Origin of the sequence: Azospirillum brasilense (assembly GCF_001315015.1) — a bacterium.
GTDB lineage: Bacteria > Pseudomonadota > Alphaproteobacteria > Azospirillales > Azospirillaceae > Azospirillum > Azospirillum brasilense.
The window spans coordinates 114213-229555 of the sequence record NZ_CP012915.1 but is presented as its reverse complement, the minus strand read 5'-3'; the positions used below and the strand labels follow the sequence as shown (position 1 = coordinate 229555).

The 115343-nt window shown below is 69.9% G+C and carries 92 protein-coding genes and 2 tRNA genes (2 of these 94 cut by a window edge); 48 read left to right on the top strand and 46 right to left on the bottom strand.

Features of this window, described 5'->3' with window-relative positions; all coding sequences use genetic code 11:
- On the bottom strand, window positions 1–809 hold the 5' portion of the coding sequence (locus AMK58_RS14810) for a L,D-transpeptidase (protein WP_236778266.1). Its footprint begins 103 nt before the window's first position; the window shows 809 of its 912 coding nt (coding positions 1–809); the start codon lies at window positions 807–809; its stop codon lies off the left edge, out of view.
- 95 nt (window positions 810–904) lie between these two features.
- Here AMK58_RS14810 and AMK58_RS14805 point away from each other — a divergent pair, with 95 nt between their 5' ends.
- Window positions 905–2710, top strand: a complete 1806-nt coding sequence (locus AMK58_RS14805; RefSeq protein ID WP_059399127.1) for a tetratricopeptide repeat protein — start codon at window positions 905–907, stop codon at window positions 2708–2710.
- Between the two features lie 210 nt (window positions 2711–2920).
- On the opposite strand, the gene AMK58_RS14800 is transcribed toward AMK58_RS14805, so the two are convergent.
- A complete protein-coding gene (locus AMK58_RS14800) occupies window positions 2921–4195 on the bottom strand; it encodes an ABC transporter substrate-binding protein (protein ID WP_035677190.1) in 1275 nt (424 codons plus the stop codon).
- Window positions 4196–4309: 114 nt separating this feature from the next.
- On the opposite strand from AMK58_RS14800, the gene AMK58_RS14795 reads away from it, so the two are divergent.
- Entirely contained in the window at window positions 4310–5716 is a 1407-nt protein-coding gene (locus tag AMK58_RS14795; protein WP_035677193.1) for a glycosyltransferase family 2 protein, read from the top strand.
- 23 nt (window positions 5717–5739) lie between these two features.
- On the opposite strand, the gene AMK58_RS14790 is transcribed toward AMK58_RS14795, so the two are convergent.
- The gene (locus AMK58_RS14790) at window positions 5740–6108 is read right to left on the bottom strand and encodes a carboxymuconolactone decarboxylase family protein (protein WP_035677195.1); all 369 of its coding nucleotides are present in this window, start codon (window positions 6106–6108) and stop codon (window positions 5740–5742) included.
- A gap of 133 nt (window positions 6109–6241) precedes the next feature.
- On the opposite strand from AMK58_RS14790, the gene AMK58_RS14785 reads away from it, so the two are divergent.
- The 3 genes from AMK58_RS14785 (at window position 6242) to AMK58_RS14775 (ending at window position 7887) form a co-directional block, all read left to right on the top strand.
- The gene (locus AMK58_RS14785; protein ID WP_035677198.1) at window positions 6242–6934 is read left to right on the top strand and encodes an endonuclease III domain-containing protein; all 693 of its coding nucleotides are present in this window, start codon (window positions 6242–6244) and stop codon (window positions 6932–6934) included.
- Between the two features lie 142 nt (window positions 6935–7076).
- Window positions 7077–7532: a cupin domain-containing protein gene (locus tag AMK58_RS14780; protein WP_051140481.1), complete on the top strand. Its 456-nt coding sequence runs from the start codon at window positions 7077–7079 to the stop codon at window positions 7530–7532.
- A 112-nt stretch (window positions 7533–7644) separates the two neighbouring features.
- Window positions 7645–7887: a DUF1178 family protein gene (locus AMK58_RS14775; protein WP_035677201.1), complete on the top strand. Its 243-nt coding sequence runs from the start codon at window positions 7645–7647 to the stop codon at window positions 7885–7887.
- A gap of 12 nt (window positions 7888–7899) precedes the next feature.
- Here AMK58_RS14775 and AMK58_RS14770 read toward each other — a convergent pair whose 3' ends face one another.
- Window positions 7900–8805, bottom strand: coding sequence for a peptidoglycan-binding domain-containing protein (locus tag AMK58_RS14770; RefSeq protein WP_059399126.1), 906 nt, complete (start codon window positions 8803–8805; stop codon window positions 7900–7902).
- A 254-nt stretch (window positions 8806–9059) separates the two neighbouring features.
- Here AMK58_RS14770 and AMK58_RS14765 point away from each other — a divergent pair, with 254 nt between their 5' ends.
- Complete coding sequence (locus AMK58_RS14765) at window positions 9060–9320, top strand: hypothetical protein (RefSeq protein WP_035677208.1); 261 nt, start codon at window positions 9060–9062, stop codon at window positions 9318–9320.
- 7 nt (window positions 9321–9327) lie between these two features.
- Here AMK58_RS14765 and AMK58_RS14760 read toward each other — a convergent pair whose 3' ends face one another.
- Together AMK58_RS14760 and AMK58_RS14755 are read right to left on the bottom strand one after the other, a co-directional pair.
- Entirely contained in the window at window positions 9328–9777 is a 450-nt protein-coding gene (locus AMK58_RS14760) for a hypothetical protein (RefSeq protein ID WP_035677210.1), read from the bottom strand.
- A gap of 32 nt (window positions 9778–9809) precedes the next feature.
- The gene (locus tag AMK58_RS14755; RefSeq protein WP_035677212.1) at window positions 9810–11258 is read right to left on the bottom strand and encodes a GH1 family beta-glucosidase; all 1449 of its coding nucleotides are present in this window, start codon (window positions 11256–11258) and stop codon (window positions 9810–9812) included.
- Window positions 11259–11401: 143 nt separating this feature from the next.
- On the opposite strand from AMK58_RS14755, the gene AMK58_RS14750 reads away from it, so the two are divergent.
- The 6 genes from AMK58_RS14750 (at window position 11402) to AMK58_RS14725 (ending at window position 15756) form a co-directional block, all read left to right on the top strand.
- Entirely contained in the window at window positions 11402–11596 is a 195-nt protein-coding gene (locus AMK58_RS14750; RefSeq protein WP_014197605.1) for a twin transmembrane helix small protein, read from the top strand.
- 21 nt (window positions 11597–11617) lie between these two features.
- Window positions 11618–12187: a cob(I)yrinic acid a,c-diamide adenosyltransferase gene (locus AMK58_RS14745; RefSeq protein WP_035677215.1), complete on the top strand. Its 570-nt coding sequence runs from the start codon at window positions 11618–11620 to the stop codon at window positions 12185–12187.
- A 145-nt stretch (window positions 12188–12332) separates the two neighbouring features.
- Complete coding sequence (locus AMK58_RS14740) at window positions 12333–13097, top strand: electron transfer flavoprotein subunit beta/FixA family protein (protein ID WP_035677218.1); 765 nt, start codon at window positions 12333–12335, stop codon at window positions 13095–13097.
- A gap of 35 nt (window positions 13098–13132) precedes the next feature.
- On the top strand, window positions 13133–14071 hold the full coding sequence (locus tag AMK58_RS14735; protein WP_059399125.1) for an electron transfer flavoprotein subunit alpha/FixB family protein: 939 nt from the start codon (window positions 13133–13135) through the stop codon (window positions 14069–14071).
- A gap of 54 nt (window positions 14072–14125) precedes the next feature.
- Window positions 14126–15004: a 3-hydroxybutyryl-CoA dehydrogenase gene (locus AMK58_RS14730; protein ID WP_035677223.1), complete on the top strand. Its 879-nt coding sequence runs from the start codon at window positions 14126–14128 to the stop codon at window positions 15002–15004.
- A gap of 155 nt (window positions 15005–15159) precedes the next feature.
- Window positions 15160–15756, top strand: a complete 597-nt coding sequence (locus tag AMK58_RS14725) for a DUF4142 domain-containing protein (protein ID WP_051140482.1) — start codon at window positions 15160–15162, stop codon at window positions 15754–15756.
- 148 nt (window positions 15757–15904) lie between these two features.
- Here AMK58_RS14725 and AMK58_RS14720 read toward each other — a convergent pair whose 3' ends face one another.
- Entirely contained in the window at window positions 15905–16552 is a 648-nt protein-coding gene (locus AMK58_RS14720) for a TlpA family protein disulfide reductase (protein ID WP_035677225.1), read from the bottom strand.
- 39 nt (window positions 16553–16591) lie between these two features.
- Here AMK58_RS14720 and argH point away from each other — a divergent pair, with 39 nt between their 5' ends.
- The 9 genes from argH (at window position 16592) to AMK58_RS14675 (ending at window position 27257) form a co-directional block, all read left to right on the top strand.
- The gene (gene argH / locus AMK58_RS14715; protein ID WP_035677228.1) at window positions 16592–18022 is read left to right on the top strand and encodes an argininosuccinate lyase; all 1431 of its coding nucleotides are present in this window, start codon (window positions 16592–16594) and stop codon (window positions 18020–18022) included.
- On the top strand, window positions 18019–18204 hold the full coding sequence (locus AMK58_RS14710) for a peptidylprolyl isomerase (protein WP_035677230.1): 186 nt from the start codon (window positions 18019–18021) through the stop codon (window positions 18202–18204). The genes argH and AMK58_RS14710 overlap by 4 nt, the downstream gene beginning before the upstream one ends.
- The gene (gene lysA / locus AMK58_RS14705) at window positions 18201–19466 is read left to right on the top strand and encodes a diaminopimelate decarboxylase (protein WP_035677233.1); all 1266 of its coding nucleotides are present in this window, start codon (window positions 18201–18203) and stop codon (window positions 19464–19466) included. Before AMK58_RS14710 ends, lysA begins: the two co-directional genes overlap by 4 nt.
- Window positions 19467–19556: 90 nt before the next feature.
- Complete coding sequence (locus AMK58_RS14700) at window positions 19557–19976, top strand: bacteriohemerythrin (RefSeq protein ID WP_051140483.1); 420 nt, start codon at window positions 19557–19559, stop codon at window positions 19974–19976.
- Between the two features lie 73 nt (window positions 19977–20049).
- Complete coding sequence (locus tag AMK58_RS14695) at window positions 20050–22653, top strand: TIGR02302 family protein (RefSeq protein WP_059399124.1); 2604 nt, start codon at window positions 20050–20052, stop codon at window positions 22651–22653.
- A 253-nt stretch (window positions 22654–22906) separates the two neighbouring features.
- The gene (locus tag AMK58_RS14690; RefSeq protein WP_137165211.1) at window positions 22907–23677 is read left to right on the top strand and encodes a hypothetical protein; all 771 of its coding nucleotides are present in this window, start codon (window positions 22907–22909) and stop codon (window positions 23675–23677) included.
- A gap of 172 nt (window positions 23678–23849) precedes the next feature.
- On the top strand, window positions 23850–25022 hold the full coding sequence (rodA, locus tag AMK58_RS14685) for a rod shape-determining protein RodA (RefSeq protein WP_035677238.1): 1173 nt from the start codon (window positions 23850–23852) through the stop codon (window positions 25020–25022).
- 7 nt (window positions 25023–25029) lie between these two features.
- Window positions 25030–26874, top strand: coding sequence for an ATP-binding protein (locus AMK58_RS14680; protein WP_035677241.1), 1845 nt, complete (start codon window positions 25030–25032; stop codon window positions 26872–26874).
- 11 nt (window positions 26875–26885) lie between these two features.
- Complete coding sequence (locus AMK58_RS14675) at window positions 26886–27257, top strand: response regulator (protein WP_035677244.1); 372 nt, start codon at window positions 26886–26888, stop codon at window positions 27255–27257.
- 135 nt (window positions 27258–27392) lie between these two features.
- Here AMK58_RS14675 and AMK58_RS14670 read toward each other — a convergent pair whose 3' ends face one another.
- A complete protein-coding gene (locus AMK58_RS14670; protein WP_051140486.1) occupies window positions 27393–27815 on the bottom strand; it encodes a MarR family winged helix-turn-helix transcriptional regulator in 423 nt (140 codons plus the stop codon).
- Between the two features lie 264 nt (window positions 27816–28079).
- Between AMK58_RS14670 and AMK58_RS14665 the strand changes: the two genes are divergently transcribed.
- Window positions 28080–29141 (top strand): hypothetical protein, encoded by a 1062-nt coding sequence (locus AMK58_RS14665; RefSeq protein WP_059399123.1) that lies wholly within the window; start codon window positions 28080–28082, stop codon window positions 29139–29141.
- A 66-nt stretch (window positions 29142–29207) separates the two neighbouring features.
- The gene (locus tag AMK58_RS14660) at window positions 29208–30311 is read left to right on the top strand and encodes a hypothetical protein (RefSeq protein ID WP_137165212.1); all 1104 of its coding nucleotides are present in this window, start codon (window positions 29208–29210) and stop codon (window positions 30309–30311) included.
- A 199-nt stretch (window positions 30312–30510) separates the two neighbouring features.
- Here the strand turns inward: AMK58_RS14660 and AMK58_RS14655 are convergent, their stop codons facing one another.
- The 5 genes from AMK58_RS14655 to AMK58_RS14635 form a co-directional block, all read right to left on the bottom strand.
- On the bottom strand, window positions 30511–31824 hold the full coding sequence (locus AMK58_RS14655) for a hemolysin family protein (protein ID WP_035677254.1): 1314 nt from the start codon (window positions 31822–31824) through the stop codon (window positions 30511–30513).
- A gap of 26 nt (window positions 31825–31850) precedes the next feature.
- Window positions 31851–32543 carry an exopolysaccharide biosynthesis protein gene (locus tag AMK58_RS14650; protein WP_035677257.1) on the bottom strand — a complete coding sequence of 231 codons (693 nt, stop codon included), beginning with the start codon at window positions 32541–32543 and terminating at the stop codon, window positions 31851–31853.
- A gap of 133 nt (window positions 32544–32676) precedes the next feature.
- The gene (locus tag AMK58_RS14645) at window positions 32677–33897 is read right to left on the bottom strand and encodes a sensor histidine kinase (RefSeq protein WP_051140487.1); all 1221 of its coding nucleotides are present in this window, start codon (window positions 33895–33897) and stop codon (window positions 32677–32679) included.
- A 39-nt stretch (window positions 33898–33936) separates the two neighbouring features.
- Window positions 33937–35046, bottom strand: coding sequence for a cobalamin B12-binding domain-containing protein (locus AMK58_RS14640; protein ID WP_059399121.1), 1110 nt, complete (start codon window positions 35044–35046; stop codon window positions 33937–33939).
- 129 nt (window positions 35047–35175) lie between these two features.
- Entirely contained in the window at window positions 35176–35610 is a 435-nt protein-coding gene (locus AMK58_RS14635; RefSeq protein ID WP_035677271.1) for a response regulator, read from the bottom strand.
- A 305-nt stretch (window positions 35611–35915) separates the two neighbouring features.
- Between AMK58_RS14635 and AMK58_RS14630 the strand changes: the two genes are divergently transcribed.
- Together AMK58_RS14630 and hpnH are read left to right on the top strand one after the other, a co-directional pair.
- Entirely contained in the window at window positions 35916–36542 is a 627-nt protein-coding gene (locus AMK58_RS14630) for a hydrolase (RefSeq protein WP_035677259.1), read from the top strand.
- Between the two features lie 255 nt (window positions 36543–36797).
- Window positions 36798–37925 (top strand): adenosyl-hopene transferase HpnH, encoded by a 1128-nt coding sequence (gene hpnH, locus AMK58_RS14625; protein ID WP_035677260.1) that lies wholly within the window; start codon window positions 36798–36800, stop codon window positions 37923–37925.
- Here the strand turns inward: hpnH and AMK58_RS14620 are convergent.
- From AMK58_RS14620 to shc, 3 genes are read right to left on the bottom strand one after another with little or no spacing between them, the layout of a single operon-like run.
- The gene (locus AMK58_RS14620; protein ID WP_059399120.1) at window positions 37866–38567 is read right to left on the bottom strand and encodes a phosphorylase family protein; all 702 of its coding nucleotides are present in this window, start codon (window positions 38565–38567) and stop codon (window positions 37866–37868) included. The genes hpnH and AMK58_RS14620 overlap by 60 nt on opposite strands.
- A gap of 9 nt (window positions 38568–38576) precedes the next feature.
- Window positions 38577–38969, bottom strand: a complete 393-nt coding sequence (locus tag AMK58_RS14615) for a DUF2141 domain-containing protein (RefSeq protein ID WP_035677275.1) — start codon at window positions 38967–38969, stop codon at window positions 38577–38579.
- Window positions 38970–38979: 10 nt separating this feature from the next.
- Window positions 38980–40911, bottom strand: a complete 1932-nt coding sequence (gene shc, locus AMK58_RS14610; protein WP_059399119.1) for a squalene--hopene cyclase — start codon at window positions 40909–40911, stop codon at window positions 38980–38982.
- A gap of 172 nt (window positions 40912–41083) precedes the next feature.
- Here shc and AMK58_RS14605 point away from each other — a divergent pair, with 172 nt between their 5' ends.
- Window positions 41084–43783, top strand: a complete 2700-nt coding sequence (locus AMK58_RS14605) for an MMPL family transporter (protein WP_079285389.1) — start codon at window positions 41084–41086, stop codon at window positions 43781–43783.
- Here the strand turns inward: AMK58_RS14605 and AMK58_RS29585 are convergent.
- Both AMK58_RS29585 and AMK58_RS14595 read right to left on the bottom strand, forming a co-directional pair.
- Window positions 43683–44597, bottom strand: a complete 915-nt coding sequence (locus AMK58_RS29585; protein WP_079285388.1) for an SMP-30/gluconolactonase/LRE family protein — start codon at window positions 44595–44597, stop codon at window positions 43683–43685. The genes AMK58_RS14605 and AMK58_RS29585 overlap by 101 nt on opposite strands.
- 215 nt (window positions 44598–44812) lie before the next feature.
- Complete coding sequence (locus tag AMK58_RS14595) at window positions 44813–45907, bottom strand: sulfotransferase family protein (protein WP_059399116.1); 1095 nt, start codon at window positions 45905–45907, stop codon at window positions 44813–44815.
- Between the two features lie 207 nt (window positions 45908–46114).
- Here AMK58_RS14595 and AMK58_RS14590 point away from each other — a divergent pair, with 207 nt between their 5' ends.
- Both AMK58_RS14590 and AMK58_RS14585 read left to right on the top strand, forming a co-directional pair.
- Window positions 46115–46750 carry an ABC transporter substrate-binding protein gene (locus AMK58_RS14590; protein ID WP_059399115.1) on the top strand — a complete coding sequence of 212 codons (636 nt, stop codon included), beginning with the start codon at window positions 46115–46117 and terminating at the stop codon, window positions 46748–46750.
- 4 nt (window positions 46751–46754) lie between these two features.
- Window positions 46755–47720 (top strand): NAD-dependent epimerase/dehydratase family protein, encoded by a 966-nt coding sequence (locus AMK58_RS14585; protein WP_051140504.1) that lies wholly within the window; start codon window positions 46755–46757, stop codon window positions 47718–47720.
- A 49-nt stretch (window positions 47721–47769) separates the two neighbouring features.
- Here the strand turns inward: AMK58_RS14585 and paoC are convergent, their stop codons facing one another.
- From paoC to paoA, 3 genes are read right to left on the bottom strand one after another with little or no spacing between them, the layout of a single operon-like run.
- The gene (gene paoC / locus AMK58_RS14580) at window positions 47770–49962 is read right to left on the bottom strand and encodes an aldehyde oxidoreductase molybdenum-binding subunit PaoC (protein WP_035677422.1); all 2193 of its coding nucleotides are present in this window, start codon (window positions 49960–49962) and stop codon (window positions 47770–47772) included.
- A 6-nt stretch (window positions 49963–49968) separates the two neighbouring features.
- Window positions 49969–50919 (bottom strand): FAD binding domain-containing protein, encoded by a 951-nt coding sequence (locus AMK58_RS14575; RefSeq protein ID WP_035677425.1) that lies wholly within the window; start codon window positions 50917–50919, stop codon window positions 49969–49971.
- Window positions 50916–51599 carry an aldehyde dehydrogenase iron-sulfur subunit PaoA gene (gene paoA, locus AMK58_RS14570; protein WP_059399114.1) on the bottom strand — a complete coding sequence of 228 codons (684 nt, stop codon included), beginning with the start codon at window positions 51597–51599 and terminating at the stop codon, window positions 50916–50918. The genes AMK58_RS14575 and paoA overlap by 4 nt, the downstream gene beginning before the upstream one ends.
- Before the next feature lie 312 nt (window positions 51600–51911).
- Here paoA and AMK58_RS14565 point away from each other — a divergent pair, with 312 nt between their 5' ends.
- On the top strand, window positions 51912–52850 hold the full coding sequence (locus AMK58_RS14565; RefSeq protein WP_035677430.1) for a LysR family transcriptional regulator: 939 nt from the start codon (window positions 51912–51914) through the stop codon (window positions 52848–52850).
- A gap of 22 nt (window positions 52851–52872) precedes the next feature.
- Here the strand turns inward: AMK58_RS14565 and AMK58_RS14560 are convergent, their stop codons facing one another.
- The gene (locus tag AMK58_RS14560; RefSeq protein WP_035677432.1) at window positions 52873–53442 is read right to left on the bottom strand and encodes a DUF3159 domain-containing protein; all 570 of its coding nucleotides are present in this window, start codon (window positions 53440–53442) and stop codon (window positions 52873–52875) included.
- 168 nt (window positions 53443–53610) lie between these two features.
- Entirely contained in the window at window positions 53611–53757 is a 147-nt protein-coding gene (locus AMK58_RS30505) for a hypothetical protein (protein WP_155903570.1), read from the bottom strand.
- 90 nt (window positions 53758–53847) lie between these two features.
- Between AMK58_RS30505 and AMK58_RS14555 the strand changes: the two genes are divergently transcribed.
- From AMK58_RS14555 to AMK58_RS14540, 4 genes are read left to right on the top strand one after another with little or no spacing between them, the layout of a single operon-like run.
- The gene (locus AMK58_RS14555; protein ID WP_051140505.1) at window positions 53848–55029 is read left to right on the top strand and encodes a CaiB/BaiF CoA transferase family protein; all 1182 of its coding nucleotides are present in this window, start codon (window positions 53848–53850) and stop codon (window positions 55027–55029) included.
- Between the two features lie 2 nt (window positions 55030–55031).
- Entirely contained in the window at window positions 55032–55871 is an 840-nt protein-coding gene (locus AMK58_RS14550; protein ID WP_035677434.1) for an HTD2 family dehydratase, read from the top strand.
- 37 nt (window positions 55872–55908) lie between these two features.
- Entirely contained in the window at window positions 55909–56772 is an 864-nt protein-coding gene (locus AMK58_RS14545) for an HpcH/HpaI aldolase/citrate lyase family protein (protein ID WP_059399113.1), read from the top strand.
- A 36-nt stretch (window positions 56773–56808) separates the two neighbouring features.
- Window positions 56809–57972, top strand: a complete 1164-nt coding sequence (locus AMK58_RS14540) for an acyl-CoA dehydrogenase family protein (RefSeq protein WP_035676557.1) — start codon at window positions 56809–56811, stop codon at window positions 57970–57972.
- 165 nt (window positions 57973–58137) lie between these two features.
- Here the strand turns inward: AMK58_RS14540 and AMK58_RS31785 are convergent, their stop codons facing one another.
- Entirely contained in the window at window positions 58138–66840 is an 8703-nt protein-coding gene (locus AMK58_RS31785; RefSeq protein WP_059399112.1) for an Ig-like domain-containing protein, read from the bottom strand.
- A gap of 506 nt (window positions 66841–67346) precedes the next feature.
- Between AMK58_RS31785 and AMK58_RS14530 the strand changes: the two genes are divergently transcribed.
- A complete protein-coding gene (locus AMK58_RS14530; protein ID WP_035677451.1) occupies window positions 67347–68660 on the top strand; it encodes a tetratricopeptide repeat protein in 1314 nt (437 codons plus the stop codon).
- Between the two features lie 12 nt (window positions 68661–68672).
- Here the strand turns inward: AMK58_RS14530 and AMK58_RS14525 are convergent, their stop codons facing one another.
- From AMK58_RS14525 to AMK58_RS14515, 3 genes are read right to left on the bottom strand one after another with little or no spacing between them, the layout of a single operon-like run.
- A complete protein-coding gene (locus tag AMK58_RS14525; protein WP_035677453.1) occupies window positions 68673–70577 on the bottom strand; it encodes an O-linked N-acetylglucosamine transferase, SPINDLY family protein in 1905 nt (634 codons plus the stop codon).
- On the bottom strand, window positions 70577–72376 hold the full coding sequence (locus AMK58_RS14520) for a tetratricopeptide repeat protein (protein ID WP_059399111.1): 1800 nt from the start codon (window positions 72374–72376) through the stop codon (window positions 70577–70579). The genes AMK58_RS14525 and AMK58_RS14520 overlap by 1 nt, the downstream gene beginning before the upstream one ends.
- Window positions 72373–73881: a tetratricopeptide repeat protein gene (locus AMK58_RS14515; RefSeq protein ID WP_059399110.1), complete on the bottom strand. Its 1509-nt coding sequence runs from the start codon at window positions 73879–73881 to the stop codon at window positions 72373–72375. Before AMK58_RS14515 ends, AMK58_RS14520 begins: the two co-directional genes overlap by 4 nt.
- Window positions 73882–74019: 138 nt before the next feature.
- Between AMK58_RS14515 and AMK58_RS14510 the strand changes: the two genes are divergently transcribed.
- Window positions 74020–75957: an O-linked N-acetylglucosamine transferase, SPINDLY family protein gene (locus tag AMK58_RS14510; protein WP_059399109.1), complete on the top strand. Its 1938-nt coding sequence runs from the start codon at window positions 74020–74022 to the stop codon at window positions 75955–75957.
- On the opposite strand, the gene AMK58_RS14505 is transcribed toward AMK58_RS14510, so the two are convergent.
- Window positions 75938–79729 carry a tetratricopeptide repeat protein gene (locus AMK58_RS14505; protein ID WP_059399108.1) on the bottom strand — a complete coding sequence of 1264 codons (3792 nt, stop codon included), beginning with the start codon at window positions 79727–79729 and terminating at the stop codon, window positions 75938–75940. The genes AMK58_RS14510 and AMK58_RS14505 overlap by 20 nt on opposite strands.
- Window positions 79730–79867: 138 nt before the next feature.
- Between AMK58_RS14505 and AMK58_RS14500 the strand changes: the two genes are divergently transcribed.
- The 3 genes from AMK58_RS14500 to AMK58_RS14490 are packed head-to-tail and all read left to right on the top strand — an operon-like array spanning window position 79868 to window position 85746.
- A complete protein-coding gene (locus AMK58_RS14500) occupies window positions 79868–81085 on the top strand; it encodes a glycosyltransferase family 4 protein (RefSeq protein WP_236778265.1) in 1218 nt (405 codons plus the stop codon).
- A 2-nt stretch (window positions 81086–81087) separates the two neighbouring features.
- On the top strand, window positions 81088–83919 hold the full coding sequence (locus AMK58_RS14495) for a glycosyltransferase (protein WP_059399107.1): 2832 nt from the start codon (window positions 81088–81090) through the stop codon (window positions 83917–83919).
- Window positions 83920–83943: 24 nt separating this feature from the next.
- Window positions 83944–85746, top strand: a complete 1803-nt coding sequence (locus AMK58_RS14490; RefSeq protein ID WP_059399106.1) for a tetratricopeptide repeat protein — start codon at window positions 83944–83946, stop codon at window positions 85744–85746.
- 30 nt (window positions 85747–85776) lie between these two features.
- Here the strand turns inward: AMK58_RS14490 and AMK58_RS14485 are convergent, their stop codons facing one another.
- Both AMK58_RS14485 and AMK58_RS14480 read right to left on the bottom strand, forming a co-directional pair.
- Window positions 85777–87693: a tetratricopeptide repeat protein gene (locus tag AMK58_RS14485; protein WP_059399105.1), complete on the bottom strand. Its 1917-nt coding sequence runs from the start codon at window positions 87691–87693 to the stop codon at window positions 85777–85779.
- A 156-nt stretch (window positions 87694–87849) separates the two neighbouring features.
- A complete protein-coding gene (locus AMK58_RS14480) occupies window positions 87850–88926 on the bottom strand; it encodes a PA0069 family radical SAM protein (protein WP_035677459.1) in 1077 nt (358 codons plus the stop codon).
- A gap of 277 nt (window positions 88927–89203) precedes the next feature.
- On the opposite strand from AMK58_RS14480, the gene tyrS reads away from it, so the two are divergent.
- Window positions 89204–90493, top strand: a complete 1290-nt coding sequence (gene tyrS, locus AMK58_RS14475) for a tyrosine--tRNA ligase (protein ID WP_059399104.1) — start codon at window positions 89204–89206, stop codon at window positions 90491–90493.
- A gap of 22 nt (window positions 90494–90515) precedes the next feature.
- On the opposite strand, the gene AMK58_RS14470 is transcribed toward tyrS, so the two are convergent.
- The 4 genes from AMK58_RS14470 to AMK58_RS14460 all read right to left on the bottom strand — a co-directional run bounded on the left by AMK58_RS14470 (window position 90516) and on the right by AMK58_RS14460 (window position 95990).
- Complete coding sequence (locus tag AMK58_RS14470) at window positions 90516–93413, bottom strand: PAS domain S-box protein (protein ID WP_059399103.1); 2898 nt, start codon at window positions 93411–93413, stop codon at window positions 90516–90518.
- A 254-nt stretch (window positions 93414–93667) separates the two neighbouring features.
- Window positions 93668–94252, bottom strand: a complete 585-nt coding sequence (locus tag AMK58_RS14465; RefSeq protein WP_035677495.1) for a carbonic anhydrase — start codon at window positions 94250–94252, stop codon at window positions 93668–93670.
- 275 nt (window positions 94253–94527) lie between these two features.
- The gene (locus AMK58_RS30500; protein ID WP_155903579.1) at window positions 94528–94701 is read right to left on the bottom strand and encodes a hypothetical protein; all 174 of its coding nucleotides are present in this window, start codon (window positions 94699–94701) and stop codon (window positions 94528–94530) included.
- Window positions 94702–94814: 113 nt separating this feature from the next.
- A complete protein-coding gene (locus AMK58_RS14460) occupies window positions 94815–95990 on the bottom strand; it encodes a mandelate racemase/muconate lactonizing enzyme family protein (protein WP_035677498.1) in 1176 nt (391 codons plus the stop codon).
- A gap of 138 nt (window positions 95991–96128) precedes the next feature.
- Here AMK58_RS14460 and AMK58_RS14455 point away from each other — a divergent pair, with 138 nt between their 5' ends.
- Window positions 96129–97052, top strand: coding sequence for a LysR family transcriptional regulator (locus tag AMK58_RS14455; RefSeq protein WP_059399102.1), 924 nt, complete (start codon window positions 96129–96131; stop codon window positions 97050–97052).
- Window positions 97049–97690, top strand: a complete 642-nt coding sequence (locus tag AMK58_RS14450) for a glutathione S-transferase family protein (RefSeq protein WP_035677503.1) — start codon at window positions 97049–97051, stop codon at window positions 97688–97690. Before AMK58_RS14455 ends, AMK58_RS14450 begins: the two co-directional genes overlap by 4 nt.
- Window positions 97691–97782: 92 nt before the next feature.
- On the opposite strand, the gene AMK58_RS30495 is transcribed toward AMK58_RS14450, so the two are convergent.
- Window positions 97783–97920: a hypothetical protein gene (locus tag AMK58_RS30495; RefSeq protein ID WP_014197745.1), complete on the bottom strand. Its 138-nt coding sequence runs from the start codon at window positions 97918–97920 to the stop codon at window positions 97783–97785.
- A gap of 246 nt (window positions 97921–98166) precedes the next feature.
- Here AMK58_RS30495 and AMK58_RS14445 point away from each other — a divergent pair, with 246 nt between their 5' ends.
- A complete protein-coding gene (locus tag AMK58_RS14445) occupies window positions 98167–99165 on the top strand; it encodes an MBL fold metallo-hydrolase (protein ID WP_051140511.1) in 999 nt (332 codons plus the stop codon).
- A 117-nt stretch (window positions 99166–99282) separates the two neighbouring features.
- Window positions 99283–99489, top strand: a complete 207-nt coding sequence (locus AMK58_RS14440; protein WP_035677505.1) for a hypothetical protein — start codon at window positions 99283–99285, stop codon at window positions 99487–99489.
- A gap of 9 nt (window positions 99490–99498) precedes the next feature.
- Here the strand turns inward: AMK58_RS14440 and AMK58_RS14435 are convergent, their stop codons facing one another.
- Window positions 99499–100077: a hypothetical protein gene (locus tag AMK58_RS14435; protein ID WP_035677507.1), complete on the bottom strand. Its 579-nt coding sequence runs from the start codon at window positions 100075–100077 to the stop codon at window positions 99499–99501.
- A gap of 213 nt (window positions 100078–100290) precedes the next feature.
- Here AMK58_RS14435 and AMK58_RS14430 point away from each other — a divergent pair.
- Window positions 100291–100366 (top strand) — tRNA-Asn (locus AMK58_RS14430).
- A 4-nt stretch (window positions 100367–100370) separates the two neighbouring features.
- Window positions 100371–100447 (top strand) — tRNA-Asp (locus AMK58_RS14425).
- 48 nt (window positions 100448–100495) lie between these two features.
- On the opposite strand, the gene AMK58_RS14420 is transcribed toward AMK58_RS14425, so the two are convergent.
- The 7 genes from AMK58_RS14420 to AMK58_RS14390 all read right to left on the bottom strand — a co-directional run bounded on the left by AMK58_RS14420 (window position 100496) and on the right by AMK58_RS14390 (window position 107843).
- Window positions 100496–101101, bottom strand: a complete 606-nt coding sequence (locus AMK58_RS14420) for a hypothetical protein (RefSeq protein WP_051140512.1) — start codon at window positions 101099–101101, stop codon at window positions 100496–100498.
- 197 nt (window positions 101102–101298) lie between these two features.
- The gene (locus AMK58_RS14415; protein ID WP_059399101.1) at window positions 101299–102705 is read right to left on the bottom strand and encodes an alginate export family protein; all 1407 of its coding nucleotides are present in this window, start codon (window positions 102703–102705) and stop codon (window positions 101299–101301) included.
- Window positions 102702–104339 (bottom strand): MFS transporter, encoded by a 1638-nt coding sequence (locus AMK58_RS14410; RefSeq protein ID WP_035677511.1) that lies wholly within the window; start codon window positions 104337–104339, stop codon window positions 102702–102704. The genes AMK58_RS14415 and AMK58_RS14410 overlap by 4 nt, the downstream gene beginning before the upstream one ends.
- Window positions 104336–104776 (bottom strand): DoxX family protein, encoded by a 441-nt coding sequence (locus AMK58_RS14405; protein WP_174442064.1) that lies wholly within the window; start codon window positions 104774–104776, stop codon window positions 104336–104338. Before AMK58_RS14405 ends, AMK58_RS14410 begins: the two co-directional genes overlap by 4 nt.
- A 14-nt stretch (window positions 104777–104790) precedes the next feature.
- Window positions 104791–106761 (bottom strand): amidohydrolase, encoded by a 1971-nt coding sequence (locus AMK58_RS14400; RefSeq protein WP_059399100.1) that lies wholly within the window; start codon window positions 106759–106761, stop codon window positions 104791–104793.
- Entirely contained in the window at window positions 106758–107057 is a 300-nt protein-coding gene (locus AMK58_RS14395) for a XapX domain-containing protein (RefSeq protein WP_059399099.1), read from the bottom strand. Before AMK58_RS14395 ends, AMK58_RS14400 begins: the two co-directional genes overlap by 4 nt.
- A gap of 114 nt (window positions 107058–107171) precedes the next feature.
- Window positions 107172–107843: a hydrolase gene (locus tag AMK58_RS14390; RefSeq protein WP_014197758.1), complete on the bottom strand. Its 672-nt coding sequence runs from the start codon at window positions 107841–107843 to the stop codon at window positions 107172–107174.
- Between the two features lie 244 nt (window positions 107844–108087).
- On the opposite strand from AMK58_RS14390, the gene AMK58_RS14385 reads away from it, so the two are divergent.
- Window positions 108088–109716 carry a sensor histidine kinase gene (locus AMK58_RS14385; RefSeq protein ID WP_051140514.1) on the top strand — a complete coding sequence of 543 codons (1629 nt, stop codon included), beginning with the start codon at window positions 108088–108090 and terminating at the stop codon, window positions 109714–109716.
- Window positions 109717–109727: 11 nt separating this feature from the next.
- Window positions 109728–110384 (top strand): response regulator transcription factor, encoded by a 657-nt coding sequence (locus AMK58_RS14380; RefSeq protein WP_079285718.1) that lies wholly within the window; start codon window positions 109728–109730, stop codon window positions 110382–110384.
- An 11-nt stretch (window positions 110385–110395) separates the two neighbouring features.
- Here AMK58_RS14380 and AMK58_RS14375 read toward each other — a convergent pair whose 3' ends face one another.
- Window positions 110396–111220: an alpha/beta fold hydrolase gene (locus AMK58_RS14375; protein WP_059399098.1), complete on the bottom strand. Its 825-nt coding sequence runs from the start codon at window positions 111218–111220 to the stop codon at window positions 110396–110398.
- A 483-nt stretch (window positions 111221–111703) separates the two neighbouring features.
- On the opposite strand from AMK58_RS14375, the gene AMK58_RS14370 reads away from it, so the two are divergent.
- On the top strand, window positions 111704–113341 hold the full coding sequence (locus tag AMK58_RS14370; protein WP_059399097.1) for a bifunctional diguanylate cyclase/phosphodiesterase: 1638 nt from the start codon (window positions 111704–111706) through the stop codon (window positions 113339–113341).
- A 10-nt stretch (window positions 113342–113351) separates the two neighbouring features.
- On the opposite strand, the gene AMK58_RS14365 is transcribed toward AMK58_RS14370, so the two are convergent.
- Together AMK58_RS14365 and feoB are read right to left on the bottom strand one after the other, a co-directional pair.
- On the bottom strand, window positions 113352–113534 hold the full coding sequence (locus AMK58_RS14365) for a hypothetical protein (protein ID WP_035677526.1): 183 nt from the start codon (window positions 113532–113534) through the stop codon (window positions 113352–113354).
- Between the two features lie 20 nt (window positions 113535–113554).
- A protein-coding gene (gene feoB / locus AMK58_RS14360; protein WP_035677527.1) for a ferrous iron transporter B crosses the window boundary here: on the bottom strand, window positions 113555–115343 show its 3' portion. The gene runs 101 nt beyond the window's last position; the window shows 1789 of its 1890 coding nt (coding positions 102–1890); its start codon lies off the right edge, out of view; its stop codon occupies window positions 113555–113557.

Here is a 115343-nt window from a genome sequence, read left to right as displayed (position 1 = left end):
CAGCAGCGGGCGGTGATGCGGTCGTCGAAGCGGCGCTCCTCCTGAAGCAGCGCGTAGGCCGCGGCGTCGCGGCGCTCCGCCGGCAGGGCGGCGAGGTGGCGCTGGTGCAGCCCGCGCGCGCGTCCGTCCAACGCGGCCAGGTCCGGCACCGTGCAGATCATCCGGCGCAGCGGCGCGCCGGCCGTGGCGCAACGCGGATCCGGCACGATGGGAAGCGGCGGCGCAACCTTTGGCGGCGGGGCGGAAACCGCCCCCGCCACCGCGACAGCGACCGCGGGTTCCGACGGAGGAACGGCGGCCGGCCCGGAGACGACTCGGACGGGGGTTCCGACCGGCACGGCCTCGAACAGGGTGGCGATGTCGGCGGGCAGCATGCGAAAGCAGCCGCCGCTGGCCCGCCGGCCCACCGAACTGGGCTCGTTGGTGCCGTGAATGGCAATGGCCGTCCAGCCGAGGTCGAGGGCGAACCTGCCCAACGGGTTGGACGGCCCCGGCGGCACCGATGCCGGCAGCGCCGGATTTTCCCGGCGCTGGTTGGCGGTGGGGCGCCAGGTCGGGTTGCGCCGCTTGCGCAGGACTTGGCTGTCCCCCAGCGGAATCGCCACGCCGGGCCGCCCGATGGCGACCGGGAAGGAACGCGGCTGGCGCCCCTCCTCCAGCAGATGAAGCCGACGCTCGCTCAGGCTGATGACGATTTGCCGCGTCGAAGTGGTTTCGGTGGTGGTGGCGGTGTCCTGCGCGCGGACGTCACCGGGCGAAACGAGCGCGAGTGCAATCGCCAGGGTTGCCGTCGGGACAAGATGCCACAAGAATGTCGCGGTGCGCTGCATGGGAAAAGTTCAGCGCATCCGCCCTAAAAGCGCGTAAACATGCCGTCAGGGACCAAGCAGCAGGAACGCCGACCATGGACACCATCGAACAGACGCTGGCCGTTGCGACCGAACACCACCGCGCCGGCCGCACCACGGAAGCGGAACGCCTGTACCGCGAGGTGCTGGCGGCGTCGCCCGGCCATCCGGACGCGCTGCACCTGCTTGGCGTCATCGGGCTGCAAGGCGGGCGTCCGGCGGAGGCGGTGGACCTGATCGGGCAGGCGGTGGCCGGCGACCCGACCTCCCCCCTGCTGCACGCCAATCTCGGCCACGCCCTGCACGCCACCGGCCAATCCCGCGACGCGGCGGTGAGCTTCGCCCGCGCCCTGACCCTGCTGACCAACGAGGGCGAAGGCTGGGGCAACGTCAGCGCGCTGGCCGGGCTGATCCGCCGCTACGACGATGAGACCCGCCGCGCCGCGGCCAAGGAGGTCGATGCGGGATATGCCATGGGCGACGTGATGCGGCGCCATTCGCTGCTGTTCCTGCTCGACGGCGACGTCGCCCATTACGCGGCGCTGACGGACGCCGTCCTGGAAGATCCGATGCGCTTCACCGTGCCGTCGATCCATTACGCCTTCTGGGGCATGGCGATGCAGCTGTTCCAGGGTGCGGCGCGGCACGGCGATGCCGGCGCCTTCCACACCGGGAATTTCACCGATTACTACCGCCTGATGGTGGACGAGACGTCGCTCCGCTACCACCTGCGCCGCCGCATGAAGCGCGCCATGCCGCGCGGCGAGGTCAAGCGGATCGCCCTGATCACCAACCAGATGCTCGGCGCCGGCCACCAGCCGACGGCGGACGCCTTCGACTTCGCCCGCCGCCTGCAGGACGAGTTCGGACGCGAGGTGGTCATCATCAACCCGAACGCCATGGCGATCACCGGCGAGAACGGCTTTGTCCCCGAATATTCCTACAACATCACCGAGGAGTATGACGGGGAGCAGGTCATCGCCGCTTTCGGCGCGCGGGTCCGCATGATGTCCTTCCCGCAGAAGCGCTTCGACGAGGAGAAGGTGAACGCCATCATCGACTACGTGGACGGCTTCGATCCCGACGTCATCGTCGGCTTCGGCGGGTCCAACGTGGTGGCCGACCTGTTCTCCGGCGCGCGCCCCGTCATCTGCCTGCCGACGTCCTCCGGCCTGCCGCTGTCGATGGCCCGGCTGGTGCTGGGTTACGGCGAGGCCGACACCACCCAAGGCTGGCCGGCGGACATGGCGGAGCGTTTCCGTCCCTTCTCCTTCGGCTGGACCCTGCCGCCCGTGGGGGCGGAGCGCAGCCGTGCCGATTTCGGCATTCCCGAAGCCGGGCCGGATGGGGGGCCGCTCTTCCTCGTGGTCGGCAACCGCCTGGACCAGGAGGCCGGACCGGACTTCCTGGCGCTGGCCGATTCGCTGCTCGACCGCCTGCCGGAGGCCCGGATCGCCGTTGCCGGCGGCGTGGAGACGCTGCCGCAGCGGATCGCCGCCCTGCGCAACGCGGACCGCGTCCACACGTTGGGTGACGTGGATGACGTGCGGGCGCTGCACCGCCTCGCCACCGCCTATCTGAACCCGCGCCGCCAGGGCGGCGGCGGCAGCGCGGCTTTCGCGCTGGCCGACGGGGTTCCTGTGGTGACGGTCGCGGCGGGCGACGTGGCGAATGTGGCCGGGCCGGCCTTCACCGTGGCCGACGACGCGGCCTATCTGGAGCGCGCCGCCGCCCTGGCCGGCGACGCGGCCTTCCGTGACCGGCAGTCCGCCGAGGCCCGCGCCCGCTTCGCCGCGTCCGGCGACCGCCGCGCATCGGTGGAACGGCTGCTGGCCTACGCGCTCGAAGCCCAGACGGCATAAGGGAAAGGGGACGCGGCCCCGGCCGGCCGCGTTCCCCCCTTCTATCTTAACAACAGCAGTGGGTCCTAATAGCCCTCTCCCCTCTGGGGAGAGGGTGCCCGCGGAGCGGGCGGTGAGGGGGTTGCGCGCGACGGTACGTCCGGCACAAGCGCAACCCCCTCACCCTAACCCTCTCCCCAGGGGGGAGAGGGGATTTGAGGATGGAATTGCTCAGGCGCGCTTGCCCCAGCCCGGCATCGGGAACACCGGATCCATCTCCGCGGAGTCCTTGGGCAGGACCACGGTCGGGCGCAGGTTGCGGTTCTGCAGGCAGGCGGAGACGAGCTGGGTGTTCTGCCCCTTCTCGTCGAAGGTGATGGCCGGGCCGACCATCATCTTGTCCTTCAGGTTGGTCTGGCGCAGCGCCTCCAGCAGGGTGGCGGGCTCCGCCGTGCCGGCGCGCTTGAAGGCGTCGGCGGCGACCAGGATGGCCTCCAGCGTGAAGGCGACGTTGAAGGCGTAGCCCTCGAAGCGGTCGTTTGGATACTGCTTCTTGAAGGCCGCCTCGACGCGCTTGGTCAGCTCCGCCTTGGGGTCGTACCAGGGCAGGTTGGTGATGGCGTAGTCGGCGTACTTGCCCAGCACCTTGTAGAACTGCTCGTCATACAGGCCGGGCGAGCCGGGGGAGACGATGCCCTTGGGCTCCCAGCGCTGCTTGACCATCTCGCGCACCAGCATGATGGCGTCGTTGGCGCGGGTGGTGACGATCGCGAGTTCGGCGCCCGTCGCCTTGGCCTTGGCCACCTCGACCGCGAGATCCTGCGCCTTCGGGTCGTAGGAGATGCTGTCGACGATGCCGAAGGGCATGTCCAGCTTCGGGAACAAAGCGTCCATCGCCTGCTTGTTCGCCATACCGAAGGTGTCGTTGGCGTGCAGGAACACCGCCGTCTTCGGGGTGACGCCGCTGACCGCGAACAGGTCCTTCATCAGCGCCAGCCCGTTGCTGACCAGCATGGTCGAGGTCGGGAAGTTGCGGAAGACGGTCTTGTAGCCCTGCTCGGTCAGGCGGTCGGCGGCGGCGATGTTCATCACCAGGGGCACGCCGCGCTGCTCGCAGACCTGGGCGGCGGCGGCGGTCTGGCCGCTGTCGAAGGCGCCGACGATGACGTTGGCGCCGTCGTTGATCAGCTTCTCGGCGCGCGAGCGGGCGACGTCCACGTTCGATTCGGTGTCGGCGGACAGGATCTCGACCTTGTAGCCGAGTTCGCCGAGGATGGCCGGCGCGATCTCGGCGCCGCGCTGGCAGGCTTGGCCCGCCTGGGCGAGCAGGCCGGAGCGGGGCAGCAGCACGCCCACCTTCAGCGCGGTGCCCTGCGCGAAGGCCGGCGCCCGGCCGAAGGCGGCGAGCGCGCCGGCCGAGAGAGCGACCGAGGCCGCGGCGGTGCCGAACTGACGGCGGGTGAGTCCTCCCGTGGACCCATTCTTGCTGATGCGATGATCGTTCATTATCGGGTGTTTCCCTGAGGCGTGGTCCCGGAGCGGATGATTTCCCCGCAAATGCCTTTGTGTCAAAGTGGAATCCACCGGAAGGCGACACACGGACGAAACGGACCCCACCGAATGGCGACCATCGAGGAGGCGCTCGGCATCGCGCTCGACCATCTGAAGGCCGGGCGACAGGCCGAGGCGGTGGACCTTTACGGGCGGATCCTGGAGGCCGCCCCCGACAACCCGGACGCGCTGCACCGGCTGGGCCTGCTCGCCGCGCTGGGCGGCGACCGGGAGCGCGGCATGGCGATGATCGCGCGCTCGGTTGAGCTGGACGGCGGGGATGCCGACGCGCAGTTCAACCTCGGCGCCCTGCTCCACGTCGCCTTGCGGACGGAGGAGGCGATCGCCGCCTACCGCCGCGCGCTGGCGCTGCGCCCCGATTTTCCGGATGCCGAATATCACCTGAGCGAGGCCCTGCAGGCCATCGGCCGCATCGGGGAGGCGCTGGAGGTTCTGGACGCGCTGCTGGCCCGCCATCCGCACTTCGTCCCCGGCTGGCGGCAGAAGGGCGACATCGAGGCCGACCTTGGGCGTCCCGGCGCCGCCGTGTCCTTCTATGAGATGGCCCTTGCCATCGACCCGCGGGACGAAGGGTCGCGGGAGCGGCTGGCGGCGCAGGCCGCGGCCTACCGCGCCCGCCGGGCGATTCTCGACGGGGCCGGGCCGGACGGGCGGCTGGACCTGCGCGACGTCACCGTCCTGGTCCCCTTCCGCGCCGACAGCGAGGACCGCAAGCGCAACCTGCGCTGGATCGTCTCCTTCCTCTTCAAGCACGCCGACACCACCGTCCTGATCGGGGAGGACAAGGCGGGGCCGAGCGACGTCGCCGACGCGCTGGGGCCGGAACTGGCCGCCCGCTGCCGGCACCTGCATCTGACCGGCAACGACACGCCCCTCACCCACAAGGCCCACCTCCTCAACCGCATGGTCGAGGCGGCGGACACCCCGATCGTCGCCCTGCACGACACCGACATCGTGGTCGATCCCGTGCAATACGCGCTGGCCCGCGACGCGGTGCGCGGCGGGGCGGCCATGGCCTTCCCCTACAACGGGCTGTTCTTCTGGATTCTCGGGCGGGAGGTGCACCGGTTCGGGCACACCCTGTCGGCGGCGCCGCTGAACGCGGTCTGCCTGCGCTTCCCGCTTATGCACCGCGATTCGCCGGGCGGCGGCGCCTTTTTCAACCGGGCGGCGCTGCTGGAAGCGGGCGGTTACAACGAGCGCTTCGTCTCCTGGGGCTATGAGGACGATGAAATCGTCGAGCGGCTGCGCAAGCTGGGGCTGCGGGTCGAGCGGGTCCCCGGGCCGCTCTATCACCTGGAACACGCACGGCCCGAGAATTCGACCGACCGGAACCCCTTCATCGACGCCAACAAGGCGGAGCTGGAGCGCATCCAGGCCATGGACGCCGACGCACTACGCGCCGATGTCGCCGCCGGCCGCCTGCGCCGGCCGCTGTTCTCCAGCGCCGGGTAGGAGCGGCCCGCGGGACGCCAAGGTCAGCCGGCTTTGTCCTCGGCGAACCGATCCCCGGCAAACTGGTCGAACGCCTCCGTCGCCATGGCGGCGTACATCACCGACGGGCCGGCGCCCATGTAGATCGCCATACCCAGCGTCTCCATCACTTCTTCCCTGCTGGCGCCCTGCTGGACCGCGGCCTGGGCGTGGAAGGCGACGCAAGCGTCGCAACGCGTCGCCACCCCGATCGCCAGCGCGATCAGCTCCTTCGTCTTGGTGTCCAGCGCCTTGGCTTCCAGCGCCGCCCTGGCAATGGCGGAGAAGCCCTTCATCACCTCAGGAGCGCCACCGCGCAGGTCCCGCACCGCACCGGACATGTCCCTCGCCATCTGCGGCCAATCTTTCACCATGGCCCCGACTCCCTTTTTAATTTAGAAATTTCTAATGTATAGAAATCACGTTGTGCCGCAAAGGGAAATGGGGAGCAACCCTGCCCTGCCCGCTGTTTCGGTGTGGCTCCCTTCACCATGCCAGCGACCGATCATGCCTCTGCGCTCCGCGCCCCCTCTCGCCGACAAGGACCCCTTCGACATCGACGAGGCGTTCCGGCGCCTGCGCCAAGCCGTGGCCGGACGCCCAAAGGCCGCCATGTTCGCGCTGCGCGACCGCGGCTACGGCAGCCCCTTCGAGCAGTTGGTCGGCAGCCTGATCTCCGCGCGGACGCGCGACGAGACGACCATCGTGGTGTGCGAGCGGCTTTTCGCGGTGGCGCGCACGCCGCAACAGATGGTCGCCCTGACGCCGGAGGAACTGACCCGGCTGCTCGACGGCGCGACCTTTCCGGAGCCGAAGGCCCGTGACATCCGGGCGCTGTCCCGCCGCATCATCACGGAGCACGGCGGCGAGGTTCCCGACACGCCGGACGCCCTGATGGCCTTCCATGGCGTCGGCCCGAAGATCGCGGCGCTGACCCTGGCGGTCGGCTTCGGCATTCCGGCGGTGGCGGTGGACGTGCATGTGCACCGGATCGTCAACCGCTGGGGCTTCGTCGCCGCCCCGACGCCGGAGCGCACCATGGTCGCGCTGATGGAGCTTCTGCCCCGCCATTACTGGGTGGAGATCAACGAGCGTCTGGTGCCCTTCGGCAAATGGGTCTGCACCGGCGACCGCCCGCGCTGCTCGACCTGCGCCATGCTGTCCATGTGCCGTCAGGTGGGGGTGACGACCCACCGCTGAGCCGGCACGCCTCCCGGCTGCCGCACAACGCCGCAGGCCACGATATTTGGTTGCACATTGAGATGTTATCTCTCCATTTTCGATGCATCGTCATCGACAATCAGCCCGAGTCCTGTCAGGACCACGGCATGGAGCGCACGCAATGATCGTGAGACCCTGTTCGCGGAGGACGGCCATCCATCGCGCCGCCCTCGCTACCGCCACGCTGATCGTCCTGGCCGGCGGGGCCTCGGCGCAGGACAGGCCGGCAGCACCGGGGGCGATCATAAAGACCCTGCTTCAGGCGACCACCACCGCGGACGGCAAGGCCTTTGCCTATCCGGATGGCAAAGCGCTGGTGACGGCGCGGCTGGTCGAGCTTCCGCCCGGCGGCGAGATCATCCGCCACCGGCACGCCGTCTCCCCGTTCATCTACATCCTGGAGGGCGAGCTGACCATCGCCAGCGACAGCATGCCGACGCAGGTTTACAAGGCCGGCGATACCTACATCGAGCAGGCGGCGTGGCACAGCGGCCGCAACCTCGGCGCCACGCCGGTGCGGCTGCTGTCGGTCTATCCCAGCGCGGAGGGCGTCGCCTTGTCAGAGCGCCCGCAGTAAATCCGCTCGCCGGATTGGAGCCCGGCGGTTTGATTCACGTCATCGCGGGCGACGGCGAAGCTCGGCCATGGTCGCCGTCCGTCCTTTGCCCAATCCATCCAGGGACCCTGCGATGATCCTCTACGCCCTGCGCTGCGCCTGCGGCCATGAATTCGAACAGTGGTTCAAGAACATGGCCGATTACGACACCCGCAAGGCCGATGGCCTGTCCTGTCCGTCCTGTGGCGGGACCGCGGTGTCGAAAGCGATCATGGCGCCGCGCGTCGGCGCGGCCAAGCCGTCCCCCGCGCCGATGCCCGCCTGCAACCCGTCCGGCTGCGGCAACGCCATGTGTCCGATGTCGCAGATGGCCTGAGAAAACGGTGGCCTACCGCCGGCCGCGCCCACCGCTGCTGAGCGGCGGCAGGGCGCCGGTGGTCAGCTCCTCGCGGCGGCGAGCGCTGCCGAAGCTCGGTTCGCGGCGCTGCTCGCGGGGGCCGTCGTTGCGCGGCGCCGGCCGCGACGCGTTGGCCCGCCCACTGCGCCACCACGCGAAGCCGATGCCGAGCACCGTCGCCCCGATCACCCCCATCACGCCGTAGCGGGCGCCGTTGGCGGCCCAGCCCGGCAGCATCGACCCGTTGTCCGCCGCCGGCTCGACCACCGGGACTGGCTGCCCGGACGGGGTGGTCGCGGTGACGCTGGCCCGCGGCGCGGCTTGCGGCACCGGACCCTGCCCAGACGCGGACGTCGTGGCGGACGCGGCGGGAGCCGACGAAGCGGGAGCGCTGGACGGACCACCCGACGCGGAACTGCTGCTGATCGCGGGCGGGCCGGCGCTGAACTGCGCGCCGCCGCCGACGCTGCCCGTCCCGCTGTCGATCCGTTGAGTCGGCGCAGCGCGGGGCACCACCTCCCGCTGCGGCTCGCGCGGCGCCTGACCGGGACCACCGCCGCCGACCTTCTGCTGGGCGAGATTCCCGACCGTCGCGGGGGCTTTGCCCTCCCGCTCGCCCATCATCTTGGCGATGGTCGCCTTGTCGAGCTGGTTGGTCACCGGCAGTCCGTGGGCGGCCTGATACTTGCCGAGCGCCGCCTTCGTCTCGGCGTGCATCTGGCCGTTGGCCCGCCCGCCGATGTTGTAGCCCTTGTCCTTCAGGATGGTCTGCGCCCATTGGATGTCCGCGGTCGATTGCGCCCGGACCGGAGCGCCCGCCAGCAGACCCGCCGCCAGAACCGGCACCACCACAGCCAACGCGACCGCGCGGGGCGCGCGGTGCGAACCACCCGTCATGACCATCCTCCGTCCGAGACGCCAACCGAACATCACTTACCCAATATCGCGGATGCCCGACCGTGTTACCAGATTGCGGCGGATTTCCGGGCGCGATTTTTGTGCGCCTGCGTTGCGGCGGCATCAGGTCCCCCTCCGCCTTGACGTCCCCGGAAGGACCGGTCCATTCCCCATCCGTTAACCGATGCGCGCGCAAAAACGTGGTATAGATCCTCACATGGCGCCTTATGGAGCGCTTTGCGGGAGGCCATGGCATGGCGACCTTGAGACACGCGATCCTGGCGGGCGGAACGCTGATGCTGGCGGCTTGCGGCAGCACCCCGGCCTACCGGGAATGGACGGCCACGGAAACCACGGCGACCGCCGCCTACGATGAATGCATCGAGCAGGTGGACAACACCATGCGCCTTCGCGGCTATCCCTACCGCCCGTTGCCGGAAACGCCGCAATTCCGCTACCGCAAGGAAATCTTCGCCCTGTGCATGCGCCGCAAGGGTTACACGGCGGACGATTGAGACGTCCTCACGGCCCCGGCAGGCCGTAGCGCAGATACAGCGCCCCACCGATCAGCAACCCGGCCAGCACCACCGCGGCGTAGAATTTCAGGGGCAGCGGGACCTTTTCCCGCCGTCGCGGTCCCTTGGCCACGGTCCTGGCCCTGGCGGAACGGGGCGCGGAACGGGGCGCCGCCCTCGCCGGAACGGCTTGCCGGCCCGCCCCGGCCACTCCCCCCTGGTTCGGGTCGTGCAGTTCGACGAGCTTCCAGTTGAACTCGATCCCGTCGCCGCCAGCCCCGGCGTTGTGATCGAGCTGGATCAGGCGGAAATAGGCGCGCGGGTTCACCCGCACCATCAGGTTGAAGCGGGCGCGGGCGTGGTCGAGGTCTTCCCCGACCTCCAGCGTCTTCCAGCCTTTGCCGCGCGCCTTCTGGATGGCGAAGCGCGTCGGCTGGCCGGCGGCAACAGGCGCCATGATCGCAGCCCCGTCCTCTTACACCGAGCCCCTTAAGCCGAGGTCGGAACGCCCTTCTTGCGGATCACGTCGGCGTACCAGTGGTAGCTGGCCTTGGGACGGCGCTCCAGGGTCTGGCGGTCCACCTCGATCAGGCCGAAGCGGCGCTGGTAACCCTCGGCCCACTCGAAATTGTCCAGCAGGCTCCACACGAACCAGCCCCGCAGGTCAACCCCCTCCTCCAACGCCTGATGACCGGCCAGAATGTGGCGGCGCAGATAGCTGATGCGGTCGTTGTCCTGAACGATGCCCTTCGGCCCGGTCTGCTCGGGATAGGCGGCGCCGTTCTCCATCACATAGACCGGCGGGTTGCCGTATTCCTGCTTCAGCTCGATCAGGATTTCGGCGATGCCGTCAGGCTCCACCGGCCAACCCATCCCAGTCGTCGGCGTGCCTTCCGGCGGGGAGCCGTAGCCGGTGCCGAACAGGCCCGCCGGGTCCGGCTGCTGGTGCATCCGGCTGTAGTAGTTGATGCCCAGGAAGTCGATGGGCTGGCGGATCGCCTCCAGGTCGCCGGCCTTGACCAGCGGGGCGAAGCCGTCGCGCAGCAGTTCCGGATACTCCCCGCGCAGCAGCGGGTCGAGGCAGGCGCGGTTCCACACCGCATCCCACATCAGCGAGGCCGCGTAATTGGCGTCCAGCCCGCCGACCGGCCACACCGGCTGCAGCGACAGCACGGTGCCGAGCTGCCAGCCCTTGCCCCCGCCCGCCGCCCGCAACGCCTTGACCGCCATGCCCTGGGCGAGGTTCTGGTGGTGGATCGCCTTGAAATAGTTGTCCTTGCCGGTCATCCCCGGCGCGTGCCCGCCCAGCCCATGGCCGAAGATGGCGTGTACGGACGGCTCGTTCAGCATGGACCAGTGCTTGGCCCGGTCGCCGATCCGCGCGGCGACGAGCTGGGCGTAGTCGGTGAACCAGCCGGCGATGTCCCGGTTGGTCCAGCCGCCGCGGTCCTGAAGCGCCTGGGGCAGGTCCCAATGGTACAGGCAAGGCCAGGGCGCGATGCCCTTGGCCAGCAGCGCATCGGTCAGTCGGTCGTAGAAGTCCAGCCCCTCGGCGTTGGCCGGGCCGGTGCCGGTCGGCTGGACGCGAGGCCAGGCGACGGAGAAGCGGTAGGCGTTCATCCCCGCCTTCGCCATCAAACCAACGTCCTCGGCATAGCGGTTGTAATGGTCACAGGCGACGTCGCCGGTGTCGCCGTTCGCCACCTTGCCGAAGGAATGGCTGAAGGTGTCCCACACGCTGGGGCCGCGGCCCCCTGCGGTCACCGCCCCCTCGATCTGGTAGGAGGAGGTCGAGGCGCCCCAGACGAACCGGTCGGGGAAGGCGGCCAGCACTTCCGACGGCTGGGCCACCGCGGCGCGGCGCGTCGTCAGAAAGGCCCCGGCCGAGGCCGCCAGCCCGGTGGCCGCCGCCGCCTTCAGGAAACTCCGCCGCCGCATACCGAATTCCTCTCGCCGTCCGGGTCGTCCGCGACAATGTAAGAAGACCGGGCGCCAGCGCAACAGGCGCCTCGCATCACAATGGCCGCTTAACCGGATTGGCCGGTGTAGGCGTAACCTGGACCGTGGGGTAGTATGGCGCCATGAACGGACTCGTCATGTTTCTGCTGATCGTGGCGCTCGGCCTCGTCGTGGCGTCGCTGTTCTCCGGGCTGTTCTTCATGGCGCGCGGCGGACAGGGCGATTCGCGCAAATCGAATCGGGCGATGCGGATGCGCGTGGCGCTCCAGGGGGTGGCGCTGGTGCTGTTCCTGCTCGCCATCCTGACCCACGGCTGATTGAGGACATCCACGGAAATCATGGTCAAGCTGACCCGCATCTACACCCGCGGCGGGGACCGCGGCCAGACTTCGCTCGGCGACGGGCGCCGCGTGCCCAAGCACGACCCGCGCGTCGCCGCCTACGGCACGGTGGACGAGGCGAACGCCGTCATCGGGCTGGCCCGCCTGCACACCGTGGACCAGCCGGAGACCGACGCCATGCTGGCGCGAATCCAGAACGACCTGTTCGATCTGGGCGCCGACCTCTGCACGCCGGAGGCGGAGGACCCGCCCTATCCGCCGCTGCGCATCCTGGAGTCGCAGGTGGACCGGCTGGAGGCGGAGATCGACGCGATGAACGCCGACCTCGCCCCGCTCACCTCCTTCATTCTGCCCGGCGGCTCGCCGGCGGCGGCGCATCTGCATCTGGCCCGCACCGTGGTGCGCCGCGCCGAGCGGCTGATGACCGAGCTGGCGGAGGTGGAACCGGTCAACCCGGCGGCGGTCAAATACGCCAACCGCCTGTCGGACCACCTGTTCGTGCTGGGCCGGAAACTGAACGGGAACGGAGCGGCCGACGTGCTGTGGGTTCCGGGCGCAAACCGTTGATGCAATTCCGCCTCCTTCGCGCTTGCGGCGTAGGCGGCGTTGACAGCCAAAACATCAACTTCTATGGTCGCAGCGCTGTCACAAGCTGCCCGATTCGGCGCCAGCGGCGAAGGTGCGCCTGCATAATTCAAGAAAAGGGTGGGATATGAAGGTCCTCGTCCCGGTCAAGCGGGTGGTCGATTACAACGTCAAGATCCGCGTCAAGGCGGACGGTTCCGGCGTTGAGACCGCCAACGTGAAGATGAGCATGAACCCCTTCGACGAGATCGCCGTCGAAGAGGCCGTCCGCCTCAAGGAAGCCGGCAAGGCGACCGAGGTCATCGTGGTCACCGTCGGCCCGACGGCCGCGCAGGAGACGTTGCGCACCGGCCTCGCCATGGGCGCCGACCGCGGCATCCTGGTCCAGACCGACGCCGAGACGCAGCCGCTGGCCGTCGCCAAGGTGCTCAAGGCGCTGGTCGACAAGGAAGGCCCCGATAAAAATGGGATAGGCCTGGTCATCCTGGGCAAGCAGGCGATCGACGACGACTGCAACCAGACCGGCCAGATGCTCGCCGCCCTGCTGGGCTGGCCGCAGGGCACCTTCGCCTCCAAGGTCGCGCCGGGCGAGGGCTCGGTCACCGTGACCCGCGAGATCGACGGCGGCCTGGAGACGGTGCAGCTGACGCTGCCCGCGGTCGTCACCGCCGACCTGCGCCTGAATGAGCCGCGCTACGCCTCGCTGCCCAACATCATGAAGGCCAAGAAGAAGCCCATCGAGACGCTGGCCCCCGACGCGCTGGGTGTCGACGTGGCGCCGCGCCTGACCACGCTCAAGGTCGCCGAGCCGGCCAAGCGCAAGGCCGGCGTCAAGGTCGCCGACGTGGCCGCCCTGGTCGACAAGCTCAAGAACGAAGCCCGCGCGATCTGAGGGGCCAATGCGCCTTGAAGGGAAAGTGATCTGACATGTCCATTCTCGTCATTGCCGAACACGACAACGCCGCGCTGAAGGCCGCCACGCTGAACGCGGTCAGCGCCGCCGCCAAGATCGGCGGCGACATCCACGTTCTGGTCGCCGGCCAAGGCGCCCAGGCCGTCGCCGAGGCGGCGTCCAAGATCGCCGGGGTGGCCAAGGTGCTGCTGGCCGACGACGCGGCCTACGCCCATCCGCTGCCGGAGAACGTCGCGCCGCTGGTCGTCAATCTCGCCAAGGGCTACGGTCATGTGCTGGCCGCCGCCTCGTCGGAGGGCAAGAACCTGCTGCCGCGGGTCGCCGCGCTGCTCGACGTCGCGGCGATCTCCGACATCACCGGGGTGGTCTCCGCCGACACCTTCGAGCGGCCGATCTACGCCGGCAACGCCATCGCCACGGTGAAGTCCGCCGATCCGATCAAGGTCGTCACGGTGCGCACCACCGCCTTCGAGGCGGCCGCCGCGACGGGCGGCTCGGCGACGGTCGAGAGCATCGCCGGGACGGGCGACGCCGGCTCGGCCAAGTTCGTCGGCCAGGAGCTGACCAAGTCGGAGCGTCCGGAGCTGACCCAGGCCAAGATCGTCGTGTCGGGCGGCCGCGGCATGCAGTCGGGCGACAACTTCAAGCTTCTGGAAGCGCTGGCCGACAAGCTGGGGGCGGCGGTCGGCGCCAGCCGCGCCGCGGTGGACGCCGGCTTCGTGCCGAACGACTACCAGGTCGGCCAGACCGGCAAGATCGTGGCGCCCGAGCTGTACATCGCCGTCGGCATTTCCGGTGCCATCCAGCACCTCGCCGGCATGAAGGACAGCAAGGTCATCGTCGCCATCAACAAGGACGAGGAGGCGCCGATCTTCCAGGTCGCCGACTACGGCCTCGTCGCCGACCTCTTCAAGGCGGTGCCGGAGCTGACGGCCGCGCTGGACAAGGCGTAACCGGCCAGTCCTCTTCCGAAGACCAGCGGGCCAAAGACAAGCGGGAAAGCTCATATGTCCACGATCAAGAAGATTGGCATCATCGGTGCCGGCCAGATGGGCAGCGGCATCGCCCACGTCTGCGCGCAGGCGGGATACGAGGTCGTCATCTCCGACATCAGCGCGGAGATTCTGCAGAAGTCGGTGGCCGCCATCTCCAAGAACATGGACCGTCAGGTTCAGAAGGGGAAGCTGACGGAGGCCGACAAGACGGCGGCGATCGCCCGCATCTCCACCGGCTCCGACCTGTCCGTGTTCCATGACGCCGATCTCGTGGTCGAGGCCGCGACGGAGAACGAAGCGCTCAAGCGCGAGATCTTCAAGAAGCTGGTCCCCAACCTGAAGCCCGAGGCGCTGATCGCGACGAACACCTCGTCGATCTCGATCACCCGCCTCGCGGCCTCGACCGACCGCCCGTCCAAGTTCATGGGCATGCATTTCATGAACCCGGTGCCGGTGATGCAGCTCGTCGAGCTGATCCGCGGCATCGCGACGGACGAGGTGACCTTCAACGCGATTGCCGAGCTGACGGCGAACATCGGCAAGACCGCGGCGGTGGCCGAGGACTTCCCGGCCTTCATCGTCAACCGCATCCTGCTGCCGATGATCAACGAGGCGGTCTACACCCTCTATGAGGGCGTGGGCGGCGTCCAGGCCATCGACACGGCGCTGAAGCTGGGCGCCAACCACCCGATGGGCCCGCTGGAACTGGCGGACTTCATCGGTCTGGACACCTGTTTGGCGGTCATGCAGGTCCTCTATGAGGGTCTGGCCGACAGCAAGTACCGCCCCTGCCCGCTGCTGGTGAAGTATGTCGAGGCCGGCTGGGTCGGACGCAAGGTCGGCCGCGGCTTCTACGACTACTCCAAGACCCCGCCGGTCCCGACCCGCTGACGCGGAAGGTAAGGACGGACGCTTTTTGCGAAGCCCGCCGCGGGAAACCGCGGCGGGCTTTATGCATGTGCGGAACCGCTGCGCTCGCGCTCTGTTCGTCCCGCAGGGGAACGGCCCACAAGGGACCAAGGCGAACAGCGGAAAGGACGGGGGCGATGCGGCGCGGCTTCCTGACGGCGATGCTTGTGGCCTGCCTGTCCGGCCCGGTTCTGGCGCAGGCGCCGGGCTCCGCCCCGGCGTCGCCCACCACCCTGTCCCGGCAGGAGCGCAACTTCATCGCCGAGGCGCTGGCCGACGGCATGGCCGAGCAAACGCTCGGCAAGCTCGCGCAGGACCGGGCGGAGACGGAGACGGTCCGCCGCTTCGCCCGCCGCATGGCCGACGACCATGGGCTGAAAATCGACCGGCTGGCCGGTATGGCGCTGCGCCACGGCATCCCCATCCCGCGCGAGCCGAGCCTGTCCGCCCGCGCCCACATGTACAGTCTGCGCGACACGCCGGAGGGCGCCTTCGACCGCCGCTACATGGCCGCGGAGGAGGAGACCCACGCCCGTGCCATCAAGCTGTACGAGGCCCAGGCCGAGCGCGGCGGCGAGGCGGGGGACTTCGCCCGCGACGCCCTGCCCATGCTGCACAGCCACTTCGAGGAGGCGCGGGGCATCATGGCCGAATTGTCGCGCCGTCCGGCCCCACCGCAGACCCAGGCGCCGCCGGGGGACGCACCGCCGGGAACCTCAGGATCGTCGGAGTGACCAGAATTCCCTCGCCCCTCCGGGGAGAGGGTTAGGGTGAGGGGCACCCGCAAGGGCGTCCACGCTCTGCAATGAGCCGGCGTGGTCGGCCTGCGGCCGCCCCCTCATCCTGACCTTCTCCCCAGAGGGGAGAAGGAACTTGCACCCCTCACCCGCCCGTCTTCACCACGCCGCCGCGGCTGTCGCGGTTGGGGCCGCCGCCATGGCCCATGTGCTTGCGCAGGAAGGCGATGACCTCCGGCGAATCCCACTCCACCGCGCCCTCGATGCGGCCAAGCTCGCGGCCCTCCTGGTCCACCAGCAGGGTGGTCGGCAGGCCGCGCAGCTTCAGAGTCTGCATGGAGGCGCTCGACGGGTCGAGGTAGAGGGCGAGGTTCTTCACGCCGGTCCGCTGGTAGAAGGGCTGCACCTGATCCTTGCCGCCGCGGTCCACCGACAGCGCCACCACCTGGAACCCCGGCCCGCCCAGCTGTGCCTGGAGGCGGTCGAGCGCCGGCATCTCCTTCACGCAGGGCGCACACCAGGTCGCCCAGAGGTTCAACAGGACCAGACGGTCCTTGAACTCCGACAGGTCGACCCGGCGCCCCTCGCCGTCCAGGAAGGGAAGCTCCGGCACCGGCGTCAGCGGCTCCATGTAGCGGAACTTGTCCAGCCCCACCGCCGTCACCCCGGGAGAGGGCTGGTCCAGCGTCAGCACGGCGGGCGGCGGCGGGGCCGACGGTCCGGCCAGCGCCATCCACAGCCCGGCACCGCCCAGCGTCACACAAAAGATTGCGGTGGCCGCCAAAGTCCGCATACTCACGCTTCCCGTCCTCCCATCCGTATTGTGTCCGCCATGAGCGCCGAACAGCCCAAGCCGAACTCACAAGACCGCAACTCCGCCCCGGCTGCCAGCCAGATGTGGGGCGGCCGCTTCGCCCGCGGTCCCGCCGCCATCATGGAGAAGATCAACGCCTCCATCGGCTTCGACAAGCGGCTGGCCGACCAGGACATCGCCGGGTCGAAGGCCCACGCCGCCATGCTGGCGCGCCAGGGCATCATAACCCAGGCCGACGCCGATGCCATCCGCGATGGGCTGGACCGGGTCAAGGAAGAGATCGACTCCGGAGCCTTCACCTTCAAGGTGGAACTGGAGGACATCCACATGAACGTGGAGGCCCGGCTGGCCGAGCTGATCGGCGAGCCGGCCAAGCGCCTGCACACCGGACGGTCGCGCAACGACCAAGTGGCGACCGACTTCAAGCTGTGGGTGCGCGACGCGCTCGACCGCGCCGACCAGGGGCTGAAGGCGCTCCAGGCCGCGCTCATCGATCTGGCGGAGAAGCACACCGACACGGTGATGCCCGGCTTCACCCACCTCCAGGCCGCCCAGCCGGTCAGCTTCGGCCATCATCTGCTGGCCTATGTGGAGATGTTCGGGCGTGACCGCGGACGCCTGCGCGACGCCCGCGCCCGGCTGAACGAGTGCCCGCTCGGCTCCGCCGCGCTGGCCGGCACGCCCTACCCCATCGACCGTTTCATGACGGCGGAGGCGCTGGGCTTCGACCGGCCCACCGCCAACTCGCTGGACGCCGTGTCCGACCGCGACTTCGCGCTGGAGTATCTGGCCGCCGCCAGCATCTGCGGCATGCACCTCTCGCGCTTCGCGGAGGAGATCGTGCTGTGGTGCTCGGCCCAGTTCCGCTTCATCAGGCTGACGGACGCCTTCACCACCGGCTCCTCCATCATGCCGCAGAAGAAGAACCCGGACGCGGCGGAGCTGGTCCGCGCCAAGGCCGGGCGGGTCATCGGCAGCCTGAACAGCCTGCTGGTCGCCATGAAGGGCCTGCCGCTGGCCTATTCCAAGGACATGCAGGAGGACAAGGAGCCGGTCTTCGAGGCCGACGACACGCTGGCGCTGTGCATCGCCGCCATGGAAGGCATGGTGCGCGACATGCAGCCGAACGTGCCGGCGCTGCGCGAGGCGACCGACCGCGGCTTCCTCAACGCGACCGACCTCGCCGACTGGCTGGTGCGGGAGCTGAACATCCCCTTCCGCGAGGCGCACCACATCACCGGGCGCGCCGTGAAGGCGGCGGAGGACAAGCGCGTCGGCCTGACCGCCCTGACGCTGGAGGAGCTGCAGGCCATCGAGCCGCGCATCACCGAGTCCGTCTTCCCGGCGCTGAGCATCGAGGCGTCGCTGGACAGCCGGCGCAGCTTCGGCGGCGCCTCCCCCGTCCGCGTCCGCGAGGCCGTCGCGGCGGCGCGGGAGCGCTTCCTGTGAGGCGCCCGCTGCTGATCCTGGCGACGGCCGTCGTCGCGCTGACACTGGCCGGCTGCGGCAAGAAGCCGAGCTTCGTCGATCCCCCGCAGGGCAAGGCCGCCGACAAGTTCCCCGGCACCTACCCGAACCCGAAGACCGACCCCAAGCCCGGTCAGCCGTCCTCCGGAGCCCGCTTCCCATGAGCGCCTTCGCCTACCGCAACGGCGTGATGCACGCCGAATCCGTGCCGCTGTCCGCCATCGCGGCGGAAGTCGGCACACCCTTCTACTGCTACTCCACGGCGGCGCTGGAGGCGCATTACAGCGCCTACGCCGGGGCCTTCGCGGGGCAGGACGCCGACGTCTGCTACGCGGTGAAGGCCAACTCCAACCTCGCGGTCATCCGCGCCTTCGCGCGGCTGGGCGCCGGCGCCGACGTGGTGTCGGGCGGCGAGATGCGCCGCGCGCTGGCCGGCGGCATCCCGGCCGGCAAGATCATCTTCTCCGGCGTCGGCAAGACGCGCGAGGAGATGCGCGCCGCGCTGGAGGCCGGAATCCACCAGATCAACGTGGAATCCATCCCCGAGGTGGAGGCCCTGTCGGAGGTCGCGGTCAGCCTGGGCGTCACCGCGCCCATCGCCTTCCGCGTGAATCCGGACGTTGACGCCAAGACCCACGCCAAGATCGCGACGGGCAAGAAGGAGAACAAGTTCGGCGTCGACTACGACCACGCGCGGGAGGTCTACGCCCAGGCCGCCAAGCTGCCGGGCATCAAGCCGGTGGCCATCGCCGTGCACATCGGGTCGCAGCTGACCGACCTCGCCCCCTTCCGCGCCGCCTACGAGCGGGTGGCGGCGCTGCTTCATGTCCTGCGCGAGGACGGGCACGACATCACCCGGCTCGACCTCGGCGGCGGGCTGGGCATCGTCTACAAGCACGAGGCGCCGCCGGACATCGCCGACTACGCCGCCATGGTGAAGTCGATCACCGGCAACCTCGGCTGCCGCATCTCGCTGGAGCCGGGGCGCTCGCTGGTCGGCAACGCCGGCATCCTGGTGTCGCGGGTGATCTACCTGAAGCAGGGGCTGCACCGCCGCTTCGTCATCATCGACGCGGCGATGAACGATCTGATCCGCCCCACCCTCTACGAGGCCTACCACGGCATCGTTCCGGTGACCGAGCCCGCCAAGGGCGCCGCCACCGAGCCCTACGACGTCGTCGGTCCGGTCTGCGAGAGCGGCGACACCTTCGCGCTCCAGCGCGCGCTGCCGGCCATGGCGCCGGACGAGCTGGTGGCGATCCTGTCGGCGGGGGCCTATGGCGCGGTCATGTCCTCCACCTACAACACCCGCCCGCTGATCCCGGAGGTGCTGGTGAACGGCGACCGGTTCTCCGTCATCCGGCCGCGCGTGTCGGTGGAGGAACTGCTGGCGCTGGACCGCGTGCCGGACTGGTTGAAGGACTGATCCGCGACGGTCGCCGGCCCGCAATAACCGCTGCACAGATTCACCCATAAGGCGTATGATTCCCCGTTCGAGAAACGGGCGGGGATCATCATGGAGTGGGACGCGGCCTATGCCATCGGCCAGAGCGCAGTGGACGGAGACCACCAGCGCCTGTTTCAGCTGTTCAACCAGTTCAATGCGGCCATCGCCGCCGGCGAAACCCGGGAATCCGCGAACCGCTTCCTGCGTGAGCTGGCCGATTACTCGGCCTATCATTTCCGCCGCGAGGAAGGGCTGATGCACGCCATCGGGTACCCCGACTACGCGAAGCACAAGAAGATGCACGACACCTTCGCCGACTTCGTCCGCCGGCAATCCGACTCCGAAGAGCGCGATTTGGAGGAGGTCCAGTTCCTCCAGAGCTATGTCGAGATGTGGCTCTGCGGCCATATTCTGGTCATGGACAAGTGGTTTGGTGAATGGCTCGATGGCCGGGCCGGGAAATCCGGCGCGGCAGAGCCTATATCCTGACGGGTCCCCGGCTGCCGCCTCTCCCCCCAGGCCGGGACCAGGACTGCGGCAACCGGCTGGACGGGAGTGCGGGATGAGCGACAGCAACGACGGGTTCCGGTTCCCCCCGCGCAAGGAGGCGCCCCCCGCCCCTGTTCCGCGGGAGCCCCGCCTCCGCATGGGGCAGGCCCGCGCCGCCCTGCTCTGGGAACGTCTGTGGCCGGCGCTCTGGGCGCCCATCACCATCGCCGGGGCCTTCCTCGCTCTGGCCCTGCTGAACGTCTTCCTGCTTCTGCCGGGCTGGCTGCACGCGCTGGTCCTGCTTCTGTTCGTTGCCGCCATCGGCTGGACGGGGTGGCGCGGGCTGCGCGCCTTCCGCCTGCCGGACGAAGACGCCGCCCGACGCCGGCTGGAGCGCGACAGCGGCCTGCCCCACCGCCCCCTCCACGCGTTGCGCGACAGGCCCTCCGGCAACGACCCCGTCGCCGCGGAACTGTGGCGCCTGCACCAGGAGCGGGTCCGCGCCGCCATGCGGCGGCTGCGCGTCGCCATGCCGCTGTCCGACGGCCTCGCCGCCCAGGACCGCTACGCCCTGCGCGCTCTGGTCGCGCTCGTGCTGGTCGCCGCGGGCGGAGCGACCTGGGGCGACTGGAAGCCGCGTCTGGTCGCCGCCATCACCCCGCATTTCGGCGGAACGGCGACGGCGTCCGTCGCGACGCTCGACCTGTGGGTGACGCCGCCGGAATACACCGGCCTGCCGCCGGTCTTCCTGAAGTCGGCCAACCCCGCCCACACGCCGAGCCTCGCCGATCCCGTGCCGGTCCCCAAGGGCAGCCTCGTGCTGGCCCGCGTCACCGGCGGCAGCGGGACGCCGGCGCTGGAGGCCGGAAGCAAATCCGCGGCCTTCGAGGCGGTGGACTCGTCCACCTTCCAGATCCAGCAGCCCATCGAGGACGGCACCCGCATCGCCGTGACCCAGGGGTCCAGCGTGCTGGGCGGTTGGAACGTGCGGATCATTCCGGACAACCCGCCGACCATCGCCTACGCCAGCCCCCCGACCAAGGGGGAGCGCGGCGCGCTGCGGCTGGACTACACCGCGCAGGACGATTACGGGCTGGCCGAGGCCAAGGCCGTCGTCCGGCTGGACCTGCCGGAGGGCGAGGCCCCGGCGCTCGACCGCAGCCCATTGGAGCTGCCGCTGGCCCTTCCCGGCGTCCGCCCGCGCGAGGCGCGCAACGCCGCCTTCCACGATCTCACCGCCCATCCCTGGGCCGGGCTGAACGTCACCATCCGCCTGACCGCCCTCGACGGCGCCGGCCAGACCGGCAGCACGGAGGACGTGGCGATGGTCCTGCCGGAGCGCGTCTTCAACCACCCGGTCGCCCGCGCCATCGTGGAGGAGCGCAAGAAACTGACCCTGCGGCCGCAGCAGCTCCGCATCGAGGTGGCACGCGCTCTGGCCGAAATCTCATCCAGGCCCAGCCAGTTCGGCGGCGATCTGGTGGCCTTCCTGGCCATGCGCACCGCGGTGAACCGCCTGCTGCTCGACGAGGAGGGGGCCTCCGTCCCCGCCGTTCAGCAGCTGCTGTGGGAAACCGCGCTGCGCATCGAGGACGGCGGGCTGTCGCTGGCCGAGCGCGACCTGCGCGACGCCGAGAGCCGTCTCGCCGAGGCGCTGGAGCGTGGCGCCGACGACCAGGAGCTGAAGAAGCTGATGGACGAGCTTCAGGCGGCGCTCGACAAGTTCCTCGACGCCATGGAGCAGCAGATGCGCGAGGCGCTGGAGCGCGGCGAGCAAATCCCCATGGTGCCGCCGGAGATGGCCGACCAGATGATGGACCGTCAGGACCTCCAGCGCATGATGGAGCAGATGCGGCAGATGGCCGAGACCGGCGCCCGCGACGCCGCGCGGCAGATGCTGTCCCAGCTCCAGCAGATGATGGAGCAGATGCGCAACGGCGCCATGGCCCAGATGCAGCAGCAGGGCCAGAACGAGGCGGCGCAGATGATGCGCGAGCTTCAGGAGCTGACGCAGCGGCAACAGCAGCTTCTCGACCAGACCTTCCGCCAGTCGCAGGAGCAGATGGGCCGGCAGGATGGGCAGCAGGGCCAGCAGCAGGGGCCGCGCAATCGCCAGGGCCGCCCGCAGCAGGGGCAGCAAGGGCAGCAGGGCCAGTCCGGCAGCCCGCTGATGCAGAAGCAGGCCGAACAGCAGGAGGCGTTGCGCCGCCAGCTCGGCGAGCTGATGCGCCGCATGGGCGAGCAGCAGGGCGGCGAGATCCCCCGCCCGCTGGGCCGCGCCGAGCGGGCCATGCGCGACGCCGGCCAAGCGCTCCAGCAGGGGCAGCCCGGCTCCGCCGTTCCGTCGCAGACCCAGGCGATGGACGAGCTTCAGCAGGGCATGCAGGCGATGGCCGAGCAGATGATGCAGCAGATGATGGGCCAGCAGGGTCCGGCGATGAGCGGCCAGCAGCCCGGACAGGCGCAGCAGCGCCAGGGCCAGGGCCGCAACCGCGACCCGCTGGGCCGCCGCCCCTCCGGCTTCGGCAACTACAACAACGAGGACGTGAAGATCCCCGAGGAGGCCGAACTCCAGCGCGCCCGTGAAATTCTCGACGAGCTGCGCCGCCGTTCCGGCCAGTATGGCCGCCCGCAGATGGAGCGCGAGTACATCGACCGCCTGCTGAAGCAGTTCTAGGGCAGCGGAGCCTTCAGGGATTAAGCAAAGAGGTAACTCAGAAGATACGTGAATCACGAAAGACTGAGATCAAGGACATCACAAATAAGCACCGCCCGATGCTGAACGTTCTCGAACGAAAATCTCAATTCCGGATAGTTCATGACCGCGCTCCAGGTCATTTGCATTAGAGAAATCTGAAGCAAGACAGGCGGATCGGAACTGGGCAATCTCTCCAGTGCCTGCAGAGGGCACATTGAAAATGGAGAGCATCATGACGTCAGTGAAAGCTCAGCCAAAAGGCCAGTCCTTGGCTCAGGTGACAAAGGACTGGTGGCGCTGGTCTGTCGATCTTGACCGCAACGGTGGAGCAAATCCGTTTGAGGACACAACGGGAGCCTATGCTTCCGCTGGGCATATGCCCGACAGCCATATGTTCTATCTGGCCGGGATTGCTGGGAACACCGGCACGGCCATTGATGGGGTCACGACGCAAAGCAGAGCGTTCGAAGTCCCCGCCAACGACGCGATCCTGGTTCCGGTTATCAACACCGCAGAAACCGTCCCCGACTACGAGGCGTATCTCGGAAAGAGCAAAGTTCCCACGATCGATAAAGTCGAACAATACATTTACGACTGGAAGAACAGCTACGTACAAGACAAGTTTCTTCTCGTCGATGGCAAGCCGGTCCCGTTGGACAACAGCTATGTGGAGTCCGGGCCGTTCTCTCTGGGCAGTGTGGAGCCGGGCGACGTCGGGTACGACCTTTTTGGATTGAGGCCCGCCGGGACGGAGCAACAACCCGCTTTCGCCGGTGGATATTGGGGCGTCATCAAAGGCCTCGGTGTCGGCACCCACTCCATCGAATTTGGCGGCAGCATCGACTACAGCCTCACGGATGCGGGTTTCGGCCCGCCCGACGGCACTGTCGACTTCAGCTACAAAGTCGTCGACACCGTCACTGTGGTCCCCCCGAGCCATTACCATCCGGGCCATCACCATCCGAATGTGACACCATGCGGCATGGGCCTCTTCGATCGCTGATCAAGGAAGCCTTGGAACGATCCCGCTCGGGCCGCATGATCCCCGTGCCTTTTGCGGGGCGGAGGACCGGGCGGCTTTACCGAAGGGCGGCGCTGGTGCAGTATCCGCCGCGCAAGGCGCCGCCGCTTGCCCTTCCGGCACGGACGCCCCCGGACACAACGAACGTTTCCTCATGGTCGCGGTCCTTTCGAACCACGGGTCGGGCGGGCTGGCCCCGCAGCGCCCGGAACTGACGCTCGGCAGCAAGTTCCGCATGATCAACTGGGGGCTGGTGCTCCTGGTCTGCATCATCACGTCGGTCGGGGTGGCCCTGCTCTACTCGGCCGCCGGCGGCAACTGGCGGCCCTGGGCACAGCCGCAGCTCGTGCGCGCCGTCCCCGGGCTGGTCCTGATGCTGATGATCGCGCTGGTCGACGTGCGGCATCTGATGAAGTCGGCTTACGCCATCTTCCTGATCGTGCTCTGCCTGCTGGTGGCGGTGGAGCTGATGGGCCGCATCGGCATGGGCGCCCAGCGCTGGATCGACCTGGGTTTCTTCCAGCTTCAGCCGTCGGAGCTGATGAAGCCGGCCCTGACCCTGGCGCTGGCCCGTTACTTCCACGGCATCTCGCTGGACCAGATCGGCCGCCCGCTGCTGCTGATCCCGCCACTGCTGCTCGTCTTCGTCCCGGTGGCACTGGTGCTGATGCAGCCGAATCTGGGCACCTCGCTCTTGCTGATCATGGGCAGCGGGGCCGTCTTCTTCGCCGCGGGCGTGAGGATCTGGAAGTTCCTAGTGGTCATCGGCGGCGGACTGGCGACCATCCCCGTCGCCTGGGAATTCCTGCACGATTACCAGAAGCAGCGCGTCTACACCTTCCTCGACCCGGAGACCGACCCTCTGGGCGCCGGCTACAACATCCTGCAGTCGAAGATCGCCCTGGGTTCGGGTGGCCTGTTCGGCAAGGGCTTCATGTCCGGGTCGCAGAGCCAGCTGATGTTCCTGCCGGAGAAGCACACCGACTTCATCTTCGTGGTGCTGGCGGAGGAGTTCGGGATGGTCGGCGCGCTGATCCTGCTGGCGCTCTACCTGATGCTGTTCATCTACGGGGTGGTCATCGCGCTGAGCTGCCGCAGCCAGTTCGCCCGGCTGGTGGCGGTCGGCATGACCGCGCAGTTCTTCCTCTACGTGATGGTCAACGTGTCGATGGTGACCGGCCTGATCCCGGTGGTGGGCATCCCGCTGCCGCTGGTGTCCTACGGCGGGTCGGCGATGATGACGCTGATGATCGGCGTGGGGTTGCTGCTCAGCATGTCGGTTCACCGCGAGGTCCGCATCCCGAAGAGTGGCGTCACCGAACTGTGACGCCGCCATGAGCCGTCTGCGCCTTGCCCGTCTGCTGTCGGCCGCCCTGCTCTACCTCGTGTTCAAGGTGATCCTGTACCGGGCCGCCGGGCTGTTCGAGGTGGCGCCCAACGCAAGCGCCTGGTACCCGCCCATCGGGCTGATGCTGGCTTTCGTGCTGTACGGCGGCCCGGCCGCCCTTCCCTTTCTCCTCATCCCGTCCGACCTGCTTGTCTATGGGACGGTGAACGGTTTCAGCCTGCTGATCATCCCGCAGGCGCTCGTGGTGGGCGCCACCGGGCTTGCCCTGCGGCGGGGGCTGGGAGGAGACGTCTTCGGAAGCGCGAAGGGCATCGGTGTCTTCATGGTCGCGGCGCTGGCCGCCGTCTCCCTCCTGCTCGTTCTGTCCACCACGGCGGTGCAGGCCATCACGGCGCAGCGCATCGCCATCGCGGGCAACGTAAACTTCGCCTACTGGCTGGGCGACCTGTCGGGGCTTCTGCTCTGCACGCCCGTGTTCCTGGCCATCTTCCGCCTGATCCGGCCGCCGCCCGGCGAGGTGGACCGTTGGCTGTCGCCGGACATGGGTACGGTCCTGCGGGCAGCCGCGCTCAGCGCCGCCGGCCTTCTGGCCTGGTCATTGACGCACGACCGGATGGCCACGCCGGCCAGCGCGGTCTTCCTGCTCATCCTGCCCATCGCGACGGCGGGATTCCTGTGGGGGTTCGCCGCCTCCACGCTGACCGCCTTCCTGACCAACGGCGGACTCGTGCTGACCATGCATGGGACGCTGGCCCCGTCTGAGGCCGTTGATCTCCAGGTCTTCATGCTGGCCGCCGGAGCCACGGGGCTGCTTCTGGGGGCCCTGGGCAGCACGCGCATGGAACTGCTCGGGCGCAACGCGCAACTGGTGCGCGCCATCGAGGAGGCACCGCTGGGCATCGCCCTGCTGGAGCGGCGACGGGAAGCCGGGGTGAGGGTTGCCTTCGCCAACCGCACCTTCCGGCGCTTCGATCCCGACATCGCCCCCGTCGCCCGCCGCCTGACGCACGGTCAGGGATTGGAGGTGGATGTCGAGCGGGCCGGGCGGACGCTGGCCTGGATGGTCAAGCCGGCCTCCGCCTCGCCATCGGGCGAGACGATGATCGCCATCGTTCAGGACGTGACGGAGCAGCGCCGGAAGGAGCAGGCGGACCAGCACCAGCGCCGCATGGTGGCCATCGGAGAGATCGCTGGCGGCATGGCCCATGAACTGAACAACCTGCTTCATCCGGTCCTCAATCTCAGCCAGCAGGCGCGGTCGGACGCGGCGACGCGCCCGGAGCGCCTGGGCCGCGCGCTGGCCATCATCGAGGACAGCGCCCGCAGCGCCGCCAAGCTGGTGCGTCAGGTCCTGTCCTTCGCCCGCGGCAGCGACCGCGACGAGGAGGGAGCGGAACTGGTATCCGCGGTGCGCGACGTGACCGCCCTTCTGGACGCCACCCTGCCGCCCACCTTCACCACAACCCTGACCAGCGAGGTCTCCGAGGTTCCGGTCCGCCTGACCCGGACGGAGATCGGGCAGATCGTCACCAACCTCGCCGTCAATGCGCTGGACGCCACCGGCCAGAAAGGCCATTTGCGCATCCGCGTCGGGCGGCCCGCCGGCGGGTTCGTGACCATGACGGTCGAGGATGACGGTCCGGGCATCCCCGCCCCCGATGCGGAGCGCGTCATGGAGCCCTTCTTCACCACCAAGCCCCATGGGCAGGGAACGGGGCTCGGTCTGGCGGTGGTGCAGGACCTGCTGCTGCGGCGCGGCAGCGGCATCCGCCTCGTGACGCAGGCTCCCCAAGGGGCACGCTTCGTGCTAACCCTTGCAGAGCACTGCTGAGCGGGAAGGCTATGAAGATATTGATCGTCGACGACGCCGAGAACGTCCGCTACTCGCTCCGCACCAGCCTGGAGGACGCCGGATACGATGTTGACGAAGCGCCCGATGGCGAAGTCGCTCTTGCCAAATTGCAATCTGAGGTTTTCGATTTTATCGTTGCGGATGTGTGGATGCCGCATTTGAACGGCATCGATCTGCTACAGAGGATGCGCGATACCACCCCCCAGACCCCCGTCTTTATCATTACGGGTGGAGCCGCCCGCATTCCCATCGAAAGCACGGCGGCGATGGCCCGCACCTGGGGGGCCGACCAGGTGTTCTACAAACCGTTCGAAAACGCTGACCTGATCGCCGCGATCCGGCAGCGCGACGCCGTTCGATAGAATCACACAATCAAGCGCAAAGCCTCAGACGGCGGACGCGGCCGTCCGGCCGCTTGCCTTCGCAGGCATGAGCCTGAGGGGCCGCCGTCGCGGCCCTTACCGTCGCGCGTAAGTCAGGACTTACGCGCGACGGTATCACACGTCGGTCTTCCCCTGCCGCAACTCCAGGAGACGTTGCAGGAGTCGCGTCGCCACACGGGCGTAGACTTCCGCATCGTCTTTCGGCATCTCCGCAAGCGCGCGCTCCAGCACGTGGCGCGGGTCACGCCTCAGCAGATCGCGGCCCTTGTCCGTCAATTCCAACAGATCCGCCCGCGCGTCGCGCGGGTTGGCAAGCTTGTTCAGCAAGCCCTTGTCCACCAGCGTGACGACGGTGCGCGCCACGCTGGCGATCGCCAGATCCTGATAGCGCGCCAGCGCCGATGCGGTGCGGTGCGTCTCCGGCGCCTCGGCGAAATAGCGCAGGGCCACCCATTGGGCCGGATACAGCCCTTCCGCATGTCCCGAAGCGTGCAGCAGGCGCGACGTGTTCTCCACGACCGTCGCCAACCCCGTCATGGATAGTTTCTGGACCATTGCGTCTGTCTGAATCCGTTCCGTACCGCCGGCGGTGACAATAGCCACGTTCCGCCACAGGCGCCACCGCCGCCCCTTTAACGACCCATTAACGCATCACTGCATAGCATAATTCACTAAGCACTGCTTCATATATGGCTGGCAGCCGGATGGCGCGGGACGTCCGTCCGGCCGCTTCCCCCGTGCCGGGCGTCCCGCGCTCGTCCCGACAACACGCAACGATTCGATCAGGTGAGATCCGCGACCATGGCAGCAAAAGAGAACTCTTGGACCGCGACGCGGATCTTGGGCGCGATAGCCCTCGGCTCGGCGATGATGCTGTGCACGGCGGCCAATGTTTCGGCGAGGAACTACGCAAGCGTCGGCGAGATGATCATGCTGTGCGAAAGCCACGGCGGCTCGGACTTTGTCAGCTTCGCACAATGCTACACCGCCAATCTCCGTGAGTTCATGCCGGGACATGCGAATCCCACGTTGCAGTCGATCCAGGACGAAATGGTGGCATTCACCGAAGCGCTCGCCGCGGCGGTCAGCCAGCGCAGGATATCGTCCCGGACCGCGAAGATAATTTTCCAGAACGCACGTGCCAAATTCAATGACATCGACAAGAAATCACGAAGCAATCCGGCGCAGTACAATGCCAATGATCTGAGGCAGACGATATACGGCGAGTTCAACGGGGTGCTGAAAACCTACGATGAAGCCAAGCGGCTGTTTGCGGCGACAAGCGCCGAGGAGCGGCGGTGCGTCGGCGACCTTGACGCCTATGTGCAGCAGGACAAGGTGGCGGCGTTGGAAGGCAATGTGAAGGAGTGCAAGCGTCAGATCGCCGACCGGAACGCCGCGCTCGCTCGGCAAGAGGAGGCCCGCCTCGCCGCCGAGCGGGAAAAGGCCCGGCAAGCCGAAGAGGAGGCCCGCCGGAAGATGGCGCAGCAGGAGCAGCTTCGCCAGGAGGAGATCGCTCGCCAGAAGCGCGCGAAGGAAGCCTATGAACGGTGCATGGCCGACACCGAATGCCGCGCTCAAAAGGAAAGAGCCCAGGCCGAGTGGCGTTCGATGGTGGCCCTCGGGCTTTATCCGAAGAAGACCTACATCCGGATCTACGGCGTCCGGCAGCAATGCGAAACCAGCGGCAATTTCATATGCATGCAGATCTGCAATCAGATGGCGGACATCGTCGACCGGCAGGTGCGGGCGATGACCGGGACGGGGATTCTTGCCTCCACCAATCTGGAATTCAAACTTCCCGGGATGGAGGAGGTTTTTGCCGGCGCGCTGAAGCAGTGCATCGATGTGAGCCGGCAATGACGCCGGCCAAGCCGGTCATTCCACAAGCATTGCACGGCGTTGGAGACGATTTTGAAGACAGTGTTGTTGGCGTCCTTGCTGCTTCTGGCGGCTTTCAGCACCCCTTCGATGGCCCAGGACGCAGCCAGCCCGTTCACCCAGGCCGAGATCACCGAGTTGACGGGGAACCTGGCCGATTGCTGGAGCGCAGGTGAACTCGCCAGGCTCAACGGCCGGGCGATCCCGGCCCGCCTGTTCTTCGATGAGGAGGGAAAATACTCCGGCATCTCGCTCACCGACCGCAGCGCGATGGCCGATCCGGTTTACCGGAGCGTTGCCCAATCCCTTATCCAGACCTTCAGGACCTGCAAGCGGCTGAGAGCGCCCGAGCGTCTGAAAGGACGCCACGTCGAGGTGCTCGTGAACGTGCGTCCGCAGGATTTCCGGGATTCCGCCTCCAACGCCCGGACCATCGCCAACACGACGCCCCCAGCGGGGGAGAAAGGCTCCCTCCCGATTAAGGCCATCGAGGGCGGCTGGAGCAGAAGCAGCGCGGACTGCGGACGGACGATCTACACAATCCACCGTCCGGGTGAGTTCCTGCAGATAATCAGCGACGGCATGAGCGATGCGCGGCAGACGCCCCGCGAAGGCTATCTGATGGGTGGTTACCTGGGAAAGTACGTTGACGAGGGGGACGGAAACGTCGTGTTCATCGTCGAGAAGTTTCCGAAGATTAAATTCCGCATGAAATACAACCGGCTCGACGCGACGTTGGCTCAGCACCTCGAATATGACGGCCGGCCGGCACAGCCCGCCCACAAGATGGTGAAATGCCTGTCGGCGGAAAATGCCAAGACGGTGGAGATCATGGATTATGACGATCCCAGCAAGTGGCTTTCGGAGAAGGACAAGGCATTTCATCTCGTCCTGGTCACGGCAGCCATCAACGGACACGCGGCCGCGGCGACGGCCGCGATGAGGGATGGCGCGGATCCCTTGAAAGCCGGCTTCAACGAAGGTCTGGGAATTCTCGACCTCGTCCACCAGAACAGCCAACTGTCATGCGAACAGAAGCTGGCGATGCGAAAGCTCCTGAAGGCGCAGTCTCCGGCGCTGAGGGAGCTTCTGCCACCCGCGCTGCGAACGAGCTATGTGGGCAACTGCGCCTTCTACGCGACTCTGAGGTGACGACGCCGTTCGCAGGACGGAGGCGGCAACGGGCCGGCGGCCCGTAACTGGCGTCGCGGGCCGGCAGGGTTCAAGGGGCCGAAGCGGCTGGGCGCCGCCTCTCCCTCGCCGCCTGACTTTCCCTGCAAACATTCTGTGTTCCTGTCGGGCCATGCGCGCCGGTCATGGCCTTCCAGGTCGTAGCGACGCGCGCGGCGGGTTACGCACCCGCGCCCGTCTCGGCCTCGTCCTGATTCTGGATCAACACCTTGTCAATGCGCCGGCCGTCCATGTCGACGACCTCGAACCGCAGGCCGTTCCAGTGGAAATGCTCCGCGGCGGTGGGCACATGGCCCAACCGGTCGAGCATGAAGCCGGCGATGGTGTGGTAGTCGCCCTCGCCCTTCAAGCCCTTCACGCCGACCAGCGACTCCACCTCCTCCACCGGGGTCATGCCGTCGACCAGCCAGGAGCCGTCCTCACGCTGAACCGCGAAGCCGTCGCCTTCCTGCCCCTGCTCGGGCAATTCGCCGGCGATGGCTTCCATGATGTCGGTCACGGTGGCGATGCCCTCGACGCTGCCATACTCGTCCACCACCACGGCCATGTGGATGCTGGCCTGCTTGAACAGCTCCAGCAGCCGCAGGACGGGGGTGCCGTCATGGACGATCAGCGGGTCCACCATGGCGTCGCGCAGGTCGAAGCTGCGCCCCTGGAGCGCTTGGTTGAGCAGCGCCTTGCTGGACACGATGCCCTGCACCTCGTCCACGTCGCCGCGGCAGACCAGGAAGCGGGAATAGCCGCTGGCCTGGATCTCCTTGGCGATGGCGTCGGGCGGATCGTTGAGGTCGATCCACACGAGGTCCGGGCGCGGCGTCATGATCGACCGCGCGGTGCGGTCGGACAGCCGGAACACGCCTTCGATCATCTGCCGCTCGGCGGGTTCGAAGACGCCGGTCTGCGTGCCCTCCTTGATGAGGCTCTTGACCTCCTCCTCGGTGACGGTCTGCTCGCGCGCGGTGGGCAGGCGCAGCAGCTTCATCAAGCCTTCGGTCGAGACCCCGAGCAGCCAGACCAACGGCATGGCGATGCGCGACAGGACGCTCATCGGACCGGCCACGCCGGCGGCGATGCGCTCCGCGTTCACCAGCGCCATGCGCTTGGGCACCAGCTCGCCGACGATCAGCGACAGGTAGGTGATCGCGGCGACGACCAGCGCGAAGCCGACCTGCTGCCCGTAGGGGGCGATCCAGGAGACGTTGGCGTCCAGGACCGTGCCCAGCCGGTCGGCCAGGGTCGCGCCGCCATAGGCGCCGGCGATGATGCCGATCAGCGTGATGCCGACCTGCACGGTGGAGAGGAAGTTGCCGGGGTCCTCCGACAATTTCAGCGCGGCGCGGGCGCCCTTGCTGCGTGTTTCCTCGGCCATCTGCTGAAGCCGCGCGCGTCGCGACGACACCAGCGCCATTTCCGACATCGCGAAAAAGGCGTTCAGCAGGATCAGCAATATGATGACCAGTACTTCCCAAATCATGGCGTCGAGCCCGTGGGCGCTCCCTCTTATGAAGACAGTTTATCGAAAATCAGCATGCCGGCTTGCCCGAAACCGAACAGGACGGCGGCGACGATGACGATGGCGATCAGCCCGGCGACGAGGCCGGCGACGACGAAGGCCCCATCCTTCTCGATCAACCCCAGCGCGATCAGCGCGATGGCCAGCGCCGGGGGCTGGTTGCCGAAGACGATGGGAAGGGCCAGGATTCCGGCCAGGATCATCACGGCCACGCCGAGCAGCCGTTCCGCCATGGGGGCGGTCATCGCCGGCAGGCGCGGGCGCAGATGCCGCTCCAGCCGATCGACGTGCGGCTTCGCCTTCGCGATCACCCGCAAAAAGGCGTCCCGGTCGAGCGTGAGGGCGGCCAGCCGGCGCGGCAGCCAGGGGCGATCACGCCCGGCGGCGATCTGCGCGCCGATCAGCAGCATCGGCAGGCCCGTCGCCGTGGACAGGCCCGGCACCGGCAGGATGTTCGGAATGGACAGGATCAGAAGCAGGGCGCCAAAGGCACGGTCGCCCAGAATGCCCACAAGGTCACCCAGCGCGATCCGCGCGCCGTGATCGTGGTTCAGGAAATCATCCAGCACCGCCGAAGCGGGGTTCACCGGCGGGAAGCCGGTGGTCGCGGCGTCGCCGCGGTCAACGCCCTCCGGAGCCTGACGGTCCGGGGACGTGTCGGGAGGTCGGCCGTCGCTCACGGCGCTCCCCACGGAGGCCGCCCGAAACGGCGGAAGGGTAAACCCATGGACCTTTCGCGTCGCAACATCGTAGGGGCTACTTTTACAGCATCGCCAGTCGGCGCGCCAGCCCATCTGTGGAATGTGCCGTTTCTCAAGGGGATGATGCCACCAACGGCAGGTCCACGGTGAAGGTCGAGCCGCGTCCCGGCGCCGAATCGGCGGTGATGCGCCCGCCATGCCCCTCGACGATGGACCGGCAGATGTACAGGCCGAGTCCGACCGTTCCCTCTCCCTCCGTGCCCAACCGGCCGGTACGGGCGAAGGGCTGGAAGAGCTGCGCCAGCTCGGCCGGAGGAATGCCCCGCCCCTCGTCGGACACGCGCAGGCGCGCCCGGCCGCCACCCTCGCACGGGGTCTCGCCCGGCGCCTCGTCCGAAACCTCACTGAGGGCGACGCGGACCCGACCGCCCCGGTCGGAATATTTGACGGCGTTCGACAGAAGGTTGTTGAGCAGCTGATCCAGCTTGGCCGGGTCGATGTCGGCCATGGGCAAGGGGCGTTCGGGCACGGACAGCTCGATGGTGATGGTCTTGCCCTCGGCCAACACGCGATTCATCGAGACGTTCCGCCGGACGAGCGCCGCCAGATCGGACGGCCGCCGCGCCAGGCGCAGCCGCCCCGCCTGGAGCGCCGCCAGGGACAGCGCATCCTCCACCATGTGGCGCATCGACAGGCTGGATTCCCGGATGCGCTCCAGGCAGGCGCGCTCCGTCGCCTCCAGCCGCCCGTCCAGCCGTTGCTCCAGCAGTTCCGCGAAGCCGACGACGACCTGGAGCGGTGTGCGCAGATCGTGGGCCAACATGCCCATCAGCCGGTTCTTCTGCTCGTTGCTGGCGGCCAGTTCGGCGTTGGCCTTGGCGAGCGCCCGCTGGGCGTTGGCAAGCTCGTTGTTGAGAAGGGTCATCTCGTCGAACAGCGTGTCCGCGGAGGGGACCGCCGGCGCCGGCACCGCCGACCGCAAAGGGGCAAGCCGCCGGGCCAGCCGCGGGTTCAGCGCCTCCAGCTCCTCCAGCAGGGCCGAAAGCCCGCCGGGTGCCCGCGCCACCGCCAACACCAGCCCCTCCGCATCGCCGAGCCCGCTGACATGGAAAACTCCCGCGGGGTCGATCCGGCTGGGTACGGGCTGGTCGATCGTCCGGCCGGACTTCCGCAGGCCGCTGAACAGGTCCAGCGCGCCCGCCACAGCGTCCGGGCCGAACAGCACCGGAAAGGGGGTGCCTGGCTTTCCCGTCAAACCCGGCAAACCGGAGCCCACCCTGTGCAGCGCGCGCAGCCGCCCATCGTGGTCGCAGGTCAGGACCAACCCGTCCATGCCCTCTCCTTCAAGCCGCATGCATCACGGAAACACGCATCACGCCACTCCGGCGGCCAAGTCCGGAGCCACGGGCCGGATCAGCCGCTCCGCAATGGCGACGGCCTCCTCCGCGCCGGGCGCGAAGGCGTCGGCGCCGACCGTCTTCCACAGGTCGGGAACAAGGTTGAAAGGGTAACCGCCGACCAGCACATGCGGCGGCTCTCCGGGTTCGGCGCGCACCGCGGCGATGAGGGCCGCAACCCGCCCGACATGGGCGGTGATGGTCGCCGACACCGCCAGGACGCGGGCACCCCGCTCCCGCACCGACCGGACGACGCTGTCCGCGGGCGTGTTGGCGCCGAGATAATGGCTGTCCCAGCCGGCCATCTCGAAGAAGTCGGCGACCATGCGGATGCCGATCTCGTGCTGCTCGCCGCCGACGCAGGTGGCGACCATGGACAGGCCGCGCCGCTCGGCGGCGAAGATCGCCGGGTAGAGCTGTCCCATGATCGCCTGGGTGGCGGCCGTGGCGAAATGCTCGTGCGCCACGGTGATCGCCCGGGTCTGCCAGAGCCGCCCGATCTCGCGCAGGGCGGGTTGGAACACATGCAGATAGAGGTCGGGCACCGTTGCCCCGGCGGCCGTGGCCTCCGTCACCAGCGCCGCCGCCCGCCGCCGGTCGCCGGCCAGCAGCGCGTCCACATAGGAGCGCGCAAGCGCGCCGAACGGCGCGTCCGGCCGGACGAAGGGCGGCACCTCCCTCGGCAGGCCGGGCAGCGCGGTCAGCCCCTGCCCCACGCAGGCGCGCACGCGCGCCGCCGTGGCGGAATCGACCCGGACGGCCACCACGTCGCGGAGGATTTCCAGGCTTTCGCCCAGTTCCTCGTCCGGAATGCCGATCCCGGCGAAGAGGATCTTGACCCAGGCCACATACTCGCGGAACAGCGCCGGACTGTCGCTCGCCACCGCCTCCGCAAGATACAGAAGGTGGAAGCCGACATCCTCGACGCAGCGCTCCCGGCCGGCCTCGCCATAACGGGCGTAGAGCGCCGGCCAGCGCTCGAACTGAATGGCGACGATGGCGCGCGCCAATTCCTCGCGGCGGTCCACGATGGGATTCGAGGCGATCCGCAGCGGACCTGGGATGGGCCGGACGGTCCCCGGCATAACACAGCGTCTCCGGTCAGAGGGGGTGTCTGAAAGGAAGGTGTCCCCTCACATCCGTTCCCGCAATATCTGATTGCATCAAACAGGTGAGTTTCTGACCGATCACACCCTATGATTTCAGAAGCCTTCTCAACGGCCTTTTTGAAGCACGAAGGCCAGCCGCTTCACGAGGTCGGCCTTCGATACCGGTTTCACCAGATAGCCGGAGATGCCATAGGCGATGGCCCGCTTGACGGTGTCCGCCTCGCGATGGGCGGTCAGCACGATCACCGGAAGGTCGGCCAGCGGGTTGCCCGTGGCCGTCCGCAGGGCATGCAGCAGGTCCAACCCGCTCATCCGCGGCATTTCCAGGTCGCAGATGGCGAGATCGACCTTTTCCGGATGGTCACGCAAGATGGCCAGCGCCGACACGCCGTCCGACGCCTCCCATACGTGGCGAACCTTCAAATCCTGGAGCAGGCGGCTCATCAGCCGACGGGTGAAGTCGTCGTCTTCGATCAGCAGGACGCGCAGATCGTTGATGCTGCGGTTCAGCACCCCATCCTTCGCAGGTTCGTTCAGCATCGGCGCGGCCATCCTTATCCGTGTCGTTGCATTGAGAAAACGCAGGCATACGTTACATCGCTGGCAATGACTGGAAAAGTCCGTAAATAATGCAAATTTTGTAATTTATGCAACCTTTGAGACGGCCGTGTGGCGGACCGCCGCGGCCGATGGCGGCCCTGCGCCGGGGTGCGTTGTCCGCGCCGTCCACGATCTGCTAAACCCGTCCGAGCCAATGATCAGGCCAGTGATTGAGGCCGGCGGACGGGACAAGCCCTTGAAAGCGGCCCCGCACCGCGCTCACGGTTTTGGAACAGCCACCAACGATGCAACTCGACCTTCTCAAGAGACCGGACGGGCGCACCGCCATTCTGATGCCGTCCGGCTTCGTCCTCGACCTGCTGACGCCGGACGCCACGGGCATGCCGATCGAGGACATCGCCCAGTGCCTGTCATCCCAGCCGCGTTGGGGCGGCGCGGCGCGACCCTGGTATTCGGTCGCCGAGCATTCGGTGATGGTCTCGCGTCTGGTGCCACCGGCCCTGGCCTACTCGGCGCTGATGCACGATTGCGAGGAATTCCTCGGCGACTGGCCATCGCCGGTCAAGGTGATGCTGGACCGCGACTACGTCAAACAGCGGCTGCATCCGGTCAAGGACGCGCTGCGCCGCTGGTTCGGCTTCGATGACGAGGCGCCGGCCATCAAGCAGGCCGACCTTGTCTGCATGGCGACGGAACTGCGCGACCTCCTGCCGCCCGCCTGGCTGGATTGGGGGCATCTCCCGGCTCCCCATCCGGACAGGATCGTCCCGGTCGGTCCGGACCGGGCCTACGCGCTCTTTCTGAGCCGGTACGAGGAGCTGAGGCATCTCGCCCAACCCCACAAGACCAAATCCCACAAGGCCAAGCCCGCCAAAACCGCAAGTAGCAACCGCAAGCCCCCTCAGCCCTGACATACACGCCGGGATTTGCACCGCTGGGTGCGTACGTATCCCCGTACGTCTTACAGGCTTTCCGGCCACCGGGACGGAGCGTACGGGTGCGGTCGCGCCGCCGGATCGCGCCACGCTCCGGCAAGTATCATACAGTAAGCTACCTGCCATGCGTCCCCGGACGCTCCAAACTGGAGCGAGTCGCAATTTTAGGGACGAGCGCATGACGGCGATTCACCAGACGGCGATCCATGATGGGCTGGGAGAGGCATAGCCATGGCCGTTCCCGCGATCCAGGCGGCGCTGGTTGGCGCCTATGTGCTGCGCCAGCGCCTCAAGGGCAACCGGCGCTTCCCGCTGGTCCTGATGATGGAGCCGCTGTTCCGTTGCAACCTCGCCTGCGCGGGTTGCGGCAAGATCGACTATCCCGACCCGATCCTGCGCCGCCGCCTGTCCGTAGAGGATGCCCTGGGAGCGGTGGACGAATGCGGCGCCCCGGTGGTTTCCATCGCCGGTGGGGAGCCTCTGCTGCACCCCGAGATCCACACCATCGCCGCCGGCATCGTGGAGCGGCGCAAGTTCGTCTATCTCTGCACCAACGCCCTGCTTATGGAAAAGCGGCTCGACCGCTTCACCCCCAGCCCCTTCTTCACCTGGTCGGTCCATCTGGACGGCGGGCGGGAGGAGCATGACAAGGCTGTCTGCCAGCCGGGCGTCTACGACCGCGCCGTCGCGGCGATCCGCGCCGCCAAGGCGCGCGGCTTCCGCGTCAACATCAACTGCACCCTGTTCGACGGGGCGGAACCGGAGAAGGTCGCCGCCTTCTTCGACGAGGCCATGGCCGCCGGCATCGACGCCGTCACCGTGTCGCCCGGCTACGCCTACGAACGCGCGCCCGACCAGGAGCATTTTCTGAACCGCCGCAAGACCAAGGAACTGTTTCGCGACGTCTTTGCACGCGGACGGGGCCGGAAATGGCGCTTCTCGCAATCGTCCCTCTTCCTGGATTTCCTGGCCGGCAACCGCAGCTACCGCTGCTCGCCCTGGGGCAACCCGACGCGCAACGTCTTCGGTTGGCAGCGCCCCTGCTACCTGCTGGGCGAGGGCTACGCCCCGACCTTCAAGGCGCTGATGGAGGAGACGGACTGGGACGCCTACGGCACCGGCAATTACGAGAAATGCGCCGACTGCATGGTCCACAGCGGCTATGAGCCGACCGCGGTGGAGGACACGCTGCGCAATCCCCTGGCGGCGCTGGCGGTCAGCCTGCGCGGGCCGCGCACGGACGGGCCGATGGCACCGGAGTTCCCGCTGGACCGCCAGCGCCCAGCGGAGGAGGTCTTCTCACGCCACGTCGCGGACACGCTGCGCCGGATCGAGGCCGAGCGGACCGCTGCCGAGTAGATCGGCTGGAAAGGCGCCGGCCGCCCGGCGGAGCGCCGCCAGGGCGCGGCCGAGGTCCCAGGCCAGCCGGCCCAGCGCAACGAGCTGGCTGGGGTTGGCGGTCAGCCGTGCCAGCACGGCGCCGGGGGTGATGCGCCCCTCGCCGTTCAGCCCGGCCAGCGCCGCCGTGGGCAGAGCCCGCCACGCCGGGTCGGCGACCGCGCGCAGCACGGCGAAGGGCCGCCCCCAGGCTTGGCAAGCCCGCGCGACGGCAAGGCTCTCCAGATCGACCGCCGCAGCACCGGTCAGCGCCCTCAGCCGCGCCTTGTCACCGACCGTCACCACGGGCATGCGGGCACCGGCGATCAACGCGGAGTGCGCCTGCGGCAAGGTGTTGTGGAGGCGATCCCGCCAGGGCTGCCAAGCCTCAAAGACAGCGCCGCCCTCATCGACGACGGCGCTCGCCAGGACCAGCGAGCCGGGCCGCAGGTCGGGCGCCAAGCCCCCCGCGATACCGAAGCTGACGATCCCGCAGGCTCCGTCCTCCAACAGACGATGCGCAGCTGCGGCGGCGGCGTCCCCCGTGGCGCAGGCGACGGGCATTCCGCTGCGGCGGGCCAGACGGGCCTCCAACGCCATGCCGGTGAGGATCGCGGCGGCCATCACGCCTCCCTATGGCGATATCCAGTAACGGAGCGTCAAAGCCGTCTCCACACCATTCTCCCCCACCGTCACGGCGGCGTCGCGGAAGCTCGGCGGCGCCAGGAGCACGGGGGCGTCGTTGCCGAAGCCGAAGCCCTCCCGCGGCACGCCGAGAAGGTTGCGGTCCAACTGCCCGTTGCCGTTCTCGTCGTGGTAGACGCGCAATGCGTAGGTCCCCAACGGCACATCCGGCACGGTGACGCGCACCGAACCCTCCGCGGCCGGGGCGGTGAGCCGGAAGGCACAGCGCCCAGCCGGATAGGCCGCCTCCTCGCAAACGGCGAGGACGATCTGCCCGTCGCCGTTGCGCACGCCCTGAACGGTCACGGTCAGCGCCGCGGCCAGAACCGCCGCCGCCTTCACATCCGCTCCTTCACGCCCTCAAGGCCCGGTAGCGAGCCAGCGCCCACAGCGGGAAGCTCGCCGCATAGCCATGATATTTCAGGTAGAAGACGCGCGGGAAGCCGACCGCGGTAAAGGGCTCCTCGCTCCACAGCCCTTCGGCGTCGCGGGCCGACAGCAGATACTCGATGCCGCGGTCGACCGCCGGATGGTTGCCCTTGCCGGCGGCCATCAGCCCGAGCAGCGCCCAGGCGGTCTGCGAGGCGGTGGAGACCGCCCCCTCGCCACGCGGGTTGCCGGCCCAATAGCTGGCCCCGTCCTCGCCCCAGCCGCCGTCCGCGCGCTGGTGCGTCAGCAGCCACTGGGCGGCGCGCTGCACGGCCACAGCGGAGTGCGGCACCCCGGCGGCGTTCAGGGCCTCCAGCGCCGACCAGGTGCCGTAGACGTAGTTGGTGCCCCAGCGCCCGAACCAGGCCCCGTCGCTTTCCTGCTCGCGCTCCAGGAAGGTCAGGCCGCGGCGGGTCGGCACGGTGTCGCGCCCCTCGCCCAGCCGGGCCAGCATCATGACGCAGCGCGCCGTCACGTCGGAGGTCGGCGGGTCGAGCAAGGCGCCGTGGTCGGCGAAGGGGATGTGATTGAGGAAGTCGTGCTGGTTCTCGGCGTCGAAAGCGCCCCAGCCGCCGTTGCGGCTCTGCATGCCGACGATCCAATCCCGCGCGCGGCGGATCGGCTCGCCGTAGCGGTCGGCGTCCAGCCGTTGCAAGGCCATCACCACCATGGCGGTGTCATCGGTGTCCGGGTAATGGGCGTTGTTGTACTGGAAGGCCCAGCCGCCCGAGGCCAGCCCCGGCCGCTGCCACGCCCAATCCCCCTCGACGTCCAGGATTTGCCGGTCGATCAGCCAGTCCGCCCCGCGCCGGGCCGCGGCGCGGGCCAGCGGGCTGCCGGTTTCCAGCAGGGCGTTGCAGATGATCGCGGTGTCCCAGACCGGCGACAGGCAGGGCTGGCAATAGACCCGCCCCGGCTGCCGCACCACCAGCCCGCGCAGCGCGCGACGGGCCGTCGCCGCGTCGGGATGGTCGGCCGGCATGCCCAGGCAATGGAACATCAGCACGGCGTTGACCATCGCCGGGAAGATGGCGCCCAGCCCGTCCTCGCCATTCAGCCGCTCCGTCACGAAACGCACGGCGCGGTCGATGGCCGTCTGGCGTCCGTTGGCGGGCAGGCGCGGCTCCACCGCGTGCAGCGCCGCGTCGAGCGCCCGGAACAGCGTGGCCCAGCCGCCGCGGTTGTTGTTGCTGTGCCAGTTGCGCACCCGCTCCGGCGGCTCGGTGAACAGCTCCGCGATGCCGATGCCCCGGGGGTTGCGGGCGCGCAGCCGGTGCGCCATGACGACCAGCAGCGGCACCACCACCGTCCGCGACCAGTAGGAAATGCGGGAGATGTGGAAGGGCGACCAGGGCGGCAGGTTCATCACCTCCACCGGCATCGCCGGCACCGCCCGCCAGGGAATTTGCCCGAACTGGGCCAGCAGAATGCGGGTGAAGACGTTGCAGCGCGCCGCCCCACCGCGCGCCAGGATCGCCTCGCGGGCGCGGCACATGTGGGGCGCATCGGGGCTGTCTCCCGCCGCCTTCAACGCGAAGTAGGCCTTCACGCTGCAGCTGATGTCCATGGCGCCGCCGAAGAACAGCGGCCAGCCGCCGTCTTTGCCCTGCCGCCCGCGGATGAAGGCGGCCAGCCCGGCCTCAAGCTCCGGATCGATCTCGTCCAGGATGTGGTGCAGCAGCAGATATTCGGATGGGATGGTGGCGTCGGCCTCCAGCTCGAACACCCAATGGCCGTCGGCCTGCTGGCGGCGGATCAGGGCGTCCGTGGCCTCTGCCACGGCGTCGCTCACGGCCTTCGCCGACGGCTCGGCCCGTTGGACCCGCAAGGTTGTGCTTGCGTTGTGGTCTTGCATCGGCGCTCCCGCTTTGCCCCGGTACTTTGCCCCGGTATTCCCCATGGTGGAGGTATCTGGGTAACGAGGTGCCGCGGTTCGCCCATTGGTTGGAAGTAACATACAGTAGCGTACGTTGGGTGCCAGAGGTTGTCCTGGCAGACTGCGTACGCTTTCGAGGGAGACGTACAGCGTGACAGAACGGCAAGGTGTCCTGGACCGGATGGCGGACTTCGGCCGCGCCATGATCGGGGGCCTGGGTGCCCTGTCCTGCCGAAAGCCGAAGGTGACGCTGGGCGTCTGGGTGCTGTTGTCCGTCCTGGCCGGCTGGTATTCCGCCGACAATCTGACGATGAGCACCAGCACGTCGGACATGATCGCGCCGGACACCGCCTTCCGCCAGCACACGGAGGAGTACAGGCAGGCCTTCCCCTTCGCCGACGACCAGATCGTCGTGGTGGTGGACAGCCCGTCTCCCGACCAGTCAGATGCCGCCGCCGTACGTCTGGCGGAGCGCATGTCCGCCCGTACGGACGTGCTGTCGGCGGTGGAGGTGCCATCCGCCGACCCGTACTTCCACCGCTACGGCCTGCTCTTTCTCGACACGGAAAAATTGCAGGATCTGGCCACCCGGCTCGCTGGGGCGCAGGCGGCGCTGGGCGCGCTGAACGCCGCCCCGAACCTTCAGGGTCTGGCCGACCTGCTGGACTTGATCCTGACCCACGCGGACGAGGGCGCTCCGGCCACCCCCGCCGAACTGCTGAACCGGCTGGCGGTCAGCACCGCGACGGTGGCGGACGGCCATCCGGTGCCGCTGTCCTGGACCGGGCTGGTTCAGGCCGCGGATGAGGAGGACCGGGCGGCCAACCGCCGCTTCGTCCTGGCCCGGCCCATTCTGGACAACAGCTCCTTCGGGCGCGGGCGCCCCGCGGTGACCGCGGTGCACGAGGCCATCGGCGCGGTGATGGCGGAGCCGGTCGGCCAGGGGGTCGAGATGCGGGTCACCGGCGCCGTGCCGCTGCGCCAGACGGAGCTGGACACGGTGGCCAACAGCGCCGGCCTCGCCACCATCCTGTCCTTCATCCTGGTCTCCGCGGTGCTGATCGCCGGAATGCGGTCGGGGCGGCTGATCGCCTGCATCATGGTGGTCCTGCTGCTGGGTTTGACGCTGAGCGCCGGGGCGGCGGCCCTGACCGTCGGACGGCTCAACCTGATCTCTGTCACCTGTGCGGTGATGTTCTTCGGGCTGGGCGACGATTACGGCGGGCATCTCGGCCTGCGCTACCAGGAGGAGCTGCGCCGCGGCCTGCCGCCGCTGGCCGCGGCCATCGAGGCGGTGCGGGCGGTCGGGCCGGCGCTGGTCCTCAGCACCCTGTGCGCCATCATCGGCTTCCTGTCCTTCGTGCCGACCGCCTATCTGGGGCTGGCGGAGTTCGGCGTCATTTCCGCCGTCGGCATGGTGGTGGCCCTGCTCATCAGCCTCAGCCTTCTGCCCGCCCTGATCGTCCTGCTGCGCCCCGGCCCTGGTGTCCCCGCGCCGGAGCGCGAGGACCGCGGCTTCGCCGGCTGGGTGAGCCGCCACCACCGAGCCATCCTCGCCCTGGCAGGAGCCAGCGCCGTCCTCTCCATGGCGGCGCTGCCGCTGGTGCGGCTGGACGTCAACCCGCTGAACCTGCAGGACGAGACGACCGAGGCCGTCGCCACCTACCGCGATCTGGCAACCACCCCGCGCACCTCGCCCTATTCCGTCAACATCCTGACGCCGGACCTCGCGGCGGCACAGGCGTTGGCCGAACGGCTGCGCGGCCTGCCGGAATCCGGCGGCGTGCGCACCTTCGCCAGCTTCATCCCCAAGGACCAGGAGGCAAAGCTGCCCATCCTGGCGGACATGTCGCTGCTGCTCGGCCCCAGCCTGACCGCTCCGGTGGAGTCGGCGGCGCTGGACCAGGGCGGGCTGGAGCGCGCCGTCGCCACGCTGAAGACGGTGCTGGACGGTTATCGGACGGACAAGCGCGACGGACAGCCCGAGCTTCGCACTGCCGTGCAAAGCCTCGACCGCGCGCTGGCCCGCGTCCGGCCGACGCAGTTCGCCACGCTCGACGGCGCGCTGACCGGGGGCGTGCCGCCGCTGCTCGACCGGCTGCGCGAGGGCATGGCGGTGGAGCAGCCGGTGACCGCCGCCGACGTGCCGGACAGCCTGAAGGCCCGCTGGATCGCCGCGGACGGGCGTGCCCGCGTCGAGGTGCTGCCCACGCACGACATCTCCGACAGCCGCGCGATGGCCGACTTCGCCGACGCGGTGCTGGCCGTGGCGCCCAACGCCACCGGTGCCCCGGTGACGGTGACGGAGGCGGCCCGGGTCGTCGGCTCCTCCTTCCTGGAGGCGACGGCGCTGACGCTGGTGCTGATGGTGCTTCTGCTGGTCGCCGTGCAGCGCTCGGTGACCGGGATGGTGCTGATCCTGGCGCCGCTGATCCTGGCCGCCCTGTGGACGATGGCAACCGCCGGGCTGCTGGACATCCCCTTCAACTTCGCCAACGTGATCGTCATCCCGCTGCTGTTCGCGCTCGGTGTGTCGAGCAGCATCCACATGGTCACGCGCGGGCAGGATCTGGTGCGGGAAGGCGCGTCGGACAGCGCCTTCGGCATCGAGCTTCTGGTGACCAGCACGCCGCGCGCGGTCCTGGTCAGCACGCTGACCACCAGCACCGCCTTCGCCACGCTGGCGCTGTCCAATCACCGCGGGCTGTCCAGCATGGGGGTGCTGCTGGCGGTGTCGATCACCTACACGGTCATCTCGTCGCTGGTGGTTCTGCCGGCGCTGATGATCCTGTGGCACCGCTGGCGGCTTCGTCGCAGACCAGCAGCCCCGGTGCGGTCACCGACCCGATGACCAGCCGCCCGTTCCACGAGACGGCGACCGTGGCGGCGGGAAAGCGCCGCCCGTCCTCGTCCAGCAGGATCTCCACCCCGCTGGGGCCGAGCGCCGCGACGCGGGTCGGCGCCGCCGCCCCGCCCGGCCAGCCGTAGCGGTGCAGCGCCAACCGGACCGGCGACGGGTGCAGCGCCACCAACAGGCGGCCGTCCGGGGCCATCGTCAGGTTGTCCGGCCCGCCCGGCACGGCGATTCGCTGCTGCGGCGCCTGCGGATCGGACAGGCGGTAGACGAGCAGCGCGTCCTCCCGCGTGGCGGCGACGATCAGCCGGTCGTGGGACGGGTCGGGAAACAGGCCGTTGGCGAAGCCGATCCCGCCGATCAGGACGCGCGCCTCGTTGTTCTCGACGAGGCCGACGAAGCCGTGGCGCCCGCCGAGGACGTTGTCCTCGATCACGGCACTCCAGCCGCAGCCGCCGTGGCTGCTGGTGAACAGGAAACGCTCACCATCGAGGAAGGCCACGTCGTTGGCCCGGCAGAGCAACGGACTGGTGACGGTGCCTTGGTGGGTCAGGGTGGCGCCGTCCAGGCGGTAACGCTCGACCGTCGCCGACCCGTCCTCGTGACGGCGGACGGCGAGCAGGGAGCGCGCGCCATCCGGCTCCGCGCGCAGGTCGATGCCCGCCGGGCGCAGGCCGGTGGCGAGCGGGATGGCGGCGGCGGTCGGCGCGTCGATGGATTGCAGGTTCAGCAGATAGAGCCCGCCCGTGGTTCCGGCCCGGCGGTCGTAGGCGGACAGCACCGCCTGACCGCGCGCGGCGTCGAGCGCCATGTCCTCGATGCCAATGACGGGGGCGCGGTCGGCGGTGACGGAGACCGTGCGGCAGGTAGCGTAGGCGGGGTGGGTGAGGAAAGTGAGAAGGAGGAGTGCGATTGCCCCCTCCCTAACCCTCCCCCGCCTTTGGCGAGGGAGGGAATTTTGAGCGGAGCGGCGGCAGTCCCCTCTCCCGCGAAAGCGGGGGAGGGTTAGGGAGGGGGCAAAGGCCCTCACGCCACACCGGCCCCCCAGCGCGCGACGAAGGGCGCCCATTCGCGGTCCACCCGCTCGCGCCCTTCGTCGGACAGGCGGTGGCGGTTCTTCGCGTAGTCGCTCACCGCCCCCAGATACGCCTCGAACTTCGGGCGCGCCGCCGCGTAGCCCGGCAGCTCCAGCGTTTGATACAGCCGCTCCACCTCCTCCAGCGGCGCGCGCTCGAAGCGTTCGAACGGCACCTCGGCGAAGCGGTTCGCCGGCAGGTCCGCCGTGTCGTCGATCAGCGCCTGCATGATGCGCGGGTAGTGGTCCAGCACCACCCGCTCCACGTCGATGTGCCCGTGCGGCTGGAGCGCCAGCCGCGCCAGCAGCGTCCGGTAGAAGCCGACCGTGGACACGTACACCGCCCGCGGGTCGCGGTGGATGTGGATGAAGCGCGCGTCGGGCCAGATCTCCCGCATCATGGCGACCCGCGCGCTGTAGACCGGGTTCTTCAGCAGGATGCAGCGCCCGCCCTGGGCGATCGACACCTTCTCCAGGAAATAGAGGAAGCGGCGCTTCCAGGCGTCCCGCTCCGCCGCCGTGCAGCCGTCGAAATAGAGTCCGCGGCGCAGATTCTCGTCGAACCGCTCCGGAAAATAGAGCCCGTGGTAGAAGGAGACCGGCGACATGTTCGCCAGCGCGATCTCATCCTCCTGCGGGCTGTCGGCCTTGACCGGCACGTTGTCGATGTAGCGCCGCTCCGGCAGGGCGCGGGCCAGCAGCGGCCGCAGGACCGAGCCCAGCCCCAGCATGTCCCAGGGCAGGCCGACCGCGAAGGGGTCGATGATGCCGAACTGCGGGTCGCGGCTCAGCACGTTGTAGAGATGGGTGGTGCCGCTGCGCCAATGGCCCAAGATGAAGACCGGCGGCGGCAGTCCGGCGCCCTTCCGCCGCCGCGCCGCCACCCAGCCGGCTTCCGCCAGGGAAAACGGCGCGCGCCCGACGGCCGAGGCCAACGCCGCCAGCGCCGTCGGCCAGCCGCGCCCCCGCGGCCCGCCATTGCGCGCCAGCACGGTCAGCAGGGTGATGGCGTCGCAGCCATACAGCGGATGGTCCGGGATCGGCATCCATCCGCTTGCCCTCTTCGCCGGTCCACCCATCCGGACACCTCCCTTCGACAGCATCGCGCAAGAGGATAGACCGGGCCGGACGCTGTTACATCCCACACGGACGGTTGAATCCTCCTGCCCCGAACGGGCAGATTTTCCGTCGACTCTTGCCGGAACAGGACGGGGCGCACCGCGATGACAGGGTCCTTCTCACGCCGAACATGGATGCGCGCCGCGCTCGCGCTGGCCGTCCTGGCGGCTGGCCTGCTGCCGGTCCCCGCCGTGGCGCAGCAAGCCCCCGGCACCGCAGCCGGCACCACGCCGGGCGCCCGCGCCACGGTGGCGCGGCTGAACGAGGCCATCCTGTCCCTGATGCGGGAGGCCGCGGGACGGGAGCCGGCGCGGGCACGGCTCCAGCGCTTCCTGCCGGTGATGCTCGACACCTTCGACCTGGAAGCGGCGCTCCGCGTCGCCGCAGCCCCCTATTTCGACCAGTCGGCGGAGCCGGAGAAGCGGCAGGCGCTGGACGCCTTCGCGCGGCGCAGCGCCGCCCAGTATGTCGACCGGTTCGACAGCTACGACGGCCAGCGGCTTGAGATCGTCGGTGAGCGGCCGGCACCGCGCGGAATGCTGCTGGTCGACACCGATCTGGTGCGCGCGGGCAAGACGCCGGTGCGACTGAGCTACCTGCTGCGGCCGGAAGGCGACCGCTGGCGCATCCTCGACGTGCTGGCGAAGGGCACGGTCAGCCAGCTCGCCACCCAACGCTCGGAGTTCCAGAACACGTTGCGCGGCGGCGGGCTGGCCGCCCTGACCCGCGATCTGAACAGCAACGCCGACCGCATCCTCGGCGGGGCGTGAAGGCATGGGCATCACCCTCGTCACCGGGGGCAGCGGCTTCATCGGCGGGCATCTGGTAACGGCGCTGGCGGCGCGGGGTGAGCGGCTGCGCATTCTCGACCGGCAGGAGCCACCGGACGTCGGGCCACCGGGCGTGGAATTCCAGCGCGGCTCCATCCTCGATGCGGCGGCGGTGGCCCGCGCGCTGGAGGGGGTGGAGCGGGTCTATCACCTCGCCGCCGTGGCCAGCTTGTGGGACCGCGACCCGACCGTCTTCGACCGGGTGAACCGGCAAGGGACAAAGGTCGTTCTGGACGCGGCGGCGCGGGTGCGGGGGCTGAAGCGCCTCGTCCATTGTTCGACGGAGGCCGTGATGATCGGCCGCCCGCCGCCCCGCCGTCTGGACGAGAGCGCCGATCCGGGGCTGGAGGCGCTGGCCGGGCCCTATTGCCGGTCGAAGTATCGGGCGGAGCAGGACGCGCTGGCCGCCGCGGCGCAGGGATTGCCGGTGGTGGTGGTCAACCCCACGGCGCCCATCGGCCCCGGCGACCGGCTGCCCACCCCGCCGAATGCCATGCTGCGCCTGTTCCGGCGCGGCGGGCCGCGGCTGATCCTCGATTGCGTGCTGAATCTCGTGGACGTGCGTGATGTCGCGCAGGGGATGATCCTGGCGGCGGAGCGGGGGCGGTTGGGAGAGCGCTACATCCTGGGCGGCACGGACATCGGGTTGGGCGATCTGGTGGGACGGATCGACCGGCTGTGCGGGCGCCCGCCGATCCGTCGCTATCCTGTGCCGCCGGCCCTGGCCCTGGGTGCCGCGCGGGTGGAAGAATGGCTGTCCGGCCATGTGACCGGCCGTCCACCCACCGCGTCGGTCACCGGGGTCCGGCTGGCGCTGGGTGGCGGCGGTTTCGACAGCAGCAAGGCAATGAGGGAACTGGGTTACACAGTCCGGCCACTGGAGGCGAGTTTAAGAGCGTCCCTGGAATGACCTTGGCCCCCTCCCCCGGCTTGCAGGGAAAGAAGGGGGCCAGGTTCCCTCACCCCATGGCGGGCAGCCGGTCCAGGAATTTGTCGAGCGTGATCGGGTATTCGCGCACCCGCAGGCCCGTCGCGTTGTGGACCGCGTTGGCGACCGCAGCACCCACCCCGCACAGGCCCAGCTCGCCCACCCCCTTGGCCTTCATCGGCGAGGAGATCGGGTCGGTCTCGTCGAGGAAGATCACCTCCTGGTGCGGGATGTCGGCGTGGACCGGCACCTCGTAGCCGGCGAGGTCGTGGTTGACGAAGAAGCCCGTGCGCTTGTCGAGCGCCAACTCCTCCATCAGCGCGGCGCCGACGCCCATGGTCATGGCGCCGATCACCTGGCTGCGCGCCGACTTCGGGTTCAGGATGCGGCCCGCCGCGCAGACCGCCAGCATCCGCCGCACGCGGATCTCGCCGGTCGCGGCGTCCACCGCGGCCTCCACGTAATGGGCGCCGAAGGTCGATTGCTGGTATTTCTTGTCGAGGTCGCCGTATTCGATGCCGTCCTCGGCGGACAGGCCGTCGGCGCCCGCCGCTTCGGCCAGCGGGACCTTGCGGTTGCCGGCGACGACCTGCCCGTCCGCGAACCGCGCGTCGGCGGAGTTGACGCCCAGCTTCTGCGCCACCGCCTCGCGCAGCTTCACGCAGGCGGCGTAGACCCCGGCGGTGGCGTTGTTGGCGCCCCATTGCCCGCCCGAGCCGGCGGACACCGGGAAACTCGAATCGCCGAGCCGCACCGCCACCTTGTCCAGCCCCACCCCCATCATCTCCGCCGCGGTCTGGGCGATGATGGTGTAGCTGCCGGTCCCGATGTCGGTCATGTCGGTCTCGACCGTGACGATCCCGCGCTGGTCCAGCCGCACCCGCGCCGCCGATTTGGTCAGCAGGTTGTTGCGGAAGGCCGCCGCCACGCCCAGCCCGACCAGCCAGCGCCCGTCGCGCACCTGTCCCGGCATCGGGTTGCGCTTGGCCCAGCCGAAGCGCTCCGCCCCCATGCGCAGGCACTGCACGAGCTGGCGCTGCGAGAAGGGCCGATTGGGATCGGCGGGGTCGGTCTGGGTGTCGTTGCGGATGCGGAACTCCACCGGGTCGATGCCCAGTTTCTCGGCCATCTCGTCCATCGCGACCTCCAGCGCCATCATCCCCGAGGCCTCACCCGGCGCGCGCATGGCGTTGCCTTCGGGCAGGTCGAGCGTGGCGATGCGGTTGCCGATCAGCCGGTTCGCCCCGGCGTAGAGCAGCCGCGTCTGGTCGCTCGCCGTCTCCTCCGAGCCGCCGGGCAGGTTGCCCGACCAGCTCTCATGGGCGATGGCGGTGATCGTTCCGTCCGGCGTGGCGCCGATGCGGATGCGCTGGATGGTGGCGGGGCGGTGGGTGGTGTTGTTCATCATCAGCGGCCGCGCCAGCCCGACCTTGACCGGCCGCCCGGCCTCCCGCGCGCCGAGTGCCGCCAGCAGCGCGTCGGCGCGCAGGAACAGCTTTCCGCCGAAGCCGCCGCCGATGAAGGGGGAAATGACGCGCACCTTGTCCTTCGGGATCTTCAGCGTCGCCGACAGGTCGGTGACCATCCAATCGATCATCTGGTTGGAGGTCCAGACGGTCAGCCGGTCGCCATCCCAGGCGGCGATGGTCGCGTGCGGCTCCATCATCGCGTGGCTCTCGTCCGGCGTGGTGTAGGTCTCGTCGAACTTCACCGGAGCCGCCGCGAAGGCTCCCGCGAAATCGCCGACCACCGAATCGCCGTCCTTGGTCTTTTCCGCCTTGTCCTTGACCGCTGCCAGGTCATAGGCGCCGTCCGCCGGGGTGTAGTCGATGCGCACCAGCCCCGCCGCGGTGCGCGCCTGCTCGAAGGTCTCCGCCACCACCAGCGCGACAGCCTGCTGGTAATGCTCGATCTCCGGCCCGCCGAGCAGAGTCGCGGCGTTGCGCTTGCCCTTGTCGAGGGAGCCGGCGTTTTCGGCCGTGACGATGGCGACGACGCCGGGGGCCTTCCGCGCCGCCTCCAGGTCCATCGACGCGATGCGCCCCTTGGCGATGCCCGAGCCGATGACCCAGCCATAGGCGACGTTCGGCGCCACGTCGTGCCATTCATAGGCGTAGGTGGCCTTTCCCGTCGTCTTCAACGGGCCGTCGATGCGGTCGGTCGGCTTGCCCACCACCTTGAGCTGGTCGATCGGGTTGGTGGTCGCGGGAGTGTCGAACTTCATGACGTCTCAACCTTTCGCTTCGGCCAGCACCGAGGCGAGCGTCCGCTCGACCAGGGTCAGCTTGAATGCGTTGTCGTGCGTCGGCTTCGCATCGGCCAGCAGCCCGGCGGTGACCGCCTTGGCGCCGCGCGGCATCGCGGCCTCGGCGGCCTCGACGCGCCACGGCTTGTGCGCCACGCCGCCCAGCGCCACCCGGCCGCTGCCGTCGCGCTGCACCACCGCCGCGACGGAGATCAGGGCGAAGGCGTAGGACGCGCGGTCGCGCACCTTGCGGTAGACGTGGGCGCCGCCGACCGGCTTGGGCAGCGTCACCGCGGTGATGAGTTCGCCGGGCACCAGCGCCGTTTCGATGTGCGGCGTGTCGCCGGGCAGCCGGTGGAACTCCGCGATGGGAATTTTCCGCGTCGTCCCGTCGGCCCGCACCGTCTCCACCATGGCGTCCAGCGCGCGCATGGCGACGGCCATGTCGCTGGGGTGGGTGGCGATGCAGGCGTCGCTCGATCCGACCACGGCGAGTTGCCGGCTGTAGCCGCCGATGGCGGCGCAGCCGCTGCCGGGCTGGCGTTTGTTGCAGGGCTGGTTGGTGTCGTAGAAGTAGGGACAGCGCGTGCGCTGGAGCAGGTTGCCCGCCGTCGTCGCCTTGTTGCGCAACTGCCCCGATGCTCCGGCGAGCAGCGCCCGCGACAGCACGCCGTAATCGCGCCGCACCCGTTGGTCGGCGGCGAGCGCCGTGTTGCGCACCAACGCGCCGATGCGCAGCCCGCCGTCCGGTGTCGCTTCCAGCGTGTCGAGCTTCAGCCCGTTGACGTCGATCAGATGGGCCGGGCTCTCGATCTCCAGCTTCATCAGGTCGAGCAGGTTTGTGCCGCCCGCGATGAATTTGGCGCCGGGCCGGCGTTCAACGGCGGCGGCCGCGGCGGCGGGGGAGTCCGCCCGTTCGTAGGTGAAGGGTCTCATGCCTCCCTCCGTGCGACGTCCGAGATCGCATCGACGATGTTGGAATAGGCGCCGCAGCGACAGATGTTGCCGCTCATCCGCTCCCGGTACTCATCGACCGTAGCTTGCGGTGCGGCGTTGAGGTCGGCGGTGACGTGGCTGGGCACGCCAGCCTTGATCTCGTCCAGCATCGCCACCGCCGAACAGATCTGGCCCGGCGTGCAATAGCCGCACTGGTAGCCGTCATGCTCCACGAAAGCCGCCTGCATGGGGTGCAGCGTGCCGGGCAGACCCAGCCCCTCGATGGTGGTGACGTCGCCGCCCTCGTGCATCACGGCGAGCGACAGGCAGGAATTGATGCGCTGCCCGTCCACGATGACCGTGCAGGCGCCGCATTGCCCATGGTCGCAGCCCTTCTTGGTGCCGGTGAGGTGCAGGTGCTCGCGCAGCGCGTCGAGCAGGGTCGTCCGCGTGTCGAGTTCGAGGTCGCGGCGCTGCCCGTTCACGGTGAAGGTCACCTTGGACAGGACGGGGGACAGGGAGGATGTGTCGGCTCCGGTCGCGGGGGGTGGCATGGCGGTCTCTCCAACGGTGGCTGCCCGCGCCGGCGCCCGGAATGGCGCCGCCGTCAGCGCGGCGGTGGCGGCGGTCCCAAGCAGGAGGCCGCGCCGCGTCATGTCGAGGTCGCCGGAATAGTGCATCGGTGAAATCCTCTTCCCTTCCTGGCTGTGATCCCGAACCCCTTGGGACGGGGCGCGGGCGTGCGGACGGCTCATCCGCTTGTGCGGATGGGGAAAAGCTAGGCCGTGCCGGTCCGGCGATTACCCGCCGGTCTCTGATAAGTCTTATGAAACCGATCAATGGAACGCAGCGGCCCCGCGGATGGTTGAACCGGGTTTGCCCGGCGCTTCCTCATCCACCCGCCTTGATCCGCTTGCGGCGCACCGACATGATTGCGCGACGCCGGGGCTCATCGCTCCTGCGGGCAAAGGGTAGGCAAAGGAAGGTGAGCGTTGGATCTGCGTCAGTTGCGGTATTTCATCGGCATCGTCGATGAAGGCTCCTTCACGGCCGCGGCTCAGAAGCTGAACGTCGCCCAACCGGCCCTCAGCCACAACATCCGCAACCTGGAGGCGGGCCTCGGGGTCAAGCTGCTGACCCGCGGCGTCCATGGGGTCAAGCCGACCGCCGCCGGCACCCGGCTGTACGAGCATGCGGAGATCATCCTGCGCCACGTCGCCCAGGCGACCGAACAAGTGCGCAACTGCTCGGGAACGCCGAGCGGGCTGGTGACCGTCGGCTTCACCTCCTCGGTGGCGCTGGTGGCGGCGGTGCCCCTGGTGCAGGCGGTCCGCGCCGAGCTGCCCCAGGTGTCGCTGCGGGTGGTCGAGTCCTTCAGCGGGACAATCCTGGAATGGCTGAACGACGACCGGCTGGATTTCGGCTGCATCTACGACGTGACGCGGTCGCGCACGCTGCTGGCCGAATCGCTGGTGCGCGAGGATCTCTACCTGATCGGGCCGCCGGGCGGCGAGGAGGGAGCCATCGCGTTCGACGAACTGGCCGGCAAGGACCTGATCCTGCCGAGCCGCCCGCACAATCTGCGCGACCGCATCGAACGGGTGGCGCGCGAGACCTGCACGATCGTCACCGTGGCGGTGGAGATCAACGGGCTCCCCCAGATCAAGACGCTGGTCGCCAAGGGGGTGGGCTATTCGGTCCTGCCGATCTCGGCGGTGATGGAGGAATGGCGGACGGGCCAGGTCTCGGCCCGGCTGATCGTTTCGCCGTCGCTGCGCCGCTCGGTCCATCTCTGCCGGCCCCGCGGCGCCCCGGTGACCGAGGCCGCGGCGGCGGTGCGCGAGACCTTCCTGCGGGTGGTGCGCGATCTGGTCGGCGGCGGCGACTGGCCCGGCACCCTGCTGCTGGACGAGGAAGCGGCGGCGTCCTAGCGCACGGCCGAGGACATAAGATTCACACCGTGCCGGCTGCGGACCGCCGATGCTCCGGGTACCAGGATGTGAACTTGATCGCGCCGACGAGCGCCAGCACGGTCGCGACGATGCCGAAGCGAGGCGGCAGATCGGGCCGGTAGAGCAGGATGAGGTCCGCGATCACCAACACGAGGAACGCCAGAGCCCACACGCCCGTAATCACGTAATTGGTGTGGATGAAGCGCGGGTCGTCCCAGAACTCGTGGGCGACCTGCTCCCGCGCGTACTGCAGCGTGAAGGGGCGCCGCAGCGCGATGGAAGTCAGCACGATCAGCAGGAGCCCGGCATCGACGAGCAGCCGGACCCCCATGACGGACCCTCCCATGACGGACTGGGTCGGTCCGCCGGCCACGGCGTAGAGCGCCAACCCACCGAACAGCAGCACCGTGCCGATTTCGAGGATCTTCGGTGTCCTGCCGGGACTCATCCAGTCGCGCAGCAGCATGGTGGCTGAAACGAGGGCACCGGCGATGAGTCCCTCCACCGGCCCGACCAGCCGGTCGAGGACGGCGAAGGCGATGAAAGGCGCGAAGGCCAGGAGAATTCCCATCACGTCTCCTTTCCAGCCGAGGGGTCGGCCCATCGGAAGGCTGCGGACGCTGAAAAAGACACGCCGTCGAGGCTGAACCGTCTCATCGACGACGACAAGGAGGCTGCCCGCATAGGTGGATGGGAATTGCGAGTATGACCGCCGCAGCCAAACGGCCCGTGCACGGCCTCATTCAAAAGCTTCGGGGAGCCGGTCGATTTTGGCGGGGATGTTTTCGACCTTGGCGGCAAAGGCCGGATCGTTGGAGCGCTCGACGGCGCGCCGGCGCTGGGGCTGACGGCGATTGGCCTCATAGCGCTTCGTTATGCGATGCATGCCCCATCTGTATTGGATCGGGGCCGTTCCGGCTGTTTACCATGCCGGGTACGGACAATCGGCCCAGACCCACAGCGGAGGCTTTCCAAGATGACTTCACCTCTGGCTGGACCTCTGTCTGGACTTCTGGTCGTCTCGCTGGAGCAGGCGGTGGCGGCGCCGCTCTGCACGTCGCGCCTTGCCGACGCCGGGGCGCGGGTCATCAAGATCGAACGGCCGGAAGGCGACTTCGCCCGCGGCTACGACGCCGTGGTCCACGGGCAGAGTTCCTATTTCGTCTGGCTCAACCGCGGCAAGGAATCGGTCGTTCTCGACATCAAGACGCCCGAGGATGCCGAACTGCTGGAGCGGCTGATCGCCCGCGCCGACGTCTTCGTGCAGAATTTGGCGCCGGGCGCGGCGGAGCGGGCCGGCTTCGGCTCGGACGCCCTGCGGCGGCGCCATCCCCGGCTGATCACCTGCGACATCTCCGGCTACGGCGACGACGGCCCCTACCGCGACATGAAGGCCTACGACCTGCTGGTGCAGAGCGAGACCGGGCTGGCTTCCATCACCGGATCGCCGGACCAGCCGGGGCGCGTCGGCGTGTCGGTGGCCGACATCGCCTGCGGCATGAACGCCTACACCGGCGTCCTCCAGGCATTGCTGGAGCGCGAGCGCAGCGGCGAGGGGTCGGCGGTCGCCGTGTCCCTGTTCGATTCGCTGGCGGAATGGATGATGGTGCCGCTGATGCACCACGACCATGGCGGCAAGGCGCCGGGGCGGGTCGGGCTGATGCACCCGAGCATCGCCCCCTATTCCGCCTTCACCCTGGCCGACGGCCGGCAGGTGGTGCTGTCGATCCAGAACGAGCGCGAATGGACGGCCTTCTGCGCCGACGTTCTGCTGCGGCCGGAGCTGGCGACCGACGAGCGCTTCGCGACCAACAACCGCCGCGTCGCCAACCGCCCGGAGCTGGACGGCCTCGTCGCCGCCATCTTCCAGACCATGGACCACGCCGAGGCGGTGCGCCGGCTGAACCGCGCGCGCACCGCCTTCGGCTCGCTGAACGAGGTGGCCGACCTGTCCACCCACGCGCAGTTGCGCCGCGTGACCGCTGGGACGCCGGGCGGACTGGTCGACGTGGTGGCGCCGCCGGTGCAGGTGCGCGGCCGGCCCTACGTCTCCGGCGCCGTTCCGGCGCTGGGCCAACACACCGACGCCGTCCGGCGTGAGATCTTCGAACCGACGCCGTCCGGCGTCAAACCGTCGAACAATAAGGGGGGAGCATGACCATGGACCATTTGCGCGATTGGATCGGCCGATCGGAAAGCGCCGAGGACGTCGCGGCACCGGCGGCGCTGACCGGACTGGCGGCGATGCTCGACCATGACAACCCGCCCTGGCCGGCCGGCGAGGTGCCGCCGCTCGGGCACTGGCTGTATTTCCTGCCGAAGGCCTTGCAGCGCGACATCGCCGAGGACGGGCATCCGCACAAGGGCGGCTTCCTGCCGCCGGTGGAACTGCCCCGCCGCATGTGGGCCGGCGACACCCTGACCTTCCACCGGCCGATCCGCAGCGGCGAGGCGATCACCCGCCGCTCGACCATCGAGGAGGTCACCCCGAAGGAGGGCCGGTCGGGCCGGATGGTCTTCGTGAAAGTCCGACACGAGATCAGCACCGCCGCCGGCGTCGCCATCACCGAGTTCCACGACATCGTCTACCGCGAGGCCGCCAAGCCCGGCGACGCCCCCGTCCCCGGCGAGCGTCCGGCGGGCGAGGCGGTGTGGCAGCGGCGCATCCAGCCCGATCCGGTGCTGCTGTTCCGCTACTCCGCCCTGACCTTCAACGGCCACCGCATCCATTACGATCGTGACTATTGCCGCGACGTCGAGGGCTATCCGGGGCTGGTGTTCCATGGCCCGCTCAGCGCTACCATGCTGATGGACCTGTTCCTGCGCGAGAATCCGGGGGTGCGGGTGACCGGCTTCCGCTTCCGGGCGAAGCGGCCGCTGTTCGACATCCATCCGCTGACCCTGTGCGGCGCCCCGACCGCCACCGGCGCCACGCTGTGGGTGACCGACCACGAGGGCTTCGTCGCCATGTCCGCCGAGCTGGAGGCCGAACGGTCATGACGGCGGCAACGCGCGACACGGTTGGAGGGCGCGTCTGATGGCCCTGCCGTACCGATCCTATCTCTTCGTCCCCGCCGACAACGCCAAGCTGCTGGAGAAGGCCCACCAGCGCGGGGCGGACGCCCTTATCCTCGACCTTGAGGACGCGGTCCTGCCCGCCGGCAAGCCGGAGGCCCGCCGCGGGCTTCCCGCGCCGATCGACCGCCTGCACGGGCTGGGCGTGCCGGTGCTGGTGCGGATCAACAGCGGCTGGCGCGACGCCGTCGCCGATTTGGAGGCCGCGGTGCGCCCCGGCGTGGCCGCCCTGGTGGTGCCCAAGGCCGAGGACGCCGGGGCGCTGCGCGTCCTCTCCGCAATGATCGTGGAGTGGGAGGCGGAGCGCGGCCTGACGCCGGGCGCCATCGGCCTCGTCGCCCTCATCGAGAGTCCGCTGGGGCTGGAGCGGCTGGCCGCAATCGCCGCCGTCCCGCGCGTGGCGGCCCTGGCGCTGGGCAGCGAGGATTTTGCCCTGACGCTGGGGGTGGAGCCGACCGAGGCGCTGCTCGCCCTGCCCTGCCGCCAGATCGCCCTGGCCGCCGCCGCCCGCGGTCTCGCGGCGATCGGCCTGCCCGGTTCGCTGGCCGAGTTCCGCGACCTCGACGCCTACCGCGCCATGGTGGCGCAGGCGCGGGCCGTCGGCATGTCCGGCGCGCTGTGCATCCATCCGGCCCAGCTGCCCGTCGTCCGCGACGTCTTCGCCCCCTCCGCCGCCGACGTGGCCTGGGCCGGGCGGGTGGTCGCGGCGTGGGACGAGGCCCAGGCGACGGGGCGCGGCGCCGTGCAGGTGGATGGGCGCATGGTCGACCGCCCCGTCGCCGAGCGGGCGAAGGCCATCCTGGCGCGCAGCGCCCCCACGGCCTGAAACACGGCAACAATCAAAAAAGCAGGGTAACGAGACATGAAGACCAGCATCGGTCAGGGCTTCGACGAGATCCGCGACGCCGTGCGCGCGCTCTGCGCCGAATTCCCCAGCGAGTACCATCGCCGCATCGACGAGGAGCGCGGCTATCCCGAGGAGTTCGTGGACGCGCTGACCAAGGCCGGCTGGATGGCCGCCCTGATCCCGGAGGAATATGGCGGATCGGGCCTCGGCCTGACCGAAGCCTCTGTCATCATGGAGGAGATCAACCGCTCGGGCGGCAACTCCGGCGCCTGCCACGGCCAGATGTACAACATGAACACGCTGGTCCGGCACGGCTCGGAGGAGCAGCGCCGGCGCTACCTGCCGAAGATCGCGGCGGGTGAGCTGCGCCTCCAGTCGATGGGCGTCACCGAGCCGACCACCGGCACCGACACCACCCGCATCAAGACCCGGGCGGAGAAGAAGGGCGACCGCTACGTCATCAACGGGCAGAAGGTGTGGATCTCCCGCGTCCAGCATTCCGACCTGATGATCCTGCTGGCCCGCACCACCCCGCTCGATCAGGTGCGCAAGAAGTCGGAGGGCATGTCGATCTTCATCGTCGACATCAAGGAGGCGATGCAGAAGGGCATGACGGTCCAGCCCATCCGCAACATGGTCAACCATGAGACCAACGAGCTGTTCTTCGACAATCTGGAAATCCCCGCGGAGAACCTGATCGGCGAGGAAGGCCAGGGCTTCAAATACATCCTGACCGGCCTCAACGCCGAACGGGTGCTGATCGCGGCGGAATGCATCGGTGACGGCTATTGGTTCATCGACAAGGTCTGCGACTACACCCGCGACCGTCAGGTGTTCGGCCGCCCGATCGCCCAGAACCAGGGCGTGCAGTTCCCCATCGCCGAAAGCTTCATCGAGGTCGAGGCCGCCAACCTGATGCGTTTCGAGGCCTGCCGCCTCTACGACGCCGGGGAGCCCTGCGGCGCCCAGGCCAACATGGCGAAGTACCTCGCCGCCAAGGCCTCGTGGGAGGCGGCGAACGCCTGCCTGCAGTTCCATGGCGGCTTCGGCTTCGCCAGCGAATACGACGTGGAGCGCAAGTTCCGCGAGACCCGGCTGTATCAGGTGGCGCCCGTCTCCACCAACCTGATCCTGGCCTACGTCGCTGAGCATGTTCTGGACCTGCCGAAGTCCTACTGACCGGACAGTGTTCCCTAATCCCAACTCCCCAGGGGTGCCGGAGGCGGCCTGAAAGCCTCCTCCGGGTTTGAGCTGATCCGCCGTCGGAAAAAAGGCGGGTGCCGGAGCCCAAAAGGTCCCTTCACCCGCCTTTCTTTTTTTGGAATGCGCTCCGGTCCCGGCGCCTCAGCCGAACCAGGCGGCGACGTTTCCGGTCTGGCCGAGGATGGTGATGCGGTTGCCCGCGCCGACGTCGAGGGTGGTGTTGCCGCCCTCCACCCGGGCCGAGCGGATCACCGCGCCGAGGTCCATGCTGGCGTCGTAGAGCGCCAGACGGTCCACCCCGGCCTGGAAGTCCATCACCACCGACCCGCCCGAGGACCGGCCGAAGGCGAAGACGTCCGCGCCCTCGCCGCCCCACAGCGTGTCCGCTCCGCCGTCGGCGAACAGAACGTCGTTGCCGGCCCCGCCGTTCAGCAGGTCGTTGCCCGCCCCGCCGAACAGCGTGTCGTTGCCGGCCTCGCCGAACAGCGTGTCGTCGCCGTCGCCGCCGCTGGCCAGGTCGTCGCCCGCGCCGAGCCCGATCAGGTCGCGTCCCGCTCCGCCCAGCGCCACGTCGTTGCCGTTGCCGCCGCTGATCGTGTCGTCGCCCTCGTCGCCGATCAGGAAGTCGTTGCCCTCCCCGCCGAACAGAAGGTCGTTGCCCGACCCGCCGGACAGCGTGTCGTCGCCCTCCTCGCCGCTCAGCGTGTCGTCGCCGTCCTCGCCGAACAGGATGTCCTGGCCCGTCCCGCCGAACAGCGCATCGTTGCCGACCCCGCCGCCGACCAGGTCGTTGCCCTCCCCGCCGAACAGCCAGTCGTCGCCCTCGCCGCCCATCACCACGTCGTCGCCGTCGTCGCCGTACAGCGTGTCGTTGCCGCCGGCGCTGGCGATCGTGTCGTTGCCGCCGCCGCCGTGCAGGATGTCGTCGCCGGCCCCCAGATACATGAACTGCTCGTGGTCGTCGCCGTAGACGATCTGCTCGCCGTCGCCGCCGACCAGCGTGGCGGCGCCGACCACCGCGGCGAACTCCACGTTGTCGAGCTGGATGGTCACCGGCCCGGCCACCGCCGTGGTGTTCAGCACCACCGCGGTCGGCGCCGTGCTGGCGGTGCCGGTGCCGCCCAGCGTGTTGCCGGTCACCTTGGTCTGCACCGCCTGGCCGGCGGCCACCCCCGGCGCGCTGAAGTCGATGGCGCGCACCAGGAGCTGGGCCTGGGCGGACAGCACCGAGAGGAAGCCCGAACCGCCGCCGGTCAGGTTGCCGCGCGAGGCCGTGCCGGTGTCGGTGCGCGCCTCGATGGCGGCGATCAGCCCGCTCAGTCCGGTCTGGGCCTCCGCGGCGGTCTGCCGCTCGGCGCTGCCCGAGGTGGTGACGGCCACCCCGCTGGCAACGCTGACCGTCAGGGTGGTGACGGTGGACACCGCTCCGGTCTGCCGGTCGACCACCTGCTCGCGCACCACCGGCACGTCGGCGAGGTCGGCGTTGGCGGTGCTGCTGTCCTCGACCCGCTCCTCGTTGCTGGCCGCGATGGTCACGGTGGTGACGCGCTTGCCGTCGTCGCCGGTGGTGATCGAGCCGTTGACGGTGGCGCCGTCCACGGTGGCGACCGGCGGCGGCGCGATGGGGGCGGGCTTCTCCACCGTGGCGGTGAGCTTCTGCGTCGTCGCGGTGAAGGGTGCCGAGGCGTTGCCCGCCGGGTCGGTCAGGCCGAGCGTCAGGGTGAGCGTGCCGTCGCCCAGGCTGGAGAGATCCAGCCCGCTCACCCGCATGGTCGGGCCGCTCATCACGCCGGAGCCGGTGACCTGGCCGCCGCCCGCCGAGGTGATCGTCCAGGTGAAGCCGGCCCCGGCCTCGCCGCCGCTGATGGTGAAGGCGACGCTGGACTGCTCGATGGCGTCGATGCTGTCGTCCTCGAACAGCACGGTGGCCGTGGGCGCGGTGGTGTCGATGGTCAGCGACTGCGTGCCGGGACCCGAGACGTTGCCCGCCGCGTCGGTCGCCGTGGCCGACACCGGGTTGGCGCCGTTGGGGTTCAGGCTCAGCGAACCGGTGACCGGTGTGGCGGTGGCGAGGTTGAGGCTCCAGGCGCCGCCGTTGGTGGCGGTGGTGGTGTAGGTGGCACCGCCCACCGTGACGGTGACGGTGCTGCCGGCCTCGGCCGAGCCGGTGAGGGTCGGCGCGGCGTTGTTGGTCAGCGCCGCCGAGGTCACCGCCGGAGCGTTGGGAGCGGTGGTGTCGATGACCAACGACTGGGTGCCCGGCGCCGAGACGTTGCCCGAGGCATCGGTGGCGGTGGCCGAGACCGGGTTGGCGCCGTTGGCGTTCAGGCTGAGCGCGCCGGTTGTCGGCGTCGCGGTGGCGAGATTGACGCTCCAGTTTCCGCCCGTGGCGGTGGTGGTGTAGGTGGCGCCGCCGATGGTGACGGTGACGGTGCTGCCCGCTTCCGCCGTGCCGGTGATCACCGGGGTGGTGTTTCTGGTCAGCGCCGCCGAGGTCACCGCCGGAGCATCGGGCAACGTGGTGTCGATGGTCAGCGACTGCGTCCCCGGCGTGGACGTGTTGCCCGCCGCGTCGGTGGCGGTGGCCGAGACCGGGTTGGCGCCGTTGGCGTTCAGGTTCAGCGCGCCGGAGGCCGGCGTCGCCGTGGCGAGATTGACGCTCCAGTTTCCGCCCGTCGCGATGGTGGTGTAGGTGGCGCCGCCGATGGTGACCGTCACCGTGCTGCCGGCCTCCGCCGTGCCGCCGATCACCGGGGTGGTGCTGTTGCTCAGCGCGGCGCTGGTCACCGCCGGAGCGTTCGGAGCGGTGGTGTCGACGGTCAGCGACTGCGTCCCCGGCGCCGAGACGTTGCCCGCCGCGTCGGTGGCGGTGGCCGAGACCGGGTTGGCGCCGTTGGCGTTCAGGTTCAGCGCGCCGGAGGTCGGCGTCGTCGTGGCGAGATTGACGCTCCAGTTTCCGCCCGTCGCGATGGTGGTGTAGGTGGCGCCGCCGATGGTGACGGTCACCGTGCTGCCCGCTTCCGCCGTACCGGTCAGGATCGGCGTCGTGCTGTTGCTCAACGCGGCGCTGGTCACCACCGGGGCGTTTGGCAGCGTGGTGTCGATGGTCAGCGACTGCGTGCCCGGAGCCGAGACGTTGCCCGCCGCATCGGTGGCGGTGGCCGAGACCGGGTTGGCGCCGTTGGCGTTCAGGCTGAGCGAGCCGGAGGCCGGCGTTGCCGTGGCGAGGTTGACGCTCCAGTTTCCGCCCGTCGCCGTGGTGGTGTAGGTGGCGCCGCCGATGGTGACGGTCACCGTGCTGCCGGCCTCCGCCGTGCCGGTCAGGATCGGCGTCGTGCTGTTGCTCAGCGCGGCGCTGGTCACCACCGGGGCGTTTGGCAGCGTGGTGTCGATGGTCAGCGACTGCGTGCCCGGAGCCGAGACGTTGCCCGCCGCGTCGGTGGCGGTGGCCGAGACCGGGTTGGCGCCGTTGGCGTTCAGGTTCAGCGTGCCGGAGGCCGGCGTTGCCGTGGCGAGGTTGACGCTCCAGTTTCCGCCCGTCGCCGTGGTGGTGTAGGTGGCGCCGCCGATGGTGACGGTCACCGTGCTGCCGGCCTCCGCCGTGCCGGTCAGGATCGGCGTCGTGCTGTTGCTCAGCGCCGTCGTGACGGTCGGAGCGTTCGGAGCGGTGGTGTCGATGGTCAGCGACTGCGTGCCCGGAGCCGAGACGTTGCCCGCCGCGTCGGTGGCGGTGGCCGAGACCGGGTTGGCGCCGTTGGCGTTCAGGCTGAGCGAGCCGGTTGTCGGCGTCGCCGTGGCGAGATTGACGCTCCAGTTTCCGCCCGTCGCCGTGGTGGTGTAGGTGGCGCCGCCGATGGTGACCGTCACCGTGCTGCCGGCCTCCGCCGTGCCGGTCAGGATCGGCGTCGTGCTGTTGCTCAGCGCCGTCGTGACGGTCGGAGCGTTCGGAGCGGTGGTGTCGATGGTCAGCGACTGCGTGCCCGGAGCCGAGACGTTGCCCGCCGCGTCGGTGGCGGTGGCCGAGACCGGGTTGGCGCCGTTGGCGTTCAGGTTCAGCGAGCCGGAGACCGGCGTCGTCGTGGCGAGATTGACGCTCCAGTTTCCGCCCGTCGCCGTGGTGGTGTAGGTGGCGCCGCCGATGGTGACCGTCACCGTGCTGCCGGCCTCCGCCGTGCCGGTCAGGATCGGCGTCGTGCTGTTGCTCAGCGCCGTCGTGACGGTCGGAGCGTTCGGAGCGGTGGTGTCGATGGTCAGCGACTGCGTGCCCGGAGCCGAGACGTTGCCCGCCGCGTCGGTTGCCGTCGCGGAGACCGGGTTGGCGCCGTTGGCGTTCAGGCTGAGCGAGCCGGTCGTCGGCGTCGTCGTGGCGAGATTGACGCTCCAGTTTCCGCCCGTCGCCGTGGTGGTATAGGTGGCGCCGCCGATGGTGACCGTCACCGTGCTGCCGGCCTCCGCCGTGCCGGTCAGGATCGGCGTCGTGCTGTTGCTCAGCGCCGTCGTGACGGTCGGAGCGTTCGGAGCGGTGGTGTCGATGGTCAGTGACTGCGTGCCCGGTGCGGACGTATTGCCCGCCGCGTCGGTTGCCGTCGCGGAGACCGGGTTGGCGCCGTTGGCGTTCAGGCTGAGCGAGCCGGTCGTCGGCGTCGCCGTGGCGAGATTGACGCTCCAGTTTCCGCCCGTGGCGGTGGTGGTGTAGGTGGCGCCGCCGACGGTGACGGTCACCGTGCTGCCGGCTTCCGCCGTGCCGCCAATGATCGGTGTGGCGTTCTTGGTCAGCGCGGCGCTGGTCACCGCCGGCGCGTCGGGCGCCGTGGTGTCGATGGTCAGCGTCTGCGTGCCCGCCGTGGAGGTGTTGTTGGACGCGTCCCGGGCGGTGACCGACACCGGGTTGGCGCCGTTGGCGTTGAGGTTCAGCGACCCGGAGGCCGGCGTCGCCGTGGCGAGATTGACGCTCCAGTTTCCGCCGGTGGCGGTGGTGGTGTAGGTCGCCCCGCCGATGGTGACGGTGACCGTGCTGTCGGCTTCCGCCGTGCCGGCGATGATCGGCGTGGCGCTCTTGGTCAGCGCCGCGCTGGTAACGACCGGAGCCGCGGGTGGCGTCACGTCGGCCACGCTCACCACCGTGCTGACGCCGGAGATGGTCGCGCTGCCGGTGGCGCCGCCGCTGTCGCTCAGGCTGGCGATGGCCACCGTGCGGTTGCCCAGCGTCGCGGTCGCGCTGGTGTTCGTATAGGTGACGCCGCCGAGCAGCGCGTTCATCTGCGCGTCGCTGCGCTCCAGGCCGCTGACCGTCACCGTGGCGACGCCGCCGACCACCGACACGCTCACGCCGGCGTCGCCGCCCGCGACGCCCAGCCCGCTCAGGGTGGCGGTGGCGCCGTTGGTCAGGGCGACGTCGATGCCGCCGATGGTCAGGACCTCGGTGGCGTCGACCACGCCGCTGACGGTGAACACCACCCCGCGGAAGCTCTGTCCGGCCTCCACGGTGGAGGCCGCCACGGCGCTGAACAGGCTGGTCGACGCATCCACCCCGACGCCGAAGGTCTTGGCTCCGCCGGTCGCGGTCAGGGTCGGCACGGCGTCGACGGTGATCGTCGCGGTGGCGCTGCCCGTGCTGTAGGCGTCCGCGCTGGTGTCGGCGGTGCCGCCCGCCGTGCCGCTGGTCAGGTCCCACGCCTTGAAGGTCAGGCCGCCGGTGTCGGTGTTGGTGAAGCCCGAGCCGCTCGGCACGAAGCGCACGCGGTCCGACCCGGCGAGCAGCAGCGCCGCACCGTTGGACGAGCCGGTGGGAATGTCGGTCCAGGCGCCGGTGCCGACCTTGTACTGCCAGGTGCCGTTGGTGTTGGTCACCCCGGTGACGGCAATGCCCAGCGGGACGACGGTGACCATCGGGAAGGGGCTGTCGTACTCGGCGTCGGTGGCGGTGCCGGCGGAGGCGAGCAGGGCGGTGACGGTGGTGCCGGTGTTGGCGGCGTCGGCGATGCCCTGGTCGATGGTGGCCAGGCTGCGGACGTCGCCGGACAGGATGGGGCTGTCGTTGGCGCCGGTGAAGTTGAGGGTGAGCTGCTGCGAGACGGTGCGGTTGCCGTCGGAGACGGTGAAGGTGCTGGTGCCCTGCATCGGCCCGGCGGGCACGCCGTTGAGGAAGGCGGCGTCGAAGACGTAGGCGTAGTGGCCGGTCTGGCTGTTGACGTAGGAGGTGCCGCCCGGCCCGGTGGACCAGGTGTCGTAGGTGACGCCGTTGCTGAGCGTGACGCTGCCGTACTGGAGCGGGGAGGCCTGCGATCCGGCGATGGAGTAGGTCAGCGTGTCGCCTTCCAGATCGCTCGCGGAGAGCTGGCCGTCGATCAGCGGGAAGCTGTCGTCGGCGGCGGTGTCGACCAGCGTCGGCGGGGTGGTGGGGACGGCCAGGACCGGCGGGGCGTTGGTGTCGATGCGGTCGTTGGTCTGGCTGATCGCGGTGGTGTAGGGGGTGTTGGCGTTGCTGGCGCTGTCGACCAGGACGATGTTGACCGGAATGTCGTCGGCGGCGGCGCGGTCGCCGGTGCGCAGGCCATCGGCGGTGACGGTGAAGGTGGCGGTGTAGGTGGTGGCGCTGACCTTGGTCAGGTTGCCCAGCGCGAAGCCGCCGACCGTGCTGCCGTTGCCCAGCGTGTAGGTGTCGCTGTCCGACGCCACCGTGATCGTCACCGTCACCGTGTCGCCGACCTTGGCCGGCTGGTTGGGAATGGTGACGTTGGTGATCGAGGGAGGCGTCGTGTCGGCCGTGTTGTTCGTCACCGACTGGTTGGTGACGAGGTCTGGGGCGTTGCTCGCGGTGTCGGTCAGGGTGCCGGTGCCCGGGTTGTAGTCGAGCGTCACCGTCTCGCCCTGGGCGACCGCCGAGGCCAACGTGAAGGTCAGCGTGGTGGTGCCCGAACCGCTGGCGTAGGTCGCGGCGCGGGTCTGGCCGGCAACCGTGACGGTCAGGCCGGCGGCGCTGGTCGCCGACATGGCTTCGGCGAAGGTGACCGTCAGCGTCGTGCCGTTCACCGCCGCCGAGGCGACGGTCGGCCGGTTCGCGTCGATGCGGTCGGCGCTCTGGCTGACCGCCGTGGTGTAGGGGGTGTTGGAGTTGCTGGCGCTGTCGGTCAGCACGATGTTGACCGGCACGTCCGCGCCCGCCGCGACATCGGCGCCCCCGCTGGTGACCGTGAAGGTCGCGGTGTAGGTCGTCGCGTCGACCTTGGTCAGGTTGCCCAGCGCGAAGCCACCGACGGTGCTGCCGGCGCCCAGCGTGTAGGTGTCGCTGTCCGACGCCACGGTGATCGTCACGGTCACCACGTCGCCGATCTTCATCACGGCGTCCGGGATCGACACCGCGGTGATCGACGGCGGCGTCGTGTCGGCAACGACCGGCGGCAGGGAGACGTAGGTGTCCGTACCGCTGAGCGTCAATGTCTGATAGGGGGTGTAGATGGTCTCGACGCCGGACACGAAGATGGTGCCGGCGGTGTCGGTGACGGTCACCACATCGTTGCCGGTGCCGCCGATCACGGTTTCCAGCGCTTCGACCTGGATCGTGTTGCCGCTGGCGCCGAGATAGACGACGTCGGTGCCCGCATTGCCGACGATGGTTTCGACGGCCGACACCGTCATCGTGGCGCCCAGGGTGGTGCGCACCGTCACCACGTCGTCGCCGGAACCGCCGATCAGCGTTTCCAGCGCCTCCACCTGGATGGTGTTGCCGCCGGTGCCGAGGACGACGACGTCGTTGCCCGCCTTGCCGACGACGGACTCGATCGCCGAAACCGCGAGAGTCATACCGTCGCTGTTGAGCGCGACGATCAGGTCGTCGCCGGAACTGCCGATGATCGTCTCGACCAGCGACACCAGCATCGTGCTGCCGGTGGTGCTCCAGGGGATGGGCTGGTCGCCGACGATCGGGGTCCCGTCCCGGAGCGTGATGTTGACGACGTCCTTGCCGCCGCCGCCGATCAGGGTGCTGAGGCTTGCCACCGTGATGGTGTTGCCGATGTCGAGGAGGATGGCGGCGCTACGGCCGCCGTTGCCGTTGACGGCGGCTCCGCCGACGATCGTTTCAATCGACGAGATGGCGACAGTGCCGCCGCCGGTCCGCACATCGGCCGAACCGGACCGGAAGGCCAGCGTCGCGATATCGTTCCCGGTGCCGCCGATGAGGGTTTCCAGAGCGAGGATGCCGATCGTGTTGCCGCCGTTGGCCAGAATGACCGTATCGTTGCCGTCGACCGCGGCCCCGTTTCCGAGGACAATCTCGATGCCTTGCAAGAACATCGTGTTGGAGCCACCCCTGATGGTGGCGATCATGTCCAGGCCGTCGGTCCCGATCAGCGTCTCCATCAGGGACACGGCCATGGTGGCGCCGGTGGACCCTGCGGCGTTGAGGTTGATGACGTCCTTGCCCGTGCTGCCGACGAGCGATTTCAGATAGGCCACCGACATGGTGTTGCCGGTGGTGCCGGCCAGCGTGATGAGGGCTGTGCCGGTGGTCGCGCCGATGATCGTTTCGAGCGATTCCACCACCATGGTGGTGCCGGTGGAGGTCAACAGGACCCGGTCGTTGCCGGAACCGCCGATCAGCGTTTCGAGGGCCTGGACCGTGATCGTGTTGCCGCCCGTGCCGGCCAGCGTCACGACATCCTTCCTCTGGCCCGATGTGCCGCCGATGAGGCGATCGAGGTTGGACACGGTCAGGGTCTGACCCTGGGTGTTGAGCCTGACGCCCTGGGTGCTGCCGTTGCCAACGATCCCCGACCAAGCCTCCGTCGAGGAGAAGACGTAGTCAGCACCAGGCGTGAGCGTCAGTGTTCCACCAGCAGCCATCTCAACCCTCTTGCATCGGCGTTTTTTTAGGCTCTGCCGCCACAGCGGCAGGAGCGTCATGGCTCTCGTACGATCGGCCATTACCGCGCAATAGTGGGTAATCGAGGTTAATAAATCATCTACGTTTACTTTCTCACCACTCGAACCGCATGGGCTGATGCGCACTGCGGCAAGAATTTGAAGCGAGACATGGGTTATGCCAGATCGGATTTGCGAGATAGAGTTGTGGGGGTGGCGGCTGCTTGCCCCCAAATCTCTCAATCTATCGCGCATCGGTTGCCAGTCGTCACGAATTGTGACGAATTACTTCATGGGGTAGGCTTTGCAAAAGCAAGCGGGAATAGGCAAAAGGTTGCATGAATTGCCAAGGGGTCGCGCCACCCCGCGTGGGTGCGCGATCACGCCATCGCTTCCCAGGGGCGGGTGGTTGACAGCCGCGCAATCAAACGAGCCTATGGTCGCAGCGTGGTCCTGCGGTTCGGCCACGGCGAGCCGAGGGGACAAGGATGGACCACGCACAGGCAACGACCAGGCTGGAAGCCGTTCTCGCGGCCAATCCGCGTGATGACGGCGCCTGGAGCATGCTCGGCCATCTTCTGCGTCGCGCGGGGAAGCTGGACGGTGCCATCGCCTGCCATCGGCGGGGCTTGGAATTCGCGCCGGAGAACGCCAGCATCTGGAGCAATCTGGGCAACGCCCTGGTGGAGGCCGGCCGGTTCGACGAGGCGTTGGCCGCGCATGAGGAGGCGCTGCGGCTCGACCCCGCCGCTTCGACCTTTCTGTTCAACAACGCGGTGGCCTTGCGCAAGGCGGGACGCTTCCGGGAGACGCTCGCGATGATCGAGCGGACGGTCGCAGGCGGAACCGTCACCCCCGAGTTGCGCTGGGAGCGGGCTCTCGCCCGGCTTCAGATCGGCGACTATGTCCACGGCTTCACGGATTACGAGGCGCGGCGCGGGCTTGCCACCTACCATGGGCGGCCGCCATCGGAACGGGCCTGGAACGGCGGCCCGCTGGACGGGCGCACTCTGTTCCTGTTCACCGAGCAGGGATTCGGCGACGCCATCCTGGCCGCACGCTACATGCCGCTGGTCAGGGAGCGGGGCGGCCGGGTGCTGTACGAATGCCATCCGGAGCTGCACCGGGTGCTGTCGGGGCTGGGCGCCGATGCCGTCCTGCAACCGGGGAGCCCGCCGCCTGCCTTCGATGTCGAGGCCTCGCAGATGAGCCTGCCGGGCCTGTTCGCCACCACGCTGGCCTCGATCCCGCCACCGGTGCCCCTGACCATTCCGGAGTCCTCCCGCGAAAAGGCCGCCCATCGGCTCGGCGCGCGGGAGCCGGGCACGCTGCGCGTCGGGATCGTGTGGTCGGGACGGGTGACCTTCGCCGACAACGGCCGGCGCGCCACCAGCCTCCGCCGGTTCCTGCGCTTCGCCGAGGTGCCGGGCGTGCGGCTCTACAGCCTTCAGAAGGGTCCGCCCGAGGCCGAGCTCGCGGACAGCGGCGTCGCCGGCCATTTGGTGACGCCGCTCGGCCCTGACCTGGAGGATTTCGCCGACACGGCGGCGGTTCTGGAACAGCTCGACCTCGTCATCATGACCGACAGTTCCGTAGCGCATCTCGCCGGGTCCCTCGGCAAGCCGGTCTGGAACCTCGTGCAGCATGTTCCCTACTGGATCTACGGCTTTTCCGGTGACCGCACGCCGTGGTACCCGACGATGCGGCTGTTCCGCCAAGGCCCCGACCAGGATTGGGAGCCGGTGTTCGCCCGGGCGGCGAACGCTCTGCGCGAGGAGGTCCGCCGCACCACCGGCCGGTGATACGCCCGGCGCTCAGCGTTCCGCCGCTGCGTCCTGTTCGCGCCCGAGCCAGGAGTGCCACATGGCGCGGTAGGCGGTCTCGACCGCCGCCGCGAAGCCGCGATGGTCGCTGAGCGCCGAGCGCTCCATCCGTTTCGTCATGCCGCGGCGCAGCGCGGCCAGACGCCCCGTGTCCCCGGCCAGGGCGACGGCTGTGTCAATGTAGCCGGCCTCGTCGGTCGCGATGAACTCGGTCAGCCCACACTGGGACAGCAGGCTGGCGCCCACCCGCGCGACGTGATGACGGCCGGCGAGCGTGATCACCGGCACGCCCATCCACAGCGCTTCGCAGGTGGTGGTGGTGCCGTTGTAGGGGAAGGGGTCGAGGCCGATGTCGATCCGGTCGTAAGCCTGCAGGTGGTGATCGATCACATCCATCGGCGGAAGGAGATCGACACGTCCGGGGTCCACGCCGTTGCCGGCGAATTGCCGGAGATAGCGCTCCCGCGTCGGCGCGTCGCCGAAGGCGCGGCTCTTGAGACACAGGCGGGCGGACGGCACGCGCGCCAGGATGGCCGACCAGACCCGCGCCACCTCCGGCGTCACCTTGGCGGCGTTGTTGAAAGAGCCGAAGGTCACGAAGCCGTTGACCAGCGCCGGCGGCTCGTCGCGCGGCGTGACGAAGCGCAACGGCTGGAAGGCGAGGAACCCTTTTGGCAGGCGGACCAGCCGCTCGGCGTGCCAGGCGTCGGTGAGGCCCGGCGGGTCGGCGACCGCATCGGTCAGGCGGTGGTCGATCGCGGTCATTCCCGTGGTGTCGGGATAGCCCAGCCAGGAGACCTGGATCGGGGCCGGCTTGCGGGCGAACAGCAATGGCCGGCTGTGCGCCGTGTGGCCGGCCAGATCGACCAGGATGTCGATGCGGTCGCGCTCGACCAGTGCGGCGGCGGTCGCATCGTCCAGGTTGGTCAACGACCGCCACCCGTCGGCCAAGTTCCTCATGCGTTCGGTGATCGCGTCGTGGTGGGTCGAGGTGGCGTAGCAGAAAATCTCCACCGCGCCGCGGTCGTGCTCGCGCAGCAGGGGCTCGATGAAATGGGCGCAGGCGTGGGCGCGGAAGTCGGGCGAGACATAGCCCACCCGCAGCCGGCGGCCCGGGTTGCGGTCATTTGAGAATTGCCGGTGCGGCATCAGCGGCCGCGCGTGCCGCTCGTTCCAGTGCGCGTGGGCGCGGGCGATGATCTCGGGCGGCACCCAGGGCGTGTAATGCAGAGCGAACAGCAGGTTGGAATGGAGCAGGGCCAGTTCGGGGTGGCGTTCGATCCCGCTTTGGAAGATCGTGATGGCCTCGGTGATCCGCCCTTGCTCCTTCAGCGCCTCGCCAAGGTTGACCACGGGTTCCGGCAGGTCGGGCTGCGCCTGCATCGCCGCCCGGTAGCAGTCCACGGCGCGGCTCGATTCCCCGAGGTCGCGGTACACGTCGCCCATGTTGCTGTGGGCCCCGCCCATGCCGGGCTTCAGCCGCACCGCCCGGCGGTAGGCGGCGAGCGCCCGCTCGGGCTGTCGCTCCGTCTTCAGGAGGTTGCCGGCGTTGAACCAGGCGTCGGCGTAGTCCGGGGACAGGGCCAGCGCCACGCGCACCGCCGCCAGCGCCTCCGCCGGCCGGTCGAGGTCGGCCAGCGCGCAGGAGAGGTTGCTGCGGATCGGCGCATCGTCCGGCAGCGCCGCGACGGCCCGGCGGTAGCAGGCGGCGGCCTCCTCCCACCGCCCCGTGCCGCGCAGCAGGATGGCCAGATTGTTGTTGGCGTGGGCGTGTCCGGGATCGTCGCGCAGGATCGCCCTGTAAGCGCCCTCGGCATCGTCGAGCCGGCCCGCGCGATGATGCTCCAGGGCGGCGGCGAAGCTCCGCACCGCCGCCGTTTCGGCCGGGTTTCCCATCAGCGCAGGCCCGCGTCGTCGAGGATGGCGAGCAGCCGGTCCGCCGCGCGGGTCCAGGTGAAGCCTTGCACCAGATGGTCGCGGGCCGATGGGGGACCGGTGTCGCCGCCGCGGATGATGGCGGTCAGGATGTCCGCCGCGGCGTCCTCGACCGGGTCCCACCAGTCGAGCCCGTGGAACGGCGCGTAGTGCTGCTCGCTGTAGGGCAGGCGCGCGGGGCGGACGGTCGCCGGGATCAGGCGTGCCACCCGGTCGTCGAGATAATCCAGATAGGACGAGTGGCGCGGCGCGATCAGGCTCAACCCCAAGGCGCCGGCCTTGGAGAGGGGAAGGTCCCAGCCCTCGCCGTGCGACATGCTCCAGTAATGGGTCGCCGCCCGCAGCAGCCCCGTCATGTCGGCGTCCGACAGGAGCTGGTTGATCAGCACCACCGGCGCCGCATCGGCCATCCGTTTCCCGACGGCCTCTTCCGTCCGCCGCACCAGTTCGCCGAGTTCCGCGCCGAACGCTGGATTGGTGCCCTTGCCCAGCTTCAGGATGAGCACCGCGTCGTCGGCGCGCGCCGTGCCGCGCAGCCAGACCCGCAGCAGCCCGTCGATGTTCTTGCGGGGAATGAAATCCGAGACGTTGACGAAGCGGTGCCGGTAGCTGGAGACCAGCCGCCCACGCGAATCGACCATGGTCGGCGCGGGAACGCCGCCGTCGGAGTCCTCCGGATCGACCCCCAGGGGGCAGACCCGCAGACGGTCCTCCGGATAGCCCTGCGCCGCCCAGGCCATGCGGGACGATTCCGTGGGCACGATGACGAAGTCGCTGTGCTCGCACTGGCGCCGCCAGGCCGGGGGTATGCGGGTTCCCTCGAACATCGAGAAGGTCACCGTGGCCAGGCCGGGCACCCGCTCGACCGCCAGCGGGATGAGGAAGTTCAGCAGGGCCTTGGCGGGAACCGGTGGGTCGAGATCCTCCTCCTGCCAGGATTCGGGGCCGCCGATTCCGATGGCCTGGAGGGGCACGTCCCGCTGGCGCAGCGTCCGGATGAAGCGCTGGCAGAAATAGCCGTAGCCCGTGGCGCTTGCCAGGGCGCCGCGGACGGCCAGCCCCTTCCGCGGTCCCGGCCCCGATCCGGAGGACTGTCCCACCGCGGCCCGGTACCGCGCGCAGCGCGCCAAGCCGTTGACCGCCTCGGAGACGGTCGGGTCGAGCCGGATCGCGCGGCGGAAAACCTCGGTGGCCTTGTCCAGATGGCCGAGCCGCAGCAGCGTCTCGCCGAGCTGGACATATGCGAGGCCCCCTTCGGGCGCGATCGCGATCGCCCGGCGCAGGTTGCGCGCCGCGGTCGTGAAGTCGCCGGCGAGAATCCCGATCAGGCCGAGGTTGTACCATTGCACGCTCGGGCCGGGGTCGAGCCGGGCGGCGCGCACCAGGAACCCGACGGCACCGTCCAGGTCGCCCATTTCCTGAAACACCGTGCCCAACCGGCTGTAGAGGGGCGCGGACTCCGGCTGCACCGCTGCCAGCGCGCGCAAGGCGCGTGCGGCGGCCGGCCATTCCTGGCGGTGTTGCAGGACGATGCTGAAGTTGGTCAGCGCGGCGGCGTTGCCCGGATTGGCGCGGACGGCCTCGTGCAGCGCCTCCCGGGCCCCGCCATTCTGGCCGGCCGAGAACAGGGCGGCGCCGAGCAGGTTGAGCGCATCGAAACGCCCCGGCTCGACCGCCAGCACGGCCCGGCAGGCGTCGATGGCCTCCGTCAGCCGCCCGGCGCGGTAAAGCCGGGACGCCGCTTCGATCCTGTCCGTCATGACACCCCCGCGGCGCGCCGGGCGGCTGCGGCAATCTCGACGGCGATCCGGGCCATCACCCCATCCCAATCGTTGCGGCGTGTCATGCGGAACAGACGGGTCGCCGGATACCAGGGCGTGCGGTCGGGATGGCGCATCCAGCGCCAGTCCCCCAGCCACGGCAGAGCCAGGAACACCGGACGCCCCATGGCGCCGGCGATGTGGCCGACCACGGAATCGCAGGCGACGATCAGGTCCATGCCCTCGATGATCGCGGCGGTGTCGACAAACCCCTCATCCTCGTCTTTTCCGTCCCTGTCCGGCAGCGAGACGATTCCCAGCCCCTGATCGGGCCGCTCCCACCGGCCGGGTTCGTCCGCCTTTTGCAGGCTGTAAAGCCGCACCCCGGGAAGGTGCGCTAGGCGCGCGAAGCGTTCCAGCGGAATCGAGCGGTCGGCCCCCGCGGCGCGCCACTGGATGCCCACCCGGACATCACCCGGCCGCCCCGCCTCGGCGATCCGCCGGCGCCAGAACGCCGCACGCTCCGGATCGGCCCGCAGGTATGGAACGCCGCCGGGGATCGTCGCCGCCGTCGTCCGGCAGCGATGGGGAAGGCTCATCAGGGGCACGAGGCAGTCGGCCTCGGGAAGCGGCTCGCCGCGCGCCACCAGCGCGTCGATGCCCGGAACGCCGGCAAGGAGGCGCTTGAGCGGCGGCTGGCATTCGAAGACCGTGCGGGCGCCCATGGCCTTGAGCACGGCCATGTAGCGGATGAACTGCACGGTGTCGCCGAGCCCCTGCTCGAAATGGACCAGGATGGTCTTGCCGTCCAGCGGACCGCCGTCCCACAGCGGTGTGCCGGGACGGTCGCGGTTCCATTGCCAGACGGCTTGGCGGGTGCGCCATTCGTACTCGGCCGTGCCCTCCGGGAAGTTTCCGGCGGTGAGCAGGCTGACGGCGAGATTCTTGTGATGCTCGGCGGAGCCCGGCTCAAGCCGGACGGCCCGCCGGTAGCCCACGGCCGCCTCCTCCGGCCGTCCCTGGGAAAGGATCGCCGCACCCAGGTTGTTGTTGGCCGCCGCCGCGCCGGGTTCCAGCAGCACGGCCAGCCGGTAGGCGGCTTCGGCCCGTTCGGGCTCGTCCACGGCCATCAGCGCGTTGCCGAGGCTGAACGCCGCGTCCGGGTAACCGGGCCGCAGCGCCACGAGACGGAGAAGCGGTGCCTCCGCCTCCCCAGGCAGACGGCGCTCGATGAGCAGCGACGCCCACTGGAACAGCGTGTCGGCGTCGTCCGGCCGCAGGTGGAGGGCGGTCCGCAACGCCAGCGTCGCGCTGTCCCCGCGTCCCAGACCGCGCAGCACCAGCCCCAGGACGAACCAGACAACCGGATGCGCCGGCTTGATCGCCGCCGCCGTTCGGAAGGAGCAGGCCGCCGCCTCCAGCGATCCGGCGCCGACATGACGCAGTCCGGCGCCAAAGCACCGGTCGAACGCTTCGCCGGCCCCGTCGAACGTCGCCTCGATCACCCACCTTCTCCATCCAATCGGTCGATCCGGCAAATGGGTTTGGAATTGCCGCGCCCGATGGTAACCCTTTTCCCGATGATTTCACGCTCCGCACGCCTCCTCGACGATCAGGGAGGGGCGGCAGCACCGAGGGGAAGCATGAGCACGGCCCGGCATTTCGCGTCCCCCGCCGAAGCGCTGGGCTACGCCTTGGCACTGCATCAAAACGGCCGGCACGCCGAGTGCGGTGCGGTGTGCCGCGCGATCCTGGCGGTCAAGCCGGACCATCATGGCGCGTCCTTCCTTCTGGGCGTCACTGCCTTCACCCTCGGTCGGATTGAGGAGTCGCAGCGATGCCTTGCCCTCACCATCGCCCTGAAGCCCGACCTCGCCGACGCCTGCCTCAATCTGGCGCTTCTGCTGCGGCGCCGGGGCCGCCTTGCCGAGGCGGCGGCGCTTCAGGCGCGGGCGCTCCGTCTGGCCCCTGGACCGGCCGACGCCGGGCCGGTCATCGTTCTGGGCGCGATGCTCCGCGAGCTGGGCCGAACCGCGGCGACCCGCGCCGTTCTTCGCCGGGCGATCGCGCTGGCGCCGGACGACGCCGAAGCGTGGCGCGAGTCCGGCCACGGCCTGCGTGACGGGGGCGAGCTGGCGGCTGCCGCCATGGCCTACGGACGAGCGTACCGGCTCGACCCCAGCCGCACCGAATCCCTCAGCGACCAGCTCCACGCTGCCCTCTCGCACTGCGACTGGAGCGCGTACGACGCTCTGTGCCGGGAGGTCCTGGCGGTCATCGACAGCGGCCGGGGGATCGCCCTGCCGCTGCTCACCCTGCTGATCGACAGCAGCCCGGCGCAGCAGGACCGCGCCGCCCGCCACTTCCACCGGGCGGTGGTGCAACCGGCGGCGCTTCCGCAAGCCGCGGCGGCGGTCCCTGTGGCGCCTCCCCTCGGCTCCCCCTCCGGTGATGGCGGCCGGCTCACCGTCGCCTACCTCTCCGCCGACTTCCACGAGCACGCCACCGCCTATCTGGCGGCCGAGCTGTTCGAGCTGCACGACCGCGACCGCTTCCGCGTCGTCGCCTGTTCCTACGGTCCCGACGATGGCAGCCCGACGCGCCGCCGACTGGAGGCCGCCTTCGACGCCTTCCACGACATCCGCGGCTGCGATGCGGAGCAGGTGCAGGCGCTGCTCGCGGCCGAAGGTGCTCACATCCTGGTGGACCTCAAGGGCTACACGCGGCATGTCCGCTTCGACCTTCTGGCGCGCCGGCTGGCGCCGGTCCAGGTCGCCTATCTCGGCTATCCCGGGACGATGGGCAGCGACGTCATGGACTATGTGATCGGCGACCGCTTTGTCACGCCGCCGGACCATCAGCCCCATTACCGGGAGCGGCTGGTCATCATGCCGGACTCCTATCAGGTCAACGACCGGCGCCGCCCACTGGATGCGCCCGTGCCGGACCGCGCCGCCTGCGGCCTGCCGCCGGACGGTTTCGTCTTCTGCGCGTTCAACGCGCCGTTCAAGATCACCCCGTCGCTGTTCGGGCTGTGGATGCGCGTGCTGGCGCGGGTGCCGGGGAGTGTGCTGTGGTTGCAGCAGCCCGGCCGGGACGGTGCGGACAACCTGCGGCGCGAGGCGGCGCGGCGCGGGGTCGATCCCGACCGTCTGGTCTTCGCCCTCCACCGGCCGCAGGCCGAGCATCTCGCCCGCTACCGTCTGGCCGACCTGTTCCTCGACAGCTTTCCCTACACCGGCCACACCACCGTTTCGGACGCCCTGTGGATGGGTCTGCCGGTGGTGACACGGATCGGCGACACCTTCGCGGCGCGCGTCGCCGCCGGCCTGCTGAACGCCGCCGGCCTCCCCGAGACGGTCACCACCAGCTTCGACGGCTACGAGGCGCTGGCGGTGCGGCTGGCCGGCGAACCGGCGACGCTCGCCGCTTACCGTCGCCGCCTCGCCGCCGCGCGGGCGACGGCCCCGCTGTTCGACACCCCCCGCTTCACCCGTCACCTGGAGCGCGCCTACCGGACGATGTGGGACCGCCACGCCGCCGGCCTGCCGCCCGAGGCCTTCACAGTGCCGCCCCTCTAGCAGCCTGCGCCAATGCCGCCCGCACGTCGGCGACGACGGATGCCCAGTCGCCCGGCGTCGTCTGCCGGAACAGGCGCATCGTCGGGTACCAGGGGGAGGTGTCGCCGCGCTCCAGCCAGCGCCAGTCGGCATTGTCCGGCAGCAGCGTCCAGACCGGGCGGCCGAGCGCCCCGGCCAGATGGGCCGGCGCCGTGCAGGAACTGATGACGAGGTCGAGGGTTTCCATGATCGCGGCGGTGTCGGCGAAGTCGGCGATCTCCGCGCCGAGGTCGGTGAAGGACGGCGGCAGCGGCCTGCAGCGCTCCACATCCTGCCGCCCGGCACCCATTTGCAAGCCGAAGACTGCGACGCCCGGAATGTCCAGCAGCGTCCGGAGGGCGGCCAGCCCCGGCGAGCGCCGACGGTCGTCCTTGAACTCGGGGTTGCCGGCCCACACCAGCCCCACCCGCAACCGTGCTTCTGCCTTCGGACCCAGCCGTCGCCGCCAGAACTCGATCCGTTCCGGTTCGGCGCGCAGGTAGGGGACCTCGGCCGGGACGGTCGCCAGCGTGGTGCCGAGGCGGTGCGGCAGGCTGAGCAGAGCGGCGTGGGCGTCGTGCGGCGGCGTCGGGTCGGAGCGTCCGACGACCGCGTCCACGCCGGGGAGCGTGGCGAAGAGGCGGACGAGCCGGTCGTTGCACTCGACGATCACGCGCGCACCCCGGCGGCGCAGCAGCGGCGCGTAGCGGGCGAACTGGATGCCGTCGCCGAGCCCCTGCTCGTCGTGCAGCAGGATCGTCAGGCCGTCCGGGTTCCCGCCCTCCCACACCGGGGTCGGCAGGCCCCGCGGCGTGACCTGACGGTCGGCCAGACGGGTGCGCCACTCGTACTCCCTGAACCCCGCCTCCAGCTCGCCGCGCAGCAGCAGACAGGTGCCCAGCAGGATGTGGGCCTCGGCGTTGCCGGGATCGTGGTCGAGGAGGCGGCGGCACTGGGCCTCCGCCTCCCCCATGCGCCGCAGCTTGCTGAACACAAGGCCAAGGTTCAGCCGGGCCGAGGTGAAGTCCGGGTCGATCGCCACCGCCCAATGCAGCACGCGGGCCGCCTCCGCGTCCCCGCCGGTCCGCAGGGAAAGGGCGAGCCCCAGGTTGCTGAGCACGCCGGGCTCGGCGGGGGCCAGCGCCAGCGCCCGCCGTCCGGCGCCGACCGCCTCGTCGTGGCGTCCCAGATTCTTCAGCGCGATGCCCAGGTTGGCGCGGGCGCGAGGGTCGTCGGGGGCGAGGCGGACCAGCTCCCGCAGCACGCCCTCCGCCTCGCCGTAGCGTTGGCGCATCAGCAGCGTGTGGGCGAGATGGAAGCGGTGGAAGGTGCCGAAGGGATCGAGGACGACGCAGCGGCGCAGCGGTCCGTCCGCTTCCTCCGGCGCGTTGCGGCCGAGCCGCTCCATCGCCAGGGCATGGAAGGCGTCGATGGAGGCAGGGTCGAGGACCAGGGCACGACGATGCTCCGACCCGGAGTCGGCAATCGGCTCCTCCGGGACCGGCGGGCCGGCGTCCGGCGAGATCCAGCCGAGCGCGCGGAAATGCTCGACCCGCTCGCGGATCAGCCGGGGGAAGCCGGCGTCGATGGGGACGGGTGCCAGGGACATCCACATGCCGGGAACGGCGCCGCCGTCGAAACGCCCGGTGGCGTAGAAGCGGTCCAGCCGTTCGCGGTTCGCCGCCGGGTCCTGATCGAAGGCCGCGATCATCTCGCGATGCGCGAAGGCCTGCAGCTTGGCGCGGAAGCGCTCGATCCCGCCCATCCAGGTGAAGTGCCAGCCGGCGTCCGGGACAACCCGCCCATGCCCCAGCTTGGTCAGGTAGCGGGCGCGGTTGGCGCCGATCCGGCGGATCAGCTCCCACGGGGCGGCGGCCACCGACACCCAGGGGTCGGGCGATTTGAGGTCGAGGAAATAGAGGAAGATGTCGAGGTGCGGCGCGAACAGCGAGCGGCCGTCGTCCGGTTCCCGGCGCAACCGCTCCATCACCCAGGGGCGGAGGATTTCGTCGGCATCCGAGACGACGATCATGTCCGTCGGGTCGCAGCCGTCGAGGCCGCGGATGATCGCGTCGCGCTGGTGGGCCTCGCGCTGCCACGCGAAGCCGCCGGGATCGTCGTCGACGACGACGTGGATGATCTTGTCGGCGTAGGCCGCGAAGCGCGCGCGGTTCTCCGCGTAATGGAGGGGCTTGGGATCGCCGGCGTGGGTGAAGGTCGCCTCGACCAGGACGAAGCGGTCGACCACCGCGTCCAGCTCGGCCAGCCGCACCTCCAGAAGGTCCAGCTCGTTGTAGAACTGGAAGCAATCGTAGATCCGCCGCCCGCCGGGTGGCGGGGCCGCGGGAGGCGGCGTGTCCGTCAGCGTCGTGACGTAGGCGAACCAGGCGTCGAACCCGCGCAGCGTCGTCCAGACGGCCGACCGGTTCTCCTCCGTGTTGTGGTCGAGCCGCAGCGAACGCTCGATCAGCGCGATCAGCGCCCGCGCCTCCGCCCGCCAAGCCTGCTCCTCTTTGGCCGCGGGGCGGGCGTTCAGGTGGGTGCTCAGGGCGTCCAGCAGGCGTTGTTGCGCATCGGCGAGACTGGCGGTGACGGCCGCCCCCGCCGTGCCCGCTGAGGCGGCGTCCTTCTGGTTGCCTCTCAGCTCGTCGAACCACACCAGCCAGTCCGCGGCCCGTCCGGCCCAGCTCATCCCGGTGGTGACGTGATCCACCTGTTCGCGAAGCCGGCGGCCGGTGATCGCGCCATCGTCGCGCCACTGGAGCAAGGCCGTCCGGGCGGTATCGGCGAAGCGGACGGCGTGCTCCGCCGGGTCCTCGGGGACCGGAATCAGCCGGGCGAAGCCGGCCGTGGTTTCCGGCAACGCCCCCAGCGCGCTGGACACGACGAGGCAGCCGGCGGCCAGCGCCTCCATGACGGCAATGCAGGAGGTCTCGGCGAAGCGGTTGGGGTAGGCGAGGCCGGTCGCGCCGCGCAACGCCTCGGCCAAGGCACCTTGGGAAACGGCCCCCACATAGTCCACGCCCTCGGTCTCGCGGCAGCGCCGGTAGAGGGCGCCGTAGGGGTCGCGGTCGGCGGGGACCTGATAGCCGTCCAGGCTGGAGAACACCCGGACAGTGGTTCCGGGGATCGCCGCCCGCAGGCGGGGAACGCTGTCGAGCAGCACGTCGAGGCCGCGGAAGGGCGTGCTGGTGTAGGCCAGGACCGGCGGCCAGGGCTTGGCCGCCCTGATGTCGGCCCCCGGCGGGAACAGGCCGGAGAAGGCCGGGGCAATGCCGTTGCGCAGGATGCGGCAGAGCCGGCGGTCGAGGCCGAAGGCCGTGAGGTAGCCGTCCATCTGCCAGCGGCTGACGAAGGCATAGCCGTCCCAGCAGGCGCGCGCCTCCGGCTCTGCGACGCATTGCGCGGCGGCTTGATCGACGGCGTGCTGCATCCACAGGATCAGCTTCCGCCCACCGTCGAGGGTCGCGCGCAGCCGGGTCAGCGCCTCCGTCGGGCAGCCGTTGAGCAGCACCACGACGTCGAAGGCACGCATACCCTCCCAGGACACCGCTCCTGCGGGAAGACAGCGCACCCCGCGAACCATGCCCGGCGTCCGGGTGCCGTTGACCAGCGTGACCTCAAGCTTGGAGGCGGCCAGCGCCTCTGCGAGGTAGCATAGGGCCGATTGCGAACCGCCGAGCGGGTGCAGGCGCGGCGTGTCCGGCGTGTAGTCCCCACCCGCCGGGTCGAGAAAGGCGATCTTGACGGTCATGCTGGCTCGGGCATGCTGGTTGGGGCTGGCTCGCTCGCACGTGATGGTTGGCGCTGAACAGCGGCTCACGCTGTGGATCGGTGCCCGCGTTCTGCTATCCTACCATCCAAGGCCATGGGCAAAAAGGATGTGCGGCGCGTGACGGAGTCGGCAGCGGAGGGCGTCGGGAAGCCGTGCGCGGAACAGAATCTGGCGCTGACGTGGCAGCTTTCGGAGATCCACGGCTGGGGTCTGGTCGGCGTCCACACGGCGCTGCATCTGATCGACCGGGGACGGCCGCCGCTCCTGCTGGAAAAGCCCCTTCTGTCCACCCTGCGGCCGGAAAACCGGGAAAAGCTGGAAAGCCTGATGGACGGCCATCGGCAGATCACCGCCATCGCCGAGCGGTCGGGCGACCGGATGCTCGGCCTCAACGATTGCACCGTCCTGCACGCGCTCGGCAACGGCTTCGTCGCCGGGCCGTTCTCCGCCCGGTTCCGCGGCAGCCGCAACGTCGGGGTCATCGCCTTCGAGGACACCCGGTTCGACGAGGACACGCTGCGCCGCGCGCGGAGCTACGACAAGCTCGTGGTCCACTCCGAGTACAACCGGGCGCTGTTGGCCGAACAGGGCATCACCGAGGTCGGCTGCGCCTTCCAGGGCGTGGACCCGGACGAGCTGGCGCCGGTCCCGCCGGCCCGGCGCTTCGGCGACCGCTTCGTCGTCTTTTCGGGCGGGAAGGTGGAGTTCCGCAAGGGGCAGGACATCGTGCTGGCCGCCTTCCGCCGGTTCCACGAGCGCCATCCCGACGCGCTGCTGGTCACCGCGTGGCACAACCCCTGGCCGCACACATCCGCCGACATCGCCGAGTCCCGGCTGGTGCCCTGCGCCCCCGCCGTTGGCGACAACGGCAAGCTGCGCATCGTGGAATGGGCGATGGACTGCGGCCTGCCGCCGGAGGGCTTCGTCGACATGGGCTTTCTCGGGCGCGGCCAGATCGCCGCCATCCTGGCGGACTGCCACGCCGCCCTCTTCCCCAACCGCTGCGAAGGGGCGACCAACCTCGTCGCCATGGAGGCGATGGCCTGCGGCGTGCCGGTCATCCTGTCGGCCAACACCGGCCACCTCGACCTGATCCGTGATGGCAACTGCCTGCCGCTGCGCCGCCAGGACCCGGTGGCCGACTCCGCATCAGGTCAAGGGGGCCGGCGCCGCGGGTGGGGAGAATCCTCCGTCGAGGAGGCCGTCGCCCATCTCGAAACCCTCTACACCGACCGCGCCGCCGCCAGCGCCCGCGCCGACACGGCGCGGGCCTTCCTGCGCGGCGAGCGGACGTGGCGCGCCTTCGCCGAAACCTTCGTGGCGGCGGTGGCCTAGGGATGGCACGGGATGCCAAGGCCCCCGAAGGCGCCCTGATCCACCGGCAGGCGCTCGCGAACGATCCGGCCGATGCGGTGGCGTGGCAGCACGCGGCGTATGCCGTCCGCGCGGCGGGCGACGGCCTGCGGGCGATCGCGCTGTTCGTCCGGGCCGCCCGCCTGCACGGTGACCTCCAGGCGCTCGGTGGGCAGATCGGCGAGCCCCTGGGCCTTGCCGCCAGCCGGGCCTTGAGGCGGGTGCAGGACGGGGCGGCCGACGAGGCGGCGGCGTTGCTGGAACCGTTGGCGCGCATCGTGCCGCCACAGGGCAACCTCGCGCGCGCGCTGGGCATCGTGCGGCTGGTCCAGGGCTGCGACGCGGAGGCCGAGCGGCTGCACGCCGCCGCGGGCTTCGAGGATTGCGGGCTGGGGGTCGCCCTGCGGGGGATCGCACGCCACAAGGCCGACACCGACTTTCTCGGCACCGTGGTGATCCCCGCGCACCGGATGGAGGACACCATCGAGCGGGCGCTGGACAGCGTAGCGGCGGCAGCCCGTGTCTACCGCGAGACGGTGCGGAACCCACGGGCGCAGGTCCATGTCTGCGTGGTGGACGATGCCTCGCCTGACGAGACGGCGTCGCGGGTCCTGCGCTGGGCGCGGGAACATCCGGAACAGAGCGTCGCGCTGATCGCGAACAACCGCAACCAGGGGGCGGGGCGGTCGCGCAACATCGGCGCCGCCGCGGGGCTTGGCCGGTACGTCTGGTTTCTGGACGCCGACGATTACTTTTTCGAGCGGCATTTCCTGCTGACGGCAACGGCGCTGGACCGTGATCCCGACGCCGCGTTCGTCCGCACCGGAATGCACTTCGACACCATCGACCAGGAAGTCACCCCCGAGTGGCGCGAGGCCTCGGAGGTCAGCTACCCATGCAACCTCTGCGTACGGCGCGTCTGCCACGACATGATCGGCGGCTTCCCGGAGGAGGCACCGTTCCACCCGGCCGTGGCCGACGACGTGGCCTATGGCCGGGCGCTCCACAGCATGTTCGCTGGAATCCGGATCGCGGAGAAGACGGTCCACTACACGATGCGGGCGGACAACGCCTTGGCGCGGCAGCGCCAGACGATGACCAGCGGCGTCAAACCGACGGAGCAGGTCGCGTCCGACCCCCGCTTTGTGGCGATCGAGATCCTGACCCAGCGCCGCCTCCACGCGCTGAAAGCCAGGAGAGACGCGTTTCTGCGCGACGGCGGCTGGACCGGACCGCCGCTCCTCAGGGCCAAGGGGGAGCCTGAGGGACCGCCCCCGCCGCCGCCCGCCGCCCCGTCGGAAAGCCGGGACGCCCCGCGTGCCACCGACCTCGTCGCCATCGATCTCGTCGCGGTGGCGAAGGAGGCCATCCAGGCCGGGCAGCTCGACCGCGCCGTCGCCGCGCTGACCCGCGCCGCCGCCGAGGATCCCGGCCGCATCGAAGCCTGGTTCGAGTTGGGGTTGCTCGCGCACCGGCTTCAGCGCAAGCGGCTTGCCTTGACGGCCTTCCGGGCGGTGGCGTGCCTTCACCCCGGCGCGGCCGCCGCGTGGTGCAATCTCGGCTCCATGCTGGTCGACGCCGACGCCCATGCCCAGGCCGTCCCCCGGCTGCGCCGCGCCCTGACGCTCCAGCCGGGCCTGACCAACGCCCAGCACCTCTTGGGCCGTGCGAGCCGGCGGCTCGGGCAGGACAGGCAGGGGGCGCGGGAGCTGGAGCGCGCGCTCCGGCTGGACCCGATGCGGCCCGATCTCAACGCGGACTGCGCGACCGCCGCCCTGGCCCTCGGCGACGCGGCGGGCGCGGCCGAGCATGCCCGGCGGGCGCTGCGGCTCAGCCCGGAGCTGTACGGTGGCCATGCGGCGCTGGCCAGTGCCCTGGAAGCGCTCGGTCGCCCCGACGCGGCGCTGACGGCCTGGGAGCGGGCGATCCGCTGCAACCCCGGGTTCGGCGAGGCCTTCACGCGCCGCGCCCTGTCCCTGCTGACGCGGCGGTGGGGGCCGCCTCCGGCACCCGCCCCGGCGGGCGCGCCGGGCCGCCGCCTCGCCTCGACCGTCCTGGGGCTCAACGGGCGGTTCGGCAACCAGCTTCTCCAATACGGCGTCCTGCGCCTCTACGCCGCCCGGCACGGCCTCACCCTGGAGGTTCCTCCCTGGCTCGGCCGCCACCTGTACGATCACGATGATCCGCTGCCCGGTCCGGCGTTGCCGCGCGTGGCGGAGGCGGAGGGGGAGGCCGCCGTGACCGCTTCCCTCCGCGGGGAGCCCTCCACCGTGTTGGCGGACCGCGACGTGTCCGGCTATTTTTGCGGCGACATCACACCCCTGGCGCCGTTCAAGGAGGAGTTCCGCGCGCTGTTCACACCGGGCCGCCACCTCCAGCCCCACACGGATGCGCTGCTCGGCCGTCTGCGTGACGTCGGGCGGACCGTCGTGGCGCTGCACCTCCGGCGCGGGGATTTCGGCTGGGGGCGGTTCTGGATCGCCCCAACGTCCTGGTATCGGCACTGGCTGGAGACCGTCTGGCCGACGCTCGACCGGCCTGTCCTGTTCATCGCGACCGATGATCCCGCCCAGCTGCGGGAATTCGCCGCCTACCGCCCCGTCACCGGTCGCGATCTGGCCGAGCCCATCGCGGGTGCGGAGTTCTTCACCGATTTCCACATCCTCTGCCACGCCGATCGGGTCGCCATTTCCAACAGCTCCTTCTCCTTCGTCGCCACCATGCTGAACCGCAACGCCAGTGAATTCCTTCGGCCGGACCCGGCGCGCCGGGCCCTGGTCCCCTACGATCCCTGGGCAGCCCCGGTCTTGATCTGATCGACGATTCGAAAGCTCGCACGCATGGCCTTCTCCACCAAAGCCACCCTGGATCGCCCTGCCCCCGCGGCTCTCGTCGCGGCGGGCCTCGCCCATCATGGGGCCGGACGGCTGGCCGAAGCGGAAAGCGCGTACCGGCGTGTTCTCGCCGACCACCCCCGCCACCCGGACGCCCTGCATCTCCTGGGCGCGCTGGCGCTTCAGCGCGGCCGGCCGGGCGAGGCCGTGGAGTGGATGAGGCAGGCCATCCGCTCCGCCCCCGACAACGCGGCCTGCTTCTCCAACCTCGCCAGCGCGCTGCGGCGGCTCGGCCGGCGCGACGAGGCCGTGGCCTGCTGCCGGCGCGCCCTGGTGCTGGACGCCGGCTCCGCCGATGCGCTCAACAACGTCGCGAACGCGCTGTCGGACATGGGCCGGCACGGCGACGCCGCGACCGCGCTGCGCCGGCTGCTGCGTCTCAAGCCGCGGCTGACCGACCAGCGGCTTCTGCTGGCGCAGGCGCTCATCCTGGACGGCCGCGCCGAGGCGGCGATCGAGGAGCTGATGGTGCTCCTCGGCATGGCGCCGTCATCGGTCGCCGCCTACGCCAACCTGGGCATGGCCCACCGCCGTCTCGGGCGGGCCGGGGAGGCGGTCCGCTACTACCGCTGCGCGCTGGGCTTCGCGCCGGGCGATCCCGGCGTGCTCAACAATCTGGGCGTCACGCTTCAGGATCTCGGACGGCTCGACGAGGCGGTGGCCTGCTTCCGGCAATCCATCGCGATGCAGCCGGACGCCGCGCACACCCACCTCAACCTCGGACTCGCGGCCCGCGACCTGATGCGGATCGACGAGATGATCGCGCTGACGCGGTCCGCGGTCCGGCTCGACCCGGCCCTGGCGGAGGCGCACACCGCGCTGAGCTTCGGGCTGCTGATCAAGGGCGAGCTGGAGGAAGGGTTCGCCGAGTATGAATGGCGGTCGCGCATGGCCGACTTCCCGTCGCCCCGGCGCAGCTTCGCCTCACCCGCCTGGGACGGCTCCGACCTCACCGGCCGGACCCTTCTGGTCCATGACGAGCAGGGGGTGGGCGACACCATCATGTTCGCCCGCTTCGCCCAGCAGCTCCAGGCGCGGGGTGTGCGCGTCGTCATCGAGTGCAACAGCCAGCTCGTCCGCCTGCTCTCCGCCATGCCGGGCATCGAGGGCGTGGTCAGCCGGTTCGATCCGCCGCCGCCGCACGACGCGCACGACGCCCTGGCCAGCCTGCCGCATCGGCTCGGCACCATGCTCTACACGATCCCCGCCGACACTCCCTATCTGCGCGCCGAGCCGGAACTGGCGACACGCTGGGCGGCGCGCCTGGGGCCGCGGGAGAGGCTGCGGGTGGGGCTGGTGTGGGCGGGAAACCCCGGATTCAAGGCGGATCACATCCGTTCGCCGCGCCTGAAGGCGTTTCTTCCGCTGCTGGACGTTCCGGGCGTCACGGTCTTCGGCCTTCAGAAGGGGGCGGGGCGGCAGGACCTGGAGACCTGCGGACCTCTGCCATCGTCCTTCACCGACCTCGGTGCGGAGATTTCGGACTTCGCCGACACCGCGGCGATCATGGAAAACCTCGACCTTGTCATCAGTTCCTGCACGGCGCCGGCCCATCTGGCCGGGGCGCTCGGCCGTCCGGTCTGGACGGTGCTGCCCTTCGCCCCCGACTGGCGCTGGCTGGACCAGGGGATGTGCACGCCGTGGTACCCGACCATGCGCCTGTTCCGCCAGGACCGGCGCGGCGACTGGGCGCCCGTCGTCGGTCGTGTCCGCGCCGCTCTCCAGGCCCTCGCGCGGTCCCGCCCGTAACCCATCGCACAGGGCGTCAGGGCGTAAATCTCAGGGTGTCCAGGGTTCGAAGGGCCGGATGCGGCGGGCTGCGACGTCCGGCTCGACGAACAGGCGGGCGCGGGTGTTGAGGCGGGCGGCCAGCGCGCTGAAGCCGCTGGCGGCGCTGGTGCCGACCACGTCGGCGTTCATCAGCACGTGGAAGTCCTGAAGGAAGTCCAACCCAACCCACTCCTCCACGACGTCGGTCCGCGTCAGGGGATGGAACTCCGCGAAGGCGTGCCGGATCGCCGCGACGTCGTCGCTGGCCACATAGAGCACCGGCCGGTCGAGACGCGGCCACCAGTCGCGCAGCCAGTCGACGTACCAGGCGGTCTCGGTGATCGGGTAGTTGGACGTCACGAAGTCGCCGCGCCGGATGTGGAGCGCGACCACCGTGTTCCCCGCCGCCCGCAGCCGTTCGACCGCCGGGGCAAGCTGCGGCTCCCAGACCCGGCGCGGCCGCAGCCAGGACTGGACCCGCTGCCGGTATTCCCGCTTGTGCTCGAACAGGAACAGGGGCGAGAGAATGTCGCGGTCGGCGATCGGCGCCCGCTCCGCTGTGCCGCTGACCAGTTCGTTGAGGATGCGTCGGGAAAACAGCAGCGGCGGCAGCGGACCGCTCTGCGGCGGATCGTTCAGCTCGAAGAAGGCGCCCCCCACCCAGTCGGGAGTCTCCAGCACGAAGCCGTGCTTCTCGGCGTAGAGCCGGACCAGGATGTATTCCAGGACGGTGTGGGCGAAGCGGCCGCGGGTGGCCAGGGACGAGGAGGTCACGCGCGGCGGCCGGTGCCCGCCATCCGCCCCCACGGCGGCGGGGCGGATCAGTTGAAGCCCCTGGTCGGCCAGGGTTGCGCGCAAGGCGGCGAGCGACTTCACGGTGAAGAACCAGCCGTTGTCCCCGCGGACCGCCGCCAGCCGGTCGCGGGCCGCCCGCGGGGCGCCGTCCTGCAGGTCGAGCGCGGCGAGCGCGGTCAGGCACTCCCCGCGATAGACCACGCCGCCGAGCGGCGCCGAGGCCAGCCGGGTGAAGAACGCCCGCCCCTCGGTCCGCCGGTCGCGTCGCAGGAAGACGGTGGTCAGCAACTCGATGCTGAGAGGCACGTCGACGCCGGGGAGCGGCAGGCTTTCGATCAGCTCGGCCTCGGCCTCGGCCAGGCGGCCCAGATCGTTCAGCACGGCGGCCACCCGCAGACGGGCCAGCCCCAGCCCCAGCCGGGCCGACCGCCGGTAGGCGCGCAGAGCCCGCAGGGGATCGCCATGGGCGTACAGGGCATTGCCGACATTGTACCAGTACTCCGGACTGGCCGGGCTGAGTGCCAGCGCGCGCCGCAGGCTGGCCTGGGCCGCGGCGTCATCACCGCGTTCGAGCAAGGTGTTGCTCAGGTTCATGTGGGCGGGCGCCAGTTCGGCCTTGACCGCGATGGCGCGGACCAGACTGTCCACCGCCTCGTCGAGTTGGCCGGCGCGACGGAGAACCACCCCCAGATCGTGATGAACCTCGGCCAGACCGGGGTCGAGGCGGGCGGCACGGCGCAGCGCTTGAACGGCTTGCGGCGCCCCGGCATCGCCCTGGGCCTGGTAGGCCTCGCCGAGGTTGCGCCAAGCCTGCGGGTGCCCCGGATCGAAGAGGGTCAGCCGCCGCCAGTCGGCGGTGGCCTCCGCGGGATGGCCGACCTTGTCGAGGATGATCGCCCGGTTGACTCGCGCCTCGACCCAGCCGGGATTGAGCCGAAGCGCGCGCCCGATCAGGGTCGGGGCGACAGCCGGCCGGCCGCCCTGCCACTCGGCCATGCCAAGCAGATACAAGGCGTTGGGATTTGCCGGATCGACTTCCATGACCCGTCGATAGAGAGCGGCCGCCTCGGAAACGCGGCCCGCGCGGTGATCGGCGAAGGCAACGGCCAGGATCTCACCGATGGTGGCCATCACCCCCTCTCCCTCGACCTTGGAGCCGCGGCCTTCGAACCGCGGCCCGGATTATCGACACCCGTGCGGGCGTGTTCAGGCGGCCGAAGGTAGCCCAGCGACGGCCGGCCGATCAACGCTGAGCGGGCCGGATCGCTCCCGTGCAAGACGGAACGGTCAAAACATCGTCAGCTGATCGCCGCGGGCCGGCGGGGGCTTGAAATCGTCGCAGTTGAGGGCGGCATCGCGGGCGTTGAGGCCGAGGCGCCGGCAAGCCAGCTTGAACCGCTTCGACAGCAGCTCCGCCACCGGGCCGGAGCCCTTCATGCGGCTGCCGAATTGGGATTGGTACAAGTTCCCCTCGCGGCATTGGCGGATCAGGCTGAGCACCCGTTCGGCGCGGTTGGGCGCGTGCTCGCGCAGCCATTCCTCGAACAGATCGGCGATCTCCAGCGGCAGGCGCAGGAGGATGTAGTTGGCCTGCGTCGCCCCGGCCTCCGCCGCCGCGGTCAGGATGGCTTCCAGCTCATGGTCGGTCAGCCCCGGGATCATCGGGCTCGCCAGCACCGCCACCGGCACGCCGGCTGCCGTCAGCTCACGCATGGCGGCGAGGCGTCGGGCGGGCGTGCTCGCCCGCGGCTCCATCCGCCGGGCGAGGTCGCGGTCGAGCGTGGTGACCGACAGCGCGACGTTGACCAGTCCCTTGGCCGCCATCGGCGCCAGGATATCGAGGTCGCGCAGGACCAGCGCCGACTTTGTGATGATCATCACCGGCTGATTGAAGTCGCGGCAGACCTCCAGCACCGCGCGGGTGATGCGCTGCTCCCGCTCGATGGGCTGGTAGGGATCGGTGTTGGCGCCGAGCGCCAGCGGCTTGCAGCGGTAGGATCTGGCGCGAAGCTCCACCGCCAGAAGTTCCGCCGCCCTTGCCTTGCGGAAGATTTTCGTCTCGAAATCCAGCCCCGGCGACAGGCCGAGATAGGCGTGGGTCGGGCGGGCGAAGCAATAGATGCAGGCGTGCTCGCACCCCCGATAGGGATTCACCGACCGTTCGAAGATCACGTCGGGCGACGTGTTTTTCGACAGGACCGAACGGGCCGTGTCGTCGAAGACCTGGGTCGGGACGGTCTCCGTCAACGCTTCGTTCTCGCCCCAGCCGTCGTCGGCCAGCACCCGCGTCTCCCGCTCGTAACGGGAGGTCAGGTTGCTGATCGCCCCCCGTCCTTTCAGGGCCTGCCGCGGAATCTCGTCCATGGCAGGAGAATAGCGGCGCGGAAATAGAACGTAAAGGGAACAATTATCCTTCTCTTGGACGCGGGTGGGAACCGATCGCCCTTGACGGCCCGCCCCGGCGCGCCTAGCTTCCCGGTTATGACGACGCGCACGCACCACTTCAGCCGCTATTATACGCTGCTCCCATAGGGCGGCGCGTTCAGTCTTGACCATATGAACCATGCCGCCGCTGACCGGCGGCATGTGCTTCGACAGATGATCCCCGGGACGCGGCCCTTCCCTTCCGGAGATCAGCACCATGGCGACCCCCGCCGCTTCCAGCCCCTTCCAGTCCGACTTCCTGCGCGTGCTCGACGAGCGCGGCTTCCTGCACCAGGGCAGCGACCTGTCGGGCCTCGACGCCCTGCTGCGCCAGGGGCCGGCCGGCGCCTACATCGGCTTCGACGCCACGGCGGACAGCCTGCATGTCGGGCATCTGGTGTCGATCATGGTGCTGCGCTGGTTCCAGAAGACCGGCAACCGGCCCGTCGTGCTGATCGGCGGCGGCACCACGCGCATCGGCGACCCCAGCTTCCGCGACACCAGCCGCCCCATGCTGGACGACGCGCAGATCGCCGCCAACATGGCCGGCATCGGCCGGGCCTTCGCCCAGTACCTGTCCTTCGGCGACGAAGAGCCGAACGGCGCGGTGATGGTCGACAACGCCGACTGGCTGGACGAACTGCGCTACATCCCGATGCTGCGCGACATCGGGCGGCATTTCACCGTCAACCGGATGCTGAGCTTCGATTCCGTCAAGCTGCGGCTCGACCGCGAACAGCCGCTGACCTTCCTGGAGTTCAATTACATGATCCTCCAGGCCTTCGACTTCCTGGAGCTGTCGCGCCGCCACGGCTGTCGGCTGCAGATGGGCGGGTCGGACCAGTGGGGCAACATCGTCAACGGGATCGAGCTGGCCCGCCGCGTCGACGGGACGGAGCTGTTCGGCCTGACCACGCCGCTGCTGACCACCGCGTCGGGCGCCAAGATGGGCAAGACGGCGGCGGGGGCGGTGTGGCTGAACGCCGACCGGCGCAGCCCGCACGATTTCTGGCAGTTCTGGCGCAACACGGAGGACGCCGACGTCGGCCGCTTCCTGCGACTGTTCACCGAACTGCCGCTTGACGAGATCACCCGGCTGGAGGCGCTCCAGGGATCGGAGATCAACGAGGCCAAGAAGATCCTCGCCCATGAGGCCACATCCCTCTGCCACGGCGCGGCGGCGGCGGCCGAGGCCGGGGAGACCGCCCGCCGGGTCTTCGAGGAGGCCGGGGCCGGCGGCGGCCTGCCGACGGTGGAGGCCGCCCGCACCGACCTCGCCGCCGGCGTCCGTCTGGCCGACCTGCTGGCCGCCGCCGGGCTCGCCGAGTCCAAGGGTGCGGCACGGCGGCTGATCCGCGACGGCGGAGCGCGGGTGAACGGCACCCCCGTCACCGACGAGGCGGCGCTGCTGACCCCGGCGAACCTCGACGGCGCAAACCCGGATGGGGATGGGCTGATCCGCCTGTCCGCCGGCCGCAAGCGCCACGCGCTGGTCCGGGTTCGGTGAGCAGAGCCGAAGCCGGGCGTCCTCAGCGCTTCCCGGCTTCGGCCACCACCTGCTTCAGGTGATGGGACGACACCGGCTTGTGCAGGATGGCGAAGCCGCTGCGCTGGGCCTCGACGATGCGTTCGGGGGCGGTGTCGCCGGTCAGGATGATGCTGGGAATGGACGCCCGGCAATGGGCGTGGATGGCGCGCAACGCCTCCGGCCCGGTCTTGCCGTGGCGCAGCCGGTAGTCGGCCAGGATCACGTCCGGCCGCCGCCCGGCCTCGTCGAGCAGGCGGATCGCCTCGTCCCCCGCGGTGGCGGCGATGACCTCGTAGCCCCAGCCCTCCAGCATGGCGCGCAGCCCCATCAGGATGATCACCTCGTCGTCGATGATGAGGACGAGGCGGCACCCGCCGCCCTCCGTCCGGCCGACCGCGGGAACCGTCGTCACGGCGGGCCTCGGCGGCTCGGCGGCGGGAACGGTGACCAGGAAGGTCGATCCGCTGCCCGGCCGCGACCGCAGGGCCACGGAATGGCCGAGCAGAGCGCACAGCCGCCGCACGATGGCGAGGCCGAGGCCCAGCCCCTTCTCGCGGTCGCGCTCCGGGTTGCCGAGCTGGGTGAATTCCTCAAAGATATCCTCCTGGCGGTCCGGCGGGATGCCGGCGCCGCTGTCGCACACGGCGATGTGGAAGCGGCGGCGCGACCGCCGCACGCCCAGCAGCACCCCGCCCCGCCCGGTGTAGCGCAAGGCGTTGTCCAGCAGGTTGCGGACGACCCGCTCCAGCAGCATGGGGTCGCTGCGCGCGTGGAGCGTGGTCGGGACGACGCGCAGGGTCAGGCCGCGCCGCGCCGCCTCCGGCGCGTATTCGGCGGCAAGGCGCTCGAAGAGGGGCTGGATCGCCACGGTGGTGGTCACCGGCTCGACCACCCCGGCGTCGAGCTTGGAGATGTCCAGCAACCCGTCGAGCAGGCGCTTCAGCGCCTCCAGCGCCTGCTGCATGGTCTTCAGCGTGCCGTGGCCCGGGGTGCCCTGCGTCTGCTCGCCCAGCGCCGAGGTAAGGAAGAACAGCGACTGCACCGGCTGGCGGAGGTCGTGGCTGGCGGCGGCGAGGAAACGCGACTTCGCCCGGTTGGCCCGCTCCGCCTGGTCCTTGGCGCGGCGCAGCGCCGATTCGGTGCGCTTGCGCTCGGTGATGTCGCGCAGGATGGCCGTGAAGAACTGGTCGCCGCCGTCACTCCAGGCCGACAGCGACAGCTCCAGCGGAACGGCCAGCCCGTCGCGCCGCCGCCCCTCGACCTCTCGGGCGACACCGTCGGCCAGCCGGTCCGGGCTGAGAGGCTCCGGAACGAGGCCACCCGGAATCAACCGGCGCACATCCGTCCCGACCGCGTCGGCCGGGCCATGGCCGAAGATGCGCTCCGCGCCGCGGTTGTAGGTGTGCACCGTGCCCTTGGCGTCCACCAGAAGGATCGCGTCGGCGGCGGTCTCCAGAAGCGAGCGGTGGCGCTCCACGGCCCGCCGGATGGCCCGTTCGTCCTCCTTGCGGCGAGTCACGTCCTGGGCGTAGACGGCAAGCCGGTCGCCGGTGGCGAACAGGCGCAGGGCGTACCAGTCGCCGCCCAGCCGGGTTTCGAACTCCTCCGGTTCCCCGCGGTCCAGCGCGTCGCGGAAGCGCGCGGCGAAGGGCTCGGCCACGCCGGGCGGCAGCAGGGCCGCGAAGACCTGCCCCACGAGATCCCCGCCGTCGCCGAACAGGCGCGCCGCCTTGTCGTTGGCGAAGGTCACGCGGCCCTCATGGTCCAGCTCCACCACCGCATCGGTCGAGGCGGCGAGGATCGCGGCCATGCGGTGCTCGGCGGCGTGGGCGGCGTCGCGGGCCTGCTCGCGGACCTGAAGCTCCTGCGCCATGGCGTCGAAGGCGAGGCCCAAGGCACCGATCTCCGACCGGTCGCCCGGCCGTCCGATCCGCGCGCCCCGGTCGCCGGCGCTCCACCGCTCGACCACCCGCTTCAGCCGGGCCACCGGGCGCAGCACGAACAGGCGCGCGCCGATCCAGGCCGCCGCCAGGGACAGCGCCGCCGCCAGCGCCAGCAGGAAGGCGCTCCGCTCGGCCGCGGCGGTGACGGTGCGCAGCGCCTCCGCCCGGTCCAGCCCGACCGCCAGGAACAGCTCGCGGACCCTCTGGTCCACCGGGGCGTAGGCCAGGATGCGCGGCTCGCCGTCCAGCCCGGCGACCTCGGCCACGCCGTCGGACGGCGCGCGCAGCAGGGCCATCAGCGGTTCGGGCAGCGGCATGCCCACCCGCTGGTCGTCGCTGCCGGGGAAGCGGCCCAGCAGCGTGCCGTTGCGGTCGGCGAGCACCAGCATGGCGTTCGCCGGCAGCGGCTTTTCCGCCAGATACTCGCGCAGCCATCCGGCGTCGAGCGCGATGGACACCACCCCCGCCATGCGGCCCGTCCCGTCGGTGTAGGGCGCCGCGAAGGGCAGCACGGGGCGCCCGTCCATCCGCCGCACCGCGTAGTCGCCGACGACGAAGCCCTGCCCGTAGAGCGCCATGCGGATGTGCGGCAGCGCCGCCACCATCAGGCCGTTCAGCTTGGCGTCGCTGGCGCAGCGGACCGAACCGTCGAGATCGGTCAGGGCGATGCCCTTGACCCGCGGCAGACGGCCGCGCAGGCGGTTCAGGGTGGCGGAGCACTGCTGCGGATCGACGGCGAGCCGCGGCGCCATCTCGGCCACCGTCACCAGCACGCCGCGCATGCCTTCCACGACCCGTTGCTGTTCGTCCTGGATCAGGGTCAGCAGGCGGCGGGCCTCCGCCTCGGCCTGCCGCTCCCCCGCCTCGATGGCGGTCAGGCTGTTGTGCGCCAGGATGCCGATGGCCGGCAGGCTGGCGAGAAGAACGAGCAGGACAAGGCGTGTGAGAATGCTCATCGGCAGCCTGGGAAAAGCACGGCGGAAGGGAACGGCACGACCCTGCACTTCCCAAGGGACGCATGGCACCCCGGGGCCGATGCACGCCGTCGTATCCGCGGCAGCGGTGCCCCGCTACCTCGCCGGCCACATCCTTACCTTGCGTTTACCAAAAGGAGGGGCCGCGCTCAACCGACTATTTCGCATACGAATTATAACGGCGCCGGAGGAACGGGTGTCCGCCCCCCCAGCGCCACGGGATTGTCCGCCCGTCCTCAGGCGGAGTCGGCGATGGATTCGACGCTGCCGTCGAGCGCCATCAACAGCAGTTCCACCTCCAGGTCGGGATGCCGTTCCTTGATCGCGGCGCCCAGCGCCCGGAGCTGTTCGGCGTGGACGGCGGTCTCCTTTTGCGGGTCCGCCGCGATGTCCTCGTTCAGGAACACGCGGTAGGCGCCGCAGTCCCGGTGGTCCATCACCATCACGCGCCGGATGCCGTGCAGCTGTCTGGCGACCGCCACATGGTCCCAGAAGGCCTCGCCCCACGCCTTTTTCCGGTCGGTCAGGGCGCCCAGCGACGCGCCGGCCAGGATCACATGGTCGTAGCGGTTGGCCAGCCCGCGCCCGTCCATGTAGCGGCCGATGCCGTCGATCAGCCGGTAATCCATGCAGGAGAGAAGAAGCGCCTCCACCGCGCCGGCGGGTTGGGCGGCGCGCGCGGCGCCAAAGGTCAGCGGCGCCATCAGCGCGGCCCCGGCGCCCAGCGCGGCACCCCTCAGAAAGGTCCGGCGGGAGTCGTGCCGAAGGCTGCCGCAGCAGGTCTGGCCTAAGGCGATTCCGGTGCTTGGTCGGTACTGCATGAGGTCTCCACGTCGTTGAGGTTTCGTGGGGCCGAACGCCCGTGGAGACCGCAGTACCTCACCGCTTCCGAGACCGCATTATTCGTAGACGAATCTTTCATGGACCAGAAGGGCACAGCATGATGACAGGACGATCTGGACAAATTGGAACGGAAACCTTCGGCCCGTCCAACGGACGCAAAAAGGCGGCCATAGGATGCCAAAAAGAAACGGGCCGCCTCCCTTTCGGGAAACGGCCCGTTCGGCATGGTGCTGCCGGTGTTGCGTTGCTGGTATCAGCCGCGGGTGCTGCCCGAAGCCCGGTCGCCGGTGGCGACCGTGTCGCTGGCCGGCTTTTGCGTGCCGGCGCTGGCGCTGTGGCTGGAGGAGCAATCCGCGCTGGCGACCCCCGCCGTCAGGAGGGCGGCGAGACCGAACAGAACGGCTACCGGCTTGGCTCCATGAGACATTGGATCACCTCCTTTCAAAACTGTTGAACACCGCAACAGCATGTGAGGACGATCCGGCGCGAGTCAACGCCCTATACCGCCCGTACAGGGTGCGGCGCGCAACGGAGACCGCCTCAGTCCGCCGTCTCCAGCGCCTCCCGCATGGTGCGGAACAGCTCCGCCTTGTCCTCGAAGCCGATGCCCGGCAGCTCGGGCAGGCGGACCCGCCCATCCTCGACCGCGATGCTGTCGGCGAAGCCGCAGAAGGGCTTGAACACGTCCGGGTAGGACTCGTTGCCGCCCAGATGCAGGCCGGCGGCGATGTTCAGCGACATCTGGTGGCCACCGTGCGGCACGACGCGGCGGCTCGACCAGCCGTTCTCCGCCAGCATGTCCAGCGTGCGCATGTACTCGACGAGGCCGTAGCTGAGCGCGCAGTCGAACTGCAGCCAGTCGCGGTCCGGGCGTATGCCGCCGTGGCGGATCAGGTTGCGGGCGTCCTGGTGGCTGAACAGGTTCTCGCCGGTCGCCATGGGACGGTCATAGTGGTTCGCCAGCTCGGCCTGGAGCGCGTAATCAAGCGGGTCGCCGGCCTCCTCGTACCAGAAGAGATTGTAGGGCTTCAGCGCCTCGGCGTAGGCGATGGCGGTCTTCAGGTCGAAGCGGCCGTTGGCGTCGACGCAGAGGTTCTGCCCATCGCCCACCACCTCCAGCACCGCCTCGATGCGGCGCAGATCGTCCTCCAGCGAGGTGGCGCCGATCTTCATCTTCACGACCTTGTAGCCGCGGTCGCGGTAGCTGCGCATCTCGCCCTGGAGCGCCTCCACCCCCTTGCCGGGGTAGTAGTAGCCGCCCGCGGCGTAGACCCAGACCGACTCGTCGGCCACGCCGCCGCGGTAGCGGTCGGCGAGCAGGCGGTAGAGCGGCTTGCCGGCGATCTTCGCCACGGCGTCCCACACCGCCATGTCGATGGTGCCGACCGCGACCGAGCGTTCGCCATGGCCGCCCGGCTTCTCGTTGGTCATCAGCCGCGCCCAGATCTTGAACGGGTCGAGGTTGCCGTTCGCCTCGTCGATCAGGCTGTCGGGGGCGGCCGACGTCAGGCGGGGGATGAAGCGCTCGCGCATCAGGCCGCCGGCGCCGTAGCGTCCGTTGGAGTTGAAGCCGTAGCCGATCACCGGCTTGCCGTCGCGCACCACGTCGGTGATGACCGCCACGGTGGAGCAGGTCATCTGGCTGAAGTCGATGTAGGCGTTGGCGATGTCGGACTTGATGCCGACGGTCTTTTCCCGGATCTCCACGATGCGCATGGCGCTGCTTCCCTTTGGCTTTTCCGATGCCCTGGGCCGCAGGATAGGGATGGACGGGACCGCCGGGCCAATGCCAGTTTCAAATCGCATGATGCGCGTCCGGCATGGGCTGACGGGATATTGGCTGGCGGAACAGCGATGGAACTGAACTGGCTCGAGGACTTCCTCGCCCTGGCGGAGTGCGGCAACTTCTCCCGCGCGGCGGAGGGGCGCAACCTGACCCAGCCGGCCTTCAGCCGCCGCATCCGCGCGCTGGAGGACTGGACCGGCACGCCGCTGTTCGACCGCAGCACCCAGCCGGTCGGGCTGACCGAGGCCGGGCGCCGCTTCCGCCCCTTCGCCGACGAGACGCTGCGCCGCCTCCTGCAGGGGCGGGAGGAGGCTCGGCTGGCCGGCGGCGCGGCGGCCACGGCGCTGCGCTTCGCGGCGACCCACGCCTTGTCGCTGACCTTCTTCCCGACCTGGCTGAGCCGGCTGGAGGGGCAGGCGCGGCTGGGCGCCATTCATCTGCTGTCCGACAGCATGCAGGCCTGCGAGCAGGTGATGATGCAGGGGCAGGCGCAGTTCCTGCTGTGCCACGCCCATGCGGCGGCCCCCTCGCGGCTGGAGGCCGGGGGCTTCCGCTCGGCCGCGGTGGGAAGCGACCGTCTGGTGCCGGTCTCCGCCCCGGACGAGGCGGGCGCGCCGCGGTATGCCCTAGCCGGTGGCGGGGCCGCCCTGCCCCATCTCGCCTACAGCCCGGAATCGGGTATGGGACGCATCGTCACGGCGGCGCGCGGCGGCTTCCCGGCTCCGCTGGCGCTCGATACCGTCTTCACCTCGCACCTCGCCGCGGTGCTGCGCGCGTTGGCCCGCGACGGGCGCGGCGCGGCGTGGTTGCCGGACAGCCTGATCGGCGAGGATATGGCGCAGGGACGGCTGGTGCGGGCCGGCGGGGCGGGTTGGGAAATCCCGGTGGAGGTGCGCCTCTACCGCCCACGCGCGCGCCAGAGCCCGGCGGCGGAAGCCTTCTGGGCTTTGGCGGCGGAACAGGCACCCCAGGACGGGAGGGATCGGGAATGAGCGGAGCGGGTTACAGGCTTTATGGAGCGCCCGGCTGGGGGTCCGTCCTGACGGAAGCCATGCTGGTCCAATGCGGCGCGCCCTTCGTCTTCGAGAACGTCGAAGGCTTTGACACGCCGGGCGAGACGCGGCGACGGCTGCTGGCACTGAACCCGCTGGGGCAAATCCCCACACTGATCCTGCCGGACGGGACGGTGATGACGGAAAGCGCGGCCATCGCGCTGCTGCTGGCCGAACGGCACCCGGACGCCGGACTGGCCCCGCCGCCGGACGCGCCGGAGCGCGCCACCTTCCTGCGGCGGCTGGTCTGGCTGGTGGCGAACGTCTACCCGACCTTCACCTACGGCGACTATCCGGAGCGCTGGGTGACGGCAGCGCCGGAGGCGCTCGGCGCGGCGATGGTGGAGCAGCGCAAAACGCTGTGGCTCTGGCTGGAGTCGCAGTTGAGCGATGGTCCGTGGGTGCTGGGGGAGCGCTTCAGCGCGCTCGACCTCTACGTCGGGGCGATGGTGCACTGGCGCCCCCGCCGCGCTTGGTTCGCAGACCATTGCCCGAAGCTCGCGCGCGTGGCGGAGCGGGTGCTGGCCTTGCCAAACCTGGAACCGGTCTGGAACCGGAATTTCACGCCGTCGCCCTGAACCGGGACGCAACGGTTTCAACACAACGGTTTCAACACGACACAGGGGGCGGCCGCTGGGCCGCCCCCCGTTTGACAATCAGCGCCCGTAAATCAGCGCTCGTTGATGGCGCGATACACGATGTAGGCCGGGGTCGCGCGCAGCCAGGCGGCGAGGAACTCGCGGACGGCCTGGAGGGCGGAGGACGGGGCGCGGTCGCTGCCGATGTGGGTGTAGGTCGAGCTGTTCATGATGGTCTCCAATCGTTGGGAGGCGTTATCGGGGGCGTTGTTCGTTGAGACCAATATGCTCTGGTATACCTAATACCACACGCGCGCTTATTGCAGAGCAGACCCCGAAAAATGCAACGCTTTCAATGCTTTAATAGGTAAGCAATCAGCTTTTCGGACTATCTGCATCACGGACTCCGAATTCCTGCCGCATCGCGGAAGACGGCGGTCTAGCCAAAGCCGCCGGACCACCCCACTTCTCGTGTCATGCCGCGCGACGACAGCCAGCCCCGCTTTCCCGCCGTCCCGTCCGACCACTGGGACGGGCGCCGTTTCTTCAACCCCCACGCCGACACGGACAAGAGCCCGCGCGAGCTGTGGCGGCTCTACAAGGCGCGCGGCCCGCGCTGGACGCCGCCGGACCCGCAACCGCCCCGCCCCTTCCGCGCCGTCACCCCGGCGCGGGGCGAGGTCGCGGTCACCTTCATCGGGCAGGCGACCTTCCTGATCCAGATCGGCGGGGCGGCCTTCCTGACCGACCCCGTCTATTCCGACCATGCCGGCCCCTTCGGACGGCTGGGTCCGCGGCGGGTGCGCCCGCCCGCGGTGCAGATGGAGGATTTGCCGGCCATCGACGCGGTGCTGCTCAGCCACAACCACTACGACCATCTCGACGCCCCGACGCTCCGCCATCTGGCGCGGCGCCGCGGCGTGCCGCAGGTGATGACGGGCCTCGGCAACGGCCCGATGATGCGCCGTGCCGGCTTCGACGCGGTGCATGAGCTGGATTGGTGGGACAGCCTGCCCGGCCCGCACGGCACCCGGATCACCTTCGTCCCGGCGCAGCACTGGTCCGCCCGCACACCCTTCGACCGGCGCCGGACGCTGTGGGGCGGCTTCGTGGTCGAGACGCCTGAGGCCGCCGTCTATTTCGCGGGCGACAGCGGCTATTGCCCGCATTTCCGGGAGATCGGGCGGCGGTTCGGCGCCATCGATGTCGCCCTGCTGCCCATCGGCGCCTACGAGCCGCGCTGGTTCATGGCGGCCCAGCACATGAACCCGGCGGACGCCGTGCGGGCGCATCGCGACCTGGGGGCGCGACACAGCGTCGCCATGCATTTCGGCACCTTCCAGCTGACCGCTGAGGGCATCGACGCCCCCATCCGGGCACTGCACCACGCTTTGGCCGAGCAGGCAGTCGAACCCGCCCGTTTCGCCATCCCCGGCTTCGGCGAGCCCTTGCGCTTCCGCCGCCCTTCGGCCTAATGGCGAAGGGGAGGATTCGCCCAGCGGCCTATGGCGCAAGCGTCATGGACGGGACCGCGCGGATCGGAGTAACGCCTTGAGGGACAGCACCCACCACACAGGCGGAGCCGGGCGTAAATGCAGTTGGAAATCAATGCCTTCGTCAGTTCCCTCGGCAGCGAATCGGACCACGGCCCCGACGCGCTGGAGCGGGTGCGGGACAGCATGCGGTCCCTGGCCGACACGCTCGCCGCGCTGAACCTGGGCATCGTTCTGGAGGTGCGCGACGTGCAGCGTTTGCAAACCGTCGCCCGCATCGTCCAGGCCAACGCGCCGAGCCGCTGAGGAACCCTCTTAACGCCGCAGCGGGCAGGCCCGGCGGGCCAGCCGGGCGTTCAGGTCGCCGGTTTCCACCACCGGCTCGCCCTGGCTGCGCATCACGAAGCCGAAGGTGTCCATGACGCGGTCCAGAACGATCTCCTGGTCGTCCGGACGGCGGCTGACCATCACCACGGCGTAGCCGGCGGAGCGGGCCACCGCGGCCTCCCCGCGCAGGCCGCGCACTCCCCAGCCGGCCAGCGCGCCCTTGCAGCGGAACAGCTCCACCGACAGGCCGGCGCCGCCGGTCGCCCCGGCCACCACATAGCCGGCGGCCACCGCCAGCGGGGCCAGCAGCCCGTCCCAGTCCAGGCAGTCCTCCCGCGACACCCACATGCCGCCGACCGAGCAGGGGGCGGCGCCAATGGCCTCGCCCAGCCCGGCGCGGAAGGCGCGCAGCACTTCGACAGCCTCCGCCGCGGGCATCGGCTCCACCCGGTTGCCCTCCGGCATCAGCATCAGCCGCCCGGCCCACTCGGTGGAGGGGGGAAGCTGTTCGGTGAGGCGGGCGAGGAGGGCTTCGCGCGCCTGGGCGAAGGGAACGACCTTGGACATGGGGAACGGGGACCAGCGGCAGGTGACGGGAACCGGGGCCGGAAGGAAGCGAAAGCCACGCCCGCTGTCAACCGGTGCGCGAGGCCTTCGCCACATTTCCGCCCCATTGTCACGGCCCTGCATCGCTGCCGCGGGCGTGACGCAGAAAATCCCGCCGCCGGGTCGTTTTCCCCTTGCCAGCCCCCGGAAAGGGGCTTATAAGCCGGCCTCCGTTCCGGATTAGCTCAGTCGGTAGAGCAGCGGACTGTTAATCCGCGTGTCGCTGGTTCGAGTCCAGCATCCGGAGCCATATTGCGGGTGTAGCTCAGTTGGTTAGAGCGCCGGCCTGTCACGCCGGAGGCCGCGGGTTCAAGTCCCGTCACTCGCGCCACCTTCCCTCATCGGTGGCTTTTTCCTCTCCCCCTCGTCTTTGTACCGGTTATCGCATCACGGTGACCGTGGCGGCCTCTGTCCGGCTGATGACCACCTCGTCGCCGGGCTTCACCGTTTCCAGCCCCTGCACGTCCGGCGGGACCGGAACCGTGCGCGTGCGCCCCTGCGGCCCGCGCAGCGTGACCATGCGACGGTTGAGGTCGATGGCCTCGACAACCTCCGTCACCTGGGTGGTGGTGATCGCCGACGCGCGCGGCATCTCGCCGACCGCAGCGCGGTCCGTGCTGCTCCGCTGAATGGCGCCCGGTCCACCGCCCGGCGGCTGGGTAACGATGTTGGTCAGGCGGGCGTACTCGATCTGCACGGTGTCGCCGACCTTGATGCGGTTGAAGTTCCGCACTTCGGTTCCGGCGGTCACCGCCTCTTCCCGCCCATCCGGGAATTGCAGGATCACCGTCCGCGCCGCCTTGTCGATGCCGCGGACCTTGGCGGTGGAGCGGACGTTCTCGACCATGGACAGCCGCGGCGTCGGCTCGACGCTCGCCGGGGCCATGGCGGCGGACGGCGGTGCGGTTTCGGACGCCGGCGCGCAACCGGCGAGGACCGCGCCGCTCAGGAACACCGCCAGGACGGCACGGGTTTGGTGCTTCATGGGATCGCCTCCACCTCTTCTGGGACCAACGTCCGGGCGTATGTCCGGTTCGCTTGGGTCCGGTTCGGGCGCAGGAACGGCACAGTCGCGCGGATGTTCCATATTCCGACCCTGGCCGACCCTGGTGGCCGGTGCAAGTTACCGTAAGTTCGCCCCTTTGACCCGTCCGATGGATGGGAGCGGTTCACCCGGAGGGATCAGAATTTGAACACCGCCTCCATCCCGACGAAGTGGATCGTCTTCGCGGGGCCGGTGTCCTGAAGGAAGGAGCCGGGCCGGAACAGCGAGTAGGACAGCAGCCCCTCGACCGTACGCCCGGCGGCGTAGGACAGCACAAGCTCCCCCTGCGTGCCGATGTAGCGCGACCGCGATTCGGCACCGGAGCGGAGCAGGTTGCCGGACAGGTCGTAGACGCCGTCCTCCAGGCTCATCCGCCAATAGGCGATGGCCGATGCGGACAGGCTGAATTCATCCGACAGCGTCAGATCCACGGAAGGATGCAGGTTCATCAGGTTCAGCGGCCCGACCGGAGTCAGCTCCCCGAAATACTTCGCGCGGGGGAAGAGAGGGTTGAAGGTGCCCAGCCGCCCGTCGCCGGGATCGCGGTCGCCGCTGGCGATGTTCGCCTTCAGCCCGAGCCGCGGGCGCAGCGGGACGCCGTCCCAACGGTGGCCGGTGTCGCTGGCGACCGACCATGCGGCGATGGTGTCGCCCCCTGCATTCGGGCCGTCGATCCGGCCGGTCTGGAGCATGGCCTCCCAGTTCCAGTCCCATCCGTCAGCCTCTCCGAACAGGCGGGTGCCCAGCGTGTGCCGCTCCTCCCGCCCCTGCCCGCCCTCGAAGGATGCCGCCCGGTTGCCGTAGCCGATGTAGTAGGCGTCCAACCCCGTCCCCCAGCCCGACCCCGCGCCGCGCGTGGCGTACAGCCCCCAGGCGGAGCGCCCGCCGTCGCGCCGGTCGTCGAACAGGTCGGGCGCCGCGCGGACCGGGCGGCCGATGAAGCCGTCCACCCGCCAGGGGCCGGCGGTCACGATGCCCGTGACCGCGTCGAAGGCGCGCGGCACGTTGGCGCCGTAGCGCAGGCTGATCAACCGTTCCGACCCGTAGGCGAGCATCTGGCGCCCCGCCCGCAGCGTGCCCTGCGCGTCCCCCAGCGGGACGGAGAGGTCGGCGAAGCCCTGCAGCAGGTCGGTACGATCGACGTCCGGCGCCCCCTCCGGCCCGAGCTTGCCCGCCGAGCCGGCCATCACGAGCTGCCCGAAGACGCGCAGGGCCGACCCCGCACGCAGGTCGGCGTAGGGCAGCAGGCGCCACAGGCCGTAGGCGTCGTTCCTCGGCTCGTCCTGCCCCCAGCCGCTGTTGCGCACGGCCTCGCCGCGCAGCCGCGCCTCCAGCCCGGTGGACAGGGAAACCGTGCCGCCGGGGCTGAGCGGGACCGCCTTGAACCGCTCCCAGAAGGCGCCGCTGCCCGCCGCGGGGTCGAGGAGGTAGCGGTAATCCTCATCGTAGCGGCTGTTGGTCAGCGGCGGGGGCGGTGTGTCCGCGAGAGCCGGGGCGGACTGGAGCAGCAGAGCCGCGACCAGCGCCCCGCGCCACCGCCTCACGACGCCTTTCCCACGCCGTGCTCCAGCGCCAGGAAATGCGACACCCGCGGCGGACCGTCGCCGCGGTGGAAGGCCAGCGCCTCCTTCTGCACGTCCGCGTCGGCGTGTGACACCCGGCGGTGTTGGCGCTGGTGCTCCGCCCAGGATTCCACGAAGAACCACTCCAGCACCCGCTCCGGATCGCCGGAATCCTGGCTGACGCCCCAGGCGTAGGCGCCGTCCCGCCGCCGCGCCTCCGACAGGCGGCGCAGCGCCGCGTGGAAAGCGTGCTGGTCGGCGGCGGCCACCCGGTACTCGATGGTGATGAGCACCGGGCCGCGGTCGTTGCGCACCGGCTCGGCGGTCAACGGCTCCGGCCAGTGGTTGGAGGGGGTGAGGTCGGCCTCGCCCTCCGGCAGCGGCACCGCGCGGGACAGCACCGCGACAGCCAGAAGCCCAATGGCGCTGACCCACAGGGTGGCAGGCACGCCGATGGCATCGGCCAGCGCGCCCCAGCCGAGGCTGCCCGCCGTCAGGGCGCCGTTGAAGACGGTCAGGTAGAGCGCCAGCCCACGCCCGCGCACCCAGTTGGGCAGGATGGCCTGGGTGGTGGCGCTCAGCGTCGTCAACACGGCGATCCACGCCGCACCGGCGCCCAGCAGGACCGGCAGCGCCAGCCAGCGCGGCGGGGCCAGGGCCAGAATGCCCATGACGACGGCGGTGACCAGCGCCGCCGCCAGCATCAGGCCATCCGCGCCCAGCCGTTCGCGGACGCGCGGCAGGACGGTCGCCCCGCCGATGGCCCCCGCCCCCACGGCGCCGAGCAGCAGGCCATAGAAGCCCGGCCCGCCGCCCAGCATCGGTCCGGCGACGATGGGCAGCAGGGCCCACAGGGCGCTGGCGCAGGCGAAGAACAGGCCGGCGCGCAGGAAGACGCGGTGCAGCTCCTTGCTGGCCCGGGCGTAGCGCAGCCCGGCGCGCAGGGCGCCGCCAAACTGCTCCGACAGATCGTCGCGGGCATCGGGGGTGCGCCGCCACCACAGCAGGGCGGCGATGACGATGATGTAGGAACTCACATCCACCGCGTAGGTGGCGGCGGCCCCGGCGGCGGCCAGGATGGCGCCGCCCGCCGCCGGGCCGATGGCGCGGGCGATGTTGATGCCCAGGCTGTTCAACGCGACGGCGCCCTTCAGCTCGCCGCGTGGAACCAGCTCCGGCACGATGGACTGCCAGACCGGCGCCATCAGCGCCGCCCCGACCCCGCCGAGGAAGGTCAGCCCGGCGATGGAGGCGACGCTGGCGACGCCCAGCCACGCCTGGATCATCAGCGCGGCGCTGACGCAGGCGAGCAGGCACTGGATGACGATCAGCATCCGCCGCCGGTCCATGATGTCCGACAGCACCCCCGCCGGGATCGCCAGCAGGAAGATGGGCAGCGAGCCCGCCGCCTGGATCAGCGCGACGGTGGAGGGCGATCCCGACAGATCGAGCACCAGCCACGCGCTCGCCACGTCGCGCATGAAGGTGCCGACGTTGCCCAGCACGGCCGCCACCCACAGCACGGCGAACAGCCGGTTGCGCAGCGGCGCGAAGGCGCCGGCGGGCTTGGAGGCGGGCGGCTTTTTCCCGGGGTTCGGGACGGCCTCGGCGGTCATGCGCGCCCTCCCCGGCGATGGCTCAGCACCGCCGCCGCCGCGAAGCCGCCGACAATGGCCAGATGCTCCAGGAAGGTGGCGGTCTGCCGCGCGCGGTCCGGCCCCTCATAGGTCCAGAAGGCGTGGGCGAGCAGTGTGGCGACCACCGTGAAGCCGGCGAGAATCCCGGCGCCGAGCCAGCACCAGCGCCGTGTCAGAAACAGCACCGACCCGCCGAGCTGGGTGACGATCACCGCCACCGCGACGAGAACCGGCAGGCCGAGCCCCAGCCCCGCCGCCTCCGCCACGGCGCCGTTGAAGTCCGTCAGCTTGACCAGCCCGCTGACGACGAAGGGGGCCGCCAGCGCGAGGCGGGCGAGCCAGGCGGTCCCCGGCCAGTCGAGCAGGGCGGCGACCGGCGCAATGGCGTCCTTGCGCGTGGAGAGGGTGTCGGCCATCGTCGCGTTCCCCCTCACACCGCCCAGCAGCCGCAGCCGAACACGCCCCAGAAGCTGCGCGCGTCGGACGAAGGCACGTCGGCGCCCAGCGCCGCCGCGTGGTCGTGGCCGTGCACCGCGCAGCCGGAATGGCAGCCGCACTCCGCCGCCTGCTTCTGCACCGTCCTGGGATCGCGGTGATAGCCGCCGACTGTGGCGACCGGCGACCAGTCGGGCATCGGCTTGGGCAGCGGCGGGGCGAGCGTGTCGTAATCGCCCTCGCCATGCACCACGGCGCCGCCCAGCAGGGTCAGGACCGAACGGATGTGGGGGATGCGGTCCTCCGGCACGGCCATGTAGTCGTCGCTGAGCAGCGCCGCGTCGGCGAGCTGCCCGGCCTCGATCCGGCCCTTCCTGCCCTGCTCGTTGGAGAACCAGGTGTTGGCCTCCGTCCACAGGCGCAGCGCCGTCTCGCGGTCCAGGCGGTTGGCCATCGGGTAGAGCGACAGCCCGCCCACCGTCTTGCCGGTGACCAGCCAGGACAGCGAAACCCAGGGATTGTAGCTCGCCACACGGGTGGCGTCCGTCCCGGCGCCCACCGGCACCCCGGCGGCCATCATCTTCGCGATGGGCGGCGTGGCCTCGGCGGCCTTGGCGCCGTAGCGCTCCACGAAATACTCGCCCTGATAGGCCATGCGGTGCTGCACGGCGATGCCGCCGCCAAGCGCCGCGATGCGGTCGATGTTGCGCTCGCTGATCGTCTCGGCGTGGTCGAAGAACCAGTTCAGCCCCTGCAACGGGATGTCCCGGTTGACCTTCTCGAAGACGTCGAGCGCCCGGCCGATGGTCTCGTCGTAGGTGGCGTGCAGCCGCCACGGCCAGCGCCGCTCGGCCAGCAGGCGCACCACCGGCTCCAGGTCCGTTTCCATGTTGGGCGGCATCTCGGGCCGGGCGACGCGGAAGTCCTCGAAGTCGGCGGCGGAATAGACCAGCATCTCACCCGCCCCGTTCAGGCGGTAGCGGTCGTCGCCGTCGCCCGGCTTCACCGTGTCCGACCAGGTGGCGAAGTCCTTCAACTCCTCCTTCGGCTTCTGGGTGAACAGGTTGTAGGCGATGCGCAGGGTCATCTCGCCGTCGGCGTGCAGCTTCTCGATGATCGCGTAGTCGTCGGGGTAGTTCTGGAAGCCGCCACCGGCGTCGATCACGCTGGTGACGCCCAGACTGTTCAGCTCGCGCATGAAGTGGCGGGTGGAGTTGACCTGATACTCCTCCGGCAGCTTCGGCCCCTTGGCGAGGGTGGAGTAGAGGATCATCGCGTTGGGCAAGGCGAGCAGCAGGCCGGTCGGGTTGCCCGCCGCGTCGCGCTGGATCTCGCCGCCCGGCGGATTCGGCGTGTCCTTGCCGTAGCCCACCGCCCGCAGCGCCGCGCCGTTCAGCAGCGCGCGGTCGTACAGGTGCAGGATGAAGACCGGCGTGTCGGGGGCGGCGGCGTTCAGCTCCTCCAGCGTCGGCAGGCGCTTCTCGGCGAACTGGTGTTCGGTAAAGCCGCCGACGACGCGCACCCACTGCGGGGCCGGCGTGCGGGCCACCTGAGCGCGCAGCATCGCCATGGCGTCGGCCAGGGTCGGCACGCCGTCCCAGCGCAGCTCCATGTTGTAGTTCAGGCCGCCGCGGATGACGTGGATGTGGCTGTCGATCAGGCCGGGGATCAGGCGGCGTCCCTTGGCGTCGATCACCGTGGCGTCGGGGGCGGCGGCGGCGCGCACCTCGGCCTCCCGCCCCACGGCGAGGAAGCGCCCGTCGCGGATCGCCGCGGCGTCGGCCTGCGGGTTGGCGCGGTCGAGCGTCGTGATCTTGGCGTTGACGATCAGAAGGTCGGAAGAGGGCATGGCGGCATTCCCAAGGCGGGTGAGCAGGGGCGAGGCGAGCAGGGTGGCGGCGGCGCTTCCGGCGATGGCGCCCCGGCGACCGATCCCGGCGCGACCGTTTCCGGTGCCGCCGGTCATGCCCGGCCCCGCGGGGGAGCGTCCGCGGCGGGGGCCGGCGGGGTCGCGGCATCGGGAGCGGCGGCGCTGCCGGCCTGCGGCCCCAGGATGTGGCGGGCGCAGTCGTTCTGGATGAAGGCGAGGACCGGTTGCCCGGCGATCAGCCGCTTGACCACCGGCACCGCCTGCTCGCCGACCAGCATGCCGAGCAGGCCGATCAAGGCGATGGTGGGCGGTGCCGGGGAGCGGACGCCGAGCAACGCGTAGAGGACGCCGACCAGGATGCCGGCGCCGAGGGAAAGCAGATAGGGCATCATGGCGTGCCTGTTCTTCGTCCGGATGGGCGGAAAGGGGCGGACCGGCCCCGGGAAGGGTCGGGACCGGTCCGCCGCGGCGCCGGGCATCGGGCGCCGCAAAGCAAGCGCTGCGGATCAGGCGGCGGCGCTGTGGCCGCCTTCCGACGCGCCGAACATCGTCTTGGCGTAGATGATGCCCAGGCCATAGGCGCCGCCATACTTCTTGGCGATGCCGGTGGTCATCTCGTAGGTCTCGGTGCGCGCCCAGTCGCGCTGCAGCTCCAGCATGTACTGGAGCGAGGTCATCGGGCGGACGCCGGCCTGGACCATGCGGTCCATGGCGCGCTGGTGCGCCTCGACCGAGACGTCGCCGCAGGCGTCGGCGATGACGTAGACCTCGAAGCCCTGGTCCAGCGCCGACAGGGTCGGGCCGACGATGCAGACCGAGGTCCACAGGCCGCAGAAGACCAGCCGGGTCTTGCCCAGGCCGTTCACCCGCTTGATGACGTTCGCGTCCTCCCAGGTGTTCATGGAGGTGCGGTCGGTGACCTCCGCCCCCGGGAAGGCCTCGGTGATCTCGGAGAAGATCGGGCCGGAGAAGCTCTTTTCCGCGACGGTGGTCAGGATGGTCGAGACGCCGAACCCGGCGGCGGCGTGGGCGACCAGCGCGGTGTTGGTGCGCAGCGTCGTGGCGTCGATCGAATGGGTCGCAAAGGCCATCTGCGACTGATGATCGATCATGATCAGCGCGTGGTCCTTCGGCGATACGAGCAGTTTGCCGGGAGTCGCGGTGGCGGTGATGGTCATGTCTCTATCCCCGTTGTTTTTGGCGCCGGTGCCAATGGCGTTGCCTCTGACGATGTCTGTGGCCCGGCGGTGTGTCGAAGCATCGGTCAGGGACGGAGGACGGCGACATTGAACTTGCGTTTGCCGGCCCTATACCTTGGTATATCAGGCCAAGGCGCCGCTCGCCGCCGGTGACGGACGGGGTAAAGGACTGGGTTTGAGGGTTGAGGGCGGACGTGACCCGACGGGCGGGCGAGCAAGGGTGATGCGCACGAGCGACGATCCCGGAGACCAGCGGTTTCTTCTGGCGACCCTGCCGCCGCGGGCGGGGCAGACGCGGCTGGCCATCGGCACGGTGGCCGGGCTTCTGGTCGCCCTGGCGGTGGCCGCCCCCTTCGCGCGCCTGACGCTGGACGGGACGGCGGTCCTGCTGCCCGCCTACGCCACCGCGGTCCTTCTGACCGAACTGATGACCGCCGTGCTGCTGTTCGCGCTCTACGCCACGCAGCGCACGCCGGCCCTGCTGGCGCTGGCCGCGGGCTATCTGACCACGGCGCTGCTGATCGTTCCTTGGGCGCTGACCTTCCCCGGGGTCTTCGCGCCGACCGGGCTGCTCGGCGCCGGCCTGCAGAGCACGGCCATCGTCGCCGCCGGGCGCCGCATCGGCCTGCCGCTGTTCATCCTCGCCTACGCGCTGCTCAAGGTGATGGAGGCCGGCCCGCGCGAGGCGCACCGCCCCGTCCTGCCCGCCATTGCCGGCGGCATGGCGCTGGCGGTGGTCCTGGCCGGGGGGCTCACCGCCTTCGCGCTGGCCGACGACGCCCTTCTGCCACGGCTGATGATCGACACCATGCGGGAAACGCCGCTGTGGCGGGTCGTGCCGGTGAGCGCGCTGGCGCTCTGCGCCGCCGCACTGGCCGTCCTGTGGCGGCAGCGGCGCTCCGTCCTGGACCTGTGGCTGATGGTCGTGCTGGGCGCCTGGGCCATTGAGACCTGCCTGCTGAGCTTCATCAGCGCCGGGCGCTTCAGCGCCGGCTGGTGGTCGGGTCGGGTGTTCGGGCTCGCCGCCTCCAGCATCGTCCTCCTGGTCCTGCTGGCCGAGATGACCACGCTCTACGGGCGGCTGGTCCGCTCGGTGGCGGCGGAGCGGCGGGTGCGCGACGCCCGTCTGGCCAGTCTGGAGGCGCTCTCCGCCTCCATCGCGCACGAGGTCAACCAGCCGCTGGCGAGCATGGTCACCAACGCGGGCGCCGGGCTGCGCTGGCTGGACCGCCCGTCGCCCAATCTGGTGGAGGTGCGGGCGGCGCTGAAGCGGATTTCCGACGACGGGCACCGCGCCGCGCGGGTGATCGCCTGCATCCGCGATTCCTTCCGCAAGGCGCCGCCCCAACGCAGCCGGCTGGACATCAACGGCGTGATCCGCAGCGCGCTCGACCGCACGGAGGGCGAGCGCCGCCTGAACCGCATCGCCGTGCGCACCGACCTTCAGCAGCGCCTGCCGGCGGTCAACGGCAGCGCCGTGCAGCTCGAACAGGTGCTGCTGAACCTGATCGCCAACGCCGACGACGCCATGGCCGCGGTCACCGACCGCCCGCGCGTGCTGAGCATCCGCTCGCGCCGCCGCGGGCTCACGGATGTCATCGTTTCGGTGGAGGACACCGGCACCGGTCTGCAACCGGCCCAGGAGGAGCGGCTGTTCGAACCTTTCTTCACCACCAAGGAGCATGGGATCGGCATGGGCCTGACCATCTGCCAGTCGATCGTGGAGGCCCATGGCGGCCGGTTGTGGGTGGCCGCCAACCAGCCCCACGGCGCCGTTTTCCGCTTCACCCTGCCCGCCGACGACGAGCCGGAGCGGCCGGAGGCCGGAGCGGCCCTGGAGCGGACACCATGAGCGACCGGTCCATGTCCGACCGCCCCCCTTCCGACCGGTCCGCCATGGCCGTGGAATCGCCCTTCGTCGCCATCATCGACGATGATCCGTCCATCCGGGAGTCGCTGGTCAGCCTGCTGCGCTCGGTCGGGCTGACCGCCCTGCCCTTCGCCTCGGCGCATGACTTCCTGCAGCAACGCCTGCCCGACGCGCCGGGCTGCCTCGTGCTCGACGTCCGGCTGCCCGGCCAGAGCGGGCTGGAGTTCCAGCGCGAACTGACCGCGGCGGACATCCATCTGCCGGTCGTCTTCATCACCGGTCACGGCGACATTCCCATGTCGGTGACGGCGATGAAGGCCGGCGCCGTCGAATTCCTGGCCAAGCCCTTCCGCGACCAGGATCTGATCGACGCCGTCCACACCGGCATCGACCGCGACCGCGACCGCCGCCGCGCCCTGGACGCGCTGTGCGACCTTCGCGAACGATTCCGCAGCCTGACCCCGCGCGAGCGGGAGGTGATGCGGCTCGTCGCCGCCGGGCAGCTCAACAAGCAGATCGCCGCTGAGCTGCAGCTCAGCGAGATCACCGTGAAGGTCCACCGCGCCAGCGTGATGCGCAAGATGCAGGCGCGGTCCCTGCCCGATCTGGTCCGCATCGCCGACAAGGTGACCCCCGCCGGCGACGCCTGACCGGTCCCGGCTTACGTTCCCTTGATGAAGGCGAGCACGTCGGCGTTGAAGCGGTCCTGGTGGGTGGCCGTCAGGCCGTGCGGCGCCCCCTCATAGACCTTGAGCGTCGCCTGCGGCGCGATCTCCACGGCGCGGCGGGCCGCCGCGTCGATGGGCACGATCTGGTCGTCGTCGCCGTGGATGAGCAGCGTCGGGAGCGCCATCTTCCTCAGATCCTCGGTGAAGTCGGTTTCCGAGAACTGCTGGATGCAGTCGTAGGCGCCCTTGATCCCGGCCATCATGCCCTGCAGCCAGAAGGACTGCCGAAGCCCTTCCGACACCTTCGCTCCGTCACGGTTGAAGCCGTAGAAGGGCATGGTCAGGTCCAGGAAGAACTGCGACCGGTCGTCGTAGGTGCCCTTGCGGATGCCGTCGAAGACCTCCATCGGCAGGCCGCCGGGGTTGGCCGCGGTCTTCAGCATGATCGGCGGCACCGCCCCGACCAGCACGGCCTTGGCGACCCGTCCGGTGCCGTGGCGCCCGATGTAGCGGGCGACCTCGCCGCCGCCGGTGGAATGGCCGATCATCACCGCGTCGCGCACGTCGAGCGCGTCGAGCAGCTCGGCCAGATCGTCGGCGTACTGGTCCATGTGGTTGCCGGCCCAGGTCTGGTCGGAGCGGCCATGGCTGCGCCGGTCGTGGGCGATGACCCGGTAGCCCTGCTGGCCGAAGAACAGCATCTGCCCGTCCCAGGCGTCGGCGCTGAGCGGCCATCCGTGCGAGAAAACCACCGGCTGTCCGCTGCCCCAGTCCTTGTAATAGATGCGGGTGCCGTCCTTGGTGGAAATCGTGCTCAAAACCCCCTCCTTTTTTGGACGCGCGAAAGATCCGCGGCGGCAGACGCCAAGCGGATGAAGGCCGCTCCATCGATGGCGCGGATCGTTGTCTTCCTCGCAACTTTGCCGGAGGTCGGTCGGTCTGGATACTATACGGAGGTATCGGTGGAAGAGATGCATCGGCGGGCGGGCGGGGCGCAGCAACGGCGGCGCGGCGGCCCGCCCGCCCCGTCCTAACCACACGGGAAGGTTTCCGTGGAAATGCTGGTATCCGCATGGACCGCACCATCGCCCAAAAAGAAACGCGAGCGGCCAGAGGGATTTTTCGCCTGACGGTGGAAGTATTTCGTTTTTTCAATCAGTTCCGGTGCTTTTGTCAGTGATTTGAAGCCCTTTCCGTCTTCCGGACGGGCATAGCATCGTTTATCTTCGGGAAGCGGTGGGCAGGAAGCCTATCCATCTGGGAAATAAGCAAACGGTTTCTTGGAGGAGCAGAGCTTGCGGATGCTTGTCGCGGTGGCCGATGTACTGCGCCGGCAGAGCCGCAGCGTCGTTGTACGTCTTATGCTGTTTGGACTAGTCCTGGTCTTCGTCGGCGCCTGCGCGCGCATCTGGGTCCTATCCTCCTTCTTGGAGGACAAGATCAACAACCTGACCTCGTCCCAACAGCAATCGACGGCATCCTACGTCGCCCACGACATCGACGAGAAGATCAAGGCGCGGCTCGACCTCCTGCGCCGCGCCTCCGGAAGCCTGCCATTGGCGAGCCTCGACGATCCCGCAGCCCTGCGGGATTGGCTGAAGACGCATCACGAGATCGCGCCCTTGTTCTCGCGTGGGCTGATGGTCGTCCGGACGGACGGTCACGGCGTCTTCGCCGATTATCCGGAACGGCAGCGCTCGCCCGATTTCGACGTGTCGGATCGCGACTGGCTCCGGTCGGCGCTGGATGGCCGCGAACCGGTGATCGGGCGGCCCGCCCGCTCCACCATCGACGGAGAGCCGATGGTGGTCATGGCGATGGCGGTCACCGATGCCACCGGACGCCCGGTCGCGGTCCTGGCCGGCGCCACCGCCCTGTCGTCGCCCGGCTTCCTCAATCTGGTCCAGGGAAACCGCATCGGACGCAGCGGAGGCTTCCTCCTGGTTTCCCCCCGCGACAGGCTGTTCGTGTCGGCCAGCGACCACGGGATGATCCTGACCGCGACCCCGCCGGAGGGTGTGAACCCGCTGCACGACCGGGCCATGGCCGGCTACCGCGGCACCGGCATCACCGTCAACGCGGCGGGGGTGGAGGAGTTGTCCGCCATCGCCGCCGTCCCGACGGCGGGCTGGTTCCTGGTCGCCCGGCTGCCCACGGCGGAAGCCTTCGAAGGGGTGCGGGACCTGCAGACCTTCATCGCCACCAACAGCCTGATGATCGCCGCCTTCGCGGTGACCGTGCTGTTCATCGGCATGCGCCGTTTCTTCCGCCCGCTGACCGAGGCGGCGCGGCGGATGCACCAGATGGCCGACGGGCACGTCGAGCTGTCGCCCCTGCCGGTCCACCGCATGGACGAGGTCGGAGAGCTGGCACAGGGCTTCAACTATCTGTTGGGCAAGCTGCGGGAGCAGGAGGCCGCCCTGCGGGCGAACGAGGCGCGGATGGCCCACATGGCCCACCACGACGCGCTGACCGGCCTGCCCAACCGCGCCATGTTCCACGACCGGCTGCAGCAGGCCATCGACCGAGCGGAGCGCGGCGGCATGCTGTTCGCCCTGCTCTACATTGATCTGGACGGCTTCAAGCCGATCAACGACACCCACGGCCACAGCCGGGGCGACGAGGTGCTGCGGGTGGTGGCGCACCGCCTGTCCGGCCTGCTGCGTAAATCCGACCTGATCGCCCGCATCGGCGGCGACGAGTTCGCCATCATCCTGGAGGTGGAGGTGACCCCCGCCGGGGCGGAAACCGTCGCCGACAAGTGCCGGGCGGCGCTGGCGGAGCCCATCCTCGTCGACGGTCTGCGGCTGCCGCTCGCCCTGTCCATCGGCATCGCGGTCTACCCGCAGGACGGGCGGGATGCCCAACAGCTCATCGTCCACGCCGATCAGGCGATGTACGCGGTCAAGAGGGGCGCCGCCCGCGTCCCGGCCCTGTAGACGCCCCTGCTCAATGGCAGCTTGAACCGCCACCGGCCGGGCCGCAGCCCTTGCACCCGCCGCTGCAACCGGCGCCCTTCGGCGCGGCCCTGCCCAGCAGGCGGGCGCGCAGCCCGGCGGGCAGGATCACCCGCCACACCGTCCACACCGCGGCCAGCGCCACCACCACCGCGACCAGCAGATCCTGCCACATGGCTCTGTCCTCCCCTTCCCTTACAGCAGCGCAGACGCGACGCGGTAGGTGATGAAGCTCGCCCCGTAGGCCAGCGTGATCATGTAGGCGAACATCACCGTCGGCCAGAACCAGCCGTTGGTCTCCCGCTTCACCACCGACAGGGTGGCGACGCATTGCGGGGCGAAGACGTACCAGGCGAGCAGCGACAGGGCGGTCGGCAGGCTCCAGGAGGCGGCCAGCGCCCCGGCCAGCGAGGATTGCAGCGCGTCGCCGCTCTCGCTCAGCGCGTAGATCGTGCCCAGCACGCCGACCGCCACCTCGCGCGCCGCGATGCCCGGCACCAGCGCCACGGCGATCTGCCAGGTGAAGCCGATGGGCGCCAGCAGCGGTTCCAGCGCGTGGCCGATCATGCCGGCGATGGAATACTGGATGGCCGGCTCGGTCGCCCCCTCCGGCGCGCCGGGGAAGCTCGCCAGGAACCACATGACGATCATCAGCGCGAAGATCGTCGTGCCGGCCCGCGCCAGGAAGACCTTGGCCCGCTCGAACAGGCCCAGCGCGATGTCGCGCGGGTTGGGCAGGCGGTAGGCCGGCAGCTCCATCAGCAGCGGCTCTCGCGCGCCCTTGAACACCGTGCCTTTCAGAACGAAGGCGACGGCCAGCGCCGACAGGATGCCCGCGGCGTAGAGCGCGAACATCACCAGCCCCGGCAGCCCGACCAGCCCGCCCAGCAGCGGACGGTCCGGCACGAAGGCCGCGATCAGCAGCGTGTAAACCGGCAGCCGGGCCGAGCAGGTCATCAGCGGGGCGATCATGATGGTTGCCAGCCGGTCGGCGCGGTTCTCGATGGTGCGCGCCGCCATGACGCCGGGCACCGCGCAGGCGAAGCTGGACAGCAGCGGGATGAAGGCCCGCCCGTGCAGCCCCACCCCGCCCATCAGCCGGTCCAGCAGGAAGGCGGCGCGGGCGAGATAGCCGGTCGCCTCCAGCACCAGGATGAAGAAGAACAGCACCAGGATCTGCGGCAGGAAGATGACCACGCTGCCCACCCCGGCGATGATTCCGTCGGTCAGCAGGCTGCGCAGCGCGCCGTCCGGCAGGGTGGCGGCCACCCAGTCCTTGAGCCCGCTGACCGCGCCGTCGATCAGGTTCATCGGCGCCTCGGCCCAGGCGAACACCGCCTGGAACATCAGGAACAGCACGAGGAACAGGAAGGCCAGCCCGAACACCGGGTGCAGCAGCACGGCGTCCACCCGCCGGGTCGCCAGCGGCGGCAGGCCGGCGTCGGCCACGCAGCCGGCCAGCAGCCCCTCGACCTCCTGATGGTAGGCGCGCAGGTCGCGCGAGGACGGCTCGCTCCAGCCGCAGGAGGCAGGATTCTCCGCCACGTCCGCCGCCATGGCCATGGCGCCGTCGATCTGCTCCAGCAGCGGCTGGACGCCGCCGCGGCGGATGGCGACGGTCGGCACCACCGGCACGCCGAGCGCGGCCGACAGAGCCGCCGCGTCGATGCGGCAGCCGCGCTTCTCCGCCGCATCCATCATGTTCAGCGCCAGGATGATCGGGCGGCCCAGCCGCTTCAGCTCGACCACCAGCCGCAGGTTCAGGCGCAGGTTGGTGGCGTCGGCGACGCAGACCAGCAGGTCCGGGCTGTCCTCGTGCGAGAAGCGGCCGAGCACGACGTCGCGGGTCACCTCCTCGTCGGGGGAGCGGGCGCGCAGGCTGTAGGTGCCCGGCAGGTCGATCACCTGAACGCGGCGGCCGAGCGGGCTGACGAAATGCCCGATCTTCCGTTCCACCGTGACGCCGGGATAGTTCGCCACCTTC

Bases quoted from the DNA above. Each gene is read 5' to 3' on its own strand.
- AMK58_RS14805 (WP_059399127.1), top strand. From the start codon at position 905: ATGGACACCATCGAACAGACGCTGGCCGTTGCGACCGAACACCACCGC.
- AMK58_RS14800 (WP_035677190.1), bottom strand. From the start codon at position 4,195: ATGAACGATCATCGCATCAGCAAGAATGGGTCCACGGGAGGACTCACC.
- AMK58_RS14795 (WP_035677193.1), top strand. From the start codon at position 4,310: ATGGCGACCATCGAGGAGGCGCTCGGCATCGCGCTCGACCATCTGAAG.
- AMK58_RS14790 (WP_035677195.1), bottom strand. From the start codon at position 6,108: ATGGTGAAAGATTGGCCGCAGATGGCGAGGGACATGTCCGGTGCGGTG.
- AMK58_RS14785 (WP_035677198.1), top strand. From the start codon at position 6,242: ATGCCTCTGCGCTCCGCGCCCCCTCTCGCCGACAAGGACCCCTTCGAC.
- AMK58_RS14780 (WP_051140481.1), top strand. From the start codon at position 7,077: ATGATCGTGAGACCCTGTTCGCGGAGGACGGCCATCCATCGCGCCGCC.
- AMK58_RS14775 (WP_035677201.1), top strand. From the start codon at position 7,645: ATGATCCTCTACGCCCTGCGCTGCGCCTGCGGCCATGAATTCGAACAG.
- AMK58_RS14770 (WP_059399126.1), bottom strand. From the start codon at position 8,805: ATGACGGGTGGTTCGCACCGCGCGCCCCGCGCGGTCGCGTTGGCTGTG.
- AMK58_RS14765 (WP_035677208.1), top strand. From the start codon at position 9,060: ATGGCGACCTTGAGACACGCGATCCTGGCGGGCGGAACGCTGATGCTG.
- AMK58_RS14760 (WP_035677210.1), bottom strand. From the start codon at position 9,777: ATGGCGCCTGTTGCCGCCGGCCAGCCGACGCGCTTCGCCATCCAGAAG.
- AMK58_RS14755 (WP_035677212.1), bottom strand. From the start codon at position 11,258: ATGCGGCGGCGGAGTTTCCTGAAGGCGGCGGCGGCCACCGGGCTGGCG.
- AMK58_RS14750 (WP_014197605.1), top strand. From the start codon at position 11,402: ATGAACGGACTCGTCATGTTTCTGCTGATCGTGGCGCTCGGCCTCGTC.
- AMK58_RS14745 (WP_035677215.1), top strand. From the start codon at position 11,618: ATGGTCAAGCTGACCCGCATCTACACCCGCGGCGGGGACCGCGGCCAG.
- AMK58_RS14740 (WP_035677218.1), top strand. From the start codon at position 12,333: ATGAAGGTCCTCGTCCCGGTCAAGCGGGTGGTCGATTACAACGTCAAG.
- AMK58_RS14735 (WP_059399125.1), top strand. From the start codon at position 13,133: ATGTCCATTCTCGTCATTGCCGAACACGACAACGCCGCGCTGAAGGCC.
- AMK58_RS14730 (WP_035677223.1), top strand. From the start codon at position 14,126: ATGTCCACGATCAAGAAGATTGGCATCATCGGTGCCGGCCAGATGGGC.
- AMK58_RS14725 (WP_051140482.1), top strand. From the start codon at position 15,160: ATGCGGCGCGGCTTCCTGACGGCGATGCTTGTGGCCTGCCTGTCCGGC.
- AMK58_RS14720 (WP_035677225.1), bottom strand. From the start codon at position 16,552: ATGCGGACTTTGGCGGCCACCGCAATCTTTTGTGTGACGCTGGGCGGT.
- argH (WP_035677228.1), top strand. From the start codon at position 16,592: ATGAGCGCCGAACAGCCCAAGCCGAACTCACAAGACCGCAACTCCGCC.
- lysA (WP_035677233.1), top strand. From the start codon at position 18,201: ATGAGCGCCTTCGCCTACCGCAACGGCGTGATGCACGCCGAATCCGTG.
- AMK58_RS14700 (WP_051140483.1), top strand. From the start codon at position 19,557: ATGGAGTGGGACGCGGCCTATGCCATCGGCCAGAGCGCAGTGGACGGA.
- AMK58_RS14695 (WP_059399124.1), top strand. From the start codon at position 20,050: ATGAGCGACAGCAACGACGGGTTCCGGTTCCCCCCGCGCAAGGAGGCG.
- AMK58_RS14690 (WP_137165211.1), top strand. From the start codon at position 22,907: ATGACGTCAGTGAAAGCTCAGCCAAAAGGCCAGTCCTTGGCTCAGGTG.
- rodA (WP_035677238.1), top strand. From the start codon at position 23,850: ATGGTCGCGGTCCTTTCGAACCACGGGTCGGGCGGGCTGGCCCCGCAG.
- AMK58_RS14680 (WP_035677241.1), top strand. From the start codon at position 25,030: ATGAGCCGTCTGCGCCTTGCCCGTCTGCTGTCGGCCGCCCTGCTCTAC.
- AMK58_RS14675 (WP_035677244.1), top strand. From the start codon at position 26,886: ATGAAGATATTGATCGTCGACGACGCCGAGAACGTCCGCTACTCGCTC.
- AMK58_RS14670 (WP_051140486.1), bottom strand. From the start codon at position 27,815: ATGACGGGGTTGGCGACGGTCGTGGAGAACACGTCGCGCCTGCTGCAC.
- AMK58_RS14665 (WP_059399123.1), top strand. From the start codon at position 28,080: ATGGCAGCAAAAGAGAACTCTTGGACCGCGACGCGGATCTTGGGCGCG.
- AMK58_RS14655 (WP_035677254.1), bottom strand. From the start codon at position 31,824: ATGATTTGGGAAGTACTGGTCATCATATTGCTGATCCTGCTGAACGCC.
- AMK58_RS14645 (WP_051140487.1), bottom strand. From the start codon at position 33,897: ATGGACGGGTTGGTCCTGACCTGCGACCACGATGGGCGGCTGCGCGCG.
- AMK58_RS14640 (WP_059399121.1), bottom strand. From the start codon at position 35,046: ATGCCGGGGACCGTCCGGCCCATCCCAGGTCCGCTGCGGATCGCCTCG.
- AMK58_RS14635 (WP_035677271.1), bottom strand. From the start codon at position 35,610: ATGCTGAACGAACCTGCGAAGGATGGGGTGCTGAACCGCAGCATCAAC.
- AMK58_RS14630 (WP_035677259.1), top strand. From the start codon at position 35,916: ATGCAACTCGACCTTCTCAAGAGACCGGACGGGCGCACCGCCATTCTG.
- hpnH (WP_035677260.1), top strand. From the start codon at position 36,798: ATGGCCGTTCCCGCGATCCAGGCGGCGCTGGTTGGCGCCTATGTGCTG.
- AMK58_RS14620 (WP_059399120.1), bottom strand. From the start codon at position 38,567: ATGGCCGCCGCGATCCTCACCGGCATGGCGTTGGAGGCCCGTCTGGCC.
- shc (WP_059399119.1), bottom strand. From the start codon at position 40,911: ATGCAAGACCACAACGCAAGCACAACCTTGCGGGTCCAACGGGCCGAG.
- AMK58_RS29585 (WP_079285388.1), bottom strand. From the start codon at position 44,597: ATGGCGCTCGACGCCGCGCGCGGTCAGGCGGTGCTGTCCGCCTACGAC.
- AMK58_RS14595 (WP_059399116.1), bottom strand. From the start codon at position 45,907: ATGCCGATCCCGGACCATCCGCTGTATGGCTGCGACGCCATCACCCTG.
- AMK58_RS14590 (WP_059399115.1), top strand. From the start codon at position 46,115: ATGCGCGCCGCGCTCGCGCTGGCCGTCCTGGCGGCTGGCCTGCTGCCG.
- AMK58_RS14585 (WP_051140504.1), top strand. From the start codon at position 46,755: ATGGGCATCACCCTCGTCACCGGGGGCAGCGGCTTCATCGGCGGGCAT.
- paoC (WP_035677422.1), bottom strand. From the start codon at position 49,962: ATGAAGTTCGACACTCCCGCGACCACCAACCCGATCGACCAGCTCAAG.
- AMK58_RS14575 (WP_035677425.1), bottom strand. From the start codon at position 50,919: ATGAGACCCTTCACCTACGAACGGGCGGACTCCCCCGCCGCCGCGGCC.
- paoA (WP_059399114.1), bottom strand. From the start codon at position 51,599: ATGCACTATTCCGGCGACCTCGACATGACGCGGCGCGGCCTCCTGCTT.
- AMK58_RS14560 (WP_035677432.1), bottom strand. From the start codon at position 53,442: ATGGGAATTCTCCTGGCCTTCGCGCCTTTCATCGCCTTCGCCGTCCTC.
- AMK58_RS30505 (WP_155903570.1), bottom strand. From the start codon at position 53,757: ATGCATCGCATAACGAAGCGCTATGAGGCCAATCGCCGTCAGCCCCAG.
- AMK58_RS14555 (WP_051140505.1), top strand. From the start codon at position 53,848: ATGACTTCACCTCTGGCTGGACCTCTGTCTGGACTTCTGGTCGTCTCG.
- AMK58_RS14550 (WP_035677434.1), top strand. From the start codon at position 55,032: ATGGACCATTTGCGCGATTGGATCGGCCGATCGGAAAGCGCCGAGGAC.
- AMK58_RS14545 (WP_059399113.1), top strand. From the start codon at position 55,909: ATGGCCCTGCCGTACCGATCCTATCTCTTCGTCCCCGCCGACAACGCC.
- AMK58_RS14540 (WP_035676557.1), top strand. From the start codon at position 56,809: ATGAAGACCAGCATCGGTCAGGGCTTCGACGAGATCCGCGACGCCGTG.
- AMK58_RS31785 (WP_059399112.1), bottom strand. From the start codon at position 66,840: ATGGCTGCTGGTGGAACACTGACGCTCACGCCTGGTGCTGACTACGTC.
- AMK58_RS14530 (WP_035677451.1), top strand. From the start codon at position 67,347: ATGGACCACGCACAGGCAACGACCAGGCTGGAAGCCGTTCTCGCGGCC.
- AMK58_RS14525 (WP_035677453.1), bottom strand. From the start codon at position 70,577: ATGGGAAACCCGGCCGAAACGGCGGCGGTGCGGAGCTTCGCCGCCGCC.
- AMK58_RS14520 (WP_059399111.1), bottom strand. From the start codon at position 72,376: ATGACGGACAGGATCGAAGCGGCGTCCCGGCTTTACCGCGCCGGGCGG.
- AMK58_RS14510 (WP_059399109.1), top strand. From the start codon at position 74,020: ATGAGCACGGCCCGGCATTTCGCGTCCCCCGCCGAAGCGCTGGGCTAC.
- AMK58_RS14505 (WP_059399108.1), bottom strand. From the start codon at position 79,729: ATGACCGTCAAGATCGCCTTTCTCGACCCGGCGGGTGGGGACTACACG.
- AMK58_RS14495 (WP_059399107.1), top strand. From the start codon at position 81,088: ATGGCACGGGATGCCAAGGCCCCCGAAGGCGCCCTGATCCACCGGCAG.
- AMK58_RS14490 (WP_059399106.1), top strand. From the start codon at position 83,944: ATGGCCTTCTCCACCAAAGCCACCCTGGATCGCCCTGCCCCCGCGGCT.
- AMK58_RS14485 (WP_059399105.1), bottom strand. From the start codon at position 87,693: ATGGCCACCATCGGTGAGATCCTGGCCGTTGCCTTCGCCGATCACCGC.
- AMK58_RS14480 (WP_035677459.1), bottom strand. From the start codon at position 88,926: ATGGACGAGATTCCGCGGCAGGCCCTGAAAGGACGGGGGGCGATCAGC.
- tyrS (WP_059399104.1), top strand. From the start codon at position 89,204: ATGGCGACCCCCGCCGCTTCCAGCCCCTTCCAGTCCGACTTCCTGCGC.
- AMK58_RS14470 (WP_059399103.1), bottom strand. From the start codon at position 93,413: ATGAGCATTCTCACACGCCTTGTCCTGCTCGTTCTTCTCGCCAGCCTG.
- AMK58_RS14465 (WP_035677495.1), bottom strand. From the start codon at position 94,252: ATGCAGTACCGACCAAGCACCGGAATCGCCTTAGGCCAGACCTGCTGC.
- AMK58_RS30500 (WP_155903579.1), bottom strand. From the start codon at position 94,701: ATGTCTCATGGAGCCAAGCCGGTAGCCGTTCTGTTCGGTCTCGCCGCC.
- AMK58_RS14460 (WP_035677498.1), bottom strand. From the start codon at position 95,990: ATGCGCATCGTGGAGATCCGGGAAAAGACCGTCGGCATCAAGTCCGAC.
- AMK58_RS14455 (WP_059399102.1), top strand. From the start codon at position 96,129: ATGGAACTGAACTGGCTCGAGGACTTCCTCGCCCTGGCGGAGTGCGGC.
- AMK58_RS14450 (WP_035677503.1), top strand. From the start codon at position 97,049: ATGAGCGGAGCGGGTTACAGGCTTTATGGAGCGCCCGGCTGGGGGTCC.
- AMK58_RS30495 (WP_014197745.1), bottom strand. From the start codon at position 97,920: ATGAACAGCTCGACCTACACCCACATCGGCAGCGACCGCGCCCCGTCC.
- AMK58_RS14445 (WP_051140511.1), top strand. From the start codon at position 98,167: ATGCCGCGCGACGACAGCCAGCCCCGCTTTCCCGCCGTCCCGTCCGAC.
- AMK58_RS14440 (WP_035677505.1), top strand. From the start codon at position 99,283: ATGCAGTTGGAAATCAATGCCTTCGTCAGTTCCCTCGGCAGCGAATCG.
- AMK58_RS14435 (WP_035677507.1), bottom strand. From the start codon at position 100,077: ATGTCCAAGGTCGTTCCCTTCGCCCAGGCGCGCGAAGCCCTCCTCGCC.
- AMK58_RS14420 (WP_051140512.1), bottom strand. From the start codon at position 101,101: ATGAAGCACCAAACCCGTGCCGTCCTGGCGGTGTTCCTGAGCGGCGCG.
- AMK58_RS14410 (WP_035677511.1), bottom strand. From the start codon at position 104,339: ATGACCGCCGAGGCCGTCCCGAACCCCGGGAAAAAGCCGCCCGCCTCC.
- AMK58_RS14405 (WP_174442064.1), bottom strand. From the start codon at position 104,776: ATGGCCGACACCCTCTCCACGCGCAAGGACGCCATTGCGCCGGTCGCC.
- AMK58_RS14400 (WP_059399100.1), bottom strand. From the start codon at position 106,761: ATGACCGGCGGCACCGGAAACGGTCGCGCCGGGATCGGTCGCCGGGGC.
- AMK58_RS14395 (WP_059399099.1), bottom strand. From the start codon at position 107,057: ATGATGCCCTATCTGCTTTCCCTCGGCGCCGGCATCCTGGTCGGCGTC.
- AMK58_RS14390 (WP_014197758.1), bottom strand. From the start codon at position 107,843: ATGACCATCACCGCCACCGCGACTCCCGGCAAACTGCTCGTATCGCCG.
- AMK58_RS14385 (WP_051140514.1), top strand. From the start codon at position 108,088: ATGCGCACGAGCGACGATCCCGGAGACCAGCGGTTTCTTCTGGCGACC.
- AMK58_RS14380 (WP_079285718.1), top strand. From the start codon at position 109,728: ATGTCCGACCGCCCCCCTTCCGACCGGTCCGCCATGGCCGTGGAATCG.
- AMK58_RS14370 (WP_059399097.1), top strand. From the start codon at position 111,704: ATGCTTGTCGCGGTGGCCGATGTACTGCGCCGGCAGAGCCGCAGCGTC.
- AMK58_RS14365 (WP_035677526.1), bottom strand. From the start codon at position 113,534: ATGTGGCAGGATCTGCTGGTCGCGGTGGTGGTGGCGCTGGCCGCGGTG.